Raw genomic sequence first — 113,970 nt, 5'->3', positions numbered from 1 at the left:
GACACCGGCTTCTACCAGTACATCGATGCGGAAGGTCACTTCGTCGGCAAGGGCGTTGCCCCCGGTTTCGTGGTGAGCGTGGGTTGGAAAAACTTCATGCGCATCATGACGGACCCGGGTATCCAGAGTCCCTTCATGCAGATCTTCGTCTGGACCGTGATCTTCTCCGCCTGTTCGGTGGCGTTCACCCTGGCGATCGGCATGGTGCTGGCGTGTCTGGTGCAGTGGGAGCAGCTCAGGGGGCGTGGTTTCTACCGGGTCATGCTGATCCTGCCCTATGCGATACCGGCGTTCATCTCCATCCTGGTGTTCAAAGGCTTGTTCAACCAGAACTTCGGTGAAATCAACCTGTTCCTGGAAGCGGCCTTCGGCATCAAGCCGGACTGGTACACCAATCCCTTCCTGGCCAAGGTGATGATCCTCATCGTCAACACCTGGCTCGGTTACCCCTACATGATGATCCTCTGCATGGGCCTGCTCAAGGCGATTCCGGAAGATCTCTACGAGGCGTCTGCCATGGACGGGGCGGGGCCGGTACAGAACTTCTTCAAGATCACCGTACCGCTCTTGATGAAGCCGCTGACACCGCTGTTGATTGCATCCTTTGCCTTCAACTTCAACAACTTCGTACTTATCCAGTTGTTGACGAACGGGGCGCCGGACATCATCGGGGCCACCACGCCGGCCGGGACCACCGACTTGCTGGTGAGCTACACCTACCGGATCGCGTTCCAGGGCTCGGGTGGTCAGGACTACGGTCTGGCCAGTGCCATCGCCACCGCCATCTTCCTCATCGTGGGTGCGCTGGCCTTGCTCAACCTGAAATTGTCCAAAGCCGACAAGCAACTGTAAGGAGGCTTCAACATGGCAATCGTACAACCCAAATCAGTCAAATACCGGGTGTGGGCAACCCACCTGGTGATGTGGGGCTTCCTGGCACTGATCATCTTCCCGCTGATCATGGTCATCGCCATCTCGTTCCGTAACGGCAACTTCTCGGTGGGGGAGATCATCCCCACCAATCCGACCCTGGATCACTGGAAGCTGGCGCTCGGAATGTCCATCACCAACGCCGATGGCAGCATCACGCCGCCGCCGTTCCCGGTGCTGACCTGGCTGTGGAACTCCATCAAGGTGGCGGGCATCACCGCCCTGATGATAGTGGTGCTCTCCACCACCTGTGCCTACGCCTTCGCCCGTCTGCGGTTCCGTGGCAAGTCCACCATCCTGCAGGGCATGCTGATCTTCCAGATGTTCCCGGCGGTGCTGGCACTGGTGGCCATCTACGCGCTCTTCAACAAGATCGGTGACTACATCCCCTGGCTGGGTCTCAACACCCACGGCGGCCTGATCCTGGCCTACATGGGGGGCATTGCCCTGCACGTCTGGACCATCAAGGGCTACTTCGAGACCATCGACTCTTCCCTGGAGGAGGCGGCGGCCATCGATGGCGCTACTCCGTGGCAGGCGTTCCGCCTGATCCTGCTGCCCCTGTCGGTGCCCATTCTGGCGGTGGTGTTCATCCTAGCCTTCATCGGCTCCATCACCGAGGTGCCCATGGCCTCCATCCTGTTGCAGGATGTGAACAATCTGACCCTGGCGGTCGGGGCCCAGCAGTACCTCTATCCGCAGAACTACCTGTGGGGTGACTTCGCCGCAGCCGCCGTGCTGTCAGGCTTCCCCATCACGGTCGTCTTCCTGCTCGCCCAGCGCTGGCTGGTGGGCGGTCTGACCGCAGGCGGCGTGAAAGGTTAACGGTTCATGGCCGGGGGAGCTGGCTCCCCCCGTCATCACGATTTGCAAAGATTCAAGAGCGGAGCTCGACATGGCTGAAGTAGTACTCAACAACGTTCGCAAAAATTACGACCCGGCTGTCCACAAGGACACCCTGCGCAGCATCAACCTCGACATCAAGGAAGGGGAGTTCATCGTCTTCGTCGGCCCGTCCGGCTGCGGCAAGTCCACCCTGCTTCGGATGATCGCGGGTCTGGAAGACATCACCAGCGGCGAGCTGACCATCGGCGGGCGCTACATGAACGACGTGCCGCCGGTGGAGCGCAACGTGGGCATGGTGTTCCAGTCCTACGCCCTCTACCCGCACATGAACATCTACGAGAACATGGCTTTTGGCCTCAAGCTCAAGAAGATGGACAAGGAGAACATCCACAAGCGGGTGATGCGCGCCGCCGAGACCCTGGGTCTCGAGCCTTTGCTGGACAGAAAGCCCAAGGCCCTTTCTGGCGGTCAGCGTCAGCGGGTGGCCATCGGCCGCTCCATCGTGCAGCAGCCGCAGGTGTTCCTGTTTGACGAACCGCTGTCGAACCTCGACGCCGCCTTGCGGGTCAAGATGCGCATCGAGATCGCCAAGCTGCACAAGGAGCTCAACTCCACCATCATCTACGTGACCCACGACCAGGTGGAGGCCATGACGCTGGCCAACCGCATCGTGGTGCTGAGCCCGCTCAAGGGCGAGGCGGCCACCAACCTGGAGCAGTTCGGCACCCCCCTCGAGCTCTACCACAACCCGGACAACAAGTTCGTGGCGGGCTTCATCGGCTCCCCCAAGATGAACTTCCTGGCGGGCGAGCTGGTGGAGATCGGCGAGCAGGAGTGCGTGGTCAAGCTCACCTCCGGCGATACCGTGCGTGCCCGGGTGGATGCCCGTCGCGGCGCGGTGGGTGACAAGGTGGAGCTGGGCATTCGCCCCGAGCACCTGGTGCCGCTGGGTCATGCCCATGCCGACAGCCGCGTGAGCGGCGTGGTGCAGGTAGCCGAACACCTGGGGGCAGAATCCTTCGTCTACATGGACGTGGATGGTCACGACTTCACCGTCAAGGCGAGCTCCGACATCGACGTGGCCACCGGCCAGGAGTACAGCGTCGGCATCCCGGCCGAAGCCTGCTACCTGTTCGATGCCAAAGAACAGGCGTTCCCGCGCACGGCCAAATATATCCGCGCCTGAGAGGGCGAGAGTGCCAGGTTTTCCTTTCTATACGTTCAATGCCTTTTGCCGGTCGCAAGACCGGCTTTTTATTGCCCGTCATCCGAAGCCCGGGTTCCGGCCAGCGGGTGCGGCTGGCCGGGGCCCGTCACTGCCCGTGCTTGTCTGACTCGAGGGCGGCGGTGACGTCCGGCACGAAGTGCTGGCTGGTGAGCGGCGGGCGCTCATAGCCTTCGGTCTTGATGGGGGGCAGGGTGATGGGCTCGTAGTGGATCGCCTCGTAGGGCACCTTGCCAAGGAGGTGGGAGATGCAGTTGAGGCGGGCGCGGCGTTTGTCGTCGGCGTCCACCACGAACCAGGGGCAATCCTCGGTATCCGTGTAGGTGAACATGTCATCCTTGGCGCGGGAATACTCCACCCAGCGGGAGCGTGACTGCAGATCCATGGGGCTGAACTTCCAGCGTTTGATGGGGGTGTTGATGCGCTCCTTGAAGCGTTTCTCCTGCTCTTCGTCGCTGACCGAGAACCAGTATTTGATGAGGGTGATGCCGGAGCGGATCAACATCCGCTCGAATTCGGGGCAGGCACGCAGGAATTCGCGATACTCGTCGTCGCTGCAAAAGCCCATCACCCGTTCGACCCCGGCCCGGTTGTACCAGGAGCGATCAAACAGCACCATCTCGCCCGCCGAGGGCAGGTGCGCCACGTAGCGCTGGAAGTACCACTGGGTACGCTCCCGATCCGAGGGGGCGGGCAGGGCGGTGACCCGGCAGACCCGGGGGTTGAGGGGTTCGGTGATCGCCTTGATGACGCCCCCCTTGCCCGCGGCGTCGCGCCCCTCGAACAGCACCACCACTTTGAGCCCCTCCTGCTTGACCCACTCCTGCAACTTGACCAGCTCCTCCTGCAGGTGGGCGAGGTGATGTTCGTAGGTCTTCTTGTCCAGACGGGGGCGTTTCTTGCTCTTTTCCTTGGCCATCATCCTCTCCTTGGTGACTCCTCGTTGTGAGTCTCTCCAGCTTGCACCAGGCGGGCACCCCTGCCAAGGGTGGCGTGTTACACTGCCGCCTCATCAGCCGCTGGCAACAGAAAAACAGGAAAGCCAGTTTCATCGCCGCTGGCAACAGGAGAAAACATGAAGCAGTTTATGGAGATAGCGGGCCGCCGCATGGCCTATCTGGACGAGGGGCAGGGTCCGGCACTGCTCTTTGGCCACAGCTACCTGTGGGACAGTGCCATGTGGGCACCGCAAATCGAGGCCCTCAAGGGGCAGTATCGCTGCATCGTGCCCGAGCTTTGGGGTCACGGGGATTCCGATGTGCTGCCCGAGGGGCCCTGCACCCTGGCGACCCTGGCCCAGGATCACCTGGCGCTGCTCGATGCCCTTGGCATCGACGAGTGCGTGCTGGTGGGGCTCTCCATCGGTGGCATGTGGGGCGTGGAGCTGGCGCGCATGGCGCCTGCTCGCCTCAAGGGCCTGGTGCTGATGGACAGCTTCGTCGGCCTTGAACCCCAGATCACCTGCGAGCGCTATCTCGGCATGCTGGCGATGATCGAGCAGGTCGGCGCCGTTCCTGCGCCCATCGCCGATCAGGTGGCGCCGCTCTTCTTCGCCCATCAACCGGACGCGGCCCTGATGGCCGGTTTCAAGGCCCGGCTGGCCCAATGGCCCGCCGACAAGGTGGCGAGCCTGGTGGCGGTGGGGCGCAGCTTCGTGACCCGGGAGGATCGCATCGACTGGCTCGAAGAGATGAGGCTGCCCGCACTGGTGATGACGGGGTGCGAGGACAAGGCTCGCCCTGTGCTGGAGGGGTATCTGATGGCCGAGGTGCTGGGGTGCCCGTTCAGGGAGATCCCGGGGGCTGGTCACATCTCGACCTTGGAGAACCCCGCGTTCATCAACCAGGCGCTCGCCGAATTTCTCGCCGAAGTGGCAGGGTGACGCTGCGCCGGATAGCCGTAAAAAAGGAGCCATGGGCTCCTTTTTTGTTGTCCAGTCCGGATGGGGCTACCAGATGTAGCCCACCCCGAAGCCTGCATAGAGTTCTCCCTGATGCTGGACGATGGGGCTGTCCGCAATGTCGTCGTCGTAGCGCTCGTAGTTGATGCCAAAGCCGCCAATCCAGTTGGCGCTGAAGCGATAGCTGCCGATGAGGGAGACCATGGGGGAGAGGGTGGTGCCCGTGTTCCACGCCGGCCTGTCCGCCCTCGCTTCGTCTTGCGAGACACCGCCGAAGTAGTAGTTGGCGAGGTTGTGGCTGCGCAGCATCACGCCGGCTCCCGGCATCAGCAGCAGGGGGCCGCGGATGATGGGGAAGTTGGCCCACAGCATCAGCTCCTGACCGTTGCTGGTACCGGTCACATCCGTGGTGGCCCGCACGCTCCAGAGGGCGTAGGGAGTGATGAGATCGGCCCCAACACCGGCCTCGAACTGCCCCTTGCGCTTCTCCATGCCATGGAGGAAGGGATCGTCGTCCGGGTCCAGGTTGCCAAAGCGCATCCGGCCGAAGGCATAGGTCGAGAGGTTGCCATCCCGGCTCAGGTAGTAGCGGGCCCGATCCCCCAGATACATCAGGTTGTCACCAAAATAGAGGGCCCCCGGGATGGGCATCAGGGTATCGTCCTGGTGCTGGTAACGGGCCTGACCGCCGATGACGGCCCCGCCCAGCACCAGCCCCTTGGGAATGGGGCTGTCAGGGCTGTCGCTGGAGAAGGCGCTGAGGGCCCCGATATCGAGGTCTGCCCGGACGGGAGAACAGAACAGCAGTGCCAGAAAGGCACCCAGAGAGGCATGGCGCAGGGCAGGGAGTGGGGGCATGACAGATCCTTGTCGGTGGGTGGGCGTGGGAACGAATCAGACCGGCGTAGCAAGTCAAACGGATGTCGGTTTTCAATTAAACCCGACAAGGCAAGCATGAGCCAGCGTCACGGAGGTGCTGCTGGTGGCCGGTATCTGGAAGGGGCGAGACCCGGCCTCGCCCCTTGCCAGGGTCAGGGGGCGGGGCGGGGGAGATCTTCCCGCTTGGGCCAGGCGTTGAGCACCGCTTTGACCAGTGTGGCGAGGGGAATGGCGAAGAAGACGCCCCAAAAGCCCCACAGACCGCCAAACACCAGCACGGCGATGATGATGGCTACCGGGTGCAGGTTGACCGCCTCGGAGAAGAGCAGGGGGACCAGCAGGTTGCCGTCTAGGGCCTGGATCACGAAATAGGCCACCATCAGCCAGGCGAAGTCGGGGGTCAGCCCCCACTGGAACAGGGCCACCATGGCCACCGGCACGGTCACCGCGGCGGCGCCGATATAGGGGATGAGCACGGAGAAGCCCACCGCGACCGCCAGCAGGGCGGAGTAGCGCAATCCCATCAGGGCGAAGGGCACATAGGTGGCGATGCCGACGATGACGATCTCGATCACCTTGCCGCGGATGTAGTTGATGATCTGGTCGTTCATCTCCACCCAGACCCGGTTCACCAGGGTGCGGTTGCGGGGCAGGAAGCGGCGCAGGCCTCCCATCAGCACCTGTTTGTCCTTGAGCATGAAGAAGACCATCAGGGGCACCAGGATGGCGTAGATGAGGATGGCCACCACGTTGATGAGGGAGCTCAAAGAGGCACTCACCAGTTGTTCACCGCCGGTCAGGATGCGCTGGCGAATGTTGTCGATGATGGTCTCCACCAGGCTGACGTCGATGATCTCGGGGTATTTTTCCGGCAGGGTGCGGACATAGTCCTGGGCATGGGCCAGCATGGCGGGCGCCTCCTTGGCCAGGTTGACCCCCTGGCTCACCAGCGTCGGGATGAGGCCCAGCAGCATCAGGGTCGTCACCGTGATGAACAGCAGCAGGACCAGGCTGGTGGCGACGGTGCGAGAAAGACCGCCCCGTTGCAGGCGACTCACCGGCCACTCCAGCAGATAGGCCATCACCAGGGCCACCAGCAGCGGTGCCAGCAGATCCCCAAACAGCCAGAGCACGGCAAAGCAGAAGACCAGCAGCAGGAAGAGGGTGACGGCATCGGGGTCGGAAAAACGGGTCTGATACCAGCGCTTCAATACATCTAACATCGAGGCTTCCTTGAATGGCGGCTCACGGGGTGGGTGGCATGGGCTCGGGGGTGAGCAGGGCGTCCCGGGGGGGACGGGCAACGACGAGCAGCAGGGAGAGGCGGGCAGCTGACTCTTCCCGGGTCTGGACATGGTGACCCTGACGGCGCAGATAGGCGGGAATGTCCTGCCGGGAGCCTGCATCCCCGAGCTGGATGCACACGGATTGACCGGGCCGGGCCTGGCGCAACCAGAGCTTGAGCCGGATGAGGGGCTCGGGACAACGCCAGGGGGTCAGGTCGAGCTGTTCCATGAGAACTCCATCGCGTGCGTGGCGGTCATTATGGCCGTGATGAGAGGATGAAACAACGCTTGTGGGCCTTGAATGGCAAGGGTATTCTGCCGATGCCCGCTGGGGTCTGATTGGAGATAGAGATAACGTGGCACGTTTTTCCCCCCTGATAGCATCGCTTCCCCTGTTGGTCACCCTGATGGGGGCGACCTTCCACGCCCAGGGGAGCAACCAGTTGCCCGACATCGGTACCGCCGGGGTCGCCGCACTGCCCATCGAGCAGGAGGTGCGCTACGGCAACGCCTTCATGCGTTTTGCCCGGGCGGGCCTGCCCATCATCGATGACCCCGTGCTCAACGAATACATCGACGATCTGGGCCAGCGGCTGCTGACCAATGCCGACGGGGTGCGCTTCCCGTTCACCTTCTTCCTCATCAACGATCCCAGCATCAACGCGGCGGCCTTCCTCGGTGGCCGGGTCAAGGTGCACACCGGCCTCTTCCTCTACGCCGAGAGCGAGAGCGAGCTGGCCTCGGTACTGGCCCACGAAATCACCCACGTGACCCAGCGTCACATCGCCCGTTACATGGAGGCACAGGCGAGCAGCTCCGCCATGACCCTGGCCGGCCTGGTGGGCTCCATTGCACTCGCGGTGATCAACCCCACCGCCGGCATCGCGGCCTTGCAGACCACGCTTGGCTTGTCGATGCAGTCGGCCATCAACTACACCCGGGACAACGAATACGAGGCGGATCGCATCGGCATGAAGACGCTGTATGACGCCGGGTTCGATCCCATGGGCATGGCCAACTTCTTCCAGAAGCTGGCGGCGGAGTACCGCTATGCCAGCAAGCCGCCGGAGATGCTGCTGACTCACCCCCTGCCGGAGACCCGGATCAGCGAAGCCCGTGCCCGGGCCGGGAGCTATGGTGCGCGCGCCCTGCCGCCGAGCCTGGACTTCTGGCTGGCCAAGGTGCGCATCCAGGTGCGCTATGGCACCGAGACGCCCCAGGCGCTGCTCACCTACTTCGACAGCCGCCTGCAGAAGGGGGATTACCCCCTCAAGGATGCCGCCATCTATGGCAAGGCGCTGGCCCTGTTGCAGCTCAAGCGCACCGACGAGGCCGACACCCTGATGCAGGAGCTGGCGACCCGTCACCCGGAGGATCTCTTCGTGGTGGATGCCCTGACCGACATCGATCTCGCCAAGGGGCGCAGCGCCCAGGCCATCGCCAGACTGGAGCGTTTCCGCACCCGGATGCCGGACAACGAGGTGGTGGTGGTGAACCTCGGCAACGCCTATCTGGAGGGGGGCAACTACAAGAAATCCATCGCCATCCTGGACCCTTATGCCCGGGAGCACGACGAGAACAGCCTGGCCTGGAGCCTGCTGTCGGACGCCTACCGCAAGGCGGGCAGGATGACGGACCTGCACATGGCACGGGCGGAGACCCTTTCCCTGCGCGGGGACTACCAGGCGGCCATCGACGAACTGATCGTGGCCCGGGGCACCACCAGCGACAAGCTGACCCTGGCCCGCATCGAGGCGCGCATCACCCAGCTGGAGCGGGCCAAGAAGGATCTGGACAGCCTCAAGGGCTGAGTCCGGAGCGGGTTGATGGCAGGCGGGGTGCTCCTTTGGGGGCACCCCGCCTTGTTTTGCAGGCTAAAATCGGGCCTTTCATCGGTTTCAACGCCTCTTGATGATGAAGAAATGAGAGTGATGGATAGCTCTGCTATGGGGCGTTCACCAGGCGGCGTTTTATCTCGCCTATCTTCTGCTCGTCCAGCTCCCCCACCAGGGTCTCCAGCAGCGTGCCCCTGGCATCGAGCAGATAGCTGGTGGGCAGCGCCCCGGGCCTTGGGAACGGGAGGCGGGCGTCGTCATCCGGGATCATCAGGGGAACCCTGATGGCGTGGCGCTGTGCCAGCTCGGTCAGTTCGGCGGGGGAGGCGGGGTCATAGTTGATGGCGATCACCCGGATCCGCCCTTCCTGGTGCAATGTTGCCAGCAGGGGCATCTCCCGCAGGCAGGGGGCGCACCAGGGGGCGAAGTAGTTGACCAGCAGCGGCTTGCCACCGAGATCCGCGAGGCTGACCTTCTTTCCCGCGCCGTCGGTGAAGTCGGGTGCCGGGCTGCAGGCCCCCAGCAGGGTTGCCACAATCAGCCAACAGATCCGTTTCATTTCCATAGCCTTCCCGCTTACCCTGACCATCCGTTTCCCCTACAATAGCGCCATTTCTTGTCCCATCTTGCGATTAATCAGGGAGTTATCATGAGCGAGACCCAAATCTACCACAATCCGCGCTGCTCCAAGAGCCGTGAAACCCTGGCCTTGCTGGAACAGCACGGGGTCGCCCCCGAGGTGGTGCTCTATCTGGAGCAGGCCCCGAGCGAGGCACAGATCCGCACCCTCCTGAGTCAGCTTGGCTTCACGGATCCCCGACAGCTGATGCGCACCAAGGAAGATCTCTACAAGGAGCTGGGGCTCGGCGAGGTGAGCGGCGATGACCTCATTCGTGCCATGCACCAGCACCCCAAGCTCATCGAGCGCCCCATCGTCATCAAGAACGGGCAGGCCCGCATCGGCCGTCCGCCCGAGCAGGTGCTGGAGATCCTCAAGTGAGCACCCGCTTCGCCCGTCTGCTGACCCTGGCCGGTTTTTTCGGCCTGCTGGCCTGGGTGCTGCTCTGGCACCTCTGGCTCTCGCCCCACCCCGACCTCAATCCCTGGCTGTTGCCGGTGATCTGGACGGTGCCGCTGCTCTTCCCCCTCAAGGGCATAGTGCAGGGCAATCCCTACACCCACGCCTGGGGCAATTTCGTGCTGATGCCCTACTTCCTGCACGCCCTGACCCTGATCACCACGGATGAGGGGGAGCGGTGGCTGGCGGTGGTGGAGCTGGTGCTCACCACCCTGGCGTTTGTGGGCACCATCTATTATGCCCGCCTGCGCGGCCGCGAGCTGGGGCTGAGTATCCGCAAGAAGGAAGGCTGAGCCCCTCCCTGTCCGCCTGCTGGCGGGCAGGGAATGTGTCTGAAATTGACGCAAGCCAGCGAATGGCATCTGGCGGTATCGCCCCGAAGTGGCTTGCTTATCTCTTTGATTAATTTATGGATATTGATCGCTGATTGGCAGGGAAGTGCCTCTGTTGGCAGATCTGTCACCTGGCTTGCCAGTCTCAGTCAGCCCCTGTTATGCAAAAAGGGGTATGCTTGTGTTTTCACCAGACTCGAGTGATCCACATGACAATCCTGCGTTCCCCCCTGTTGCACAAGACCCTGCTGGCCCTGACCGTCTCCCTCTCCGTCAGCTCCCTCGCCGATGCCTGTACCCGCGCCGTCTATCAGGGGGAGGGGGCGCTGGTGGTGACCGGTCGTACCATGGACTGGCGCAGCGCCATGCCGACCAATCTCTGGGCGCTGCCCCGTGGCATCGCGCGGGAAGGGGAGGCTGGTGCGCACTCCATGACGTGGACGTCGCGCTACGGCTCCGTGGTGGCGGCAGGCTTCGATGCAGGCACTGCCGACGGCATGAACGAGAAGGGGCTGGTGGCCAACCTCCTCTATCTGACCGAGTCCGAGTATGTGACCCCGAGCGACAAGGATCCGCGCAAGACTCTCTCCATCTCGCTCTGGGCCCAGTACGCGCTGGACAACTTCGCCACCGTGGCCGAGGCGGTCGAGGCCCTGTCGAAGGACGAGTTCTATGTGGTGACCACCCTGACCCCGGATGGCAAGCCGGGCCAGCTGCACCTCTCCCTCTCCGATGCGAGCGGCGATTCCGCTATCTTCCAGTACGTGGGGGGCAAGCTGCAGATCTACCACGACCGCAGCTATCAGGTGATGACCAACTCGCCGACCTTTGACAAGCAACTGGCCCTCAACGACTACTGGGAGGAGATTGGCGGTCTCACCATGCTGCCCGGCACCAACCGCTCGGCGGACCGTTTTGCCCGCGCCTCCTTCTACATCAAGACCCTGCCAAAGACCGACCAGGCCAACGAGGCGGTGGCCGGGGTGATGAGCGTGATGCGCAACGTCTCGGTACCCATGGGGATCAGCACCCCGGATCAGCCCAACATCTCCACCACCCTGTGGCGCAGCGTGGCGGATCAGCAGCATCGCCGCTATTTCTTCGAGCTGACCCATCTGCCCAACACCTTCTGGGTGAGCATGGACAAGCTGGATCTCGCCGCGGGGGCCCCGGTGCGCAAGTTGCCCCTGACCGAGCAGCAGCTCTATGCGGGGGAGACGGCGGAGAAATTCGTCCCGGCCATGGCGTTTCGCTTCCTGCCGGCCAGCCCCAAGGCCTGAGCGTTCCCCCGATGACAACGCCCCGCTCGGGGCGTTTTTTATGGCGGGGATGAGGTGGCAGTGCGGTGGGCGGCGATCTGCGCCTCGCAAAAGCGCATCAGCTCCGGGTAGAAGTGCAGGAAGGCGTGCTCGGCCTCGGTCCAGCGAGCCTGATCCAGGGTGTGGAGCGCCTCCCCGAGCGGCACGGGGCGGCGCAGCCGACGACCGATGCCGTTGAGGGCCGCCCCCACCCCTTCCCGGTACTGGTAGGAGGCCAGCCAGTCCTGCTCGGCCATGCGCCGCAGGGCCATCGGCAGGCCCTGTGGCAGGCTGTGATGATCCAGGAGAAGCTGACCATAGCTCTGCGCCAGAAAGCGGGGCAGGGGGGCTGCGCTGAACCTCTGCCAGTGCTGGCTGAGCCAGTGATCGTAGAGCATATCCACCACAATGCCGCCGAAGCGGCGCCAGGGGGGGGCGAAGCTCGCCACGGCGGCCCGATGGGCCGGGTGGGCATCGGTGAAGGCGTCTATCTTGCGGTGCAGCCAGATCCCCTCGTCGAAGTGGTCAGCCAGACCCGTCGGTAGCGGACCCTTGATGAAGTCCCCCAGCAGGTTGCCGGTGAGGGAGCTGCCGGTATGGGCCGCCAGATGGAGGTGGGCGAGAAAATTCATGGGATGGGGCTCGCGTGCCTGGGCGTGAACGGGTGATCCGAGCCTAACGAATCGTGGCCGGATTGACCATGGGCAGGATGTTTCATCCCCAAGTCCCCTTGCCGGGCAAATTTGAGGCGTGGTAAGGTGCTTGCCATCTTTGTCACAGGACGCGACAAATCACCATGATGCGCAAAGCCAGAGGTTTTTTTCTGGCCTTCTACTTCAAGCCTTTCTATCTCTCCGAGTGGTTCGACGAATAGGTCGAGGCCCCGGAGCAGTTCATTGACGCCCATGGCGGCGTAATCCCGCTCATCTGCAATTTGCCGTTTGTTGGCCATCGCTTGCCTCTGCCTGCGATGCCTTGACCGCGCCTGTGCGCTTTTTATGTAATGGAGTACTCACGATGAAGACCACACTGACCCTGTCAGCCCTTGTTGCTGCCTGTCTGCTCGCCACCCCCGTCACCGCCAAGGAGTGGAAGACGGTACGCTTTGGCGTGGAGGGGGCCTATCCACCCTTCTCATGGACCGATGCGTCCGGAGAGATCAAGGGATTTGACATCGATCTTGCCAACGCCCTGTGCCAGCAGATGGCCGTCAGGTGCGAACTGGTGGCCCAGGATTGGGACGGCATGATCCCGGCCCTGCTGTCGCGCAAGTACGACGCCATCATCGCCGCCATGTCGATCACCGACGAGCGGCGCAAGAAGGTCGACTTCACCGAGAAATATGCCCACATTCCCAACCGCTTCGTGGCGGCCAGGGGCACCGAACTGACGCTGACGCCGGAAGGGATGGCGGGCAAGCGCATCGGCGTGCAGCGGGCCACCACCCACGACAAGTACCTGACCGACAACTTCGGCTCCAGCGTCACCATAGTGCGTTACGGCAGTGCCGATGAAGCCTACCTCGACCTGAAGGCGGGACGGGTGCTGGCCCTGCTGGCAGACGCCTCGGCCATCGAACAAGGGTTGCTTGGCAAGGAAGGGGGCGACAAGTTCGACTATGTGGGGCCGGCCCTGACCGACCGTCAATGGTTTGGCGACGGCATGGGGATCGCGGTGCGCAAGGGGGATCAGGATCTCAGGGCCAGGCTGAACGACGCCATCAAGGCCCTGCGCGCCAACGGCAAGTATCAGGAGATCAACCGGAAGTACTTCAAGTACGATATCTATGGCGGTTGATGGGTAACAGTCGGAGGGAGCCTGCTCCCTCCTTTTTCATGCAGCAAGGAGAGATCCCATGTTGACCCTGATCGAGGGTGCGCAGATCCATAGTCCGGCCCCGCTTGGCCAGCAGGATCTGCTGGTGGCGGATGGTCGCATCGCCTGGATGGGCAAGGGACTGACGGTTCCGGCCGACTGGCCACTGACGCGGGTGGACGCTGGCGGCCGCTATCTGGTGCCCGGACTGGTTGACCCGCTCGCCCATATCACGGGAGGCGGCGGCGAGGGAGGCTTCGGCTTTCGCACGCCGGAGCTCTCGGCAAGGGAGGCCCTTGCGGCGGGGGTCACCACGCTCGTGGCGGCGCTCGGCACCGACAGCCTGACCCGCAGCCCGGCCCAGGTGCTGGGGAAGGTGCGCGAGTTTCGAGAAGCCGGGGTGAGCGCCTTCATGTACACCGGCTCCTACCACCTGCCGGTCAAGACCCTCACCGGCACGGTGGAGTCGGACATCATGCTGATCCCCGAGGTGCTGGGGGTGGGGGAGGTGGCCATCAGCGATCACAGATCCAGCGCCCCCACCCACGACGAGCTGGCGCGGCTGGCGAGCGAGGCGCGGGTGGCCGGGCTGTTGTCGGGCAAAAGTGGCGTCAGCTTCTTTCACCTGGGGGATGGCCGCGGGGCGCTGGCGCCCCTGCGGGCGTTGCGGGATGACACCGACATACCGCTTCGCCAGCTCTACCCCACCCACTGCAACCGCAATACCTGGCTCTTTGCCGAGGCCATCGAGTGGGGTCGGGCAGGCGGCTGGGTCGACCTCACCACGTCGAGCTTCCCGGACTTGCTGGACGACGGGGAGCGGCTCGCGGCCGACGCCCTGGTGGCGTTGCTGGCGGCCGGCGTGCCCGTGGATCGCATCAGCTTCAGTTCGGACGCCAACGCCAGTCTGCCGCGCTTTGACGGCGAGGGGCGACTCATCGAGCTGCGCTGCGGCCAGATAGGGAGCCTGTGGCAGGAGGTGGTGGCGGCCTGCGGCAAGGGGGTGGCGCTGGAGACGGCACTGGCGGTAGTGACGGCCAATCCGGCCAGGGCGCTGGGGCTTGCGAGCAAGGGTACTCTGGGGGTAGGGCAGGATGCGGATCTGCTGCTGATCGATCCTGATACGTTCGCCATCGAGCGGGTGATGAGTGGGGGTCGGTGGCGCACCTGAATACCGGCGCCTGTCATCCAGCCCGCTCAGTTCATCAACAAAAAGCCCGGCAGCAGTGCCGGGCTTTGTCGTGCCATGGGGCTCAGATAGCCAGGAACCCCAGGATCAGAATGGGGCCGAGCAGACTCAGGATAAAGCCGGAGACGATGGCCACCGGCACCACCTGGATGCCGCCGGATTTCTGGATGACAGGCAGGGTGAAGTCCAGCGCCGTCGCGCCGCCGTAGCCGATGGCGGCGCTGGGGTGGCGGCGCATCAGCACCGGGATGATGAGGATGGCGATAAGCTCGCGCCCCAGATCATTGATGAAGGCGGCGGAGCCCAGCACCGGGCCCAGCTTGTCCGCTACCAGAATGCCGGAGAGCGAATACCAGCCAAAACTGGAGCTCATCGCGAGGCCATGGGCAAAGGGCATGCCGAGCAGCTGGGCGGCCAGCAGGCTGCCGAGCCAGCTGCTGAGGATGACGGTGAGCGCGATCTTCATGCCCCAGGGATTGAGCAGGATCTGGCGCAGGCGCATGCCGGAGTTGCGCATCTGGATGCCGATGAGCAAGAGCAGCAGCATCAGGGCCCACTCGCTCAACTTGTCGATGGGCAGGGCGCGCAGGTCCACCACCAGCCCCAGCAAGACGCCCCCCAGCACCACGAAACAGAGCTGGAGGGATTCCCACAACAGGTGCAGCTTGCTCGGCATCTTGCCGTCACTGGCCTCGTGGGTGGGGGGGCTGCGCTTGTCCAGCCACCACAGGGCCAGCAGGTTGCAGAGGGTAATGGCTGCGAGCATCACCCCTGCCACCTTGAAGATCACTGCCAGGTTGCTGCCCAGGTTCTCCACATAGGCCAGCCCCAGACCCATCAGGAACAGGATGAGGTAGACCATCTTGCCCAGGGACTGGTTGACCAGCTTGATCAGACGGGCGGAAGAGAGGGGAACCAGATAGCCGATCACGAGCGGCAGCAGGATCAGCAACACATTGAGCAACATCGGGGCCTCGATCACAAAACGTGGAAAAACGGCACCTTATCACGACTTGTTGCACCTGTGTCACGGATCTGTGCATCAGCATGGCCCATACGGGACTTTTTTATCATATTGTTGTGTTTTTTGATGACAGTCGGCTCTGTACGCAAACGGGGAAAGAGGGCCACATCACCTGAGAAATCAATTTCATCCCCATGAAATGACGAGAGAAGGGGAATCTGCCCGGGTGAATAAAGTCCTTTTGGATGACATCTGGCGGATATGGTGAAATATGCTTGCTACCAGTGCGCTGCGGGTATAAAAGAGCGGTAGGTAAGGTGCGACAAAAAATGGATTTTATGCAGACAAAGTGCTGAAAAATACTCAATAGGCCAATAAAAATACAGATAAAACACCAAATACCTCGGTTCTGTATTGTTTTTTCACTACCTCAATGATATTTTCGCTGAAGGTTGCCATCGGTTAACGTTTTGTTAAATGGACGATGGTGGAGTCACGCCGAAGCGGCGTCTAGGGACAGACAAGGTTGTAATGGATGAGCGACGTTGCCGCACTGGAAGTTCGTGATCTGCACAAGTATTTTGGCACCCACGAAGTGCTCAAGGGCATCGATATGACGGCCCACAAGGGGGATGTGATCTCCCTCATCGGCTCCTCGGGTTCGGGGAAGTCGACCTTTCTACGCTGTATCAATCTGCTTGAAACCCCCTCATCGGGCAGCGTCTCCCTCCATGGGGAGCTGATCCGGATGAAAACCAGCCGTTCCGGCGAGCGCCTGCCGGAAGACATGCGCCAGGTGGAGCGTATCCGCAGCCGGTTGGCCATGGTGTTTCAAAGCTTCAATCTCTGGTCCCACATGACCATCATGCAGAACATCATCGAAGTGCCCATCCAGGTGCTCAAGGTGCCCCGTGCCGAGGCCATCGCCAAGGTGGAGCATCTGCTCAACCGGGTGGGGCTGTGGGAGCGTCGCGACTATTATCCCGGTCACCTCTCCGGCGGTCAGCAGCAGCGGGCCGCCATCGCCCGGGCGCTGGCGGTGGAGCCCGAGGTGATGCTGTTTGACGAGCCTACCTCGGCCCTCGACCCTGAACTGGTGGGGGAGGTCCTTGGCCTGATGCGCGAGCTGGCGGAAGAGGGGCGTACCATGATGGTGGTGACCCACGAGATGTCCTTTGCCCGCGACGTGTCGAACAAGGTGATGTTCCTGCACCAGGGGCGCGTGGAGGAGGAGGGCAATCCCAAGGAGATCTTCGCCCATCCCAAGTCGGAGCGATTCAAGCAATTCATCTCGTCCATCTATTGATGGACGGGATTCAATTTCAACCATCCGTACTTTCAACGATCGACGTGTTTATCAAGGAGAGATACATGAACAAGCTGATGCTGGCGACTGCCGTGATGACGGCCCTGTGTTCCGGTAGCCTGATGGCCAAGGAGTGGAAAGAGGTGCGGATCGGGGTGGAAGGGGCCTATCCCCCCTTCTCTTGGACCGAGCCGAGCGGCGAGGTGAAAGGCTTCGACATCGACATCGCCAACGCCCTGTGCGAAGAGATGAAGGTGAAGTGCACCCTGATCAAGCAGGACTGGGACGGCATCATTCCGGCGCTGCTGTCGCGCAAGTATGACGCCATCATCGCCACCATGGACATCACCGAAGAGCGCAAGAAGAAGGTGGACTTCACCCAGAAGTACCAGCACATCCCGGCGCGCTTCGCCGCCAAGAAAGGGACCGAGATCCAGCTCGACAAGGCCTTCATGGACGGCAAGACCATCGCCGTGCAGCGTGCCACCTCCATGGATACCTACATCACCGACAACTTCCCCAATGCCACCATCAAGCGCTACGGCACTGCGGATGAAGCCTACCTCGATCTGAAATCCGGCCGTGTCGACTACGTGATGGCCGACTCCGCCGCCATCAGCGACGGCCTGCTGAAGAAGGAAGGGGGCGATGCCTTCGAGTTCATCGGCCCGAAACTGACCGATCCCAAGTGGTTTGGCGAGGGTGCCGGCATCGCGGTGCGCAAGGCTGACAAGGATCTGAAAGAGAAATTCAATGCCGCCATCCTGGCCCTGCGTGCCAATGGCAAGTACAAGGAAATCAACGACAAGTACTTCGACTTCGACGTGTACGGCGAGTAAGCCGACGTCAGGCGAACAACGACAGGTTGATCCCGTCAGTAGTCATCGGGCCCGTTGCCTTCCGCTGGGAGTGACGGGCCCGATTGCGATGGAGCTGCATTGCATATGTTTGATTTGAAAGGATACGAAACCTCTCTGCTGGAGGGGGCCTGGATCACCCTGGAGGTGGCGCTTGCCTCCCTGCTGCTGGCCCTGGTGCTCGGCATGCTGGGGGCCCTGGCCAAGCTCTCTCCCTACAAGTGGGCACGCGGCATCGCGGCGGCCTACACCACCGTCATTCGCGGCATCCCGGATCTGGTGCTGATGATGCTGCTCTTCTTCGGCGGCCAGGTGCTCATCAACGGGATCTGCACCTGGGTCAACGAGGCATACAACAACCACCTGCTGGCGAGCAACCCGAACCAGGAGTGGGTCTCCCTGCTGCCCGATTACATCGACATCAGCCCTTTTGCGGCCGGGGTCGCCACCATCGGCTTCATCTTCGGCGCCTACATGACCGAGACCTTCCGCGGCGCCATCCTGGCGGTGGACAAGGGGGAGCTCGAGGCAGCCCGTGCCTTCGGCATGCGGGCAAGCCAGGTCTTTGTGCGGATCCTCTTTCCCCAGATGATGCGCCACGCCCTGCCCGGGTTTGGCAACAACTGGCTGGTGCTGCTGAAAACCACGGCTCTGGTCTCCATCATCGGGCTCGATGACATGGTGCGAAAGGCGTCGCTCGCGGCGGGCTCGACCCAGCAGCCTTTCACCTTCTACATGGCGGTGGCGCTGATCTTCCTGGTCTTCACCGCAGTCTCTACCTCGGCGCTCAAGTGGGCCGAGCGTCACTACGCCATCAAGACGAGGTAAGCCATGGATTTCTCGATCATTCTCAAGGAGTGGCCCACCTACTGGGAGGGGCTCTATACCACCATCTGGCTGGTGGCCGCCTCGCTCATGCTGGGGCTCATGCTGGCGGTGCCCATGGGCATACTGCGCAACAGCCGCAACTGGTTGATAAAGGGGCCAATCTGGGCCTATATCTACTTCTTCCGTGGCACCCCGCTCCTGGTGCAGCTCTTCATCATCTACTACGGTGCCGCCCAGTGGGAGTGGCTCAAGAACAGTGCGGCCTGGTCCCTCTTCTCGGAAGCCTGGTTCTGTGCCCTGCTGGCGTTCACTCTCAACACCGGCGCCTACACCGCCGAGATAGTGCGTGGCGCCGTGATGAACATGCCCAAGGGGCAGATAGAAGCGGCAAGCGCCTTCGGCATGACCCGCTGGCAGACCCTCACCCGCATCATCCTGCCCAACTCGTTTCGCCGTGCGCTGCCGGCCTACAGCAACGAGGTGATCTTCATGCTGCAGGGGTCGGCGGTGGCGGGCATCATCACCATCGTCGATCTGACGGGGGCCGCGCGGATCATCAACTCCCGCTACTACAGCCCGTTCGAGGCGTTCCTGACCGCAGGTCTGCTCTACATGCTGCTCACCTTCGTCATCGTCTGGTTGTTCAAGAAGTGGGAAGCCCGCTGGCATGCCCACCTGCGCCCGCGCAGCGTCTGACTGCCAGCAGAGAAAAAGCCCGCAACTGCGGGCTTTTTTTATGGACCACGGGCAGGCTCAGCGCCCCAGGTACTCCCTGTCGAAGAAGGTGTTGACCCAGTGGGGGCGATAGACGGCGAGCAGGGTCATGGTCATGCCGTTGAGGAGCGCCTCGGGGAAGAGCAGCAGCGGCCAGATGGAGAGGTAGTCGGCGCTGATGGTGTGCCAGGAGTAGGTGCCGCTCACCCCCATCAGCAGGGCGCTGGCGATCACCTTGGCCGAGATGCTCAGCGCCCCCCCGAGAAATGCCGCCACGAACAGATAGACGAAGAGGTGGCGAGGCAGCCAGGCCCAGCTCCCCAGAAACAGCAGCCAGCTGGTGGCCACCGGCAGGGCGACGCCGATGAGGGCTTGCCAGCCGATGTCGGCCAGGGGGATGACCCCGAAGTAAGCGAGGAGCAGCAGGGTGAGGCAGGGGGCAAGCAGGGCGAGGCGCCAGCCCAGCAACAGGGTCAGGCTGGTGAGGCCGAGAAAGTGGATCTCGAGCCCCTCGTGCAACCCGGCCCGCAAGGTCCACAGCGGTACCAGCACGATGGCGCCGCCGAGGCAAAGATGCTGATAGAGCGGGTGGGCGCCAAGGGTGCGCAGCAGGGAGGCGTTCAGACTGAAGGCGAGCAGCACCAGCCAGAGCAGGAGGGCGGCGACTTGTCCTTCACTCATGAGCGGTTCCCCCGGATGCGGCTGTCGGTGATGGCGCCGTGGCGAACGCCAGCGCAATGAAAAGAGGCCGCCCTCTGCCGGGCGGCCTCCTGTCTCAATACTTCACGTTGGGGTGATACTTGCCAAGGATGCTCTGGACCCTGTCCATGGTCTCCTTGCTGGGGGGCTTGATGCCGACCAGATCATAGGTATCTCCCAGCACGTCCCACTTGTGCTTGCCAAGTTCGTGGTAGGGCAGCAGCTCCACCTTCTCGACGCACTCCCCCAGCTCGGCGATGAACTGGCCGAGTCCTTCTGCGCTCTCGTCATCGTCGGACCAGGTGGGCACCACCACGTAGCGGATCCACATGGTCTGACCGCGGGAGGCCAGGTAGCGGGCGAACTCCAGGGTGTATTTGTTGCTGACGTGGGTGAGGGGAATGTGCTTCTCGTCGTTGATCTGCTTGATGTCGAGCAGCACCAGATCGGTGTTGTCCAGCACCCGGTCGAGCAGTTCGTCGTAGTGACGCACGAAACCGTTGGTGTCGAGGCAGGTGTGGATCCCCTGGGCCTTGCAGGCGGTGAACAGTTCGGCGATGAACTCCTGCTGCAGCATGGCCTCGCCGCCGGAGGCGGTCACGCCACCGCCGGAGGCATTCATGAAGTGGCGATAGCTGGTGAGATCCTTCATCAGCTCGGGCACGGTGACCTCGCGGCCGCCCTGGGTGTCCCAGGTGTCCCGGTTGTGACAATACTTGCAGCGCATCAGGCAGCCCTGCATGAACACGATGAAGCGGATGCCGGGGCCGTCGACGGTCCCGCAGGTCTCGACGGAGTGGATCCGGCCAATGATGTCGGTAGTGCCGGTGTCGCTGGCTTCAACGGTCGGGATCCGCTGCGTGCCGGGGGTGGCAGGTCCCTTGGATTCAACGGCGGGGATCCGGTTAATGACTGACATAGACGACTCCAATGGTGCGGACAAGGTTCGAGCGGTCGTTATTTTATGACAGAAAGCCCTATAAATCCTACCAGTTTAGCCCGCAGGGGTGGCACCCAGCAGGCTCTCCAGTGCCTTGACGGGGAGCGGCCGGCTGGTGAGGAAGCCTTGATAATGCTGGCATCCCAGGGCCTTGAGCACGGCGAGCTGCTCCTCTTCCTCCACCCCTTCGGCGGTGACGGTGAAACGAAACACCCGGGCGAGATCCAGGATGGCCTTGACGATGGCCTTGTCCTGTTCGCTGTGGACCAGGGTCTGGATGAAGCTTCTGTCGAGCTTCACCTCGTCGGCGGGCAGATCCCGCAGATAGGCCAGGGACGAGTAGCCCGTGCCGAAGTCGTCGATGGAGATGAGCAGGCCGAGGGCCTTGAGCTGGCGGATCCTGGCGATGCTCTCCAGCCGGTTTTCCAGCACCACGGACTCGGTGATCTCCAGCAGCAGGCGCGACGGTGGCACCCCGGTGTCCCGCAGAATGTACTCCACCTGCTGCACGAAACCGGCGGTGTGGAACTGGCGGGCGCTGACGTTGACCGACAGATGGGGGATGGCGAGACCATTGTTGAGCCAGAAGCTGTACTGGGCGCAGGCGGTCTTCATCACCCAGTAGCCTATCTCCTGGATCAGGGTGGTCTCCTCGGCGATGGGGATGAACTCCCCGGGGGGCACCATGGTGCCGTCGGCCTTCTGCCAGCGCAGCAGCGCCTCTATGCCCGAGAGCGTGCCGTTGTCGACCCGGTATTGGGGCTGGTAGTGCAGCACCAACTCGTTGTTGCGCAGGGCATCGCGCAGCTGGTTGTTGAGAGAAAGCTTGCTCTTCTCTTTTTCCGCCATGGCTTCACTGAAGAAGATATGGTTGCCCTGGCCCGCGCGCTTGGCCATGTGGACGGCGGTATCGGCCTGCTGCATCAGGACAAGGTGATCCTTGTCGTCATCGCTGAACAGGCTGATCCCCACGGAGGCGCTGCAGTGCAGCTTGTGATCGCCGATGTCGAAGGGGGCACGGAAGATCCCCATCAGCTCCCGGGCAAAGTGCTCCGCCAGGATCTTGGCGGTGATATAGCCCTGGCCCAGTGCCGTGAAGAGCAGGGCAAATTCGTCACCCGAGGTGCGGGCGAGCACCAGGTTCTCCTGGGGCAGGGACTTGAGTCGCACCACCACGGCCTGGAGCAGCAGATCGCCGCAGGCGTGACCGAGGGAGTCGTTGATGGATTTGAAGTTGTCCAGATCCAGCAGCAGCAGGGCCCCCCACTGACCACTCGGGGCCTGCAGGGTGCGCTGCATGATGTCGGTCAGGCTCCGCCTGTTGTAGAGATCGCACAGGTCGTCGTAGTAGGCGAGGCGCTCAATGTGGCGGGCGGTCTCTTTCTCCTGGGTGATGTCGTGGAAGCTGCAGACGAAGTGACTGATCTCCTCCTCCTCGTCCTTGACCCCGCTCACCATGAGCCGCACCGGGAAGAGGTGTCCCTCCCTGTGCAGGCATTGTTCCTCCCCGAGCCAGTATCCCTGCCGGTTGACCGCCGCGATCACCTCCTCCTTGAGGGTGTCGCCATAGTAGGTGGGCCTCAGGGCGTCGATGTGCAGACCCAGCATCTCCTCGCTGGCAAAGCCGGTGATGCGGCTGAAGGAGGCATTGACCTTGAGGATGATGCCCCCGTGATCCATCACCAGCAGGCCGTCGTGGGTGTTGAAGGCCACTTCGGCCAGGCGCAGGGCATCGTCATTGGCCAGGCGCTGCAACTCGCTGGCGGCCCGCTCGCGCTGTTCGTAGAGGACGTCCAGCAGGGACGCGGGATCGGCCAGAGGGGTGGCGAGCAGCAGGGTGAGTTGTCCCAGGGGGAGACCGTTTGGCCCCGGGAAGGGGATGCCGACATAGGCCTTGGCGTCGAGAGCCAGCAGCTGGCTGGACTGGGGATAGCGCAGGGCCAGATCTTCCACGTAGAGGCTTTGCCCGTGCTGGAAGATCTCCCGGCCCGGGCCGATGTCCATGGGCATGGGTTTGACGACGGCGAAGGTCTCCCCCTCCACCACGCAGCGGGGAATGAGCCAGAGATCCTGGCCGCGAGGCTGAAACTCGCCGATCCAGCCCATGTGGGCACCGCTCAGGCCCATGGCCCAGCGCAGCAGGGCGCGGCAGTAATCGTTGCCGGTCAGGTTGGCAAGCCCCGGGGGAGGCGCGAGGTCCGGGGCGTCGGTCGCCACGGGGTCCGGCTGCCAGTGGCCGAGCAAGCGGGCGCAATGACGCACCAGTTGCAGGGTGTCATCGCTGATGAGGGTGCTCTCGGCATACTCCAGGCTGAGCACGCCGATGAGCTTCTCCTGTTCCAGTAAGGCGCCGTCCAGGCGGGAGCAGACATTGGCATCGGCCAGATAGTAGTGCTGGCTCAACATGGGCTGGTGGGCTGCCTCCGAGAAGCTCAGGGCGCCCCGGGCGCGCAGGGCCCGGATGTAACGGCTGTCTCCGCGAATGGCACCGAGCGCGTCCACCCCCAGGGTGAACACCGGGGTCAGCTGCTCGCCGCCCAGGGCGCCATGGGCCTGGTAGTGCCAGAGGATCAGGCGATCGGCCCCCAGGCACTCCTTGAGGCTCTCCAGCATGGCGTCATACTGCTGCTGGCTGGCCATCTGGCTCAGGCGCGGCAGTTGCAGGGACAGGCTGGCGGCGCTCTCCTGGGATTGGGTCTGCAGGCAGATGAGCCAGAAGGCGTCCTGCTCGTGGGAGAGGGAAATGTGCCAGAGGAGGGCGTCAAAGCGCAGCACCAGCTTGCCCCCCTTGCCGCTGGCCAGCCGCTGCTCGATGGGCTGGCGCAGGGCGTCCGGCAATTGGGCCGGCCAGGCACTGCGGGGCTCGTCGAGCCAGTGGAGCGGCGTCTGCATCACATCGGTCAGGGCGACCAGCCGTTGACTACGGGTATCCAGGCGGAAAAACAGGGGCGCCTGGCTGGCGGTCGGAAGATGGCTGAGCGCGGTAGACGACATGAACTGACACTATCCTGTTGAGCAATTGTCGGAGGGCAAGAATACTGCAAATCCGTGGCAAACAAAATTTCATTGAGTTCTAAATTAGATAAGTCTAATTTATTGGTCATTTCCTGTTGTGTGGAGTCTTGCAGATGAAACGGATCCTGATTGTGGGTGGTGTGGCCGGGGGGGCGTCCGCCGCCGCCCGTGCCCGCCGTTTGAGCGAAGAGGCGGAGATCGTGATGTTCGAGCGGGGCGAGTTCGTGAGCTTCGCCAACTGCGGTCTGCCTTATCACATCGGGGGGGATATCCCGGATCGGGATGCCCTGCTGCTGCAGACGCCGCAAAGCTTCAAGCGCCGGTTCAACGTGGATGTGCGGGTGTTTCACGACGTCATCGAGATAGACAGGGCCGGCAAGAGCCTGCTGGTGCGCAACCTGCTGACCGGCGAAGAGCGTCGCGAAGCCTACGACGTGCTGCTGCTGAGCCCGGGCGCCGCCCCCATCCGGCCTCCCTTCCCCGGCATCGACAGCCCGGGGGTACACACCCTGCGGAGCATTCCCGACATGGATCGCATCCTGGCGGCGCTGGCGCACGACAAGCCCCGCCACGTCACCGTGGTGGGGGGCGGTTTCATCGGACTGGAGATGATGGAGGCGCTGCACCAGCGCAAGCTGGCGGTCACCCTGCTTGAGCTCTCCGATCAGGTGATGGCGCCGGTGGACAAGGAGATGGCCAACCTGCTCCACGCCCGCATCCGCGAAGAGGGGGTCGATCTTCGCCTGCGCACCGGCCTCGCTGCCATCGAGAGCCTGGAGCTGCCGGCGGAGAAGGGCTCGGCGGTGCCTGCCGGCCTGCGTCTGACCCTCAATGACGGCTCTCATCTCGACACCGGCCTGCTGATCCTGGCGATTGGCGTCAAGCCCGAAACCCTGCTCGCCGCCAAGGCGGGGCTGGTGCTGGGCCCCCGCGGCGGCATCAAGGTGGATGCGGGCATGCGCACCTCGGATCCCTTCATCTACGCGGTGGGGGATGCGGTGGAGGAGACCGATTTCGTCACCGGCGAGTCCGTGCTGATCCCGCTGGCGGGCCCGGCCAACCGTCAAGGGCGCATCGCCGCCGACAACATGCTGGGGCGAGCCGAAACCTACAAGAAGACGCAAGGGACCGCCATCTGCAAGCTGTTCGATCTGGCGGTGGCGAGCACGGGGCTGAACGAGAAGCGGCTGGTGCAGTTGGGATTGCCGTTCGAGAAGGTCTATGTCCACCCGGGCAGCCACGCCGGCTACTACCCCGGCGCTCACCCGATCAGCCTCAAGCTGCTGTTTGCGCCGGACGGCAAGATCTACGGCGCCCAGGCCATCGGCAAGGATGGCATCGACAAGCGCATCGACGTGCTGGCGGTGGCCCAGCGTGCCGGGCTCACCGTGTTCGATCTGCAGGATCTGGAGCTCACCTATGCGCCGCCGTTCGGCTCGGCCAAGGACGCTATCAACATGGCGGGCTTCGTGGCGAGCAACCACCTGAAGGGGGACACCCTGCTCTGCCACGCCGCCGAGGTGCAGGCTCGCCACCCCCATCAGCAGGTGGTGGATGTGCGTAGCACCCCAGAGCTCGACAAGCTGGGGCGCATTCCGGGGGCGATGCACATTCCTCTGGACGAGCTGCGCAGCCGCCTCCATGAGCTGCCCAAGGATAAAGAGCTGCTCATCAGCTGCCAGGTGGGGCTGCGGGGTCACGTGGCCTGCCGCCTGCTGAGCCAGCACGGTTTTCGGGTCAAGAACCTCTCCGGCGGTTTCAAGACCTGGCAGACGGTGATCGCCGAGTAGATCCTCCAGGCTGACATGGCCCGATTGATCACTCTGTATGCAAACGGGCCACTCCAAAGAGTGGCCCGTTTTGTTGCCGCAGGGGTTTGCCGCAGGTGGCCCCTCGCTGTCAGGGGGTCACGTCATCGAACTGCTTGCGAATGTGGTGCTGCAAGACCGCGAGCATGGAGGCGCCGGAGAGGCCTATCATCAGGGCACCGTTGACTGCCTCCAGGGGGCCGAGCAGCTTCCACTGCGGGCTCATGACGATGTCGCCATAGCCCAGAGTGGCGAAGTTGACCCCGGAGTGATAGACGGCCTCCTGCAGGGTATCGAACTCCCCTAGCCACAGGAAGAGCCCGCCCCAGACGCCGATCTGGGCCAGGTTGCCCAGCATCACCAGGGTGATGATGCCAAACAAAGCCAGCATGCCGGCCAGGGCCCCCTCGCGTCGATTGAATCGCTTGACGTAGAAGCGGATGCACCAGACGGATACCAGGGATTGCAGCAGCATGTTGACCAGGATCACCGGGATGCCGACCAAAAAAATCGTTAACATATCAATCTCCTAGCTTGGCTTCTGCCAGTGGGCGGCCGGCCGGCCACCACTGCTCGAGCAGCAAGATACAGAGCCAGCCATAGCCGGCCACCACCAGATAGAGGCCGCAACGCATGGCGGCCGCCAACCACACATCCTTGCCGGTGGCGCTGTCCTCGATGGCCGGGCCAAACAGGATGAGCGCCGTGATCCAGGTGTTGCTCCAGAAGGATGGCGGGAAACGCCCCACCACCAGCCGCACCAGGCGCCGCGCCAGCCAGAGGGTCATCAGGACCAGCATCAGTACCAGCATCAGGAGCGAGGGCCAGAGGCTGAGCCCGAGCCAGAGTGCGAACGCCAGCAGGGCGCCCATCAGGGTCGAGAGCACCAGCTCCTGGCCCGCCTGTCTGGCGTTGAGGGAGGTACTCTGCTGGGCCAGGGTAACCGTCTTCATCACCGCCGGAATGTAGAACGCCGGATTGCCGAGGGCCAGCAGCCACACCGGCAGCACCATGGCGACGGCGCGCAGCGCCAGCCGCTCGGGGTGTTCGGGGGGGGGCGGCGGCGCCCTGGTCGCCGCCCCGGCCACCGGCAGGGGAGGGAAGAGCGCGTGGGCCAGGCGGTTGACCAGGGTGCCTATCAGGATCCCCAGTCCCATCATCTGGGCAAGGGCAATGGCAAGGGACTGCTCGATGAGACCGGCCACCGGGATCACCGTGATGGCCATGATGAGCAGCATGGCGGCGGCGCCCTTGCCGGCCATCGCCTGCTGCATCAGCAGGTAGAGCAGCAGGGCGACGAGCAGCACGGCCGCCATGGCATAGTGGGTCAGCAGGGGCACCAGCAGCACGCCGCCGACCATCACGGCCAGCAGCAGAGCGCCACCCAGCAACCCTTTGCCAAGGCTGAGCGGCTCGCCGGGTCGGCACAGCACCACCCAGGCCATGATGACCCCGAGGTGGGGCATGGGCAGCGCCAGGCCGTAACAGATCCCCGTCGCGAGCCCGATGCCCGTGCCAATGCGCAGTACAGCCCTGTCGGCGTTATGCATCTGGTGCCTCAATAGAGGAAGGAGAAGAGGCTCATCAGGCGGATATAGAGTGCCCCCAGGAGGTGCATCACCCCGCTCTCGCCGGTGTAGACCAGCACGTCGGCCTGACCACCGATCCGCAGCGCCTCGACCGGGGGGAAGTCGTCGCTCTGGAAGGCGACCTTGACCGGGAAACGCTGGGCCTGGCGCAGCCAGTCGCGGTTGTTGTCCACCGTGGGCAGGGTACCGGCGGGCTGGTTCTTGCCATCGCCCACCCCGTGGCCGACGCTGCGGACTTTCCCCTCGAACAGCTGTCCAGGCAGGCTGTCGAGCAGGATGGCGACCTTGTCCCCTGGTCGAATGTTGCCGAGGTTGTTCTCCGTCAGATCCGCCGATACCCAGACGTCGTGGATGGCGATCAGGGTCATGGCCGGGGCGCCGGCCCCGATAAACTGGCCCGCATCCGTGCTCAAGTCGGTGATGAGCCCCCGGCCCGGCGCCACCACGCGGGTGTTCTGGCGATCCAGCTCGGCCTTGTGCACCGCCGAGCGGGCACTGAGCAGCTGGGAGTTGTCATCGCCGCTCTCCCCGGCGGCCTCGATGGCGCGGCGAACGTCGGCTTCGGCCGCCGCCACCTGGCTCTTGGCTGTCTCGCGGTTGGCTTGGGCCACCTCCAGGCGACGCACCGAGATGGCCCCCGGATCTTCCCGATAGAGCCGCTCCTGGCGCTCCGCATCCTTGGCTGCGTTGTCGTAGGCAGCGCGCATGGCCATCAGGGAAGCCTCGGCCGCCTTGACCCCTTCGGTATTCGCCTTGACGCCGCTCAGCACCGTCTGGTAGTCGGATCTGGCCTTGGCCAGGGCGATGTCATAGGGCTCGGGATCGATCTCGAACAGGGGGGTGCCGGCCTCCACGTCCTGATTGTCGTGGACATAGACCCGCTTGATCTGGCCGGACACCTCGGCGGCGACGGGGACCACGAAGGCCTGCACCCGGGCCTGGGAGCTGTAGGGGGTCAGCCGGTCCGCCAGCAGATACCAGCTGAGCAGGAGGAGGATCGCGGCCAGCAGCCCGAGGGTGGCGCGGCGGCTGGCCTGGCCGGGAGAGGCTGTGTCAGTCATGGGAGCTTGCCTTCTGTGTCATGGGGGAATGGGCTGCGTCGAGCAGGGGGGCCCAGTCGGCGCGCGTGCGCAGCTGGGCCTCCACCTTGGGGGTCACCAGGGGACGTTCGCGCCCCTGTTCCCAACCGCCACCCAGTGCCTTGTAGAGGGTGATGAGATCGCGCATCCGGGCGCCGCGGCTGTTGACCAGGCGCTCCTGCTGGTTGAACAGGGCGCGCTGGGAGTCGAGCACCCGCTGGAAGTCCGCCATCCCCTCGCGGTACTGGGTGTTGGCGATTTCGAGGGAGCGACGGGCGGCCTCGCCGGTCTGGGTCAGCAGGGCGATTTCCTCCTGGCCGTTGGCGTAGGCCACCGCCGCGTCATCCACCTCGCGGGCCGCCTTGAACACGCTGTCGCGATAGCGTTCGTGCAGCTGCTGGAAGCGGGCGTCCTGCACCAGGATCTGGTTGCCGAGCCGGCCCTGATCCAGCAGGTTCCAGCTCAGCGAAGGGCCGACGGCCCAGGAGAAGGTGCCGCTCTCCCCATTGGTGGCGTTGACCCCCAGGGTGCCGAGCAGGGTGATGGAGGGGTAGAGCTCGCTCTCGGCCACCCCGATGAGGGCCGACTGGGCGGCCAGCTGACGCTCCGCCACCCGCACATCGGGACGACGGCGCAGCAGATCCGCCGGCATCTCGGTGACCAGGGCCAGCTCTCCCAGGGGGATCTTGCCGGTGTCCGAGGCCATCTCGGGCAGGGGACCCGGGGGTCTGGCGAGCAGGGTCGAGAGGGCGTTCTGGCTCTGGCGCAGGCTGGTCTCGAGCTGGGGAATGCCGGACAGGGTGCCCAGGTACTGGGTCCTGGCTTGCTGCACGTCCAGCTCGGCGCTGTTGCCGCTCTTGAACAGTCGCTCGGTGATCTCCAGGCTGCGCCGCTGGATGCGGGCATTCTCCCGGGCGATCTGGAGCCTGGCCTCCAGGGTACGGATGCTCACATAGAGCTGGGCCACCTGGGCGGCCATCAACACCTGGATGTCGTCATACTGGGCCAGGGTCGAGAAATAGCTGGCATCCGCCGCCTCGACTCCGCGCTGGAACTTGCCCCAGAAGTCGAGTTCCCAGCCGAGGTTGAAGCCGGCGCCGTAGCTGCTGCCCGCGCTGCTGTGGCCGCCCCGGGTCTGACCTGCCTGGAGGAATTCTGCCGTTCCCACCGTCGCCTGGGGGCCGAGCAGGCTCTCGGCGATGCCAAGCTGGGCCTGGGCCTCGAGGATCCGCAGGCCGGCGATCCGCACGTCCGGATTCTTGAGGAAGGCCTCCTCCACCAGGGCGCTCAGCACGGGATCGTGCAAGTTGTCCCACCATCGTCGGTAGTCGGTCACCGTCACCGCCTGCTGACCCTCGCTGGCGCTGTGCCAGTTGGCCATCTCCTCGACACCGGGGGCCTGATAATCGGGCCCGAGCAGAGTACAGGCACCGAGCAGCAGGCAGGTGCCCCCTGCAAACAGGGGGCGAAGGAGAGAAAGTGCGTCGGCCATGGGGTTATTTTTCCGCGTTGGCCAGACCGTCGTTGACCCAGGCCATGAAGATGCGATAGCCGATGGAGAGCAGGGTGGCACCGATGAACATGCCGAGGATGCCGTTGGTGGCCATGCCGCCGAGGGCCCCCAGCAGCACTACCGGCATGGGCGCATCGACGCCACGCCCCAGCAGCAGCGGCTTGAGCACGTTGTCGGCCATGCCGGCCACGACCAGCAGCACTGAGTAGATGACGTTGAGCAGGGTGCCGTGATCCCCCGCCATCCACATGAAGGCGATGGCCGGTCCCGTGACCAGGATGACGGGGACCTGGGCGATGCCCAGGATCAGCGCCAGGACGAAGAAGATGCCGACCGCCGGGATCCCGGCGAGGGACATGATGACGCCGGCCAGCAGGGCCTGGATGAAGGCGACCCCGATGACCCCCATGGCCACGGCCCGGATGGTGCTGGTGCACAGCTTGGTGAGGGCGAGGCCCTTGCGCTCATCGGTGATGCGCATGGCGATGCGCTCGGCGCTGATGGCACCCGGTGCACCCCAGGCCATGATGATGCCGGCCACGATGAAAGAGGCGACGAAGCCCAGCAGGCCGCCCCCCATGCTGGCGAGCATGGTGACAGTCTGCTTGGCCATGTCGCCGAGCTGCGGCTTGTAGCTGATGAGGAGGCTCGGCAGATCCACGGATGCCTTGGTCCATAAGGCGTGCAGCTTGGCACCGATCAGCGGGATGCTGGCGATGTCGGCGGAAGGCGCCGGAATCACCAGAGTGTTGTTGTTCACCTTGTCTATCAGGGCGCTGACGCTGTCTCCCAGGGAGCCCAGCATGGCAACGGTGGGGGCCACGATGAGCAGGATGCCCAGCAGGACCAGCAGGGTGGACGACTGGCCCTGTTTTCCCCCGAGTCGGGCGGCAAAGCGCTGATGGAGGGGGTAAAGGGTGACCGCCAGGATCAGGGCCCACAGCATCATGTTCATGAAGGGGGAGAACACGGTGAAGCAGAACGAGCCTAGCGCCAGAATAAGGCCAAATTTGATGAACATGTCCAGGAATCTGGCAACCAATCTTTTTTCGACGAGGGACAGATCGTTATTTTCCATGCTGATATGACTCCAGAGAGGGATGGATGCATGACCCCGCTGACCCTGTGTGAACTCAAGGTCGGCATTCTGGTCGATGGACAATTAATAAGTTTGTTTTCAATGGTTGAGGCATACATCGAGCGCACCTGCACGTTATGTATGGCACAGGTGTTCAAGGCTTAAAAAATATTTATCTGCTTGATATGTCGTTGATTGGAAGGCCTGCATTGAGCAGGGCCGAGCATAATGAATGGCCCGATCACGCACAAGTGAACAGTGGTGCCCGGTTTAGCCCGGGTTCAGAAAATCACGACAATCCTCTTTCATGGAACAGGACATCGCATGCAGGGTCTCGAATAAACCTCGCGGTTCACGGAGCGTCGCGCTCCCGTTCGAGGCGATGCGCCCATCTCTGTTGGCCGATGCCGCCCGATATGGCAGTTGGTGTTCCCGGGAGTGACGCTTTATTCTATTGGCTCCTGCGCTGCGGCGATCCAACCCGGGATGAACACCATGCACCTCTCTCTCTCCTGCCCCGTGACTCGTCTTCCCCGTGTGGCCTGGCTGGCGGCGCTGCTGCTGGCCGGTTGCGGCCCCGACAAGCCTGTCAGCCAGGTTCCGACCACCGAATCCACTGCCCGGCAGGAGGCGGGGGCGCCCGCCTCCGTGGTGCAGGCCAATGCCCGCCAGTATCGGGATGCCCCGGCGCTGGCGCTGGTCTTCTCCGGCCCATTGGCGCCCAAGGCAAACTGGCAGAGCTGGCTTTCTGTGAGTGAAGGGGGCAAGCAGGTGCAGGGGGAGTGGATCCTCGCCGACGATGGTCGCACCCTCTATTTCCCGAACGTTCAGCCCGACAAGAGCTATGAGGTGAGCCTCAAGGCTGGGCTGGGCCCATCCCCCCAGCGCTGGACCCTCAAGACCCGGCCGCTGGAGGCGGGGGCGTCGTTTACCGCGAGCGGCATGGTATTGCCGCTGCGCGACGAGCTGCGCCTGCCCATCAGCGCGGTCAATGTGGATGAGGTCAATATCGACTTCTTCCGGGTCGATGCGGAGTATCTGCCCCGTTTCCTGGCCGAGTATCGCCCCGGTGCCGGCATGGGCAACTGGGAGCTTGAGCAGATCACCAAGCGGGCCAAGCGGGTGTTCAGCGGCCGCTATGCGCTGGAGCTCGATGCCAACCGGCGCGAGACCCGCCTCATCAATGTGAAGGAGCCGCAGCTGGCGGAGGCTGGCGTCTACTTTGCGGTGATGTCGCCCCTTGGCAACTACGACTGGCGCAAGGAGACCACCTACTTTGCGGTGAGCGACATGGGGCTCAGTGCCCGCCGTTACCGCGATGAGCTGGAGGTGTTCGTCAGCTCCCTGGCCAGCGCCGACCCCCTCAAGGATGTGCAGCTCTCCCTGCTCGACCAGAAGGGCAACCGGCTGCAGGTGCAAACCACCGACCCCCAAGGTCATCGCCGCTTCGATCAGGTGCAGGGGGCTCGCCTGCTGCTGGCCGAGCAGGGCAACCATCTGGCGGTGCTGCGCCTCGATGGCGCGGCCCTCGATCTCTCCACCTTCGATCTCGGCACCCAGCCCTGGCAGGCCCAACAGCTCTATCTGTTCAGCGGGCGCGATCTCTATCGCCCCGGCGAGCGGCTCGACAGCGAGATCCTGCTCAAGGGGCAGGATGGCCAGCTGCTGCCGGGCATGGCGGTGGAGCTGGAGGTGAAACAGCCGGACGGCCAACTGCTCGAACAAAAGCGCCTGCTGCCGGACAATTTGGGCGCGGCCCACTACGGCCTGCATCTGCCGGATGATGCGCCGCTCGGGCGCTGGACCATCAACCTCAAGACTGCCGCCGGTAGCCGCTTCGAGTGGCCTTTTCTGGTGGAGGAGTTTCTGCCGGAGCGGCTGAAACTGCAGCTTGGCAAGGGGCCGGATGGGGAAGTGACGAGTCTGGACGCCGCCCTCACTCTGCCGCTGCAAGGGGACTATCTCTACGGCGCACCAGCCAGTGCCACCAAGGCGAAGGCGGAGGTGAAGTTAAGCCGCGCCACCATGCCCTTTACCCAGTGGCAGGAGTTCACGCTGGGTGACGTGCTGCTCGCCGAGCAGGCCAAGGATCTTGAGCCGCGGAGTCTCACCCTGGATGCGCAGGGGCAGGGGACTTTTTCGCTTGCTGATGAGCTCGATGGGGTGCGTGCCCTCGGGCCGCTGGAGGTGGCCTATCGGGTGTCGCTCTCCGAACCCGGTGGCCGCGCCGTCAATCGCAGCCGCACCCAGTATGGCTGGCCCGCGGGCAGCCAGTGGCCGGCGCTCAAGGCCGATTTCGTGGCGGAGCGGGTGGAAGGGGGCAAGCCGCTCCCCTTCCAGATCCTCAACCTCGATGAGCAAGGCCAGCCGGTGGCGGGGGGGGTGAAGGTGCGCCTTATCAACGAGTACCGCGACTACTACTGGCACTACGCCGATGGGGAGGGGTGGAAGTACGAGTTCAACAGCCAGCCCTATCTGGAACAGGAGCAGACCCTGCAGCTGGATGGCAAGGGGCCGACCCCGCTCACGCTGCAACTGGCGGCGGGCTGGTATCGATTGGAAGTGGAGAACAGTCAGGGCCATCAATCCAGCCTGCGGGTGGAGATAGGCAGTTACGCCTGGGGCGGCGGTGGGGAGCAGGCACGGCCCGACAAGATTGCCATCACTCTCGACAAGCGCGCCTATCAGGCGGGTGACAAGGCCAAAGTGACCCTGGTGGCCCCGCGCCCCGGCAAGGGGTTGCTGCTGGTGGAAGATGGTGACGGCCTGCGCTGGTGGCAGCGCATCGAGCTCAAGGGGGCCGGTGGCGATGCCAAGGATGCCCGCGGCGAGTTCGAGATCCCGGTCAGCCCCGAGTGGCAGCGCCATGATCTGCATATCTCGGCCCAGATTGCCGCGCCAGACAGTGACTCAAAGCCGGTGAGCCAAAAGAGTGTGCAAAGCCTGCGCTCGGTCGGTCTGGTGCCGCTCACCCTGGATCGGGAAGCGCGCCGTCTTCCGCTTACCCTGAGCGCGCCGGACAAAGCGGTGCCGCTTACCCGGCTGGAGGTGATCGCCACCTCTACCCCCAACAGTCAGGGGCGGGTGGTGCTGGCGGCGGTGGATCGGGGTGTGCTCAATATCAGCGACTACCAGCCCCTCGACCCGTTCGAGATCTTCTTTGGTCGCAAGCGCTTCGCCCAGGATTTGTTCGACAACTACGGTCAGGTGATCCCGCCGCAGGATGGCAAGCTGGCCCGCCTCAACTACGGGGGTGACCGGGCGCCGCTGAAAAAGGGCGGCGCGCTGGAGAGCCGGGTCGAGATAGCCGCACTGTGGAGCGGCGAGGTGAGTTTTGACGAGCAGGGCAAGGCGGTGATCCCGCTCGAGCTGCCCAACTTCAACGGCGAACTGGCGCTGATGGCGCTGGCCTGGAACGAACAGCAAGTCGGTGAGGCCGAGCGCGCCGTCAAGGTGGTGGCACCGCTGGTGGCCGAAATTGGCTGGCCGCGCTTTGGCGCCAGAGGGGATGAGACCCGGGCGCTGGTGCAGCTGCGCAACATGAGCGGCGAGGATCAGACCCTCTCCCTTGTCTGGACCCTCAACGGCGGACTCAAGGCAAACGGCGAGCTGCCCGGCACCCTTTCCCTTAAAAATGGCGAGGAGCAGTGGCTGACCCTGCCGCTCACCGTGACTGGGGCGAGCGGCGTGGCAAGCCTGCAGTTGGCTGCCAGCGGCAAGGATTTTGCCATCAGCCGCGACTGGACTTTGCCGCTGCGATCCCCCTGGCCGGCCGAGACTCGCCAGCGCTACCAGATGCTGGCTCCCGGCCAGCAGATGAGCTTTGCGCCAGCTGAGCTGGCCGGACTGGATCGCGCCAACCTGCAGGGGCTGCTCAGCCTCTCCGGCACTCCCCCCTGGGATCCGGCAGCCCAGTGGCAGGCGCTGGCCGACTACCCCTATGCCTGTCTGGAGCAGACCCTGTCCCGTGCCTGGCCTTACTTGCTGACCACGGCGGATGAGCGGGCCGCCTGGCGCAAACCCGCACAGGGCAAGAAAGCGGCGAGTGAGGCGGATGTGCAACGCGCCCTGCTGCAACGGTTGCAGCGGTTGCAACTACCCAGCGGCGGCTTTGGCCTGTGGGATGGCCGCTCCGACGAGGAGCAGTGGCTCACCGCCTATGCCGCCGACTACCTGCTGGCGCGCAAGGAGGCGGGCGATGCCGTGCCGGAGGCAATGCTCAATCAGGCTTTGAACCGGATGCAAAACTATCTCACCGACAGTCAGTATGGCGAGCGCTGGAGCAGTGCCCCCGAGCACAGCCGGCTGGCCTATCAGTCCTACAGCGCCTATGTGCTGGCCCGGGTGGGCAAGGCCCCACTCGCTACCCTGCGTCTTATCTGGGAGCAGCAGGCCGATCACGCCCGCTCCGGTTTGCCGCTCTTGCACCTCTCGCTGGCCCTCTCGGCCATGGGGGATGAGCAGAACGCCGCCAAGGCCCTCAGTCGGGCATTGGCGACCGAGCGCGGTGACGATTATCTGGGGGATTACGGCTCACCGCTGCGCGATCAGGCCCTTGAGCTCTCCCTGTTGCGCCAGCACAAGCTGGCTGCGGAGCGCTGGCCCGCCCTCAGTGCCAAGGTGGCCGATACCCTGGCCCATCGTCAGTGGCTCAGCACTCAGGAGCGGCTCGCCCTGTTGCGACTCGCCCGCGTCGATCCGGCCGTCGACTGGCAGGCCAGGGTAACCTCCTCTCTTGGCAGTGGATCCCTGAGCGGTTCGGTTCCGCTGCAGCAGGGTGCCCCCGAGGCACTGGCGGCGAGCGCCGTCACCAACGAGGGCAAGGGCTCCCTCTATGTGCAGCGCACCTTGATCGGTTACCCCGAGCAGGCTCCTACCCGGTTGAGTCAGGGGATAAGCGTGACCCGCAGCTGGTTCAACAGCGACGGTCAGCGTTTTGACCCGACCAAGGTGAAGGTGGGCGATCTGGTGGTAGTGCGGCTCAATGTCAGCAGTGAATCGGCGGTGCCCGATGCCCTGCTGGTGGAGATGGTGCCCGCTGGCTTCGAGCTGGAGAACCCGGCCCTTGGCAACAGCATCAAGCTCGAAGAGCTCTCCATCGAGGGGAAACCGGCGTGGCAGAGCGAGTGGAACGATTATCTCAAGCATCAGGAGTTTCGCGATGACCGCTACACGGCGGCGCTGGATCTGAGCGCCGGGAGCAACCAGCAACTGGTCTACCTGATGCGGGCGGTGACGCCGGGTCGCTATCAGGTGCCGCCGACCCAGGTGGAGGATATGTACCGACCCGAGATCCGGGCTGTGGGTGAGGATATCCACGAGGTGATCATCTCTGAGTAACAAACCCTCCCTTGAGCGGGTTCGCCCGCTCACTTTCTGGCAGCGTGGCTGGCTGAAATTGGGTCGCACTGGCCACGCTGGCTTGCGTTGGCTTGGTGGCCTGCCACGCTGGCTGCGCTTTTTGGTGCTGGGTGTTGTAGCACTGCTCCTGTCATTGCTGGCGCTGGATCGTATTTTCCCGCCGCCGCCGCTCGACCCGGCCTACGCACGGGTGGTGCTCGACATGAAGGGGCGACCGCTGCGCGCCTTTGCCGATACCAGCGGCGTGTGGCGTTACCCCGTGACCCTGGAGCAGGTCTCCCCCCGCTATATCGAGGCGCTGCTGGGCTACGAGGATCGCTACTTTTGGCACCATCCCGGGGTCAATCCGGTGGCCATGGTGCGCGGGGTCTGGCAGTGGCTGCGCTATGGGCGGGCCGTGTCGGGGGGCTCGACCCTCACCATGCAGGTGGCGCGCCTCATCGAGCCCTACCACAGGAGCGTGCCCGGCAAGCTGCGCCAGATGGCGCGTGCGCTGCAGCTGGAGTGGCACTATGACAAGCGCACCTTGCTTACCGTCTACCTCAACCGGGCACCGTTTGGCGGCAATCTGGAGGGGGTGCAGGCCGCAAGTTTTGCCTATCTCGGCAAGAGTGCAGCCAAGCTGACCTATGCCGAGGCGGCGCTCTTGGCGGTGCTGCCCCAGGCTCCCAGCCGCAACCGGCCGGACCGGCATCCCGAGCGGGCCCGCACCGCCCGTGACAAGGTGATGCAGCGGCTGGTGGCACAGGGTGTCTGGCCCGAACAGGTGTGGCTGGAGGGGCGTATCGAGCCTGTGCTGGCCCGCGGTCACTTCACGCCGATGGAGGCGCCACTGTTTGCCCGTCTCGCCGCCGACCATCAGGCCGGGGCCCTGGTGCATACCACCATCGACGGGGATCTGCAGCGCTGGCTGGAGGGACGGGTGGCAAGCTATATCCGCCGCTTCCCCGAGCAGACCTCAGCGGCGTTGCTCTTGGTAGATAACAAAACCATGGCGGTGCGCGCCTATGTGGGCAGCGCCGAGTATGGCAATTTGCGTCGCCACGGTTACCTCGACATGGTGCAGGCGATCCGCTCCCCCGGCTCCACCCTCAAGCCCTTCATCTACGGTCTGGCGATGGACGAAGGGTTGGTGCATTCGGCCTCCCTGCTCTCCGATGCGCCAAGGCTGGGCTCGGAGTATCGCCCCGCCAACTTTTCCGGTGCCTTTCAGGGGCCGGTGACCCTTGCGAAGGCGCTGCAGCAATCCCTCAACGTGCCGGCGGTGCAGGTGCTGGAGGCGCTTGGGCCGGACAAGCTGGTCAGCCGCCTCGACAACGCCGGAGTGCGGCTGGCGCTCGTAGGCAAACCCAATCCTGCCATCGCGCTGGGGGCGGCGGGCATTCGGCTCGAACAGCTGGTGGCGCTCTACAGCTCGCTGACCCGGCAGGGGCAGGTGGCCATGCCGGTCTGGCTGGCGGGGCAGCAGGCGGTGTCGCGTCCCTTGCTGAGCCCGGGAGCGGCCTGGATCATCTGGCAAATTTTGAGTGCCCAGGGACGGGCAGATCAACCTTTTGCCAGTGAGGCGACCGGCCGGGTCAACCGACTGGCCTGGAAGACCGGCACCAGTTATGGCTATCGCGATAGCTGGGCCATGGGGGTCTCCGGTCGCTGGACCATCGGCGTCTGGCTGGGGCGCCCCGACGGCACCCCCATGCCCGGCTTTTATGGACAGAGTGCGGCAGTGCCACTGCTGCTCTCTGTCTATTCGCGGCTCTCGGACAACAGCCCCCTGCCAACACAACCCAACACGGTGAGCGAAGCGGAGATCTGCTGGCCCTTGGGGCGCAAGGGGAGCGCGACCCTGCCTGAGGCCTGTTTGCAGCATCAGAGCGCCTGGTTGCTGGAAGGGCGCGACCCTCCCACCTTGCCGGACCCCATGGATTGGCCCTCGCCGCTGCGCCAAGTCGCACTGACCGCCGCGGGCAAGCCGACGCTGACCCGCTGCCACGATGCGGCACAATCCGCTTTTAGAGCGCTCTGGCCGCTGTCGCTGGAGCCATGGCGCTCACCGGGCGAGCGGCGTCAGGCGCTGCTTGCCAGGGGCTGCGCGGGGGAGGGGCAGAGCGCCGAGCAGCAGGCCCCCATCCGCATCCTGGCACTGGGGGAGGGCAACCTTATCCGCACTCAGCGCTATCGGTTGCAGCCCAGGGTGCTGGGCGGTGTCGGCAAGCCGGCATGGTTTCTCAACGGCCAGCGGCTGCGCTGGGACGGGGATCAAGTAGTGAGCAAGGCGGGCCGCTATCAGCTGGTGGTGGTGGATGAGGCGGGAAACAGCGATCGCATCGAGTTTCGGCTGGAAAACCCCTCCTGAGGGCGTGGTGAGCGCCAGAATATTGACGGCATCGGTGATGGTCCCGATGCCGTCAGTTGATTGTCGATTCCCCGGCAGAGGCGGGGAGTCAGGGCTTGACCTGCCCCAGCCGGGTGAAGAAATGCCGGCTCTTGCGCTGGTGGAAGTGGCTCTTCTTGATGGGATGAAACACCAGGTCGCTCTGTGGGTGACTCCCCTTGAGGTGGTGGATCATCGCCATGGCCGGTAAGCCAGTACTGACGAGCGTGGTGAGCGGCAGGGTGACGGTCTCGGGTCCCAGCAAGGGTGTGAACCCCTGCTGGGCCTGCTCGAAGCGGGTCAACACGGCGGGTTCGGCGTAGCCGCTGCCCAGCATGGCGAGCAGGGCATCGAGGGCCTGATGGAACTCGGCGAGCTGCTGACGAAAGCCGCTCCGCCCCCGCAGGGCAATGAGCTCTGCAAACGGGATGTCGGCCAGGTGAGTGGGCACTTGCAGCGGGATCTCGAGGTGGAAGCAATCCTGACCGCCGCGATTGTGGTAGCGAGATTCGAGCAGGTGGAGCAGGCGGTCGAGATAGTCGTGATCGGTAATCAGCGCCCCGTCATTGGCGAGTGCCCACTCACGGGCGAGGCGCATGGAGAGCAGGTTGGCAAAGCGGCGCGCCATTCTGATCCCCCCTTCATCCTGCGTCGCAAAGCCGTGGGTCAGACAAAACCCGTGTAGCCGCTCCAGTCCCGCCTGAGCCGGGCAGAAGCAGTCGTGGTTGGGGGCTGAACGCCAGCGGGCGATGAGCTCCCTGTTGCCAAACACCTTGTGACGTACGAAGTCGGGGGCGACCAGGCCGGCAATCTGGCTCTCCACCTGGGGCGTGATATGGGCGAAGAAGGCGGGTCGTGGCGGCTCGGCCAGCAGGTCGGTTTGCTGGCGCAGGGTCTCCAGCAGGGCGGTGAGACCGCTCTTCTCACTGACGGTGAAGACGAAGGCGAGCCGCTCCAGATAGAGCAGGGCAAACTTGAGCCAGAGCTCGTCGCGTACCTCCATGCCGGGGTAGTAGATATGGGTTTTCATGGATGCTGTGTTGCCAGGATGCAGGGGTGGGAATATACGCATGATTGCCCGGATGCGGCAAACTTTGCGTGGGGGAATGTGAGCGGCCGCTCATGCAGTAGGCGCTGGTCACAAAGTTCTGATATAATTCGCGCCCTTAAATCAAGGCCACCCGAGTCATTACCATGAAGTTCATTATCAAGCTGTTCCCTGAAATCACCATCAAGAGCAAGTCGGTTCGCCAGCGCTTTATCAAGATCCTGCAGGGCAATATCCGCAATGTCCTGCGCCGCTTCGACGACGATGCCCGGGTGCGGATGGATTGGGACAAGCTGATCGTGAGCTCCCGTAATGACCAGTTCCGCGAGCAGGCCATCGAAGCCCTGGCCTGCATTCCCGGCATTCAGGCCTTCCTCGAGGTGCAGGCCAGCAAGTTTACCGACCTGCACGACATCTTCGAGCAGGTGAAAGCCGTCTGGGGTGATCAGCTCGAGGGCAAGACCTTCTGCGTGCGTGCCAAGCGCCACGGCAAACACGAATTCTCCTCGCTGGAGATTGAACGTTACGTGGGCGGCGGTCTGAACCAGCACTGCGTGAGCAACGGTGTGCGCCTCAAGAACCCGGATGTGAAGATCAACCTCGAGATCGATGGCGAGGAGCTTTTCATCGTCAGCGCCATCCACCAGGGGCTGAGCGGCATGCCCATCGCCACCCAGGAAGATGTGCTGAGCTTGCTCTCCGGCGGGTTTGACTCGGGTGTCGCCTCCTTCCAGTTCATCAAGCGTGGCTGCCGGGTGCACTACTGCTTCTTCAATCTGGGTGGGGCGGCTCACGAGATCGGCGTCAAGCAGGTGGCCTATCACCTGTGGAACCGTTTCGGCTCCTCCCACCGGGTGCGCTTCACCGCGGTGGACTTCGAGCCCGTGGTGGCCGAGATCCTCGAGAAGATCGACAACGGCCAGATGGGGGTGGTGCTCAAGCGGATGATGATGCGTGCCGCTGCCAAGGTGGCCGACGAGTTCCAGATCCCAGCCCTGGTGACCGGCGAGTGCGTTGGTCAGGTTTCCAGCCAGACCCTCACCAACCTGAACGTCATCGACCGGGTGACCGACAAGGTGATCCTGCGCCCGCTCATCACCTGGGACAAGCCGGACATCATCAGCGAAGCCCGCCGCATCGGCACCCTGGAGTTCGCGGAGACCATGCCGGAGTATTGCGGCGTGATTTCCAAGAAGCCGACCGTGAAGGCCGAGCTCTCCCGCATCGAGGCGGAAGAGGAGAACTTCGACTTTGCCATTCTGGACAAGGTGGTGGCTGAGGCCCGTTACCTCGACATTCGTCGCATCGGTGAAGAGACCGCCGCCGAGGTGCAGGAGGTGGAGACCACCGCCGAGAGCGGTGACGACGAGGTGATCCTGGACATTCGCTCCATGGAGGAGCATGACGACAAGCCGCTGGTGGTGGAAGGGCGCGAGATCATGCATATCCCCTTCTTCAAGCTGGCCACCGCCTTTGGTGACCTGCCGAAAGAGAAGACCTACCTGCTCTATTGCGATCGTGGCGTGATGAGCAAACTGCAGGCGCTTTACCTGAAAGAGAAGGGCTTTGCCAACGTCAAGGTCTACCGTCCGTGATGTGACGGCAAGACGCGTATAAAAAATCCGGCCAAGGCGCCGGATTTTTTATTTCACTCGGATGAAGGTAGACGCTCAGGGGCAGGGGACCGGGGTGAAGGTTTCCTGACCCTGACAGCGCCAGCCCATCTCGGCCTGACGCATCTGCCACAGGTTGTTGCTGCGAAACAGGGTCAGGATGTAGAGCATGTCGCTGCGCTGGCCATCAAGGGCCACCGAGAGCACCAGATCGTTGTCCAGCTGTTGAGCATGGATACGGGTGGGTACATCTTTATGGCCGACGAAGCGGCGAGCCACTTCGCGATAGTCGTTGACCCAGCCTTGCTGACTGCTGCTTGCCTGACGGATCTGCTGGTTGAACTGCTGCACCGGGGTGGATGCCAGACGCCCGAACAGGGCCTGTGCCCCCGCATGAGCCGCTGCCACCATCATCAGAACAAGTGTGGTAATGAGCCCAAGTTTTTGCATGAGGTTTTCCGGCTTGAAACGACCCCTGTATGACAACAGAAAAGCCGACTTGGTTCAATCTTGTCCCTGCCGGGATGGGATCTCGCCCACTCTGAAGCTTCTCAGTTGCGCTGCAGCGAGAAGGTGGGCAGGGAGAGGTGCCAGTAGATGGCCGCCACCCGCAGACCAAACACCCCGAGCATGCTGATGAGCATGGCGCTGACCCTGTCTACCCCAATTTCCAGCGACAAGGTATAGAGGATGCCGCCCAGAATGCAGGCGGTGGCGTAGATCTCCTTTTGCAGCACCATGGGCACTTCCCGGGCCAGCACGTCCCTTATCATGCCCCCAGCGACCCCTGTCATGGTGCCCATCAATACGGCGATAAGCCCCGATGTACCAAAGTTGAGGGCTTTTTGTGCCCCGATCACGGTAAAGAGCGCCAACCCGAAGGCGTCCGCCACCGGCAGCACGTACCAGGGCATGCGGCGGGGCAGCTTGACCATCCACATGCCGATGAGCGCCGTGGCAATGACCACCCAGATATAGAGGGGGTCGCGCACCCAGAAGACCGGGGTTGCCCCCAGGATCATGTCACGGATGGTGCCACCCCCGATGGCGGTGACCGCCGCCAGCACCATGACACCGAAACCGTCCATCCTGAGGCGGCCCGCCACCAGTACGCCCGAAAACGCGAATACCGCAGTACCAAACATGTCGCTGATGTAAACAATCTGCTCAACCAGTGTCTGCATGGAGAACAACTCACGTCCAATAGATGATGGGGCGGCGATTTTAGGGGCAAGGTGTGGGGATGAGCAATGCTGGCGTGCAAAAGTGGGAGCCAGCGCCGGTTTCTGAAGGCTGGGTGAAGATCACGCTCCCGCCTTGTCTGATGCGGGCTGTGGCCACTATAGCCCGGGGGGCGGGCTGTCAGGTGACAAAAAATCCCGATTTTTTTCTCAAGGGAAGGGAATAGAGGCCGATATATAGGTTAGGCGGCGATTACTGCCAGAAAGGCAGAAAAAAGAAATTAAAGTCTTGTGAAAAGGCGCCGTTAACTAAACATATCAGGCACAAAACACAATAAAGCCTGAGTGAATTAAAGTTAAATTTTAATAGCTTAGGAGAAAAATCATGAGTCTGTATATCAATACCAACGTTTCATCGCTCAACGCTCAGCGTAACATGATGAACAGCACCAAATCCCTGGATACCTCCTACACCCGTCTGGCCTCCGGCCTGCGCATCAACAGCGCCAAGGACGATGCGGCAGGTCTGCAGATCTCCAACCGTCTGACCTCCCAGATCAACGGTCTGGACCAGGGCAACCGCAACGCCAACGACGGCATCTCAGTAGCCCAAACCGCGGAAGGGGCCATGGATGAAGTGACCTCCATGTTGCAACGGATGCGGACACTGGCTCAGCAGTCAGCAAATGGGTCAAATAATCAGGATGATAGAGATGCTCTGCAGGCTGAATACAAGCAGCTCTCTACCGAGATCAACCGTGTTGCCAACGATACCACTTTCGGTGGTCAGAAACTGTTGGCTGGTGGATACAAAGGTACCTTCCAGGTTGGCGCAGATGCAGGTCAGACCATCTCCTTCAAAATGACCACTGCTTTTACGATGTCTGGTATTGCCAGTGCCACAAAGGGGAGTGCTACAGTAGCTGCAGCAACAAATTCTGCTGCGAGTACAACGGCTGATGCTTGGGTTGTGACAGCTGCATCAACAGCAGTGACTTGGTCCACTATAAGCGACATATCTGGTTCAACAGACTCTAATGCTCAGCTGGCTTTTGCCAATCTGGACAAGATGATTCAGGTGGTGGATAGCAAGCGGGCGGAGCTGGGTGCTGTACAGAACCGGTTTGATTCCACCATTCGCAACCAGGCCAATATCTCGGAAAACGTCTCTGCCGCTCGCTCCCGTATCCGCGACGCAGATTTTGCAACCGAGACCGCCAACATGACCAAGCAGAACATTCTGCAACAGGCGGCTTCCAGTATCTTGTCCCAGGCCAATCAGCGCCCGCAGTCTGCTCTTTCTCTGCTGCAAGGCTAAGCCGACTCAGTGTAGAAAGTGTAAGAAAAGAAAAGGGCGGTTGTTCAGGCCGCCCTGGTAAACAAGATGGAACAATGGGGTGTTCGGATTTACGCCTTGTTCTATCGAAAGAGAAGTTCTCTTATTGGTATACCCCTCGAGTGTTGCGCAGATCGTTCACTCTGTCACCCTCGAGGTTGTTCTCCTGAGCGTAAGCTCTTCTTTGGCCGACATTGTCGGCCTTTTTTATGGGCGTCGGAAAAGCGACGTCACATCACACGAAGCACAAAATGTGCCAACTTAATGTGCTTGAAATGCTCTGCCAATAGGTATGGTTGTTAGCGGAGGGATAGGAGCTGTGCTCTGTCGTTCTCATCGCAAGCGGAGAGCGCTTGCCTCTTTACCGGTGAAAGCGGCAATAAATTTCCTAAAGCTTCTGGTAGAGATGCCGTTACAGAGTATGAAGCAAATTGAGGGGTGTTCGGAAATCCAGCATTTGCGCAACTGCGGGTCCTGTGTCTGTTCAAACAGAGGACCCGCCAGATGGTACAGTCCGTTCAATCTGTCCGTCTGAACGGTGGGTCCCTGGCTGTATAGATGCAAACAGAGCCCGCAGTTTCTTGTTCATCAGGAGATAATTTTTATGGCCATGTATATCAATACCAACACTTCATCACTGAACGCTCAGCGTAACTTGATGAACACCAACAAATCGCTGGATACTTCCTACACCCGTCTGGCCTCCGGCCTGCGCATCAACAGCGCCAAGGACGATGCTGCGGGTCTGCAAATCTCCAACCGTTTGACTTCTCAGGTTAATGGTCTGGATCAGGGCAACCGCAACGCCAACGATGGTATCTCGGTCGCTCAGACTGCCGAAGGGGCCATGGATGAAGTAACTTCCATGTTGCAACGGATGCGGACTTTGGCTCAGCAGTCTTCTAATGGTTCCAATAACCAGGATGATAGAGATGCCTTGCAGGCTGAGTACAAGCAGCTAACCACAGAAATAAACCGGATTGCAGGCGATACCACCTTTGGGGGGCAGAAGTTACTGGATGGTAACTACAAAGGCTCTTTCCAAGTTGGCGCCGATGCGGGACAGACCATTTCCTTCAAGATGACTACGGCTTTTACCATGTCAGGTATTGCTAGTGCTACCAAGGGGAGTGCAACCATTGCGGCTGCTACCAACAGTGCTGCCAGTACTACAGCAGATGCTTGGGTGGTGACATCAGCATCGACAGCTGTGACCTGGTCCACCATAAGCGACATTTCTGGTTCAACCGATTCCAATGCGCAACTGGCGTTTGCCAACCTGGACAAGATGATCCAGGTGGTAGACAGCAAACGGGCTGAATTGGGGGCAGTACAAAACCGCTTTGATTCAACCATCCGCAACCAGTCCAATATCTCTGAAAACCTGAGTGCTGCACGCTCCCGTATTCGTGATGCGGACTTTGCGACCGAGACAGCCAACATGACCAAGCAGAATATTCTGCAACAGGCTGCGTCCAGCATTTTGGCACAAGCTAATCAGCGACCGCAGTCTGCGCTGTCCCTGCTTGGCTAAGCATGTAGCTGGATTGAGATGGGAGATAAGAGATGACAACTGAACTCGCAAATCTGTCATCTGCCAGTGGTGCTTCCGTACAGCTAAGTGACAAGAGCGGCCAAGTGGCCGCTCAATTACTTTCTGGTACGGCTGAGGAGGCAAGAAACGGCGGGCAGCAGGAAAAAAATGAGAGTGCTCACCCAATACCGCAAAGTGCGACAGAACTTGCCAAGCAGGTACAAAACTTGCAAGACTTTGTTCAACAACAGGGGTGGACTGTAAATTTCAGTATGGAGAAGGAGCTGGAGCAAGTGGTTATCAAGGTAGTTGATGCCGATACCAGGACGGTGATCCGTCAGATCCCCAGCGAAGAACTCATTGCTATCAACAAGCGGATCCAGGCTTTGGTGCAAGGTGAGGCTGGCGCCAATCCCAGAGTCGGTTTGTTGTTTGATAGTGAGATATGAGCTGTTAATGACTAGTGAGGAGAACAGACAATGGCAACGATAACATCTGCTGGCGCAGGGTCCGGTATCGATCTGGAGAGTGTGATCTCTGCCAGTTTGAATGCCAGAAAGGCACAGCTCCAGCAGCCAATCACGACCAAAAAGACCAATGCCCAGATAACGCTCTCCGGGGTCGGTCAATTGAAATCTGCGATTGCCTCCTATGTCACGACTCTCAAAGATATGGCGAAGACGGATGCATTCAACAAGCGAGCCGTCAATATTACTCAAGATAAAGACAACCCCATTCTCAAAGTGGAGAGCAAGGCTGGTGCATCAAATGGCCAGTACAATATCACTGTCAATAAATTGGCGACAACCAGCAAATTCGAGGGGACTTTTGACAGTTCGACCACAGCGCTTGCAACGGAAGACGGTACTCTGACTTTTACCGCAGGGGACAAAAAGTTCAATGTAGAAGTCAAAGCAGGTGATTCGCTGCAAACCATTCGAAAGAAAATCAATAATAATGGCGATAATTTTGGATTGACTGCGAATATCATCAATACAGCGGATGGTAAGGCCAAGCTGGTAATGGATTCAGGAGTCAGTGGTACCGGAAAAGATCTACAGATTACGGGTAGTACTGCAGGCGTGAGCAGTTTTGCTTCCTCTCTTACCAAAACCCAAAGTGCCAGTAATGCAGAAATAACCGTTGATGGTAGTGTGCTCAGCAGTGATACCAATACTTTTGATGGCACTATCATGGGGCTAAAGGTCACCGTGCTGCGTGAATCAGACAAAGACACTGATGGTAATGCAAAGTCAAATAAGGTTGATGTCACCACGGATAAAGATGGCATCAAATCCATGATCAAGAGCTTCATCGATGGTTACAACACATTGGTGAGTAAGGCTGACGGATTAGGGAAGCGTAATAGCATCGTGGCAGGTGAAAGCCAGGATGATGGTGGTGCCTTGGCCGGGGATTCAGTAACACGCAGTGTGATCAATCAGATGAGTAGCATCCTTATCACCCCGTCTGAGAATTCGAACGTATTCGATACAATCTTCCAGCTTGGGATAAAGATGGACAACAAGGGGGTTCTCTCTCTTGATAGCGAAAAGTTTGATGAGGCGCTAGATAAAAACTTTGAACAGGTAGTAGCCATTTTCGGTGGTGAGAAAGGGGTTGCCGGTCAACTGGCAACATCTCTCGAAGATTATTCGAAAACAGGTGGATTACTTGCTCAACGAGAAGACTCCCTTAATACAGACTTACGCTCTTTAGCACAGAAAGAGTCAGATGCATCAGCCCAGTTAGTGAAATATGAGGCTAGTTTACGTGCTCGTTATGGTGGTCTTGATACTCTACTTGCCAAAATGAACCAGTCTGCATCTTATTTGAGCCTGATTAATACCTCAAACTCATCATCTTGATTTTTATTTTGGCGATTCCGAGTGAGGAGGATACATCATGTATCACAAGCATATTAAAGCTTACACAACCCAGAACCTTCAAGCCGAAATGGCTGTTGCTGATCCTTATCGTGTTATTCAGTTGATGATGCAAGGCTGTATTGAACGTGTTGCTCAAGCGAAAGGGGCAATAGAGCGCAAGGATTTCGAAAATAAGTCTATTGCGATTTCCAAAAGTATGGCACTGATTAACGGTTTACAGGACGCGTTGGATCTTTCATATGGTAAAGTACCTGAGGACTTGTTCGCTCTTTACGATTACATGAAACAACGCCTATTGGACTCAAGTCGTAATATGGACGTAGCGCCGTTAGATGAAGTCACTAAACTAATGCTTACAATTAAAAGTGGTTGGGATGCTATCCCAGAAGAAGAACGCAAGCAGGTTTTGGCAAATAAGGTTGCTATATGAATGAGAGTAGCCTCTTGTCTGAATTGAGCGATCAGCTTGAACAGGCAATCCTGTCTCAGGATATTGATTTGGCTCATCAGATTGCAGATAAGAGGCTTTGCTTATTGAAAAATATTATTGATGCAAAAAACATATCAGAGGAAATTATTAGTGTAGCGGTTGCAGAACTAGAGAGAGAAAATAAATTGCGATCATTAGTCGAAGATGAAAAGTCTAAGATGCAGCAACAAATTAAAAACATTCTGTCTGCAGAAAAAATAAGCAACATATACAAGGCAAACTCAAGGTAAGCAGGTTTAATATGGACTTCGAAAGCAAGATAAACTCTCTGGAAGTTGAACTAGGACGCCTGCGTGCTCAACAAGAACAAGAACAAGCGATGCTGGAGGTACTTCCTGCCAGATTTGAAATGAATATGACTGCATTTTCATATTATATCCCCGATATATATGAAAAATTCAAATCATATAATCCAGTGAGCGGGTTCAGTTTTTTCTGCGGTGAAAATGGCATTCCTAACTTACGCTGGAATGATTCTAACATGTCATTTTATGGTGACGATCCTTATAAAGAGTGTGAAGATCAGATTGGGGCAGTTTTAAATAGTCCAGGATCTATTCAGACGATAGAATTTTCAAAAGAAGATAATCCAATTGACTTTATTCATGTGGACTACATGAATAAAATGATGAAAGTTAGGGACATTGCCTCTGAGAAACTGCTGCCAATCAGCAAGGTTGGGGAAGATATTCCTCTGATGCTTATGTACGGAGTTGGGTTAGGGTATCAGTTATCTTACCTCTATGAGCAATGTCGCCCTAGAATTCTTTTTGTTATTGAGCCGAACTTCGATCTTTTTTATGCATCTTTATTTACCTTTGACTGGTACAAGCTGCTTGAGTATCTCAATGAAGAAGAGCTTGGTATTCATATTTTTCTTGGTCAAAACAAAGATGAAGTAATACAAGACATTACTGTTGCCTCTGCAAAAGTAGGTTCCTATCTTTCTGCTGCAACTGTTGGTTTCTGGCACTATAAGAGTGATGAAATAATTGAGCTTATTACCAGGACAAAACAGGAATTTTTCTTTTTGATTAGCGGATGGGGCTTTTTTGATGACAATGTTATTGCCTTGTCGCATTGCGTTGAAAATATAAGGCAAAATATTCCTTTTCTTGTCAAAGGAAAGTTTTTGGATGATAAATGGAGAGATATTCCGGTATTTGTGATCGGTAATGGACCATCTCTTGATATCGCTATTGATAAGTTGAAATCCTGTCAACACCAAGTAATTATACTAAGCTGTGGTAGTGCACTATCTTCATTATATAAGGCAGGTATACAGCCTGATATTCACGTACAGGTTGAGAGAACTAAGGTCGTACCTGACTCACACTTATTATTAAAAGATGACCAATACTTGAAAGGAATATTGTTTTTAAGTGTGGACGTTATCCATCCTGATTGTGCCAAGCAATTTGATAGAGTTGGCCTAGCTTTCAAATCTTTTGAGCCTGGTTTCCCTCTTATTAAAATGCATTCTTCGGTTGCACGTACTAGAGACATTCTTAGTTCTGCTAACCCATTAGTGGGGAACACCGGCCTGGCAACAGCATGTCGTTTGGGCTTTAGGAGTATTTATCTAATTGGCATTGACAATGGATATAAAAGCAATGCACACCATCATTCTAAACTCAGCTTTTATTTTGACGAAACAGGCAATCAGAAAGACAAGCTATCAATTCAAGTTAATAAAAAAAGCAATCATCTTGTGCCCGGCAACTTTGGTGGTGAAGTAGAAACAACCAACATGATGATTAGTTCAAGGACGGTTATGGAAAATCTTATTGAAGCGTATTCTGATGTCCTTTTTTATAACTGTTCAGATGGTGCTAAAATAAAAGGTGCTGTGCCAAAAAGAATAAATGATATCTCCTTTAATAATTTTTATTGTGATAAAAATAGCTTATTAAATCATATCGTCAATGATATATACAAGCCTATGGATATAGATATTGATAAGTTGGAAGAAAACTTTCATATAGAGTTGTTTAATGACTTTATTGATATGTTCATTCGAGATTGGGATAAATGCTTTTCGACTAGGGAAGATATTGTGTCGAACATGTTGAAGGTTCGTGATTATCTTCTTGCTATGAGAGTGAATGGATATGAGCACATATATAGATGCTTGATTGGTTCAATCAATTATTCTTTTAGCGTTATACTTTCCACTCTGTATAGATTTGATGTTTGTGACGACTTATACAAAACAATAAATGATATTATAAAAATCATGGTGGAATACTTTGTAGCTATAAAAAATAAATATGTCCGTGCACTCAGCAGTGTTGATAGAAAAGAACATGGACTGTTTGATCACTAATATTCAAAGCTACAAAGGTGCTACTGACCTACAATATAAATGACATGCAGGTCAGTTAGCACATACATCACTTTCTTAGTTTTCCCATATAGATGCCATTTACCCACCCTGAAGGTGTCAAATAATGATCTTGCATTTCACCTTCAATCATATAATTATTTTTTAAAAAAGCTTTAATTGATGCTTTATTGTTAATATATGCACCAGCAGTGACCTTGTGAACCCCGAGGTTGGTAAAGCAATAGTTAGTGACGATTTCAATTGCTGCCGTGGCAATACCTTTCCCCCAAAATCTCTTATCACCAATAACAATACCTATGTCAACTCTATTGTGGTATGGGTCTACACTTGAAATTTTCACGTTGCCAATGTGAGTGGTTGTATCATCATCAATAATTGCAAGCAGTAATTCCTTCCTGCTTTTATCCTGGAAATATTTGAGGAGCGAGCTCATATCCCACTTTGTGAAGCGAGATTCAAGGTATTTATTGACTTCCGTGTCATTTAGCCAGTTGCAATATGTCTCAGTAACATCCGAGACTGTCAGATTTCGGATGGTAATTGATGACTTTTGCCCATTTAATATCTTTTTTAAGATGATGCTATCTGTATTCATATCTCAGACCTTTTAGAGATGAAACCTCCATCGGAGGTGATTCACGTTCAGACAGGCTTGCAGCCCAGATAGGCCAGCGCCATGAAGACATTTTTCTGATCCATGGGATGTTCCTTGTAGTCAGACAATCAATGACCATGCCAGCGGCGTGCCGGCCTGAATATCCTGGCTGGCATGGCGACCCAGCAGGGATGGAAGATGAACCGGGGGCAACCCATCGGCAGGGCGGATGGAGCGGACATTGCGTGACGTGAATGCATCCCCGGCTTTCATGTCCTCACAGACGAAGAGAGAGCGAGCGAATCGCCGGTTTCGCAGTGTCTTGTCGTTCAGGTGATAGCTGACATTCCCCAGTGCAGCCTCGACTTGTCGTACTCCCTCGACCATATGAGCGAATTCATCCGGTGTCATGGAGAAGGAGGCATCCGGCCCGCCCAGGGTGCGGTCCAGAATGAAGTGTTTCTCTATCACGCGTGCTCCCAGGGCGGTTGCGGCCATGGCCACGGCCTCTCCCAGGGTATGATCCGACAAGCCCACTTCGACTCCGAAAGTCTGCTTCATATTGGGCATGGTGAGCAGGTTGGCCTCGTCCACCGGCGCTGGATAGGAAGAAGTGCACTTGAGCAATGTGATGTCATGATTGCCCACGCGGCGGCATGCCTGCACGGCAGCATCAATATCGGCCAGGGTCGCGATACCGGTCGAGATAATCATCGGTTTTCCCTTGCTGGCGGTGTACTCGATCAGAGGAATGTCGGTGATTTCAAACGAGGCGATCTTGTAGAGAGGGACGCCGAGCGTCTCCAGAAAATCGACGGCACTGGTGTCGAAGGGAGTAGAGAAGAAGACGAGCCCCTCTTTGCGGGCCTCGGCCTGGATGGCTGCATGCCACTCCCAGGGGGTATAGGCCTCCTGATAGAGTTTGTGGAGCGTGGTGCCATCCCAGATGGTGCCCTGATTGATCTGGAAATATTCATTGTCACAATCAAGGGTGATGGTGTCGGCCGTATAGGTCTGGATCTTGATGGCATCGGCACCACACGCCTTGGCTGAGCGCACCGTTGCCAGCGCCGTCTCCAGTGAGTGGCCGTGGTTGGCAGAGAGTTCGGCAATGATGAAGCATCGCGTCGGATTGAAGGTGCGAGTCATGGTTTGGGTCATGAATTATTCCACTCCTGTTCAGTGATCCCCATGAGCACGAGGTCCACATAGTTTGATGTCTGAGGGCGATACACGGCTTCCCGCCAGACCCCTTCATGGCGAAAACCGGATCTCAGATAGGCTTTGATGGCCCTTTCGTTGTCTGCCGCGACTTCCAGCTTGAGGGTATGCAGACGGGCGATGTCGAAGGCGAGCTGGTTCACGGCGCTCAGCAGGTGTGCGCCCAGCCCCTTGTCGAGGCGAAAGGGATTGCGATAGATCCCGAGCCAGGCGAGGCGATTGTGCCAGTCCAGCCTGTGCAAGGAGATGACTCCGAGGGGGCCCGCGTTGTCCTGGCAGAGATAGTTGATGTTGCGGGTGTCCTGATGCTGGCGAGCCATGAAAGCGAGATGTGACTCCAGGCTGATGTCACCGCCACTGTTCATCCAGTGGGCAATGTCGGGATGTGTGCGCATCTGCCAGACGGCAATTTTCTGTTGTTCGTCCAGCATGGCGAAGGGGGTGAGTGTGGCACCGGACAGCGTTAGGTGGCGCTGCAGGTTCATCTCTGGTTGAGCCATGAAAGTGCCTCCAGAGTGCCGTTTCCTGTCATGAGTTGCTGCAGCCCCTGTGACCGCCTTGCCCGTTCGTCCGGTGCAGACAGCGCTGTCAATCCTTGCTCCAGCCGGGAGAGCAAGGCGGTATCGTGCCACCACCCAGCCGACATGAAAGCGTCCGGGCCGCACCAGCCAGCCAGCTGACGACGCTGGTTGTCTGCCACGCCGACGAGCATGCCGGGGAGACCGCAGCGTGCCAGTTCATAGGTCACCTGTCCGGCGGCGCTGATGGCCAGATCGCAGTGGGACATGAGCGCGATCATCTGCTCGGCATCCAGACGGTGATGTTGCCGGCATCCCGACAACCGGGTGTCCCGCTCCCGGTTGACAACATTCAGCTCCATGTCAGGGTGGGACTGGCGCAGCCTGCTCACCAGCCCGGGAGTCAGATCGCGCACGTCGGTTCCCCCCATGATGATCAAGATGCGTTCGACACGGTCGGCAAACCTGGTTCGGGTGGGGACCGACCAAAATGGGGGGCGCAAAGGTTGCCAGCCCGGCCCCCACCGCCAGATGGCGGCGCCGGACTTGTCACCATGGGGACCGGGGCTGGCATGGACCACCATCCCCTGTGGATAGTCCAGACGTTCGGTGTCATCGAGGTACATCACTCGCACAAATCCCGCTGCCATGCTCTGCAGCGTCTCCAGACTGGCCGAGTAGGAGTCGACGATGGCGACCGCCTGTTGCGGGGGGATGGATTGCTGCTGCCAGCGACCCCAGCTGACGGACTCCCCTTCGAGCAGGGTGCTGGCAAGCGCATCACCGTCCACCACCCAGTGGACGACGCCTCCCTGTTGTCGCCAGGCCTGCGCATAGGCGCTGCAACGGCTGAGGTGCCCCAGGCCCCGGACCCTGTCCCCTTCACTGAAGATCCAGAGTGGCAGCACTCAACGCACCTTGAACACCGGCTGGATGGGTTCGCCATCCAGGGCCTGATGAATGGCCTTGTCCGCATCCAGCCGGATAAGCGCCGGCAGGATATCGGCATAGACGGCCAGCAGGGTTTGGACGTCCTCTTCGCTGTGGGCAAGGTTCAGGTTGTGGCTGCCGAGACTGAGGATGCCCCGTTTGCACAGCTCCTGGATGAAGTAGCTCTTGAGCAGCCAGCTGGAATGGTTGGGGGAGTCGCCGATGAGCAGGAAGCTCCAGCTCGGATGACCCGCGCTTTGCAGCCAGCGTGGGGCGTTCACTTGTTCCAGCAGTGCGTTGAGCCCATCCAGCAGTTGCTGGCCTCGCTCGGCCAGCCTGGCTGGTACGTCGAGCCGACGCATCTTGCCGATCACGGCGTTCGCCGCCGCCAGGGCGATGGCATCGCCGCCGAAGGTACCGGAGAAGAAGATGTCCTCCATGCGGCGCATGTACTGGCGGCGACCCACCACGGCGGAGATGGGAAAACCGTTGGCCATCCCCTTGCCGAAAGCGGCCAGATCCGGGGTGACGCCAAACAGGGTCTGCGCACCGCCGAGGTGGAAACGAAAACCGGTGATAGTCTCGTCAAAGACCAGCAGGGCGCCGTGTTCATCGCACAGCTGGCGCAGACCGGGCAGAAAGTCCGGGGCGGGCCAGGCGACGTTCATGGGCTCCAGGATCACGGCGGCAAACTCACCAGGGTGGGCTTCCAGCTGGGCCTTGAGGGAGTCCAGGTCGTTGTAGTCGAAGCGGTGGGTGAGCTCGCGCACGCACTCCGGGACCCCCAGGTGGCGGGTGGTGGAGCCGATGTACCAGTCCTGCCAGCCGTGATAGCCGCAGACCGCGACACGCTCTCGCCCTGTGACGGCGCGGGAGAGGCGGATGCAGGCGGAGGTGGCGTCGGTGCCGTTCTTGCCAAAGCGAACCATCTCGGCGCAAGGGATGAGCGCGATCAGCTGTTCGGCGACCTCGGTCTCAAGGCGGTGGGGTAGAGAGAAGATGGAGCCCAGGTTGAGTTGCGCCATCACGGCCTGGTTCACATCCGGATCGCAATAGCCCAGGCTGATGGCGAGCAGGCCGCTGGCAAAATCCAGGTACTCGTTGCCATCCACATCCCACACCCTGGCGCCCTGGCCGCGCTCGATAAAGAGCGGGGCTGCGCCATAGGGAAAGCAGAGCCGGCTCTTGGAGAAGGTCTGGGACCCTAAGGGAATGCTCTGCTCGGCCCGGGCCGACAGGGTCAGTGAATGCTGGTAACGTGAACTCATGAGTGGTTCTCCTTGGCCAGCGAGCTTGCCAGCCCCTCATTGCGTTGATGTTGAGTGTTCAGGGTTGCCAACTGCGGCTCACGAGCCAGCAGGGCGAGAATGTCGTCGGTGGCAAAGGCTGGGTTTGACGGGTAGAGACGCTGATATATCTGCTCGATCAGGGCGAAGTCGGCGGGTTCGTCCACCGTCCAGCGCAGGTGGGCGAGACTGGGGGTGCGACTCAATGTGCCAATCTTGAACGCATCCGCATGCTGGCGGATGTAGTAGGTCACATGCTCACGCTCGGTCCGGGTGTGCGCACGTTCGGCGAGCAAATCGAGGGTGGCGGCACTCAAGATCTCGGCATCCAGCCCATCCGGGTAGCTGGGCTCCCAACAGTTGCTGCTGTAGTCGTAGCCACCGTCCAGATGAAGCGCGATAAGCTCGTCGATAAGGGCCGGATCCGCGAGGGGGCAATCCCCGGTGAGCCTGACAATCTGGCTGGGCCCAAAGGGCTGAGCCGCGAGATGAAAACGCAGCAGTACATCGTCCAGCGGGCCACGGAAACAGGGCACGTCCAGCTCGGCGCAAAGCGCCGCGATGGCCTCATCCTCGCGCTGATCGCTGGTGGCGACCACCAGTTGATCCAGCCTGGCGGAACGTTTGAGCCGCTCTATCTGGCGGGCGAGCATGGGCTCGCCGAGCAGAGGCTTGAGCACCTTGCCAGGCAGTCGGCTGGAGTTGGCTCTGGCCTGCAGGATCCCGAGGATCATGATGTTCTCCACATGGCAGGGTTGATGAGGGCCGGCTCGTCGCAGGCGAGGGTTGCGAGTTCGGCGTCCTGAGCAGGATGCAGATGGGCATAGGCAGATACAATCGCTGCCAGCTCGTGTGCGTGGCAGATGCCGACCACGAAGCGGCTCACCTGGGGCAGGGCCGGGATCAGGGCAAGCGCCTTGTGGAGGAGGGAGAGGTGGGGCTGCCACCCATCCAGTCGCGAGAGCGGTTCGCTGAAGGCGTCAAAATAAGGGGGACGAAGGGTTGGCTGCATCAATAACAGGCCTTGCAGGAAGAGGGAGCGCACATGGATTTCACACCCCATGGCCTGCAACCGATCGAGCCAGCCTGTGCGCAAAAAACGCTGATCGAGCAGATTGGCGGGGAGCTGCACCAGCTCCAGGGGATAACCCTGCTCGAGCCAACGCGTCAGCTCCTCGGGGGTGTAGACAGAGACGCCCACCTTGCCCACCTTGCCCTGATGCTGAAGGTCTGCCAGCCGCTCGAACAGGGCCGGGCTGGCGTCCTGGCTGCGGTGCAGCAGCAAGCCATCGACACGGGGACGAGCCAGTCGTTGCAGGCTGGCCTCCAAAGAGGGGGTCAGATCCGCGGCATCGATATTGGGTGAGAGCTTGGTGATGACCTGAAAGTCGGCGGTGTTGCACATTCCGAGCCTCGCCTCGGCCTTGCCGTAGGCCTGGGCCGTATCCAGGGTATTCACCCCCAGCTTGCGGGCGAGGGCCAGAATGGCGTCGAGCTCCTGATCCTGCACTTCGCCTGCGCGGTTGCTGATGCCGTAATCGAGCCCGAACTGGACCGTACCCAGTGCTAGGCGCATAGCACCGACTCCAGGGTCTGAACGACCTGATCCTGCTCGGCCAGGGAGAGGCCGGGGAACAGGGGGAGGCTGATGGCTTGTCGATAATAGGCCTGGGCACCGGGATAGTTGGCGGGGTCGTGGCCGAGATCACGGTAATAGGGTTGGGCCGGAATGGGCATGTAGTGCACGTTGACGCCGATACCGGCGTCTCTCAGGCGGGCAAACACCTCATCCCGGTCTTGCACCCGGATCACATAGAGGTGGTAGCCACTGAGTCTGTCATGCCCCTGGTGTAAGGGCTCGACCGGCAGTCGGGTCAGTAGCTCGTCGTAGCGGGCAGCCAACAACCGGCGCCTGTCAATGAACTGCGGCAGGCGGGCGAGCTGGCTGCTTCCCAGCGCCGCCTGGATGTCGGTCAGGCGATAGTTGAAGCCGAGTACCTGCTGCTCGTAGTACCAGCCCCCCGGAGTGTCGACGGTCAACTGCACCGGATCCCGGGTGATGCCATGGCTGCGATAGAGACGAAGCCTCGCGGCCAGCTCGGCACTGCGAGTCGTGACGGCACCCCCTTCCCCGGTCGTGATGGGCTTGACCGGATGGAAGCTGAAGACGGTCATGTCGCTGTGTGCACAACTGCCGATGGGCTCTCCCTGATAACGGGCTCCCAGGGCATGGCAGGCATCTTCGATGAGGGACACGCCATATTCTCGGCACAGGGCGCCTATCTCGGCGAGATCGCAGGGCTGGCCCGCGAGATGCACGGCGACCAGGGCCTTCGGCTGACGAGCGCTGCCCTGAACCCGTTGCAGCTTCTCGCGCAGCGCCGTGACGCAGAGGTTGCCGGTTGCGGAGTCCACGTCGACGAAATCCACCTGGGCGCCGCAATAGCGGGCACAGTTGGCTGAGGCGACGAAACTGATGGCGGAGACCCAGACCCAATCCTGTTCGCCGAGCGCCAGCGCGGCGCAGGCAAGGTGCAGGGCCGTGGTGCCGTTGCTGCAGGCGATCACGTGGGGAGCCTGGCAGTAGTCGGCCAATCCCTGTTCGAAGACGGGGACCGCCTCACCCTGGGTGAGGTAGTCCGACTTCAGCACGGCGACGACGGCTTCGATATCTTCATCTGTGATGGATTGGCGTCCATAGGGGATCATTCGGCGAGCACCTGCTGATTCATGACTTTCAATTCCTCTATCGACAGGAAGTGGCGATTATTGAGGGAATTGTATTCAAAGCCGTGCTCGACCCGCACCGCGGTGTCACCCAGGGCATTGACGGCGAAGTCATTATTTCGACTGGTGAAGGTGATGCTGGGAGCGATGACGTAATAGTCGTCAAATTCATAGGTGTGGTAGGAGTCGTCAGCCGGACACATCACCTCGTGCAACTTCTCGCCCGGACGGATACCGATGATCTCTTGGGGCAAGTCCGGCGCCATGGCGCTGGCGAGATCCGTGATGCGTACCGACGGGATCTTCGGAACGAACACTTCCCCCCCTTTCATGCGGGCAAAGTTGGTCAGCACGAACTCGACCCCCTGTTGCAGGGTGAGCCAGAAACGGGTCATCTCGGCATGGGTAATGGGCAGGCTGCTGGCCCCTTCCTTGATCAGGCGATCGAAGAAGGGCACCACAGAGCCCCGGGAGCCGACCACGTTGCCATAACGTACCACGGAAAAAATGGTGGGGTGCTTGCCCGCCATATTATTGGCGGCGACGAACAGCTTGTCGGAGCAGAGTTTGGTGGCGCCATACAGGTTGACCGGATTGGCCGCCTTGTCGGTGGAGAGGGCGATCACCTTTTCGACCCCGTTGTTGAGGGCCGCCTTGATGACGTTTTCCGCACCATGGATGTTGGTCTTGATGCACTCCATGGGGTTGTATTCTGCGGCAGGCACCTGCTTGAGGGCGGCGGCATGAACCACGAAGTCCACGCCGTGCATGGCCATGTCCAGGCGCTCGGCATCCCGTACGTCACCGATGAAATAGCGCATGCAGGGGTGATTGAAACGCTGCTGCATCTCGAACTGCTTGAGTTCATCACGGGAGTAGACGATCAACCGGCTTGGCGTGTAGAGGGAGAGGACAGCCTCGATGAACTTCTTGCCAAAGGAGCCGGTTCCCCCGGTTATCAGGATCGTTTTGCCGTTGAACATGTCATGGTCCCGTTATGAAGTGAGTGTCTGTTAGATTCAAAAGCATATTTTATGCCATAACCCACGATATGGGAGAGAGCATCGCCGTGACGCAGGCGCCATCAAGGAGTTGGCGTGCTAGTCCCGGCGATCGCCTCGCATATCTGCTCCACCGCGTTGAGGGCGCGGGGGGTGAAGCGGTGCAGTTCATCGGCGTTGATAAGGGCGAGCCGCTGGTGTTTGACGGCGTCCAGCATGGGCCACTGCCGCCAGTGATCCAGCACGGAAGGATCCCGGCCGCCAGCCAGGATGAGCCCGGGATTGGCCTTGATCACCTGCTCCAGCCCGACCTGGGGGTAGGCTGCTCCCGTCGTCGCCATGATGTTGCGTCCGCCGCAGAGGGTGATGGCCTGCCCCGGCCAGGTCGAATTATTGACGCTGGTGAGCGGCGGGTACCAGAGCTGATAGAAGACAGACAGGGGCTTGGGCTCGCCGTAGCGCGCCGCCAGGGCGTCGAGCCGGGTCAGATAGGCGCGGGCTTGCTCGTCGGCCCTGGACGTGAGCCCGAGAAGGTGCCCCAGGCTGCGCATCTCGGTAGCCAGGGAGGCAAAGTCGGTGGGCTCCGAGTAGAAGACGGGAATGCCGAGGCGCTCGACCGGGCCCAGCATGCGGGCCTGGGCGGAGCGCCAGGCCACTACCAGATCCGGCTTCTGGGCCAGCAGCGCCTCGAGGTTGATGCTGCGATAGTTGGCCACCCTGGGGAGGTTGGCCACGTCGGCGGGGTAATCGGAGGCATCGTCGGTGGCGACCACGCGATCCCCGGCGCCGATATCGAACAGCAGTTCCGTCAGATGGGGAGTGAGGCTCACGATGCGCAGCGGCGGGGTGGCCATGGCGCACAGTGAGGTGCCCAGCAGGCAGACAAACAGGCCCAGGGCACGAAGGGAAACGCGATCAGCCATGATTGAGCGCCATCCATGTCAGGAGCAGCGAGAGCCCGAGCCAGCCCCAGCCGGTCAGTTGCAGACGCTGCAGCAGGCGCAGGGGCAGGTTGGCATCGGGTTCGCTCCCTTCATCAAATACCGGAAAGCGCACCAGCTGGCCCTGATAGTAGCGGGGGCCGCCGAGTCGGCTGCCCGTCGCCCGGGCCAGCAGCGCGAGCAGGACCCCCATGGCGGGATGGGGCCAATGCAGCGCAGGCCGCACTCTGTTGCCCAGCCCGCGCATCTGGGTCAGGCACAGGGGGAGCGCCAGCAACAGGATGGCGGGGGCGCAGAAACCCTGATAGAGCGCCGCAGCCGGGCGGCCGAAGTGGACGAACGCGTTCTGCTTGGGGTTCCACGCCAGATGGGTCAACTGGGCGAGCCGCACCAGCAGGGCACCCTGTACCCCGGCCAGAGCAAAACCCAGCAGGGGGGCGGCCCACTGACCGACGAGGCGCAGCACGCAGGTCTCGCTCACCGCCTTGTTCAACCCCATCACCGAGAGCTTGCCGGTCTCCCGCTTGAGCCAGGGGGCGACCTGCAGCCTCGCCACGACCAGCGTCTCCTGGGTCGCCAGGGCGCGGCTCCCCTGGGCGAGTTCCCGCAAGGGGCGGGATTCGAGCATCAGCAGCAGGAACAGGAGGTCGAACAGGGGCTCGGACAGGGAGAGATTGCGCACCGCCCAGAGACCGGCAGCGCAGGGCACCCAGACCACCAGCAGGGCAAGGAGCCCGGCCTGGCTCTGCTGGCGCGGTGTGCCGTCGGGGCGATAGACCTTCTGGCCGAGGCGGGTGAGCAGAGGCACGGCTGCGCCGGGTCTAAAGCGTACGGGCCAGGGCAGCAGGGCCTCCAGCAGGGCGGCCCCCACCATGATGGCCGCCGTCGTGGAGGCGAGGGCGGTCATCAGAGCATCCCAGGAGGGGGCGTCGATCACAGCTTGCCGAGCAGCGCGATGATCACTTCGGCGGAGTGTTGGCCCGCCACCTCGATGAAGGCATCGAAGGATTCCACCTGCTCCTTGCCGGCGATGTCCGACATGGCCCGTACCACCAGATAGGGCACCTTGAACATGTGGCACACCTGGCCGATGGCGGCACCTTCCATCTCCACCGCCAGCATCTGCGGGAAGTCGGCACGGGCTTTCGCGATGGCGTCCGGCTTGCACATGAACTGATCGCCGGTGCAGATGAGCCCGACCTTGGTCTGGTGCTTGCCTTGCTCGGCAATGCAGGTCTGTGCCAGGGCGATGAGTTTTTCGTCGCAGGGGAAGGCGGCGGGCTGCTGGGCCATCTGGCCCATCTCGTAACCGAAGGCGGTCACGTCCACGTCGTGGAAGCGCATCTCGCTCGCGATGACCACGTCACCGATGTGCAGATCCTGGGCGAAGCCGCCGGCGGAACCGGTGTTGATGACGCAATCGGGAGCAAACTTCTCCAGCAGCAGGCTGGTGGCGACGCTGGCGGCGACCTTGCCGATGCCGGAGCGGGTCAGGATCACCTCTTTACCGGCCAGCTTGCCCTGATAGAACTCGCAGCCGCCCAGTTGCAGGGTGGTGGGCTCGCTCAGCTGGCTGCGCAGCAGGGCCACTTCCTGCTCCATGGCGCCGATAATACCTACTTTCATCATCTACCTCGTCTCGATGGCCGCTGGGCCGAAAAAGTTGGCGTGGATGATAGCAAAACTTGGCGGTGGCGCCGAGCATTGCGATGGCGCGGATGGGGGGTCAGGGGTAGCGTCTGGCCAGGGCGGCCAGTTCACCACTGTCTGCGAGCCGTTGCAGGGTGTTGGCGAACAGGGTCAGGCGCTCTGGGGCACTGTGGCGATGGAACAGGATGTAGAAGGGAGTCTCTTCCATCACGGTGGGGAGGATGCGGATCTTGTCGGCCAGCCCCTGTTCGCGCAAGTCGGACTCAAACCCCGGGGAGCGGTAGTAGACGAAACGGCCGCGCTTCATCAACAACTTCTCGTAGTTGGCCTGGTTGCTGATCCCGCCGCTGTCGATGATGAGGCCGCCGATGTCCTGGAGCCGGGCGATAGCACCGCTGCCATGGTTGATGAGGATGATGCCCCCCTGGCCGAGGGCCCTGACATCCTGCCAGCTGCGTATCTCGACGGGATCGTCATGGCGCACCGCCAGGTGGTAGCGCACCGTGAAGATGGCGGGGGTCAGGACGATAAAGTGATCCCGCCTGGCCGGGCTCTCTCCCACGCCGCAGATGAAGTCCAGCTGGCCGTGCTGCACCTTCTTTTCCAGCCGTCGCAGCGGCAGGAAGCGCTGATCTCCCTCAATGCGAAGGGCAGGCTCCCTCGCTTCCATGAGCCGGAAGAGATCGACGCAGATCCCGCCGACATGCCCGTCGGGGAGCGTCACGTACTTGGGGGACGACGCCTGCTGCGCGGCCGTATGAAAGACCTCGGTGGCGCCAATGGTCCTGGCGGTGAGGACAAGCAGACACAGCAGCAGGATTATCCTGGGGGTCATCCGGGCAGGCTTCCGATGGGATTCAGGCGCCGTACATCAACCAGTCAAAGGGCGCCGGGTGCTCAACATTAGGCGATTTCCCCCTCTTATTTCAAGGGGTTCGCGCTGTCGTCACCGGGCGCACGGGGCTTGAGGGGGGTGATCAGCCGAGTGCGGTGTCGAGGGTCATCATCAGGGCGAAGCCTGCCATCAGGCCCAGGGTGGCGTGGGTCTGGTGGCCGTTGCGATGGGTTTCCGGGATCACCTCGTGGGAGACAACAAACAGCATGGCACCGGCCGCGAGCCCGAGGCCGATGGGGTAGGCGATGGCCATGCCGCTGGCGAGTCCGACCCCGAGCAGGGCGCCGAGCGGTTCCAGCAGGCCGCTGCCGATGGCGACCAGCACGGCCACCGGCGGGCGAAAACCGGCTGCGCACATGGCCAGCGCCACCGCCAGCCCTTCGGGAATGTCCTGCAGGGCAATGGCGGTCGTGAGGGGCAGTCCCACCGTCATGTCCCCCTGGGAGAAGCTGACCCCGATGGCCATGCCTTCGGGCAGGTTGTGCAGGGCGATGGCGAAGACGAACAGCCAGACCCGTGAGCAGCTCTCATGGCCGGGACCACAGGGGCCGGTCTTGTCGTGTTCGTGAGGGGTGAATTGATCCAGTCCCAGCATCAGCAGCACCCCGAGGGTCATGCCGGCCACCACCACGGCGGCGGCGAGGAAGCCGTCATCCGTGATCCCCTCGGCGGCCTCGAGCCCCGGCAGCAGTAGGGAGAAGGCGCTCGCCGCCAGCATCATGCCGGCGGCGAACCCCAGCATGGCATCTTCCACCCGTTGGGGAACGGCGCGCAGGAACAGGGCAGGCAGGGCGCCCAGCGCCGTGGCGGCAAAACCCGCAGCGCCGCCGATGAGGCCATAGCGTACCCCGGGCGTGATCTCTCCTGCGGCCAGCATGACGAGACTCTGCACCAGGAGCAGCAGCACGGCGACCAGGGCGAGCAGCAGCCCCAGGGCGATGAGGGGGCGATCCGCTATCTGCTCGCGCAGTTGGACAGACCAGGAAGGGGAGAGGGTCGATACGTTGTCCATGGGGCCTCTGAAGACAGGAATGGGGAGAGACGAGCGGCCATTACATAACCTGGCCCCTGCTTTGTCCATGACGGCGGACCGATTGTGGCAATCGGCTCAAGTTTTGCGTCGAGCTGGTCGCTACTGTGCTGGCAGCCTCGTGGCGGGCACAAGGCCCGGCGTGGGGCGAGCGGGAAGCAAGGGATCCCCTCTCTTCGCTCCCATCGTCATTTCCCGTCAGGAGTCTCGGGTCACCGCTTACACGGATGTGATCATTGTGTCACTGCACATCTGCAGTCGAGGATCACCAGCCAACATGTCTTACAAGCATCTCTCCATCGGCAAGAAGATTGCCGCCGTCTTTGCGGTCATTGCCGTCATCAACGTCGTCTTCGGCCTGTTTCTCGCCACCGAACTGCGGGACATTCGGGATCGGGTATTGAACTTCACCGACTCCACCCTGCCAAGCGTGCTCTCGGTGGACAACCTGCTCTACGACGTCTCCTATGTGCGCCGTGCCCAGTTTGCCCTGCTAATGGTGGAAGATGCCGTCGACAGGCAGGTTCGCCGCGCCCGCATCCAGGAGAGCCTGGGCAAGGTGCAGCAGGTCATGGATGCCTACGAGGCGACCGTGGGGGCCGAGCATGAACGCCAGGCCTTCAACCGCGTCAAGCAGCAGTGGCTGCAATATCTGGGGGCCGTCAACCAGGTGGATGCCCTGTTGTTCCAGGGCAGCAGGGATGAGGCCAGGGAGGCGCTGTTTCGCTCGAATGGGCTCTACACCGAGCTGGAGCTGGCGGTGCGTGCCCTGGTGAAGGTGAATCTTGGCTTTGTGGAAGAGAACCGTGGCAGCCTGCTTGGCAGCGTCACCATGGTGATGACCTTTGCCGTGGTGAGCATCGCGACCCTGCTGATCTTCATGGGGGTCATGACCTGGTTCCTCACCCGCCAGATCTGCCTGCCCCTGCAAGCCGTGGTGGCCCAGGCCAATGCCATCGCCCTGGGGGATCTGACCCATCGGCTGGATCGCCAGCACATCGGGCAGGACGAACTGGGGATGCTGGCCAGCGCCTCCCTCAAGATGCAGGACAACCTGCGTGGGCTCATCGAGGAGGTGGCCGCCGCCGTGACCCAGCTGGGAGCCGCCATCGAGGAGGTGAGCGCGGTCTCCGAGCAATCATCCCAGGGGATCCAGAGCCAGCAGCAGGAGATAGCCCAGGTCGCCACCGCCATGGCCCAGATGAAGGCGACGGTAGCGGATGTGGCGGGCAACACCGAGGTGGCCTCGGAGTCGGCAAGCTCCGCCAATGCCCTGGCTCGTCGCGGCAGTCAGGATGTGCAGGGGGCCCTGGATGCCATCACCCGGGTGGCCGGTGAGATGGAGCAGGCGGGCAACCTGGTGAGTGAACTGGAGAAAGAGTCCGCCCAGATCAACCTGGTGGTGGATGTCATTCGCGGCATTGCCGACCAGACCAACCTGCTGGCACTCAATGCCGCCATCGAGGCGGCCCGTGCCGGTGAGCAGGGGCGCGGCTTTGCGGTGGTGGCCGACGAGGTGCGCACCCTGGCGGGGCGTACCCAGGCCTCCACCGGCGAAATCGTCGCCATCATCGAGACCCTGCAGGCTCGTGCCAACCGGGCGAAGTCGGTGACCGGCCAGAGTTGCGAGATGATCCGCCAGTGCGTGAGCCAGAGTGAGCGCACCAGTGCGGGCATTCGTCAGATTGAAGAGGCGGTGGCCCAGATAGCCGACATGGCGATCCAGATTGCCAGTGCCTGTGGCGAGCAGGATGCGGTCTCCAATGAGCTGGGCCGCAACGTGGCGCGCATCAACGACTCCTCCAACGAGGTCGCGACCTGCGCGGATCACACCGCCAAAGCCTGTCTGGAGCTGAGCCAGCTGGCGGCGGGTCTGCGCCAGAGCATGGGGCGCTTCCGCCTGGCCTGACGGTGGCTGCAGGCAATGAAAACGGGGCCCTGGGCCCCGTTGTTTTTCTCACCGCCAGGCGGCGTGGGCTCAGGCGCCCAGGCCGGTACCGGCGTCTTTCTTGGCAATCAGCTCAATCTTGTAACCGTCCGGGTCTTCCACGAAGGCGATGACGGTGGTGCCGCCCTTCACCGGGCCCGGTTCGCGGGTGAGCTTGGCGCCGGCGGCGCGCAGCGCCTCGCAGGTGGCATAGATGTCGTCCGCTTCCAGGGCGATGTGACCATAGGCGGAACCGAGCTCGTACTCGCTCACCCCCCAGTTGTAGGTGAGCTCGATGACGGCTTCATCCTTCTCGTCGCCGTAGCCGACGAAGGCCAGGGTGTACTTGTATTCGCTGTTCTCGCTCTTGCGCAGCAGTGTCATGCCCAGCACTCGGGTGTAGAAGTCGATGGAACGTTGCAGATCGCCGACGCGCAACATGGTATGCAGAATTCTCATTGCTCAATTCTCCGGGTTGGTGGATTGGTACTGCCTTGAATCCATGGCCCGAGACCGGATCCGCAGAGGCCTGCAGATCAACTCTCGGGATAGACCTTCTCTTTGTATTCGCATAAATCTTCGATGATGCAGGAGCCGCAGCGGGGCTTGCGGGCGAGACAGGTGTAACGTCCGTGCAGGATGAGCCAGTGATGCACGTCCAGCTTGAACTCGGCGGGGACCACCTTGAGCAGCTTCTCCTCCACCTGATCGACGTTCTTGCCCACGGCAAAGCCGGTGCGGTTGGAGACCCGGAAGATATGGGTGTCGACGGCGATGGTGGGCCAGCCGAAGGCGGTGTTGAGCACCACGTTGGCCGTCTTGCGGCCGACGCCGGGCAGGGCCTCGAGGGCCTCGCGATTCTCCGGCACCTCGCCGCCGTGGCGCTCCAGCAAAATGGCGCAGGTCTTGATGACGTTCTCGGCCTTGGTGTTGAAGAGGCCAATGGTCTTGATGTACTCCTTGACCCCGTCCACCCCCAGATCCAGCATGGCCTGGGGGGTGTTGGCCACCGGATAGAGCTTGTCGGTGGCCTTGTTGACGCTGACATCGGTGGCCTGGGCCGAAAGCAGCACGGCGATGAGCAGCTCGAAGGGCGTGGTGAAGTTGAGCTCTGTGGTGGGATGGGGGTTGTCATCGCGCAACCGCTCCAGGATCAGCCTGCGTTTCTGGTTGTTCATGGCTCTCTCTTGTCTCAGAGCTGGGTAGTGCGGGCGCCCGCCGCCGGCACGGTGCAGTGGGCCTTCTCGGCACTCTGCTTGCGGCCCATCCAGTCGTTGATGGCGTTTTTGCCGGCGATCATCAAACCGAGGCCGATGAAGCCGCCGGGGGGCAGGATCGCCAGCAGCAGGCTGGCGTCGGCGTGGAACAGCTCGACGCGCAATGACTTGGCCCAGTCACCTAGCAGCAGCTCGGCACCGTCAAACAGGGTGCCCATGCCGATGATCTCGCGCAGCCCACCCAGCACCAGCAGCACCAGAGTAAAGCCCAGCCCCATCATGAAGCCGTCGAGGGCCGCCAGCAGCGGCGGGTTCTTGGAGGCATACGCCTCGGCCCGGCCGATGATGACGCAGTTGGTGACGATGAGGGCGATGAAGATGCCGAGCGCCTGATAGAGGCCGTAGGTGTAGGCGTTCATCAGCAACTGCACGCTGGTCACCAGCGCCGCGATGATCATCACGTAGACCGGGATGCGAATATCCTTGGGCACCCAGTTGCGCACCAGCGAGATGGCGAGGTTGGAGCTGACCAGCACCGCCATGGTGGCAAGGCCGAGCCCCAGCGCGTTGGTGAAGGTGGAGGAGACCGCCAGGGTGGGGCAGAGCCCCAGCACCTGCACCAGGGAGGGGTTGTTCTTCCACAGTCCCTGCAGCATCAGCTCCTTGAGCTCTTCGCGGCGGCCACTTTCCCCGGCGGGTTGGCTGGCCGTGTCAATCACGTCGACTTGTTCCATTGCGTGTGCTCCGGCGTTAGGGGTTGGTATGGCAGGAGGGGGCATCGTGCAGCAGTTCGGGGTGCTCCTGTTGCAGCCTCAGCAAATTTTTCACCGCCTTGACCACGGCCCGCGGGGTGATGGTGGCTCCGGTGAAGGCGTCGAATTCGCCGCCATCCTTCTTCACCGCCCAGGTGGCGTCGTTGTCGGCCGTGAGGGACTTGCCGGTGAAGCTGTCGATCCAGCTGGATTTCTTCAGCTCTATCTTGTCACCAAGCCCCGGGGTTTCCTTGTGGGCCAGCACCCTGACCGCGCTGACGGCCCCCTTTGCATCGGTGCCGACCACCATGCGAATGGCTCCACTGTAACCATCGGGGGCCACGGTTTCCAGCGCGTAGCCGGTATGCACCCCCTTGAGGGTGGCGGTATAGAGGGGCATGGGCTCATTGCTGCCCAGGTATTCCCGGCTGCTGACCAGCTTGCAACTGGCCACCAGATCATTGTCATAACTCCCCTCGGGCAGCAGGGCCTGCAGGGTGCGCAGCTTCTCCAGCTCTTGCTGGTGGGCGATGCGATCCCGGGTCAGTTCGTTGGTCAGCACCACCATGGCGGTGCAGCCGAGGGCAAAGAGGGCCAGGGTCAGGCCATTCTTGCGCATGCTTTTCAACATGGGAGGCTCCCTGTCTCGCGTCTGCGGCAATTCAGATGTGGGTTCATTTGCGACGGGCTCCATAGACCTTGGGGCGGGTCAGACTGTCAATCAGGGGAACGCACAGGTTGGCCAGCAACACGGCGAAGGCGAAGGCATCCGGATAGCCGCCAAAACGGCGGATGACATAGACCAGCACGCCGATGAGCACACCGTAGACGAGGCGCCCCTTTGCGGTGGTGCTGGCACTCACCGGATCGGTGGCGATGAAGAAGGCCCCGAGCATGGTGGCACCGCTGAACAGGTGCAGCATGGGGGTGGCGGTGGCATCCGGGGTGGCCAGATAGCCCAGGGTGGCAGCGAGCAGCAATGCGCCCAGCACGGCAGTCGGAATGCGCCAGTTGATCACTTTCTGCTGGAGCAGGAAGAGGCCTCCCAGCAGGTAGCCGAGGTTGACCCAGCTCCAGCCGATGCCACCCCAGCCCTCGAAGACCTTGTGGGTCATCACTTCGGTGGCGGTCAGCCCCTGGGTCAGCCCGGTCTTTAAGGTATCCAGCGGCGTGGCCATGGTCAGGCCATCCACCCCCTGCTTGAGCTGCAGCATGCTGTAGCCGTCGAGGCTGAAGCCGGTGAAGATCACCGAGGCCGCATCGGCGAAGCCGATGTCGTAGGCGGCGATGCTGGAGGGGGGCAGCCAGCTGGTCATCTGGACCGGGAAGGAGACCAGCAGCAGCACATAGGCCACCATGGCAGGATTGAACAGGTTCTGACCGAGCCCGCCATAGAGATGCTTGGCGATGATGATGGCGAACGCCGTGCCCAGCACCAGCATCCACCAGGGCAGCAGGGGGGGCAGGGAGAGACCGATGAGCACGGCGGTGAGCGCCGCGCTGCCATCCAGCAGGGCCGGTTTGACGGGGCGGCCGCGCAGGCGAAGGACCAGGGCCTCCGAACCCAGGGCCGTGACCAGCGCCAGCAGGATCTGGATCAGGGTCCCCCAGCCGAAGAACCAGGTCTGTGCCAGGAAGCCGGGCAGGCAGGCCAGGATCACCAGCACCATCAGGGTCTGGGTCTGTTTGCGGTTGTGGGCAAAGGGCGCACTCGCGATATTGAACATGGATCAGTGGCTCTTGTCGGTCGAAGGGGAGGAGGCAGCCTCGGCCGCCAGCTTCTTGGCTTTGGCCCGGGCGATGGCGGCGGCAATGGCCGCTTTCTTGGGGTCCACCTCGGCGGCGGGCCCGGATGCGGCGGCAGGGGCCTCAACGGCGTTATCGGTTGTGTTCACGGATGTCTCACCCGCGACCACCGGCCCATCACCTTGCGCCTGAGCAGCCTTCTTGGCCTTGGCCCGGGCGATGGCGGCGGCGATGGCCGCCTTCTTGGGGTCCACCTCGGCGGCGGGCTCGGATGCGGCAGCCGGGGTCTCAATGGCGTTATCGGTTGTGTTCACGGATGTCTTATCCGCGTCCAGCGGTGCGTCACCTTGGGCCTGGGCGGCTTTCTTGGCCTTGGCCCGGGCGATGGCGGCGGCAATGGCCGCCTTCTTGGGATCCACCTCGGCGGCGGGCTCGGATGCGGCGGCAGGGGCCTCGGCGGTGGCGGTATCGCTTGTGTTTGCGGAGATGCCACCTGCGTCCAGCGGTGCGTCACCTTGGGCCTGGGCGGCTTTCTTGGCCTTGGCTCGGGCGATGGCGGCAGCAATGGCCGCCTTCTTGGGGTCCACCTCTGCGGCGGGCTCGGATGCGGCGGCCGGGGCCTCAACGGCGTTATCGGTTGTGTTCACAGATGTCTCACCCGCGACCACAGGCCCGTCACCTTGCGCCTGAGCAGCCTTCTTGGCCTTGGCCCGGGCGATGGCGGCGGCAATGGCCGCCTTCTTGGGGTCCACCTCGGCGGCGGGCTCGGATGCGGCGGCCGGGGCCTCAACGGCGTTATCGCTTGTGTTCACGGATGTTTTATCCGCGACCACCGGCCCATCACCTTGCGCCTGGGCAGCCTTCTTGGCCTTGGCCCGTGCCAGGGCAGCGGCGATGGCGGCCTTCTTGGGATCCAGCTCTGCCTTGGGAGGTTGCTCCCCAGGTGCCGGGGTGTCAGTCAGTTCATTGCCCTCGCCATTGGCGGCCTTGGCGGCACGACGGGCGATGGCCTCCTGCTTGCGCGCCTCACGGGCGGCAATCATGGCCTCGTTGTCCGGTGCGGGTTCACTCACGGCCACCTGGGCCGTCTCCTGTTTGGCCTTGATACGGGCCAGGGCGGCGGCGACCGGATCTTCGCCCCCGGCCGTCGTCATGGCCTGGCGACGCTGGGCTGCGGCCTCGGCGTGGCGGGCTTCGCGGGCCGCCTTCTCACGCTCGAAGCGAGCCTGCTTGGCCTCGAAGCGCTGCTTGGCACGTTCGGCCTTCTCGGCCTCGGCACGGGCCTCGCGGATGTCATCCTTGGCGATCTTGTAGTACTGCACCAGGGGGATTTCGCTCGGGCAGACCCAGGCACAGGCGCCGCACTCGATACAGTCAAAGAGGTTGAGCTTCTCGGCCTTGTCGTACTCCTTGACCCGGCTGTACCAGTAAAGCTCCTGGGGCAGCAGGGTGGCGGGGCAGGCATCGGCGCAGGCACTGCAACGGATGCAGGCCTGTTCCGGGCCGGGGGGCGGCAGCTCGGCGCGGGTGGGGGAGAGCAGGCAGTTGGTGGCCTTGACCACGGGGACCATGGCGTGGGGCAGGGTGAAGCCCATCATGGGGCCCCCCATGATGACCCGCTGATCCGCCTCCGGTTGCAGCTCGAAACGCTGGAGCAGCCAGCGTACCGGCGTGCCCAGACGCACCCAGGCATTGCCGGGTTTCTTGAAGGCGTCGCCGGTGAGGGTGACGATGCGCTCGATGAGCGGCTCCCCATCGATGATGGCGCGCTTGATGGCAAAGACGGTGGCGACGTTGAGCACCATGATGCCCATGTCCACCGCCCGGCCTCCCTTGGGCACCTGGCGTCCGGTGAGCAGCTCGATGGTCTGTTTGGCGCCGCCGGAGGGGTACTTGGTCGGTACCGACTTGACCAGCACGTCGGCGTCGCTGGCATGGCGGGTCAGGGCCTCGATGGCCGCCGGTTTGTTGTCTTCCACCCCGATCAGGGTGAGCTTGGGCTTGAGCAGGTGCTTGAGTACCCGGATGCCGTCCATGATCTCGTCGGCGTACTCCTGCATCAACCTGTCATCCGTGGTGATGTAGGGTTCGCACTCCAGCCCGTTGACGATGAGGATCTCGGTGAGCTGGCCACGGCCGTCGAGCTTGCTGTGGGTCGGGAAGACGGCGCCGCCGAGCCCGGCGATACCGGCCTGCTGGATGCGCTCGAGCAACGCCCCCCGCTCCAGGTTCCAGTAGTCAGGCTGGGGTGTGCGCTCGCCCCAGGCATCGTCTCCGTCCGGGGTGAGGAGGATGCAGAGATCGTCAAGACCGGAGGGGTGCGCCACCGTGTGCTGCTCGATGGCGGTGATGGTGCCCGAGGTGGAAGCGTGCACCGGCACGATGCGCCCCTTGTCAAAACGGGTGAGGGGTTGCCCCTTCTTGACCTTGTCCCCCACCCGCACCAGCAGTTCGCCGGCCGGACCCGCGTGCTGGCGCACCGGAATGATGAGCTGGGGGGGAAGGCCCGCGTCAACGACGGGGGTCAGGCTGGACTGGTGCTTGTTCTCGGGAGGATGGATGCCGCCGTGAAAATCCCACAGAGTGCCGGCTTTGATGCGTTCGAGCAGATGCTGCATGGTTACTCCGCTGTTTATTCCACTATCTTGACCGGAATGGCGACCTTGGCCAGATCCCATTTCCAGTTGTCGACCGTGGTCGGCACCGGGATCATTTCGATACAGTCGGTCGGGCAGGGGTCGACGCAGAGATCGCACCCGGTGCACTCGGCCGCGATGACGGTGTGCATCGCCTTGGTGGCACCCAGGATGGCGTCGACCGGACAGGCCTGGATGCACTTGGTGCAACCGATACACATGTCTTCGTGAATGAAGGCCACCTTCTTGACGGGGATTGCCGCGTCTTCACCGCCGTCCAGAGACTGGGGCTCGACCCCCATCAGGTCGGCAATCTTGCGCATGGTGGCGTCGCCACCGGGCACGCACTTGTTGATCTTGTCGCCATTGGCCAGGGCTTCGGCGTAGGGTTTGCAGCCCGGGTAACCGCACTGGCCGCACTGGGTCTGGGGCAACAGGGCATCGAGCTGATCGACGATGGGATCGGCCTGCACATGAAACTTGACGGCGGCAAAGCCGAGAATGATGCCGAAGGCCAGGGCAAGCAGGGCCAGCACCAGAATGGCAAAGAGTATGTGAATCATAGCGTTATATCTTGATGAGGCCGGTAAAGCCCATGAAGGCCAGCGACATCAGGCCAGCGGTGACCATGGCGATGGAGACGCCACGAAACGGTGCCGGCACGTCGGCGGCCACCAGCCGCTCACGCATGGCGGCAAAAAGGATCAGCACCAGGGAGAAGCCGACGGCGGCCCCGAAGCCGTAGATGATGCTCTGGATGAAGTTGTGGCGCTCGTTGATGCTGAGCAGCGCCACGCCGAGCACGGCACAGTTGGTGGTGATGAGCGGCAGGAAGATGCCGAGCAGGCGATAGAGGGTCGGGCTGCTCTTGCGGATCACCATCTCGGTGAACTGGACCACCACGGCGATCACCAGAATGAAGCCCAGGGTGCGCAGGTAGGCGATCTCCAGCGGGATCAGGATGTAGTGCTCCATCAGATAGGAGCAGGCGCTGGCCAGCGTCATGACGAAGGTGGTGGCCAGACCCATGCCGATGGCGGTTTCCAGCTTGCCGGAGACACCCATGAAGGGGCAAAGGCCGAGGAACTTCACCAGCACGAAGTTGTTGATCAGCACGGTGCCGACCAGTAAAAGCAGGTACTCAGTCATTGACGATGGGTTATCCGGTATGAAGGCGGCCGTATTATCTGATGTTAGGTGCCTTTAGACAACCGCAAGGCCGTATGGTTATTATTCGGATGCCCAATTCATGGAGGCATTGTGCGCCTTTTACCCGTCCTGACGCTGACTCTGGCCATGCTGCTCTGGTCCAGCTCCTTCATCGCCCTCAAACATGTGCTGGAAATCTGGTCCTTCGGTCAGGTGCTCTTCATGCGGATGGGGGTGGCGTCCTGTTGCTGGCTGCTCTGCTACCGCCAGCTTGGTCGCGTCACTTACCAGAAGGGGGATTGGCGCTGGTTGGCCCTGATGGGGGCGCTTGAGCCCTGCCTCTACTTCCTTCTGGAAGTCAACGCCCTGCGTTACACCAGTGCTGGCCAGGCTGGCATGGTCTGTGCCCTGCTTCCCCTGATGGTGGCCCTGGTGGCCTTCGTCCTGCTTGGAGAGCGGGTGAGTCGCCGCCAACTGCTGGGCTTTGCCATCGCCATCGTTGGCATCGCCCTGCTGGGGTTGGGGGAGGGCGCCGACGAGTTCGCTCCCAACGCCCTGCTCGGCAACAGCCTGGAGATGGGCGCCATGCTCTGCGCCGCCACCTATTCTGTGGTATTCAAGAAGCTCTCCAGCCGCTACGGCGTGATGACACTGACGGCGTTGCAGGCCTTCGTCGGCATGCTCTTCTTCGCGCCCTTTGCCTTCAGTGCGCCCTGGCCCGCGAGCTGGGCCTGGCAGGACATGGGGGTCATCCTTTTCCTCGGCGCCTTCGTGACCCTGGGTGCCTACCTGCTCTACAACTGGTCGGTGACCCAGGTGAAGGTGACCCTGGCGGCGGCCTATGTGAACCTCATACCGGTCTTTACCCTGCTGCTCGCCTATCTGCTGCTGGGAGAGACGCTCACGGCCCTGCAATGGGTGGCCTGCGCCGCCGTGCTGGTCGGCATCGGGGTGGGCCAGCTGCCGTCCGGCAGGAAGCGTGCGCAGGCAGTCGCCACCGGGGGATGAGTCGCCGCCATTGGGCTACAGTCTGGGCAGGGAAACACGCTGTCGAAGAAGGAGCCGACCGATGAGCGACATGCACTTGCTGGCCGCTGCCAAAAGCCTGTTGAGCCATCCCCCCTTTACCCTGGCCGATGCCAGAGCCCTGGAGGCGCTGGAAGAGGAGGCTGTGGGGGAGGAGGGGCTCTGCATCGCCGCGCTATGGGACATCGCCCTCGCGCTGGCGGACGAGGAAGCCAGACACTATCTCCTGGGGGATGGCTGAGCGGGTTTCGGGTGGGCGGACAGCAATGACAACGGGGGGCCTGGACCCCCCGTTGTCATTGGCAGCTGTTGCTCAGATGGAGAGGCTCTTGACGGTGTCCGACACCGAGTTGGCGTCCTCGATGATCTCCTTGATGACATCGGCGATGATGGTGGCCTGCTCCTGACCTGCCACCGCCTTGTCGGAGACGACGGAGACGGTCTGGGTGATCTGGGAGGTGATCTCCGAGTTGTGCTTGATGACGGTGACGATCTCGCTGGTGGAGCTGGAAGTGCGCGCCGCCAGTTGCCTCACCTCGTCGGCCACGACCGCGAATCCCCGTCCCTGTTCCCCGGCGCGGGCCGCCTCGATGGCGGCGTTGAGGGCCAGCAGGTTGGTCTGATCCGCGATGCCGCTGATGGTGGAGATGATGGATTCGATGCTCCTGGATTGCTGGTTGAGCTGCTCTATCTGCTTGCTGACCGCATTGACCGAGGTGTTGATGTGAGAGGAGGTGTCGAGCACCCTGTCGATGACCTCCCGTCCCCTGGCGGCGCTCGCGACGGTTTCGCTGGCGATGGCACACGCCTTCTGGGCCGCTTCCCGGGTGGAGATGGATTTCTCAACCCGCTCGGTGATGTCGCTCGCCAGCTTGATGATTTTGACCACCTTGCCCTCGTGGTTGAAGATGGGGTTGTAGGTGGCCTCCAGCCAGATCTTCTCCCCCCGGTGACCCAGGCGCATGAAAAGCCCTGATTTGATGTCACCCGAGCCGAGATCCTGCCAGAAATTGGGGTTGTTCTGGTAGAACTCGCTGTCACAGAAGAGGTGATGATGCTTGCCGACCACCTCTTCCAGCCGATAGCCAAAGCAGTTGAGGAAATTCTGGTTGGCGGTGATGACGGTGCCATCGGGTTGGAAATCAATGACCGCCAGGGACTTGTCCAGGGCTGCCAGCAGGGCCTGGGTGCGCTCCAGAGTGGATTGCTGCTGGGTCACGTCGGAGGCAACCTTGGCGATCCGCACCACCTTGCCGTCGATCACGATGGGGAAATAGGTCGCCTCCAGCCACACGGCCTTGCCGGATTTCGACTGGCGAATGAAGCGGCCGCTGCGGGAGACGCCGTGGCGCAGATCCTGCCACAAGGTCTCGTAATCCCGGGTATTGACGTCGTCGGGGAAGCAGAGGGTGCTGTGATGCTTGCCAATCACCTCGTCACGCTCAAATCCCACGATCTTGAGAAACAGTTCGTTGGCGAAGGTGACCACTCCCGCCGGGGTGAACTGGACGAAGGGGACCTGCAACTGGATAGCCTGTTCAAATGCCCCCAGCTCCACCACCCTTGCCGCTTGCTCACTGGCTTCCTTGCTTGCTTTTTGATTCCAGAACATGACAGCGCTCCTCCATGAGACCCTTGAATGAGATAACGACCAAATCTGAGTAAATTAACAATAGCATTGCGTCCTGATGAGTCGTCATCGAACTCAAATTAACTTTTTATTTTTCAATGTTGATAAATGGCTTCTTAATTGTAGGGTCTCGTACCAAGGTTATTTATCTCGTGGACCGCTTTGGGCCCCAGGGAATATTGGCATGAAGGCGCCTCTTTTGGCACTGACTATTCTATATATCGCCTTCATATGAACCCAGTGGCGCGCCATGTGGCCTATGTGGGGATTCAATGAGTCTTATATGGGCACAGTGAAATAGGTGGAGGCGGGGATCTGGAAATAGCCGCTATCTGACTCTCTGGTGTGAGAAATAAACGGCCAAGGGTGTGAGCTTTTGGATATGCGGCATGTGTGAACCCGTGACGACATTGCCGCTTCGGTATATTTTTTGTCCCGAAACAGGGAGTGTTTATTTTGCCTGCAAGGTAGAGAGTTTCTGGTTCAGGGACTCAATCTCTTTCTGATATCGGGTAGTGACCGACTGCATCTCTGCCGAGACATTGCGGGATCTTGCCTTGTTCTCCGTGATCTGGGTCATCTCGTTGTTCATCTTCTGCTTTTTGGCCTCGATCTCGGTGCGCAGCGCCTCGGCCTGGCGTTGTTTCTGGCCGTTCGCCAGGCTCTGCTCTATCTCCCGGGTCTGGTTGGCCGCCTGCTCCACCGCCTCGGGGGAGGGGGTATAGACATTGAGTGCCATGGGTTTGGCGTCGCTGCTGCAGGGGATGTCGCTGAAGGTGATCTGCCCATCGCGGGCGCATTGATAGACAGCCGCCTGGACAACGGGGACGGTGGCAAGCCCCAGGCAGGCGAGAGAGATGACCAGCATGCGTGACATAGACTCCTCCTTGAATCCTCTTCCTTGCACACTAGTACATGGCGCAAGGTCAGACAACGGCCTCGTTCCGGGTGTGACATTCCGGTCCTCACGTTGCCTCTCTCTGGTCCATGGCGGGGAGATCTCCTGCGCAATGGGTGTGCCATGGCGGCACAAAGCGACGGATCCCTGCCTGTTTCCCCGCAGTTCAACACATCAGAGCACCATAACGGGCCGCAATGAGGTATCTTATGCCCCGATTTCATCCATCAAACGGATAAGAGACAACACATGATCATCAAACCCAAGGTTCGCGGCTTTATCTGCACCACCACCCACCCGGTCGGTTGTGAAGCCAATGTTCGTCGCCAGATCGCTTACACCCAAGCCAAGGGCGCCATCGAGAATGGCCCCAAGAAGGTGCTGGTGATCGGCGCTTCCACCGGCTATGGTCTGGCTTCCCGCATTGCCGCAGCCTTCGGCAGCGGAGCTGCCACCATCGGTGTCTTCTTCGAAAAGCCGAGCTCCGAGACCAAGACGGGCTCCGCCGGCTGGTACAACTCCGCCGCCTTCGACAAGGCCGCCAAAGAGGCCGGCCTCTACGCCAAGAGCATCAATGGCGATGCCTTCTCCCACGAGTGCCGTGCCAAGGTGATCGAGCTCATCAAGCAGGATCTGGGTCAAATCGATCTGGTGGTCTACTCCCTGGCCTCTCCGGTGCGCAAGCTGCCGGACACCGGCGAAGTGGTGCGCTCCGCCCTCAAACCCATCGGCGAGGTCTACACCTCCACCGCCATCGACACCAACAAGGATCAGATCATCACCGCCACCGTCGAGCCGGCGAATGAGGAAGAGATCCAGAGCACCATCACCGTCATGGGCGGCCAGGACTGGGAACTGTGGATGGCGGCTCTGCGCGATGCGGGTGTGCTGGCTGACGGCGCCAAGTCCGTGGCCTACTCCTACATCGGTACCGACCTGACCTGGCCCATCTACTGGCATGGTACCCTGGGGCGCGCCAAGGAAGATCTGGACCGCGCCGCCACCGCCATCCGTGGCGATCTGGCTGCCAAGGGGGGGACCGCCCACGTGGCCGTGCTCAAATCCGTGGTGACCCAGGCCTCCTCTGCCATTCCCGTGATGCCGCTCTACATCTCCATGGCCTTCAAGATCATGAAGGAGAAGGGCATCCACGAGGGTTGCATGGAGCAGGTGGACCGCATGATGCGCACCCGCCTGTACGGCGCCGACATGGCGCTGGACGAGCAGGCCCGCATCCGCATGGATGACTGGGAACTGCGTGAAGACGTGCAGCAGACCTGCCGTGATCTCTGGCCCTCCATCACCACCGAGAACCTCAGTGAACTGACCGACTACACCGGCTACAAGCAGGAGTTCCTGCGCCTGTTCGGTTTCGGTCTGGACGAGGTGGACTACGATGCGGACGTGAATCCGGACGTGCAATTCGACGTGATCGAGCTGTAAGTCGGTCGTCAGCACAGACAGGGCCCTGCGGGGCCCTGTTTTTTTGCAGCAGACTCAACCTGTTGCCTCAGGTTTATTATCCGCGATCACCTTTTTCCCCGAACAAACCCGCTAGGCTTGCGCTGTCCGGATCACAGACGGCACCGCCGAGGTACGAAAGTCATGACCACAACCCATGAGGCGCCCAAGAAGCGCCAGCTCCCCACGGTTTATACCCTGCTTTTCATCATCATCGCCCTGATGGCGGCCCTCACCTGGGTGCTGCCGGCGGGCAAATACAACTATGTGACGGCCAAGACCCAGCAGCCGGTTGCGGCGGCGGCCGTGGCCGACTACAGCGGTGACGAGCGATTGCTGCCGGTACCCGGCAGTTACACCGAGCTCCCCTCCCAACCCCAGGGGGTATTCGATGTGCTCAAGGCGCCCATCCAGGGCTTTCACAAGGCGGCGGACGTGGCACTGTTCGTGCTCATCATCGGCGGCTTTCTGGCGGTGACCATGCAGAGCGGGGCGCTGGATGCCGGGGTCGGGGCCATAGTGCGTACCTTTGCCGGGCGCGAGCTCCCGGTGCTGATTGCCCTGTTTGCTCTTGGTGGCTCCACCTTCGGCATGGCGGAGGAGACTGTGGCCTTCTGGGCTCTCATCGTGCCGGTGATGATGGCGGCGGGCTTTGATCGTATGGTGGCGGCGGGGATTATCCTGCTTGGCTCCGGGGTCGGGGTGCTCGCCTCCACCGTCAACCCGTTTGCTACCGGCATCGCCTCCGGTTTTGCCGGCATTCCCATCGGTGAGGGGATTGGCCTGCGGGTCATCCAGTGGCTGCTGCTGGTGATCTTCGCCTCCTGGTTCGTGATGCGCTACGCCAGGCAGGTGCAGCAGGACAAGTCCCGCTCCGTGCTGGCCGACATCGTTTATGACGACGAGTTCTCCCAGATGAAGAGCGGCAACCTCGCCTTCAGCGGCAAGCAGAAGCTCACCATGCTGGTCTTCTTCGGCACCTTCCTGCTGATGATCTATGCGGTGGTGCCCTGGTCCGATCTGGGCATCGATCTGCTGCCCACCCTGGGCTGGTGGTTCGACGAGCTCTCCACCCTCTTCTTCAGCGCCTCCATCCTGATTGCCCTCATCAACCGGATGCCGGAGTCCAACTACGTGGCGACCTTCCTGAACGGGGCGCGGGATCTCATCGGGGTTGCCCTGGTGGTAGCGGTGGCGCGCGGCATCTATGTGGTGATGGAGCACGGCGTCATCATCGACACCATACTGCACTGGGCCGAGGGACTGGTGAGCGGGCTGTCGTCGTCGGTCTTCATCCTGATGGCCTATCTGGTGCACATCATCCTGAGCTTCTTCATTCCCTCCACCTCGGGGCTCGCGACCGTCTCCATGCCGTTGATGGGGCCGCTGGCGGACTTCTCCGGCATCTCGCGGGATCTGGTGATCACCGCCTATCAGTCCGCCTCCGGCTGGATCAACCTGTTCGCCCCCACCGCCGCTCACCTGGTGGCGGGGCTGGCGCTCGCCAGGATCCCCTACGATCGCTTCGTGCGCTGGGTGCTGCCCTTCATCATCGGGGTGGCCCTCATCACCATGGCGGTGCTGGTGGCCGGGGCCTTGCTCCACGGCTGATGGCGCGAATAGAAAACGACAGACAACAAAAAGGCTCCCGCGGGAGCCTTTTTCATGAGCCTTGCTTACTGCTTGTAGCCCTTGAGGAAGCGGGCGAGGCGACCGATGGCCTCTTCCAGCTCCTCTTCCCGGGGCAGGAACACCAGGCGGAAGTGATCCGGTGCCGGCCAGTTGAAGCCGGTGCCTTGCACCAGCAGGAGCTTCTCCTGCTGCAGCAGGTCGAACACCATCTTCTGGTCATCGCGAATGTCATACACCTTGGGGTCGAGGCGCGGGAACATGTAGAGCGCCCCCTTGGGCTTGACGCAGGAGACACCGGGGATCTCGTTCAAAAGCTCCCAGGCCTTGTCCCGCTGGCGACGCAGGCGGCCCCCCGGCAGGATCAGCTCGTTGATGCTCTGGTAGCCCCCAAGGGCGGTCTGGATGGCGTGCTGCATGGGCACGTTGGCACACAGCCGCATGGAGGCCAGCATCTCCAGCCCCTCGATATAACCCTTGGCACGCCCCTTGGGACCGGTGATGACCATCCAGCCCTGGCGGAAGCCACAGGCGCGGTAGGCCTTGGAGAGGCCGTTGAAGGTCACCACCATCACATCGTCGCATAGGGTGCAGACGCTGGTGTGGGAGATGTCGTCGTAGAGGATCTTGTCGTAAATTTCGTCGGCGAAAATGATGAGGTTGTGCTGGCGGGCGATCTCGATCACTTCAAGCAAAAACTCGCTGCCGTAGACGGCACCGGTCGGGTTGTTGGGGTTGATCAGCACCAGGCCGCGGGTACGCGGGGTGATGCGGGCGCGGATGTCGTCGAGATCCGGATACCAGTCAGCCCCTTCGTCACAGCGGTAGTGCACCGCATGGCCGCCGGAGAGGGTGACGGCCGCGGTCCAGAGCGGGTAGTCGGGGGAGGGCACCAGCATCTCGTCGCCGTTGTTGAGCAGCGCCTGCATCGCCATCACGATGAGCTCGCTGGCGCCATTGCCGATGTAGATGTCGTCGATGTCGACCTTGCGCATCCCTTTTTGCTGGTAATACTGCATCACCGCCTTGCGGGCCGAGAAGAGCCCCTTGGAGTCGCAGTAGCCCTGGCTCTGGGGCATGTTGAGGATCACATCCTTGATGATCTCCTCCGGTGCTTCGAAGCCAAACGGGGCCGGATTGCCGATGTTGAGCTTGATGATGCGGTGACCTTCGTCTTCGAGACGGCGAGCTTCTTTGTGCACCGGGCCGCGGATGTCATAGCAGACATCGTCGAGCTTGTGCGACTTGTCGATAGTGAACATGGTGAGCGTGATTCCTTCCCCGTGGGGCGCGTTGGCAGAAAAGCTGTTTTTAGTATCAAATTTCTCTGCCCCTATTCTTCACAGAATTGAATGCTAGAACAATCTAATTTATGGAATAAATCCCTGATATTTACCCCTGAAATAGGGTTGTTGAAATGTTAAATTCGGCATGATCGTTTGCCTCTCTTTGGTAGATTAGTGAAAGATGAGGGGCAGATTCATAAAGCAACATGAGTGTATTGAAATATCTCCCCCATCTGGCACGATTGGCTGGGGTAAAAAAGGCCCCGACCCGTCGGTCTGCCAGGGGAGCACGCAGGCACGGGGGCTCATCTTCCCGCTCTCGAGGTTCACTCATGCAGGCACCCGCCACCGGTCGCTACCGCCATTTCAAGGGGGGCTATTACCAGGTTCTGGCCCTGGCTTTGCACACCGAAACCCAGGAGCAGCTGGTGATCTATCAATCCGAACAGGATGGTCAGGTCTATGCCCGCCCCGTCGCCATGTTCATGGAGTGGATTGAACATCAGGGGCAGGTGGTGAGCCGCTTCACGCCGGTGGCCTGAGGCAGGCTTGGCGACATGAAAAAAGGCGCCAGAGGCGCCTTTTTTCATGGTGTCGGGGCTTACAGACCCAGATTGGCTCTGGCATAGGCCTCAAAATCGGTGCAGCCGCCGATGTGCTGCTCATCCAGGAAGATCTGCGGCACAGTGGTGACCGGCTTGCCCGCCTTGGCGGCGAGATCGTCCTTGGTCAGCCCGGCCACGTTGATATCCACGTAGCGGAACTCGAAGTCATCGCGCTCCTCGGTCAGTTGCTCGGCAATCTGCTTGGCACGCACGCAATAGGGGCAACCGGGACGACCAAAAATCTCTACAAACATCTTTTCTCTCCATTAAACAAGCCGTTGAAGAAGGCCATTGAGATGAGGCTGGGCACAGCATAGCCGTGGCGCCCTGTCAGTCAAAGCTGAAAATAGCGATGCTTACGTTCGCCATCTCCGATTGCGCCCGCTGCTGATGACGGCGCCAGCGCCCCTGTTTCGCCCCAAGGCCGGGGAATCGGGCCGCCTTGCCGGCAAGGCAGCCCGTCTGTCTCACTGCTCGACGATCTGGATGGGTTGCTGCTGGTAGATGCTCTCCAGCACGCCTTTTTCGAAGACGGTCCAGGGCCAGGGCGCCTTGCTGGCGCGGTAGCGCTCGTGGGTCGCCGGATCCTGGGAGAGACCGCGCTGGAACATCACGAAGGCCTTGCGCTGGCCACCGGCGGTGTCGATGAAACCGGCGAGGTTCGACGTACCTGTGATGGTACCGGTCTTGGCGTGCACCTTGTTCTTCATCATGGGAGCGGTGACGCTGCGTCGCCAGGCCAGGGTGCCGTCCACCTGGGAGCTTGGCAGCAGCTTGATGAAGTCGAGCTCGGCATCGTTCTTCTGGATGAAGTTAAGCACCGACAACATCTGGCGCGCGCTGATGAGATTGTGGGCGGAGAGGCCGGAGCCGTCGGCCAGGGTGGCGTTGCCAAGGTCAATGCCGTGCTTGGTCAGGATGGCGCGCACCGCCATGGTGCCGCTGCGATAGCTGCCCGGCTTGTTGTAGTAGTGACGCCCCACGGTTTTGAGGAAGGTATCGGCGTAGAGGTTGTCGGACTTTTTCAACATCTTGGCGAGCATCACCGGCAGGGAGACAGAGTAGTGGGTCGCCAGGGTCTGGGCACCGACTGGGGCCTGATGGGTGACCCGCAGCAGGCCGTCGTGGCTGATCCCGGCGCGGTTCATGGCCCAGCGGATGTTGTCCCAGCCCCAGGCCTCCACGTCATGGATGGCAAAGCGCAGCCCTTGTGGCTCCTTGTTCGGGGTGATGCAGCCCTTGAGCTCGTAGAAGTTGCCCTTGGCCATGTCTACTTCCAGGGCGCAGAACTGACGCGCCATGTCGCCATAGCTCATCACCTCCACGTTGTCGGCGCCGATGCCGATGGGCACGCCGGTGGCCACGTTGCCCACCGCAGGCTTGCCAATCTGGGTGGCGGTGATGGTGCCGTAGGCGCAGTTCTTGTCGATGATGACCGAGGAGACGGGAGCGGCGAAACAGAGGGTCTGATCCCCCCAGGACCAGCCGTTGCCACGCTCATAACCGTTGTAGGCACCGGTGTTGACATAGACGTTGCCCTGAATGCGGGTGACGCCCAACTGTTTGAACAGGGCAACCAGATCCATGCGCGACAGGGTCGGGTCGCCCACGAAGTTGATCCAGATGTCGCCGTTGATGGTGGTGCCCTGTTTGGCGCCGGGCTGGGCCTGGATGTCGGTGGCGAAGCGGAAGTCGGCGCCGAGTTCGAGGCGGGCGGCGAGCGCGGTCAACACCTTCATGGTGGAGGCGGGGGCTATCATGTCATCGGCGTGACGGGCAAATTCCACCCCGTTGTTGCCCTGTACGATGACGGCGTACTGGCCCCCCTTGGGCGGGGTCAGCGGGGCGGCGTGGACCGCCAGAGAAAAGAGAGCACAAAAACCAATCAACAGCCGCTGCATAGGATCCTCTAACTGAACGAAAGGGCGGCATCAGAAACCGCCCCGATAATCAAACCGGGTGACTGCCGGGTATCGCCTGCCATGGGGTCAGGCCGGGGCGTTGGCAGTCCGGTAACGCCCCTCGTAATCGAATATTTTTTCCTTCACCTGCCAGAAGCGTCCCGACTTGCGGGCGATGACGAAATCCGGGTGACGGAACTGGTCTGCCGCGAGCATCACGCTCGCCAGGGTCGTGAATTCGGGCTCCAGGCCCGGGGCGGGCCAATGATGACGCACAAAGCGTTGTTGAAACAAGCGCTGTGCACCCCGGGAGTGAAAGGGGAAGTACTCCGTCAGGGTCAGGCCATTCTCGTCGTGGTAGGTCACCTCCAGCCGCTCCCCCTGCTTGCCGCGCCCAGGGCTCAGGGTCAAACCGGCGCAGCGGATCACCATGCAGTCCTTGAGATTGAGAGCCTCCTTGAGCTTGTCGTCAGGGTCCACCAGCAGCTGGTCACAGCGTTGGCAGCGACGGGCGGCGATGTCGTTTTCAGCGCCGCAACCGGGGCAGATCTTGGCGCGAAAGCGGTAGTCGCACTCCTCGCGGTTGCCCTCGTCATCTTCAAACAGTCCCTGACAGCGGCGGCCATAGTGCTCGATCACCTTGCCTTCCTCGTCGGTCTTGCCCCAGAAGGTGTTGGCAAAGCCGCAGGCGGGGCAGGGCACCTGAACCGGCTCGGTGCCGGCGTGGGGCCTGGGCTCCCCCACTTCGGGGGCAAACAGGTTGAAGTTGTTGCCTGCGTAGTCGAGCACCAGGCAATCGCTCTTGCCGGGTGAGAGGCGCAGGCCCCGTCCCACAATCTGCTGATAGAGCGACACCGATTCGGTGGGACGCAGCATCACGATGAGGTCGACGTGGGGGGCATCAAAACCGGTGGTGAGCACCGCTACGTTGACCAGAAACTTGAGCTCGCGCGCCTTGAAGGCACTGATTAGAGCGTCGCGCTCCGGTCCCGGCGTCTCGCCGGTGACGAGGGCGGCCTGCTGGCCTCTGGCACCGAGCAGGCCATGAATTTCCCGGGCATGCTCGACGGTGGCGGCGAAGATCATCACCCCCTGCCGGTCGGCCGCATACTCCAGCACCTGGCTCAGGATATGGGGGGTGACCCGCTCCTGGCGCTTGATCTCGCCGTTGAGCTGCGCCTCGCTGAACAGGCCGTTCTCCCGCGGCACCAGCTTGCTGAAGTCGTAGTGGACGATGGGGGCGTCCACCAGGCGCGGCGGGGTCAGGTAGCCGTTTTTGACCATGAAGCGCAGGGGCAGTTCGAACACGCAGTCACCAAAGAGCCGCTCGCCGTGGCTCTTGACCATGCCGTGGTAGTGGCGCCGGTAGATCCAGCCCAGCCCCAGCCGATAGGGGGTGGCGGTGAGCCCGAGGATCTTGAGGGCCGGATTGGCGGCCTTGAGATGCTCGATCACCTGATGGTATTGGCTGTCGTCATCGAGCGAGACCCGGTGGCACTCGTCGATGATGAGCAGGGAAAAAGCCCCGTCGAAGGCATCCAGATTGCGGGCCACCGACTGCACCGAGCCGAACACCACCTGGGCGCTGGCCTCCTTGCGAGCCAATCCGGCGGCGAAGACGTCGGCCTTGAGTCCCCAGGCCTCGTACTTGGCGTGGTTCTGCTCCACCAGCTCCTTGACGTGGGCCAGCACCAGCACCCGGCCACGGGCCTTGCGGGCCAATTCGGCGATCACCAGGCTCTTGCCGGCGCCGGTGGGCAACACCACCACGGCGGGGTCCGGGTGCTTGCGAAAGTGGTTGATCACGGCGTTGACCGCGTCTGTCTGGTAGGGTCTGAGGACGAACATGAGGAGACTGGTAGCTGCAAGATGGCGTCATTATAGGGATCTTGCGATGAAAATGCAGCGAGGGGAGGCTGCGGCGCCACCACCAGACGAAAACGGGCCGGCATGATGCCGGCCCGCAGGTACCACTAAGGTGCGCTTAGTGGAAGGGGAACAGGTAGTTGAGCCAGCTACCCATGCGCATCAGGATCTTGCGCATGATGGCCACATGGTGGACATGCTCGGTGTAGATGGCGGCCTGTCCGCTGGAGCCCGCGATTACCTGATACTTGGCCCACTCGGGGTCGGTGATCTCGAGCACGATGGGCAGGCGACCCGGTACCTGGGCCGAGGTCTGATCGATAAGACCCGCCTGTGCCTGGATATTGCCCGGTGCCATGGCCGGGATAACGGACTGCACCTTGGCCTTGAAGATGCGACCCGGGATGCCGTCGAGCACGACTTCGGCCTCGTCACCCGCCTTGAGCCGCTGCATGCTGTTCTGCCAGAACCAGCCGACATAGGCATTGGCATCTTCATGAATGAAGGTCATCACGGGGCGGAACATGAAGGGGGCGGCAATCATGCCCGGGCGCAATGCCAGTTGCACGACATGACCGTCACTCGGGGCGTAGACCACGGTCTGCTCCAGATCGTACTTGGCGATGTTGAGCTGGGCACTCAGGTCATTGAGGGTCGCTTTCTGCTGATCTATCTGGGCGACGATGTCATCCACGTTGGCCTGGGTGACGTCGAGGTCGCGCTGTTTGCCGATGCCCCGTCGCATCAGCTCCTGGGCGCGATCCCTGTCCAGGCTGGCGGAGCGAAGGCGGGCGTCCAGAGCCTTCAGAAAATCGGTGTTGGAGGCGAGGCGCGCCGTCAGGCTGGCGACCTTCTCCTGGAAGGGCTCAGCGTCGATGCGAAACAGCACATCCCCTTTTTTGACCGGCTGGTTGGGCTTGACCGGGACGTCGGTGACACGCCCCTTGACCAGGGGAACGACGGGGGTGGAGACGTAGTAATTGCGCGCCAGCTCGGAATAGGGGTGGTTGTAGTTCATCAGGACGATGAGGGCGCCGATGATGAAGACGCCGCCGAGCACGGCGGTCGGTACAGTCCACTTGTTGAGCGGGATCTTGAAGATCTTGAAAATCCCTACACAGATGGCCGTATAGGTGAGGATAAGTAGCAAGTCCATGAAAGATTACCTATTTGTCGGTCTGTTCGAGCGTGGTCATGCGGGCTTGCAAGGCGGCAAGCTCTTGCTTGAGCGTCTTGATCTCATCTTCGTCTTTGTCCAGACGGTGATTGAAGCCCCAGCCGCGATCGGGGCGATACACGGTGGCCCAGATCCAGAGGAAAGGCCAGAGCACATGCAGGGTGAACAGGCTGACCCAGCCGGCTACGTGAATGGCATCCTGGTGGGGGTGATTGCGATGCTTGGCAATCTCATACGGAATGTCGTGGATGACGATGATCCCGTAGAACATGACCAAGACGACGAACACCAATATTCCCAGGGCAATGTAATCAAGTACCATCGATTTCTCCCATCTTAGTCGCGAGGTAATGCCTTGTTTCGTCTAGACAAGGCATCCGGCCATGATGACAGCATATTAGCTGAGTGCAAGAGTGCAACCGGGGAGTTGATATTCCGGTACAGGCTCGGTTAAACGCTTGGTTATTTATCATGCACCTCGAGTTTCCTTCTATAAAATCAATCAGGAAAGAGATTCGTATGTCTCGCAGCATATAGAAAGGTGGCGCTATGGAAAGGCGATGCAGGATTAGCCGCTGGTTGGCGGTGTTGCTGTTGTGCAATATCACGCTGAACGGCAGGCCGTGGGCCGCCGAGCCCAGGCTGGAGCCGACCGTGCAGGAGAAGGCGCAGACCCTGGTCCTGCTTCATGAACCCATCGTCATGCTGACGGCTAAATATGGCAACCTGGATGGGGCGGCCAGGGTACGGCTGGCCCATGAGCGAGTCCAGCGGATGGAGCCAAGCGACCTCATGACGCCTGTGGCCGTGGCGAAAGGCAGCCGGCACGGCCAGGAGAGCCGGGAGTTTCTGGTCAATGGCAAGCGCATTCTGGTGTTGCTGGAAGGGGACCTTGATGAATTCGACGAGCTGACCCTGGATCAGGCGGCCGAACGCGTCCTGCATCGGCTCGACGGCGTGCGCATCAAGTATCTCGAGCTGCACTCGACCCCCTATCTGGTCAAGGCCGTCGGCTTGGCGGTGGTGGTCAGCCTGATCTTCTTCGGCCTCATCTGGCTGTTGCAGCGGGGGCATCGGCGAGTCAGAAAGTGGCTGGCCAACCGCCTGTTGCTGCAGAAGGGGCTGGTCCCCCACTCCTGGCGCCAGGTCACCGGGAATGTCGAGGTCCGCATGCTCGGCCTCATCACGCTGCTGCTCATCTTCATGCTCACCTATGGCTGGCTGACCTATGTGCTCGGCCTGTTCCCCCAGACTCGGGCCTGGAGCGATCGGCTTGGGGAATCCCTGTTTGCCCTGTGTGGCGACATGCTGGAAGGCATGATTGCCGCCATGCCCGGTCTGGTAACCGTGCTGCTTATCGTGGTCATCACCCGTTTCTTCATCAAGATGCTGGCCATCCTCTTCGACCGCATCGAGCGTGGCCAGTTTCGGGTGCAGGGTTTGCACGCCGAGACCATAGGCGCCACCCGGCGACTGCTGTCAGTGGTGATCTGGCTGTTTGCCCTGACCGTGGCCTACCCCTATCTGCCGGGGGCGGATTCCGATGCCTTCAAGGGGATCAGCGTCTTCTTCGGTCTGATGGTGACACTGGGATCGGCCGGTATCATGAACCATGCCATGAGCGGCCTGGTGCTCATTTACTCCCGCGCACTGCGGCCAGGGGATCTGGTGCAGATCGGCGAGGTGGAGGGGATGGTGAGCGAGCTCAACGCCCTCTCGACCAAGCTGGTGACGCGCCAGGATCACGAGGTCACGCTGCCTAATGCGGTGGTGGTGGGTGGCAAGGTGGTGAACCTGACACGGCTGGCGGGCGAGAAGGGGGTGGCCCTGTTGACCAAGGTGACTATCGGTTATGACACCCCCTGGCGTCAGGTACATGCCATGCTGGAGCTGGCGGCGAGGCGCTGCACCCGGCTCAATCAGGATGAAGCTCCCCTGGTGCGGCAGTTGAATCTGCAGGATTGGTATGTGGAGTACGAGTTGCAGGTGAGGATGAAGGCAAGCGAACTCCCTGCGGTGGTCAAGACGGAGCTCCATGGCCATATTCAGGATGTCTTCAACGAGTTCGGGGTGCAGATCATGTCCCCCAACTTCATTGCCCAGCCGGAGCAGGCTGTGCTGGTGGCCAGGGAGCAGTGGTATCAGGCGCCGGCCCGGGCGCCCGATCCCGCCGAGCCCCCCGTCAGGGAGTGACCACAAAAAGCAGAGGCCCGGCAGCAATGCCGGGCCTCTTGTCATGAAGAGAAGCTGATGCCTCAGCTCTCCTTGGCCTCTCTCAGTTGGGAGGGCCTGAATTTCACCAGGAAGGCGAGGGTGATGAGGGCGGTGCTCACCAGACCGATGATGGTGGAAACATTCATCTCGAGGCCGAAACCGATGGGGGCGTTGGCCAGGTAGGTGATGACCACTGCGGTCATGAAGATGGCGGGAATGGTGCATACCCAGTGCAGCTTGCCTTCCTTGATGAGGTAGGCGGCAGCAGCCCACAGCATGACGACGGCGGTGGTCTGGTTGGCCCAGCCGAAGTAGCGCCAGATCACCCCGAACTCGGCCTTGGAGATGATGAAGCCAAGGATGAACATGGGGATGGCGATGAGCAGACGTTTGGCCATGGGCTTCTGGGTCAGGTTCAGGAAGTCCGCCACGATGAGGCGGGCGCTGCGAAATGCGGTGTCACCGGAGGTGATGGGCAGGATCACCACGCCGAGGATGGCCAGGATGCCGCCCACGGTACCGAGCAGGCTGGTGGATACTTCGTGCACCACGGCAGAGGGGCCGCCGCTGGCCAGGGTGGCGTTGAGCGCCTCGGTGCTGTCGTAGAAGGAGAGACCCAGGGTGCACCAGATGAGGGCGATGATCCCTTCCCCTATCATGGCTCCGTAGAAGATGAAGCGACCGGAGCTCTCGTTCTGCATGCAGCGCGCCATCAGCGGGGACTGGGTGGCGTGGAAACCGGAGACGGCACCACAGGCGATGGTGATGAACAGCAGCGGCCAGAGCGGCAGATCCGTCGGGTGCAGGTTGGAGAAGTCCATCCCGGTGTTGTAGAAGCCCTTGCCGGAGACGATGAGGCCGATGATGAGGCCGACCGACATGAACACCAGCAGCGCGCCGAAGATGGGGTAGAAGCGGCCGATGATCTTGTCGATGGGGACGATGGTCGCGAGGATGTAGTAGGCGAAGATGGCCGCAATCCAGTAGACCAGGTCGGTGGAGGTGAGGTTGGCCAAGAGGCCCGCCGGGCTCAGGACGAAGACCACGCCCACCAGCATCAGGAGCACCACGGCAAAGAGGTTCATGAAGTGCTTGGCGGCGGTGCCGAGGTGCTCACCGACTACGGTCGGCACCGAGGCGCCCCTGGCGCGTACCGACAGCATGCCGGAGAAGTAGTCGTGGACCGCACCGGCGAAGATGCAGCCAAAGACGATCCAGAGCATGGCGACCGGACCATAGAGGGCACCCAGGATGGGGCCGAAGATGGGGCCGACGCCGGCGATGTTGAGCAGTTGAACCAGGTAGACCTTCTTGTCCGACATGGGGACATAGTCCACCCCGTCCGCCATGGTGATGGCGGGGGTCTTCAACTCGGGTTTGGGCCCGAATATCCGTTCGATGAATTTGCCGTATATGAAGTAGCCGGCTATCAACAAGCCGACACAGAGGAAGAACCAGATCATTGCTACGCTCCTGCTTTGTTATTTTTTGGTGTGCGCAGCCAGTGTAGGGGGGGACTTCTGTTAACGGCAGGTGAAAGGGGGTGAGCGGCGACATGGCGACCCGAGCGGTTGTCCGCTGTGATCCGGCGCACATCGCGCCCCGTTTTATTCCAGTCCCAGCTCGTCTTTTAGCTCCTTGAGGTAGCGGCGGCTGACCGGTACCCGGGCCCCGCTCGGGGTCACGATCTCCGCCAGCTGATTATCCAGCAAACGGATTTCGAAGATGGCGGCCGGGGCCACCAGATACTGGCGGTGACAGCGCAGCAGCGGGGTCTTCTCCTCGAGGGACTTGAGGGTGAGCTGGGTGTGAAACAGCTCGCCCTGGCAGGCGACATGGACGCCGCCGAGATCGGAGAAGGCGTACTCCACCTGTTCGATGGGCAGCAGCCGTACCCGGTTGTGCAGGTATCCGGGGATATGGTGGATGGTCGGGGCCAGGGTTCCGACCGGTTGCGGGGTGATGTCCTGCCTGAGCCGCGCCAGGGTCTTGGCGAGGCGCGCCGGCTCCACCGGCTTGAGCAGGTAATCGAAGGCGTTCTCCTCGAACGCCTGGATGGCGTAGTCGTCGAACGCGGTGACAAAGACGATGCGGGGCAGGGGATCGAGCATGGCCACCAGCTCCATGCCGCTGAGCTTGGGCATCTGGATATCGAGAAACACCACATCCGGCTTGAGTTGCTGGATGAGGCCGATCGCTTCGATGGCGTTGCCCGCCATGCCCAGGATCTCGATGTCGGGATCGCTGGCCAGCAGCTCTGCCAGCTCTTCGCGGGCATAGGGCTCGTCATCGACGATCAGGGTGCGGATCATGTCATCTCCTTGGCGGTGGTGCGGGGTTGTCGTGGGAGCGTCAGGGAGACCCGGGTCCATTGCTCTGGCTCCCACTGGACGTCAATGCCATAGCGCTCGCCAAAGGCGCTCTTGAGGCGCTTGTCCACCAGGCTCATCCCCAGACCATCCCCCTGGCCGGATGGTTGCCAGGCTCCGGCATTGTCTTCGACGCAAAGGGTGATCACCTCGGGGGTTTCCCTCGCGAAGAGGCGAAGTCGCCCCTCTCCCAGCAGGGAGCAGATGCCGTGTTTGATGGCATTCTCGATGAGGGGCTGCAGGGTGAAGCTAGGCAGTTGGACCTCGGCAAGGTGGGGCGGGATCTCGTTGATGACGGTGAGCCGCTCGCCAAAGCGGGCCTGCTCTATCTCCAGGTAGGAGAGGCAGTGCTCCTGCTCCTCCCGCAGCGTGGTCAGGCCGCTCTGGCGCTTGAGGTTGTTGCGAAAGAAACGGGAGAGGTGCAGCAGCAGCTCCCGTGCCCGTCCCGGATCGCGGCGGGTAATGGCGCTGATGGTGTTGAGGGTGTTGAACAGGAAGTGGGGGTTTATCTGTGCCTGCACCAGCTTGAGCTCGGATTGCACCAGCAGGCGCTGCTGCTGCTCCAGGCGGCCTGCCAGCAGCTGCTGGGACAACAGGTTGGCGATCCCTTCTCCCAGGGTGTGATTGATCTTGAGGAAGAGCCGCTTCTTGGGCTCATAGAGTTTGATGGTGCCGATCACCCCCTCGTCACCCTGCAGGGGGATCACCAGCACGGAGCCGAGCTGGCACTGGGGGGAGATGCTGCAACGATAGGGCTGGCTGTTGCCATCGGCGAACAGCACCTTGTTCTGGGCGATGGCTTGCAGGGTGATCGCCGAGGTGATGGGAGTGCCCGGCTTGTGGTGATCTTCTCCTGTGCCGATGAAGGCGAGGATCTTGTCGGTGTCCGTGATGGCGACGGCGCCGACGCCGGTCTCTTCCTGAACGATATGGGCTATCTTGCCGCTGGCCTCCGGAGTGAACCCCTGGCTCATGATGCCGACGGTGCGGTTGGCGATGGTGAGCGCTTTGGCGGAGAAGACCCGGGAGAACTTTTCGTACATCCGCTGCTGGTCGCGGATCATGCTGATGAAAAGCGCCGCCCCGCAGGAGTTGGCGAGGATCATGGGGGTGGCGATGGTGCGCACCAGCAGCAGGGACTTGTCGAAGGGGGTGGCGACCAGCAGGATGATCACCATCTGCATGATCTCGGCAACGAAGGTGGTAAAGAAGGCGACCCTGGGCGCAAAGAGGTCATTGACCCTGCCTGCCCGCATCAGCCGCCAGTGGACCAGCCCCCCCAGCAAGCCTTCGCAGGTGGTGGAGATGGCACAGGCGAGATCGGTGAACCCCCCCAGGGTATAGCGGTGCAGGCCGCCGGTCAGCCCCACCAGGCATCCCACCAGGGGGCCACCCAGCAGTCCCCCCAGTACGGCACCGACCGCCCGGGTGTTGGCAATGGCGTCATCGATGTCGAGGCCCACATAGGTTCCCAGGATGCAAAAGCAGGAGAAGATGACATAGATGAGCACCTTGTGGGGCAGCCTGACGGAGTAGTTGGCCAGGGGACGCAGCAGGGGGCTTTTGGAAAAAAGGTAGGCGATGACCAGGCTGACGCTCATCTGCTGGAGCAGAGAGAGGACTAGTTGCATAAAAAAGCTTCCTCAAACACCACGCCGGAGCCGGGCGTTGTCATGACGCAGGGTGAGCCGGAGCCCGTCCTGATGCGGGCTGCGGGCGGAACGCTGCGGCAGTTTGCCAGAATGGAGAAATAAAACCATATAAAATCAGCACGTTAAATTGATATTTGTGTAATCGGTGCCCGCTTGATATTGCTGATGCGAGCATGAAGGTATCCACCGGATACGCCACACGGAGGTGGCATGCTCCGCCCGGCCATCGGCTGGGCGTTTTTTATCCAGCTCCAATGGTGGACGATTTCGAGGGGACCTGAGCAATTATTCAGGTTTGTCCAATGAGTTATCCCCAGCTTCTGGGGATAACTCAGAAGGCGAAATAGTAACAGACCCGCCGACCCAGACCGAAAAAGGCGCGTTGCGCGTCGTCCAGCTCTTCCTGTCTGAGGGTGGCGACGATGCTTCGCGTATCTTCCCGCAGATCGATCATGGCCACCCCTTCCGGTCGCTGTCCCTTGAGGTAGGGCAGCACCTTGGGTCTGAGGGGCATGCTGGGCTCGGTGGAGAGCACCAGGGCCAGGGCATCGTCATCCAGGCGCACCAGGGAACCCGGCGGATAGACCCCCAGCACTTTTATCAGCAACCTGACCTGGGTTTGCTCGAACTTCTTCTGGGAGAGCTTGTAGAGCTGGCCGATCACCTGGCTGGGTCCCGGCGGGTTGAGGCCGCTGCGCGGGTGAAGCAGCTCGTCATAGTGGTCCACCAGCCCGATGAGGCGGGCGAGGGGGGGGATCTTGTCGCCCTTGATCCCGAGGGGAAAACCGCTGCCATCGAGGCGTTCGTGATGCAGGTAGGCGACCTCGCGGATCCTGGGTTCGAAAGCCTGCAACTGGTTGAGCATCTCCAGTCCGTACTGGGGGTGCATGTTGAGGAAATTCTGCTCCGCCTTGCTGAGCTCCCCCCGCTTCTGGATGATCTGGCTCGGGATCCTGAGCTCGCCGATGTCGTGGAGCAGGCCCGCCAGACCGGTCTCCTCGATCTCGACGGGATTCATGCCAAGCTCCCGTGCCATCAGCATGGCGATGAAGGCCACGCTCAGGCTGTGTTGCAGCAGGGTATCCGTGTTCTGGCTGCGGATGAGGTGCAGACCGAGCGGCCCCTGGTGTTCTGCCAGACGGGCGGCGGTGCTGCGCACTATCTGCGCAGTATTGGCCAGGCCTTCGTCCGGTTTGAGGTTGAGGGCGCCAAGGGCGTCGCGAAGATCTGACAGGGATTGACCGAACGCCTTGTCCGCGATGCGAAGGGAGCGCCTGAACGCCTTTTCGTCGAAGGTGGGGCCCTCAGAAGAGGAGGTGGTATCCCCGGTGTCGCTCATCTCAAGCGAGGGGACGGGTTCGGCCCGCAGCAGGGGCTCGACCGGCAGATCGCTCTTGTCGGGATCCACCATCAGCAGGGTCAGGTCGAGGTGGCGGATGATGTCGAGCTGTTGCTGGTCCTTGATTTTGAAGGCGTTGAACATGAAAGGGTGGCTCGTCCATCCCGTGGGAAGATGGATGTAGTGGCCGACTCTCAACTGCTCGATGGAGGCCTGTATCAGCGCCATGGACTAGCTCTTCTGTCGAATTTGCCTATCAACAAGCTAGCAAAATTAAACAGATAGACAAACAAAAAAGCCCGCGCATGTGCGCGGGCTCTTGTCATCCGTGGCGTTTATCAGGCCTTGGATTTTTTCTTGTTGTCCACCTTGGTGTCGACCTTGGCTGCAACCGGGGCGGCAGCAGGGGCTTCCTCGATGAAGGGACGGCCGTAGTAGGTGTCCATCAGGATGGCTTTCAGCTCGGTGATCAGCGGGTAGCGCGGGTTGGCGCCGGTGCACTGATCATCGAAGGCTTCCAGCGCCAGCTGGTCTACCTTGGCCAGGAAGTCCGCTTCGTTCACGCCGGCTTCGCGGATGGAGGCCGGGATCCCCAGGGTGGCCTTCAGCTCGTCCAGCCAGGTCAGCAGCTTCTCGATCTTGGCGGCGGTACGGTCACCTGCAGCGGTCAGGCCAAGGTGGTCAGCCACTTCGGCGTAGCGACGGCGAGCCTGCGGACGGTCGTACTGGGAGAACGCGGTCTGCTTGGTCGGGTTGTCGTTCGCGTTGTAGCGGATGACGTTGCTGATCAGCAGGGCGTTGGCCAGACCGTGGGGGATGTGGAACTCCGCACCCAGTTTGTGGGCCATGGAGTGGCACACACCCAGGAAGGCGTTGGCAAACGCGATACCGGCGATGGTGGCGGCGTTGTGCACCTTCTCGCGGGCAACCGGGTCGTTGGCGCCGTTGATGTAGCTGGAGGGCAGGTAGTCCTTCAGCAGTTTCAGGGCTTGCAGCGCCTGACCGTCGGAGTATTCGTTGGCCAGTACGGAGACATAGGCTTCCATGGCGTGGGTCACGGCGTCGATACCACCGAAGGCACACAGGGACTTGGGCATGCCCATCACCAGGTTGGCATCCACGATGGCCATGTTCGGGGTCAGCTCGTAGTCGGCCAGCGGGTACTTCATACCGGTGGCGTCGTCGGTCACGACCGCAAACGGGGTCACTTCAGAACCGGTACCGGACGTGGTGGTGATACAGACCAGTTCGGCCTTCACGCCCATTTTCGGGAACTTGTAGATACGCTTGCGGATGTCCATGAAGCGCATGGCCAGGTCTTCGAACGCGGTGTCCGGGTGCTCGTACATGACCCACATGATCTTGGCGGCATCCATGGGTGAACCACCACCCAGGGCGACGATCACGTCCGGCTTGAAGGAGTTGGCCATCTCGGCACCCTTGCGGACCACGGACAGGGTGGGGTCGGCTTCCACTTCGTAGAAGATCTCCACTTCCATGTTCAGTTTCTTGAGCAGGCGAACCACTTCATCGGCATAGCCGTTGTTGAACAGGAAGCGGTCGGTCACCACCATGGCGCGCTTCTTGCCTTCCAGGTCGCCCAGGGCGATCGGCAGGGAACCACGACGGAAGTAGATGGATTTCGGAAGTTTGTGCCACAGCATATTTTCTGCCCGTTTTGCGACTGTCTTCTTGTTGATCAAGTGCTTGGGACCGACGTTCTCGGAGATGGAGTTACCACTCCAGGAGCCGCAACCCAGGGTCAGGGACGGGGCCAGCGCGAAGTTGTACAGGTCACCGATACCACCCTGGGTGGAGGGGGTGTTGATGAGGATACGGGCGGTCTTCATCTTGTCGCCGAAGTACTTGATGCGGTCGGCATTGCGATCCTGGTCGGTATAGAGACCGGAGGTGTGGCCGATACCACCGATGTTGACCATGTCGCAGGCCATTTCGACGGCTTCTTCGAAGTTCTTGGCACGGAACATACCCAGCGTCGGGGAGAGTTTCTCGTGAGCGAACTCGTCTTCTGCGCAGAGTTCCAGACCTTCACCGATGAGGATCTTGGTGGTGGCAGGCACGGTCACACCGGCCATGGCGGCGATCTTGGTAGCAGGCTGGCCCACGATGTCGGCGTTCAGGGCGCCGTTGATCAGCAGCACTTTACGCACCTTGTCCGCTTCGTCCTTGGAGAGGATGTAGCCGGCGTGGGTCGCGAAACGCTCCTTGACCTGGTTGTAGATGGAGTCGACCACGATGACAGCCTGCTCGGAGGCACAGACCACGCCGTTGTCGAAGGTCTTGGACATCAGGATGGAGGCGACGGCACGCTTCACGTCGGCGGTTTCGTCGATGACGATGGGCACGTTGCCCGCACCCACGCCGATGGCGGGTTTGCCGGAGGAGTAGGCGGCCTTCACCATGCCCGGGCCACCGGTGGCCAGGATCAGGTTGATGTCGTCGTGACGCATCAGGGCGTTGGAGAGTTCGACGGAGGGTTGATCAATCCAGCCGATGATGTCTTTCGGCGCACCGGCAGCCACGGCAGCATCCAGTACCAGCTTGGCAGCGGTATTGGTGGAGTTCTTGGCGCGGGGGTGCGGGGAGAAGATGATGGCGTTGCGGGTCTTCAGGGAGATGAGGGCCTTGAAGATCGCGGTGGAAGTCGGGTTGGTGGTCGGTACGATACCGCAGATGATGCCTACCGGCTCGGCGATGGTGATGGTGCCCATCTCGTCATCTTCACTGAGGATGCCGCAGGTCTTCTCATCTTTGTAGGCGTTGTAGATGTATTCGGAGGCGAAGTGGTTCTTGATAACCTTGTCTTCGATGATACCCATGCCGGATTCAGCCACGGCCATCTGGGCCAGGGGGATACGGGCGTTGCTGGCGGCCAGAGCGGCGGCGCGGAAGACCTTGTCTACCTGCTCTTGCGAGAAGCTGGCGAATTGACGCTGTGCTTCTTTGACGCGGGCAACCAGTGCATCCAGTTCAGCCAAATTGGTTACTGCCATGTTTATCTCCTGATGATTTGAAAACTGTTTAGTAAGACCTTGGCAATGCCCGGCAATTATAGCCACCTTGTCAAGGCGAGAATCACCATAACGGGGTATTTACATGCCTTAGTAAACTGTTTTCTGACTCGATTATAGGGTCGGGATGTGTCAGAAAAGATTGATCTGGATCATATGTAACAAAAGAACAAAAGAAATTTTGTTTCACCCCTTATCGCACCACTATGTTACGGGAGTGTGTCATCCTTTCTTGGCATCACGAGCTGCTGTCACGCGCCCTGGGAATATCTGCTCAGGGAAGGGGATCCGATGAATTCTCGCCTTGACCGGGATGGGGGGAGGCGGTATCGCCGTGATGGTGGCAGAACGTCCACTCCCCTGACGTTTCATTTATGTTGAGAAAGGGGTTGTTGTTTTCATCCAGTCGCCCTGGCGAAACAGCACATCTGGCGGTGGCTGGGAGCTTGTCACCTCTGCACAGCCGGCCCCACTGGCGCCGCACCAGGGTGAGAAAGGCCAAAATCGGGGTCACAGGAGCGGGTGGGGGCGGCAAGCAGGCGTGGTGAGAAGCAAGGGTGCCATTTACCGAAAATATCGTTTCTTGGCTGAGGGTTGATATAACGCGCTGCCATGGCACCCGGCGATGTTAATGACGACCTCTCTCCCTTAACAACCCGATATGTTGAATTTTTTCGATACATTAGCGGAACTAACTGAAAAGCCCCGGTAAGGGTGAGATTATTTGATTGGAGAAGGGAAAAGCCATGGTGTAAATTTACGCGCAGTTTGGGGGCTGGCCCCTTGTGGCTCGTATTGGTTCTGGATGGCGCCTATGGCAGCAATAGACTTCTCTTTATACCTGAAATTTTTCGTCGGCCTGTTCGCGATCATCAACCCGCTGGGTCTGTTGCCGGTCTTTGTGAGCCTGACGGGCCACATGTCGCCGGAGGAGCGACGCAAGACCAACACCACCGCCCACATTGCCGTGATGATCATCCTGATGGTCTCCATGTGCATGGGACAGCTCATCCTCGACAGTTTCGGCATCTCCCTGGCGTCGTTTCGCATTGCCGGTGGCTCGCTGATTACCCTGATCGCATGGTCCATGCTGCAGGGCAAGCTGGGGGAGGTGAAGCACAACAAGCAGGAGAAGGGTGAACTGGCTGCGCGTGAATCCATTGCCGTGGTGCCCTTGGCACTGCCGCTGATGGCCGGACCCGGTGCCATCTCCTCTTCCATCGTCTATGCCAGCCAGAAGACCCTGCCCCAGATGGCCGGCATGTTCGTGGTGGTGGTGGCGTTTGCCTGCTGCTCCTGGCTCATCTTCCGCGCCGCTCCCCTGCTGTTCAAGCTGATGGGCAACACCGGCATCAACGTGGTGACCCGTATCATGGGTCTCATCATGATGTCCCTTGGCATCGAGATCATCGTGGCGGGCATCAAGGGAGTCTTCCCCGGTCTGGTGTGAGCCAGGTCCGTTTTTGTCGGAGCCGGTCCTTGTGACCGGCTTTTTATTGTTTCTTTTTTGTTGGTCATTTCCTAGAATCGAGCGGCCTTGTACGAAAAACGACCGCTACGGGATATTTAAATGCTGAATAAATGGTTTTAAGTTGTTTTTTTGACCATGAAAGCGGCCTGTTCCTGATGATATCTATTGCATTATCAGAATTGTCAGGGAATTATGCGGGCAGCGAGGTGTTTGTCTCGTGGATAACAAATGCATGGAATGTTCTTGTTGGAGTATGGAAATGACTCATAGAAAAACAATTATTAATACCCTTTTATTGACTGCACTTTTCGGTGGCGCCACCCTGGCTCACGCCGCCGATGTCCCCGCCGGTACCAAGCTTGCTCCCGAGCAAACCCTGGTGAAAGGCAATGGTTCCGAACCCGCCACCCTGGATCCCCAGAAAGTGGAAGGTACCCCCGAATCCAACGTATTGCGTGACCTGTTCGAAGGTCTCGTCTCCTCCGGCCCCAAGGGCGAAACCCTGCCCGGCGTCGCCGAGTCCTGGGAAACCAAGGATAACAAACATTACGTGTTCCACCTGCGCAAGGATGCCAAGTGGTCCAACGGGGATCCCGTCACCGCTCATGACTTCGTCTTTGCCTTCCAGCGCGCGGTGGATCCCAAGACGGCCTCTCCCTACTCCTGGTACATGGAGATCCCGACCATCATCAATGCCTCCGACATCATCGCGGGCAAGAAGCCGGCCGACACTCTGGGCGTGAAGGCGGTGGACGATCACACCTTCGAGGTGCAGCTGGAGAAGGCGGTGCCTTACTTCGTCAGCATGCTCTCCCACACCACCACCTATCCGGTCCCGAAGAAGGTGATCGAGAAGTTCGGTGACAAGTGGACCCAGCCCGGCAACATGGTATCCAACGGCGCCTACGTGCTGAAGGACTGGGTGGTCAACGAGCGCGTCGACGTCGAGCGCAACCCCAACTACTGGAACAACGGCAAGACCGTCATCAACAAGGTGACCTACCTGCCCATCCAGTCCACCAACGCCGAGCTGAACCGCTATCTGGCTGGCGAAGTGGATCTGACCTACAACATGCCCATCGAACGCTTCAAGCAGATGAAGAAAGAGCTGCCGGACGAAGTAAAGGTCAGCGGCTATGTGGGCACCTACTACTACCAGTACAACTTCAAGCACAAGCCGTTTGACGACGTGCGGGTGCGTACCGCCCTCTCCTATGCCATCGATCGCAACGTGATCGCCGACAAGGTGATGGGCAAGGGCGAAACCCCGGGCTATACGCTCGTGCCTGACTTTGTAGATGGCTTCAAGCCGGTGGCGCCGGCCTGGTCCAAGCTGACCCAGGCAGAGCGCGATACCAAGGCGAAAGAGCTGCTGACCGAAGCCGGTTACGGCCCGGGCAAGCCGCTCAAGTTCGAGCTGCTCTACAACACCGACGACAACCACAAAAAGGTGGCCGTGGCCGTCGCCTCCATGTGGAAGAAGCTCGGCGTGCAGGTGAGCCTGGTGAACCAGGAGTGGAAGACCTACCTGGAGACCAAGAAGCAGGGTAACTTCGACGTGGGCCGCGCCGGCTGGATTGCGGACTACAACGAAGCCTCCTCCATGCTGGATCTGATGCAGACCACCCACGGCAACAACGACGGCAAATACTCCAACCCGACGTTCGACAAGCTGATGAGTGAGTCCCGCAACCAGGTGGATGCCGAGGCGCGCAACAAGCTCTATGTCCAGGCCGAAGAGATCCTGGCCAAGGACATGCCGATCGCCCCCATCTATCAGTACGTGACCTCCCGCATGGTCAAGCCCTACGTGGGTGGCTACCCGGCCAACCCGCTGGACAACATCTACAGCAAAGACATGTACATCGTTGCTCACTGAGTAAAGAAACAAGTCGCATAACAAGCAGGGCCCGCCAGACGGCGGGCCTTTATTACAACCGCGACCCTTTGGAAGCAGTACAGGACAGGAAATGTCTATGTTGAAATTCATCCTTAAACGTCTATTGGAAGCGATCCCGACTCTGCTGGTCTTGATCACCGTCTCCTTCTTCATGATGCGCTTCGCCCCGGGTAACCCCTTCACCAGCGAACGCGCCCTGCCGCCGGAAGTCCTGGCCAACATCGAAGCCAAATATGGCCTGGACAAGCCCATCGGCATGCAATACCTCACTTACCTCGGCAACCTGGTCCAGGGGGATCTGGGGCCCTCCTTCAAATACAAGGACTTCACCGTCAATGATCTGGTGAGCCAGGCCCTGCCTGTCTCCGCCAAGATAGGCTCGGTCGCCTTCCTGCTGGCGGTGACCCTGGGGGTCACCTTCGGCACCATTGCGGCCTTGAAACAGAACACCCTCATCGACTACCTGTTGATGTCGTCGGCCATGGCCGGGGTGGTGATACCCGGCTTCGTGCTGGCACCGCTGCTGGTGCTCTTCTTCAGTATCTATCTGGGCTGGTTCCCGGCGGGGGGCTGGCAGGGGGGCGGCGCCCAGTTCATGGTACTGCCGGTGTTCGGCATGATGATGTACTACATCTCGGCCATCTCCCGCATCATGCGCGGCAGCATGATCGAGACCATGAACTCCAACTTCATCCGTACCGCCCGCGCCAAGGGGCTGCCCCTGCGCCACATCATCCTCAAGCACGCGCTGCGCCCGGCCATGCTGCCGGTGGTCTCCTACCTGGGACCGGCCTTTGTGGGCATCATCACCGGCTCCGTGGTCATCGAGACCATCTTCGGCCTGCCGGGGATTGGCCAGCTGTTCGTCAACGGTGCCCTCAACCGTGATTACTCCATGGTGCTCGGTCTGACCATTCTGGTCGGGGCGCTGACCATCACCTTTAACGCCGTGGTCGATATTCTCTATGCCGTCATCGATCCCAAGATCCGTTACTAAGCCGGGAGTGCATCATGGTAGTCACAACTGAAAAGCGCGAAGCCGTCGAGGCGTTCGCCCAGCAAGTGGAAGTGGTGGAAGGACGCTCCCTGTGGAAGGATGCCCGTCGCCGTTTCCTGCGCAACAAGGCGGCCCTGACCAGCCTCATCATCCTGACCATCATCGGTCTGGCGGTGATCGTGGGGCCCCACCTGTCCCAGTACACGTTCGATGACCCGGACTGGGGGGCCATGCAGAGTGCCCCGGACATGGAGACCGGCCACTGGTTCGGCACCGACAGCCTGGGGCGCGACCTGTTCGTGCGTACCCTGCTCGGCGGACGCATCTCCCTGATGGTCGGCATCATGGGGGCCCTGGTGGCCGTCATCATCGGCACCCTCTACGGCGCCGCGTCCGGCTTCATCGGTGGTCGCGTCGACAGCCTGATGATGCGCGTGCTTGAGATCCTCAACGCCTTCCCCTTCATGTTCTTCGTGATCATGCTGGTGACCTTCTTCGGTCGCAACCTGGCCCTCATCTTCCTCGCCATCGGGGCGGTGAGCTGGCTCGACATGGCGCGGATCGTGCGCGGCCAGACCCTGAGTCTCAAGAGCAAGGAGTTCATCGAGGCGGCCCACGTCTGCGGCGTCTCCAAGTGGAAGATCATCACCCGTCATATCGTGCCCAACGTGCTCGGCATAGTGGCGGTTTACGCCACCCTGCTGGTGCCGGGGATGATCATGTTCGAATCCTTCCTGAGCTTCCTGGGTCTGGGCGTGCAAGAGCCCATGACCAGCTGGGGCGCCCTGCTGGATGAAGGCTCCAAGTCGATGGAAGTGGCCATCTGGCAACTCCTGTTCCCCGCCGGTTTCATGGTGGTGACCCTGTTCTGCTTCAACTTCCTCGGGGATGGTCTGCGTGATGCCCTGGATCCCAAGGATCGCTGATACCCAGGGACCGGCAAGACGCCAAGGGGCCATCAGACCCGTTCAGGGAACGCACCGCGTTCACCACGGGCAGGCCCCCATCACGACAGCGCGATAAGGAGTACTGAGATGAAATTACTGGATGTGAAAGATCTGCGGGTCGAGTTCAAGACCCCGGACGGCAATGTGGTGGCCGTCAACGACCTCAACTTTTCTCTTTCTGCCGGCGAAACCCTGGGGATCGTCGGGGAGTCAGGCTCAGGCAAGTCCCAGACTGCCTTTGCCATCATGGGGCTGCTGGCCAAGAACGGTGTCATCACCGGCTCGGCCAAATTTCAGGGGGACGAGATCCTCAATCTGCCGGAGCACAAGCTCAACAAGATCCGCTCCGAGAAGATCGCCATGATCTTCCAGGACCCCATGACCTCGCTCAACCCCTACATGAAGGTGAAGGATCAGCTGATGGAAGTGCTGATGCTGCACAAGGGGATGACCAAGGCTGCCGCCTTCGAGGAGTCGGTGCGCATGCTGGACGCGGTGAAGATCCCCGAGTCGCGCAAGCGAATGAACATGTACCCCCACGAGTTCTCCGGCGGCATGCGCCAGCGGGTGATGATCGCCATGGCGCTTCTGTGCCGGCCGCAGCTGCTCATCGCCGACGAGCCGACCACGGCGTTGGACGTGACGGTACAGGCCCAGATCATGACCCTGATGAACGAGCTCAAGCGCGAGTTCAACACCGCCATCATCATGATCACCCACGACTTGGGCGTGGTGGCCGGCATCTGCGACAAGGTGCTGGTGATGTACGCCGGCCGTACCATGGAATACGGCAAGGTGAACGACATCTTCTATCGGCCGAGCCACCCCTACACCGAGGGTCTGCTGCGCGCCATTCCCCGTCTCGACACCGAAGGGGAAGTGCTGCCCACCATCCCGGGCAATCCGCCCAACCTGCTGCGTCTGCCCACCGGTTGCCCCTTCCAGGAGCGCTGCCACCGGGTACACGAGATTTGCGGCCAGCAGTCCCCCATCCTCACCCCGTTCAATGACGGGCGGGAGCGGGCCTGCCACTGGGTGTCGGATGCCATCATCAAGGGAGTGAACTAAATGGGTACTGACAAGAAACTGCTGCTGGAAGTGTCCGACCTCAAGGTTCACTTCCAAATCAAGAGTGACAAGGCCTGGCCCTGGGCCAAGCCCTCCGCCCTGAAGGCGGTGGACGGGGTGACCCTGCGCCTCTACGAAGGGGAAACCCTTGGCGTGGTGGGGGAGTCCGGTTGCGGCAAGTCCACCTTCGCCCGTGCCCTCATCGGCCTGGTGCCGGCCACCGACGGCAAGGTGGTGTGGCTCGGGCAGGATCTGACCAAGCTCGAACAGGGGGCGCTGCGGGAGAAGCGCAAGGAGATCCAGATGATCTTCCAGGACCCGCTGGCGTCGCTCAACCCGCGCATGACCATAGGCGACATCATCGCCGAGCCCCTCATCACCTTCTACCCGGCTCTGGGCAAGGAGGAGGTGAAGGAGAAGGTGCGCACCATGATGACCAAGGTGGGTCTGTTGCCGAACCTGGTGAACCGCTACCCCCACGAGTTCTCCGGTGGTCAGTGCCAGCGCATCGGCATCGCCCGGGCGCTCATCCTCGAGCCCAAGATGATCATCTGTGACGAGCCGGTCTCGGCGCTGGATGTCTCCATCCAGGCCCAGGTGGTGAACCTGCTGAAATCCCTGCAAAAGGAGATGGGGCTCTCCCTCATCTTCATCGCCCACGACCTCTCAGTGGTCAAACACATCTCGGATCGGGTGCTGGTGATGTACCTGGGCAACGCGGTGGAACTCGGCACCGGCAAGGAGATCTTCGCGAACCCCTTGCACCCCTATACCAAGGCGCTGATGTCGGCAGTGCCCATCCCGGATCCGGACGTGGAGCGCAGCAAGACCATCCAGATCCTGGAAGGGGATCTGCCGTCCCCCATGAACCCGCCGTCCGGTTGCGTATTCCGCACCCGCTGCCCGGTGGCAGGCCCGGAGTGCGCCAAGACCCGGCCCCAGCTCGAGGGCAACTTCGACCACGCGGTTTCCTGTCTCAAGGTGGACCCGCTCTGAGGATGGGAGCGTGACAGGGGCGCCCGGGTGGCGCCCCTCTTTTTTGCCTGCCCATCAAATCCTCTCTTGGCGCCAGCGGTTGTCGCTGCTACTATCCGCCTCACAAGGGGAGTAACTTCTCGCCGGTTTGTCGTCATTACGGTGCACCCATATCCTGCAGTGCACCCGGCAGCCGGGCAGTTGACGCAAGTCGGCTGTAAGTGAGACCTTGCCGAGAGGCAAGGTGTATCTGCTCCAAACGCGAACCCACTGCCTCCCGGCCGTGGGTTTTGTCGTTTTGGGAGAAGTGAAAATGGGTGAATGGTGGATGTGGACCGGTTTCTTCAGCATAGTGCTGGTCCTGTTGTGGATTGATATCCGCTTTGTCGGTGGCGGCAAGGCGCACAAGGTGTCGCTGAAAGAGGCGGGCATCTGGTCTCTCATCTGGGTCAGCGTGGCGCTCCTGTTCAACCTGGCCATCTGGCTCTGGCTGGATCACAGTGCCGGGCGCGAAATCGCGAACCAGAAGGGGCTGGAGTTTCTCACCGGCTACCTCATCGAAAAGGCACTGGCGGTGGACAACGTCTTCGTCTGGCTGATGCTGTTCGGCTACTTCGCCATCCCGGCGGAGCTGCAGCGCCGGGTCCTGCTCTACGGGGTGCTGGGGGCCATCGTGATGCGCGCCGGCATGGTGTTCGCGGGCAGCTGGCTCATCGAGCAGTTCCACTGGATCCTCTACCTGTTCGGGGCCTTCTTGCTGCTGACCGGTGCCAAGATGCTGTGGGCGGCCGACAAGGAGCCGGATCTCGAGAACAATGCCCTGCTCGGCTGGATGCGTCGTCGCTTCAAGGTGACCGAGACGCTGGAGGGGGAGAAGTTCTTCGTCTGGCGTGACGGTGTGCGCTACGCGACCCCGCTGCTGCTCATCCTGGTGCTGGTGGAGGTGAGCGACCTCATCTTCGCGGTGGACAGTATCCCGGCCATCTTCGCGGTGACCACGGATCCCTTCATCGTGCTCACCTCCAACATCTTCGCCATCATGGGGCTGCGCGCCATGTACTTCCTGCTGGCCGGGGTGGCCGATCGCTTCGCCCTGCTCAAATACGGCCTGGCGCTGATCCTGATGTTCATCGGGGTCAAGATGTTGCTGCTCGATATCTTCAAGATACCGACCGGCATCGCCCTTGGTGTGGTGGCGCTGATCCTGCTGGCCTCCATGGGGCTGAGTCTGCTGATGACCCGCAAAAAGGTGGCGTGAACGGTGCAGTAAAAAGGGCTCCCTCGGGAGCCCTTTTTCATGTCAGCAATTTGCTTAGCGCTTGATCTTCTTGGGGTTGGTGTAGCCCCAGACGGTGTACATGTCCGCCAAGAGGGCACCGTTGTACTCCTCCAGATCAGATTGTTTCACTTCGGCATCACCCTGGCGTCCGAACAGGACCACCTCGTCACCGGGTTTGATCCCCTTGATGTCGGTGACGTCCACCATGGTGGTGTTCATGGAGGTCTTGCCCACGACGGGGGCCTTCTGGCCATGGATCAGCACATAGGCCTTGTTGCTCATGGCGCGGCGGTAGCCGTCGGAGTAGCCCATCGGCAGGTTGGCAAGCAGGGAGTCGCGCTTGAGGGTGAAGGTGCGGTCATAGCCGACGGTGTTGCCCGCCGGGTAGTGGTTGACGGAGGCGACCTGGGTCTTGAACGCCATCACCTTCTTGTACTCGGTGTAGGAGGGAATGGTGTCGCCATAGATGATGCCGCCCGGGCGCACCATGTCAAAGTAGGCTTCCGGCACTTCCAGGGTTGCGAAGGAGTTGGCGGCGTGGATGGTGAGCTTGCTGCGATCCAGCTTGCCGGCGTCGATGAGCCACTGGTAGTCCAGCTTGAACTGGGCCAGCCCCAGCTTGACGTCCTCTTTCTCCTCCACCGGGAAGTGGGTCATGATGCCGACCGGGGTGATCCCCTTGAGCTTGAGCATGGCCAGGGCATCGGCCTTGGCATCGTCCTGGCGCAGATCGATGCCGTTGCGGCTCATGCCGGCGGAGTTCAGGCCGATGTGCACCGGGATGTTGGTGTCATGGCGCTGGGCGATGTCGGCGATCCCCTTGGCGCTCTCCAGGCTGCCGATGAGCTCTTCCAGCTTGTAGGGCAGGGCCTGCTCCACTTCATCCGGGGTGGCGGCACGCACCCGCATCAGGCGACCTTCGAAGCCCTTCTCGCGGGCAACACGTGCTTCTTCGTTGCTGGCGATGCCGATGCAAGGGATGCCTGCCTTGACCACGGAAGGGACCAGCAGGTCGATGCCGTGACCGTAGGCGTCCGCCTTCATGATGGCGCAGATCTGCGGGCCCTTGTCACCGAGGCGATTCTTCAGGGTCTGGATGTTGTGCTCGAAGGCACCGAGATCCACTTCCAGCCAGGCGTTGGCGGCGGTCTGTTCCTGACCGTTGCGGTGGTCGTCGGCGAGCGGCAGATAGGGGGCGGCGACCGCCTGGCCGGCCAGCAGGCCAAAGATCAGGGTCGCGAGCAGTGTTTTCTTGTGCATGGGGCAAGTCCTTTCTTATTGTCTTGAGTTGAGGCTGGGCTCATCGCTGAGGCGAGCTGCGGCAGGGCTGGTCATAGCATGTTGCTATGCTAATGATATATTTCACTTTTTATCCAGATGCCGACTCTGGGAGTGTATCTCAACGGCGTCAATCGTGGCACGTGTTGCAGGAAGAAAATATGAAGCTGACGTTGCGGATTCCACCGTTGCTGCTGTTCGTCGTCATCGTGCTCGCCATGTGGCTGGGGCGGGGCGAGGGGAGGGCTGCGCCCCTGTGGCTGGTGCTGGTCGCCACGCTGTGGCTGGCGGGAGCCCTGCTGGGGGGCGGCGCGCTTCTGCATTTCTGGCAGCAGCGCACCACCGTGCACCCCCAGCGGCTGGAGAGCAGCCGGGTGCTGGTGACTCGGGGCGTCTATCGCATCAGCCGCAATCCCATGTACCTGGGGCTGCTCTGCTGGACCCTGGCGCTGGCGTGCTATCTGGGAGGCATGGCAGTGTGGCTCGGGCCGCTGCTGCTCTGGGGCTGGCTTACCCGCTTCCAGATCCTGGCAGAGGAGCAGGCGCTGCGGCGACAATTCGGCGATGCCTATGACGACTATTGCCGGCAGGTCAGGCGCTGGTGTTGAGGCGCGGCGTGCCCATCAGGCATATGACAACGGCCCGCAGAGGCGGGCCGTTGTCATGGGGGTCAGGGGATCACGCCTTGGCGGTGTCCACCTCGCCGAGGGGGGCGGTCTCACTCAGGCTGTCTTCGCTCTTGGCCACCACGCTCGCGGCGATGGCGTTGCCCAGCACGTTGGTGGCGGAGCGCCCCATGTCGAGGAAGTGGTCGATGCCGAGCAGCAGCAGGATGCCCGCTTCCGGGATGTGGAACTGGTTGAGGGTGGCGGCAATCACCACCAGGGAGGCGCGGGGCACCCCGGCCATTCCCTTGGAAGTAACCATCAGCAGCAGCAGCATGGTGATCTGCTGGGCCGTGGAGAGCTCGATGCCATAGGCCTGGGCGATGAACATCACCGCGAAGGTGCAGTACATCATGGAGCCGTCCAGGTTGAAGGAGTAGCCCATGGGGAGCACGAAGCTGGCGATGCGCTTGTCACAGCCAAATTTCTCCAGCCTGTCCAGGGTCTTGGGGTAGGCAGCCTCGGAGCTGGCGGTGGAGAAGGCCAGCAGGATGGGCTCGCGGATGAGGGCGAGCAGGGTCAGGATGCGGCGGCGGATGAAGAGGCTGCCCATGGCGATGAGCAGCAGCCAGAGGCAACCGAGCGCCAGATAGAACTGGGCCATGAAGGTGCCATAGGTGGCGAGGATGCCGAGCCCCTCCTTGGCGACCATGGCGGCGATGGCGCCAAACACCGCGAACGGGGCGAAGTTCATCACGTAGCCGGTCACCTTGAGCATGATCTCGGCGCCGCTGGCCATCAGCTTGACCACGGGCTTGGCGTCGTCCCCCAGGGCGGCGGCGGCCAGCCCGAAGAAGAGGGAGAAGACCACGATCTGCAGGATCTCGTTGGTGGCCATCGCCTCGACCACGCTTTTCGGGATGGCGTGGGTCACGAAATCCTTGAGGGAGATGGCAGTGGCAACCACGCCGGAGCTGGCGCCGTCATCGGGCAGGGAGAGGGAGAGCCCCACCCCAGGTTGCATCAGGTGGACCATGACCAGCCCCAGGGTCAGGGACATCAGGGAGGCGAGCATGAACCAGGCCAGAGTCTTGACGCCGATGCGGCCCACGGTGCGGGTGTCGCCCATCTTGGCGATACCGACCACGAGCGTGGTGAACACCAGGGGGGCGATGATCATCTTGATGAGGCGCAGGAAGATGTCGGTCAGCAGGGTGATGTCATCGGCAAAGCCTGCGGCCTGTGCGGGCGCGAGCAGGCGATAACCCTGCCCGGTCACGATGCCAAGCAACATCGCAATGAGGATGGCAACGGTCAACTTGTTCATTTTCATGGGGGAGTTCCGGTTTCGATAGGTGCAATGCCTGTGCAGGCGGCGAGGGGCCGCCTCAGTCCTTTTTTGTGATCCGGGCAGTGGAATCCAGACAGCCGGTGTGCTGGAGCATGCCTAATCGCGAAGGGGAAATCCAGTGACTTGTTTCGGAGTTTTGCGCTGTTGTTAGCTGCATTTGATATGCATCTTGTGATTTATTTGTATTAATCGCTGTTTATTTTAATTTTTGCGAGATAAACGGCTTCCATGCTCTGCGCGTCCCGGGGGCTGGCCTCCAGGGTGAAGACGAGCAGGGCCGAGGTGCGATGTTCCACCTGCATGTCGTCCATGAAGGTGTCTGGCTCGTACTCGTCGAACCCGAATTGGGGGCGGGTCGGGGTGACCCTGACGGCATCCCGCGACAGGGTCAGCGTCTCGACCCGAATCCAGGGGTATCCCTTTGCCAGTGCCACCTCACCGGCCCGCTTGAGCACGTATTTGCGCGCCGTTTCCCTGTCCACCAGATCGTTGCCCACAAACTCCAGTTGCCAGCGGGCCGGGCCAAGCTGGGTCTGTGAAAAACCGGTCTGGCCATTCCAGAACGATTTTTCACTGTCATAGGCGGTGGCGCAGCCCGCGAGCTGGCCGACCAGCAGGGCGCTGAGGGCAAGGGTGCAGAAAGTACGAAGGGAAGGCAACATGATGCGGGCCGCTTGGCAAAGGGGGTTTTACTACAGCACAAAGGGATCGGAGAGACAATCGCGGTGGAAGACCATAAAAGAAAAGGCCTTGTCGTCTGACAAGACCTTTCTCGGGGAATTTGGTCGGTGTGAGAGGATTCGAACCTCCGACCCTCTACACCCCATGCAGATGCGCTACCTGGCTGCGCTACACACCGACGGAGTCAGCTCGGCTGACGGGGGGGAGTTTATGGAGATGCCCCGACCCTGTCAACAGGGGAAATTCAGGTTCGAGATCGTTTGCCTGCTTTGCGAGCAACTTCGGATCAAAGTGCGACCAGTGGTGCATTTTATCGGCACCTCACCGCTGTCTTGCATGAAAAACGGCCGCCCGGAGGCGGCCGTTTGGCGTGATGCTCTCAAGCCGAGATCAGCGGTTGAAGGTCAAGCGCTTGCCCAATACCTTGCCGGTGACCTGACCGTGCTGCCAGGCTATTTGCCCATTGACCAGGGTCATTTCAAGCAGGGCGCGCTGGAAGCAGTCATCATCCAGATCAGCGGTTGAAGGTGAGACGCTTGCCCAATACCTTGTCGGTGACTTGGCCATTCTGCCAGGCTATTTGTCCGTTCACCAGGGTCATCTCGATGGTGCTCTGGAAGCGGTAGCCGTTGAACGGGGACCAGCCGCACAGGTAGAGCAGGTTGCTGTCGGTGACCACGTAGGGCTTGCCGAGATCCAGCAGCACCAGGTCGGCGAAGTAGCCTTCCCGGATGTAGCCGCGATCCTGCACCTGGAAGCGCTCGGCCACCGCGTGGGAGGTCTTCTTGACGATGGTTTCCAGGCTGAAGACCCCGTTGTGGTAGAGCTCCAGCAGCGCCTGCAGGGAGTGCTGCACCAGGGGCACGCCGGACGGCGCCTTGAAGTAGCTGTTCTGCTTCTCTTCCCAGGTGTGGGGGGCGTGGTCGGTGGCGATGATGTCGAGCACGTCGTTGCGTACCGCATCCAGCAGGGCGTGCTGGTCGGCAGCGCTCTTCACCGCCGGGTTGCACTTGATCTGGCTGCCCAGGGTGTCGTAGTCCGCCTCGTTGAAGAAGAGGTGGTGGACGCACACTTCGGCGGTGATGTTCTTGTCCTTGAGATCCTTCAGATCCGGGGTGGCGGTAAAGAGCGAGAGCTCTTTCGCCGTGGTCAGGTGCAGCACGTGCAGCTTGGCGCCGTACTGCTTGGCCAGGGAGACCGCCATGCTGGAGGATTTGTAGCAGGCGTCCGCGCTGCGGATGCGGCCGTGCTCGCGCATGGGCACGTCTTCGCCCCACTTGGCGCGGGCCTCGTCTTCCAGCACCTTGATGGACGGGGTGTCCTCGCAGTGGGTGACGATCATCACCGGGCTCTCGCGGAAGATGGCTGCCAGGGTCTCCTGGTTGTCCACCAGCATGTTGCCGGTGGAGGCCCCCATGAAGATCTTGATGCCGCAGGACTGCTTGGGATCGAGCTTCTTGATCTCTTCCAGGTTGTCGTTGGTGGCACCCAGGTAGAAGCTGTAGTTGGCGGCGGCGGAGTTGGCGGCGATCTGGTATTTGGCTTCGAGGGCGTCGATGGTGGTGGTCTGGGGATTGACGTTGGGCATTTCCATGAAGCTGGTGGTGCCACCGGCCACGGCGGCCCGGGATTCACTGGCGATGGTTCCCTTGTGGGTCAGGCCGGGCTCCCGGAAGTGGACCTGATCATCGATCATCCCGGGGATGAGATGACGGCCCGTTGCATCGATCACCACGGCATCGGGGGCACTGATGTCCGGGGCGACGCGGGCGATCCGCTCACCCTCGATCAAGACGTCGGAAGCATAGATGCGGCCTTCGTTGACCAGGGTGGCATTCTTGATAAGCAATTTGTTCATGGGGGGTTCCAGTTCCTTTGCCGATAATCCGGGGTCATAATATCGCAAACTGCACTTTCTCTGTAGCAAGGCCTGAGTAATGAAGTTATTTGTTAGAGATTTGACTGTGATCGATTCCAGCTATTTATGCGAGCGCCGCGGCATGGTGGGCGAGAGCTGGCTGGTGGACATCGAGATGAGTGGCGAGCTCAACGAGATGAGCATGCTGCTGGACTTCGGTCGGGTGAAGAAGCTCATCAAGTCGATCATCGATGAAGAGGTGGATCACAAGCTGCTGGTGCCGACGGAATGTCCCCTGGTCCATGTCCACGCGCTGGACAACGACGAGAGCACCGTGGATCTGCTGCGTCCGGGTCGCGCCATTCACCTGCGTTGCCCGACCCAGGGCATTGCCTTCATTCCCGCCCCCCAGGTGGATAAAGAGTCGGTGACCCGCTATCTGCTGGGGGTACTGGCCAAGCGGCTGCCGGGCAACATCAAGGATCTCTCCCTGACGTTGCGCCAGGAGCGCATCGAGGGCGCCTTCTACCACTACAGCCACGGCCTCAAGAAGCACGATGGCAACTGCCAGCGCATCGCCCACGGCCACCGCTCTCCCATCGAGATAGAGGTGGACGGGGCGCGCAACGAGGAGCTGGAGCTGAACTGGGCCGAGCGCTGGGCCGACATCTACCTAGGCACCGAAGAGGACAGGGTGGCCCTTGGCGAACTCGCCCTGAGCGAGCGGGCCGAGGCGTCACTGAAAGAAGGGAACGCTCACTACATCGGCTTCAAGTATGTGGCGCCCCAGGGGCTGTTCCAGCTTGCCATGCCGGCGGCGGAGGTGGAGATGATCGACACCGACACCACCATCGAGCTGCTGGCCCATTACATCGCCCGCGAGGTGAAGAAGCAGGTAGGGGACAAGTTTGTCAAGATTGTCGCCTATGAAGGGGTCGGCAAGGGCGCCATCGCCTACGCTTGATCCAGGTTCTTCGCTGCCATGAAAAGGCCCCGCCAATGCGGGGCCTTGTCGTATCGGGTCGTGGCCATCAGGCACTGAGGCGGAAGCGCTGGACCAGCCCCTCCTGCTGCTCGGCAAGGGAGTCGAGCTGCTGGCTGGTCTCGGCGACCCGCTCTATGCCCTGATAGTTGAGATCCGAGATGTCGGAGATGCGGTTGAGGTTGGTGGCGATGTCGGCGCTGGTGGCCTGCTGCTGCTCGGCGGCGGAGGCTATCTGGCTGGACATGTCGCTGATGAGCACCACGATGCCCTGCACCTCTTCCATGGCGTTGTTGGCCTGGGAGCTCTGATCCACGCAACTGTCCATCTCGCGGGAGCACTCCTGCATCACGTTGACCGCCCGGGCGACGCCTTGCTGCAGGTTCTCGATCATGGTCTGGATTTCGCTGGTGGACTGGGCGGTGCGACCGGCCAGGTTGCGCACCTCGTCGGCCACCACCGCAAACCCGCGTCCCTGCTCGCCGGCACGGGCCGCCTCGATGGCGGCGTTGAGGGCCAGCAGGTTGGTCTGCTCGGCGATGCCGCGGATGACGTCGAGGATGTTGCCAATCTGGCCGCTCATGGCGCTCACGTCGCCAATCACCTTGCCGGTCTGCTGCAGCTTGCCCGCGAGCTGATGGGTGGTGGTGATGTTGCCTGCCATTACCTTGCGCCCCATCTCGGAGGCCTTCTCCACATCCTGCACCCGCTCCAGGGTCTGGTTGGCGGCCTGGGCCACCTCCCGCACCGAGGCCTCCATCTGGGTCATGGCGGCGGCGACCGAGGCGGTCTCCTGACGCTGTTTTTCCAGATCCGCCCGCACCGATTCGGTGGTGTGGCGGTTGTCGTGGGCGGCGCTGTTGAGCTGGGTCGACGCCTGGGAGAGCTGCTTGAGCACATCCCCCATCTGGTGGATCAGCAGGTTGATCTGGCTGGCGAGCTGGCCGAATTCGTTCTGGCTCTTGAAGCCGACCCGCTGGGTCATGTCACCCTGGGTCACCTCGGTCAGCACCCGCAGCAGCTCTTTCAGGGGGCGGCGGATGGCCTTGCCCAGGGTGAAGGCCACCAGGATGGCGACGAAGATGGCGATGGCGATGCTGATCCCCTGGGTCAGGGTACTCTGGGTCTGCACCCGATCGGAGGCCTGGATGCTGGCGTTCATCAGCTGCTGGCTCTGGGCGGTGATCCCCTCCAGCTTGTTCTGGATGCTGAGGATGAGCTGGCTCGCCTGCTTGCTCTGCTCGCGCATGGCCTGCTGTTGCTTCATCAGGGCCAGGTATTGGGAGAGCACGCCGTCATTACCCGTGGTGTCGCGCACGAAGCCATGGACGTAGTGGCCCATGTTGTTGTCGAAGTCCTTGAGCTCCCCCTGGAGATCCTTGATGGTGCTGTTGAAGCCCTCGATCTGCATCTTGTTGCGCTTGAGCGCCGCCTCGATGGGGGCGGGGATGCTCTGGTTGAGGGCATCCATGGTGGAGAGCTCGATGGCGGAGAGCTTGGTGGTCAGGGTCTCGGAGAGCATCTTGATGAAGCTGTCGTCGATGGTGACCATCATGTCCCCCAGGTTCTTCTTGAACTGGGGCAGGCTGACCTGGAACTGGCCCTTGGCCTGATTGACCTTGTGCAGCCGGGTGAGCAGGGCCTCGTGTTCGCCGGGCAGGGTCTGGGTCAGTTGCAGGTAGTCATCCACCAGCTTGACGAGGGCAGTCATGTCCGCCTGCAACTGGGGATGAACCGCCACCTGCTGCTTGAGGCTGGCGACCATCTTGTCGACCTGGCCCTTGGCCTGTTGCAACTCGGCCACTTCCGCCGGCAGTTGCTTGAGATCCTGCTCGGTCAGCACGTCGGTGAGCCATTTGTTGGCGCTGAGCAGGCTTATCTGGGTCTGGCTGCTGGCGAGTACCAGCGGCATGGACTCCTGGGTCACCTGATCCAGGGCGCCGCTGAGTTCGCTCTGGCCGCGAAAGGTCAGTACCGCACTGGCGACCATGACGGCGACCAGGATGGCAAAGCCCAGATAGACTCTCTGTAAGATCGAGAGGTCTGACATTGTTTGTTTCATTATTGTCCCGCTGTCTGTGCAAAAGTCCCTTGCCTGA

Annotated in this window: 102 protein-coding genes, 1 tRNA gene and 1 pseudogene (1 of these 104 cut by a window edge); 43 read left to right on the top strand and 61 right to left on the bottom strand. The window is 61.3% G+C overall.

Going from position 1 to position 113,970, the window contains the following annotated elements; genetic code table 11:
* The 3 genes from malF to H7R73_RS15270 all read left to right on the top strand — a co-directional run.
* A protein-coding gene (gene malF, locus H7R73_RS15280; protein ID WP_041215465.1) for a maltose ABC transporter permease MalF crosses the window boundary here: on the top strand, window positions 1-852 show its 3' portion. The gene continues 804 nt to the left of window position 1, outside the view; 852 of the gene's 1,656 nt are visible here — the last part of the coding sequence; its start codon lies beyond the left edge, outside the window; its stop codon occupies window positions 850-852.
* Window positions 853-864: 12 nt separating this feature from the next.
* Complete coding sequence (malG, locus tag H7R73_RS15275) at window positions 865-1,755, top strand: maltose ABC transporter permease MalG (protein ID WP_010674251.1); 891 nt, start codon at window positions 865-867, stop codon at window positions 1,753-1,755.
* Window positions 1,756-1,825: 70 nt separating this feature from the next.
* Window positions 1,826-2,962, top strand: coding sequence for an ABC transporter ATP-binding protein (locus tag H7R73_RS15270; RefSeq protein ID WP_103259862.1), 1,137 nt, complete (start codon window positions 1,826-1,828; stop codon window positions 2,960-2,962).
* Window positions 2,963-3,089: 127 nt separating this feature from the next.
* On the opposite strand, the gene ppk2 is transcribed toward H7R73_RS15270, so the two are convergent.
* A complete protein-coding gene (gene ppk2, locus H7R73_RS15265) occupies window positions 3,090-3,920 on the bottom strand; it encodes a polyphosphate kinase 2 (protein ID WP_010674253.1) in 831 nt (276 codons plus the stop codon).
* A 156-nt stretch (window positions 3,921-4,076) separates the two neighbouring features.
* On the opposite strand from ppk2, the gene H7R73_RS15260 reads away from it, so the two are divergent.
* The gene (locus tag H7R73_RS15260; protein ID WP_182951316.1) at window positions 4,077-4,883 is read left to right on the top strand and encodes an alpha/beta fold hydrolase; all 807 of its coding nucleotides are present in this window, start codon (window positions 4,077-4,079) and stop codon (window positions 4,881-4,883) included.
* 66 nt (window positions 4,884-4,949) lie between these two features.
* On the opposite strand, the gene H7R73_RS15255 is transcribed toward H7R73_RS15260, so the two are convergent.
* The 3 genes from H7R73_RS15255 to H7R73_RS15245 all read right to left on the bottom strand — a co-directional run bounded on the left by H7R73_RS15255 (window position 4,950) and on the right by H7R73_RS15245 (window position 7,295).
* Complete coding sequence (locus tag H7R73_RS15255; RefSeq protein WP_232092701.1) at window positions 4,950-5,759, bottom strand: MipA/OmpV family protein; 810 nt, start codon at window positions 5,757-5,759, stop codon at window positions 4,950-4,952.
* Between the two features lie 173 nt (window positions 5,760-5,932).
* On the bottom strand, window positions 5,933-7,003 hold the full coding sequence (locus H7R73_RS15250; protein ID WP_029314318.1) for an AI-2E family transporter: 1,071 nt from the start codon (window positions 7,001-7,003) through the stop codon (window positions 5,933-5,935).
* Window positions 7,004-7,025: 22 nt separating this feature from the next.
* Window positions 7,026-7,295, bottom strand: a complete 270-nt coding sequence (locus H7R73_RS15245; RefSeq protein ID WP_103259863.1) for a sulfurtransferase TusA family protein — start codon at window positions 7,293-7,295, stop codon at window positions 7,026-7,028.
* A 127-nt stretch (window positions 7,296-7,422) separates the two neighbouring features.
* Here H7R73_RS15245 and H7R73_RS15240 point away from each other — a divergent pair, with 127 nt between their 5' ends.
* Entirely contained in the window at window positions 7,423-8,877 is a 1,455-nt protein-coding gene (locus H7R73_RS15240) for a beta-barrel assembly-enhancing protease (protein WP_223918331.1), read from the top strand.
* Window positions 8,878-9,010: 133 nt separating this feature from the next.
* On the opposite strand, the gene H7R73_RS15235 is transcribed toward H7R73_RS15240, so the two are convergent.
* The gene (locus H7R73_RS15235; protein ID WP_103259864.1) at window positions 9,011-9,490 is read right to left on the bottom strand and encodes a TlpA family protein disulfide reductase; all 480 of its coding nucleotides are present in this window, start codon (window positions 9,488-9,490) and stop codon (window positions 9,011-9,013) included.
* A 60-nt stretch (window positions 9,491-9,550) separates the two neighbouring features.
* Between H7R73_RS15235 and arsC the strand changes: the two genes are divergently transcribed.
* The 3 genes from arsC (at window position 9,551) to H7R73_RS15220 (ending at window position 11,591) form a co-directional block, all read left to right on the top strand.
* Window positions 9,551-9,901 carry an arsenate reductase (glutaredoxin) gene (arsC, locus tag H7R73_RS15230; RefSeq protein WP_010674260.1) on the top strand — a complete coding sequence of 117 codons (351 nt, stop codon included), beginning with the start codon at window positions 9,551-9,553 and terminating at the stop codon, window positions 9,899-9,901.
* Window positions 9,898-10,272 (top strand): DUF2069 domain-containing protein, encoded by a 375-nt coding sequence (locus tag H7R73_RS15225; protein ID WP_010674261.1) that lies wholly within the window; start codon window positions 9,898-9,900, stop codon window positions 10,270-10,272. The genes arsC and H7R73_RS15225 overlap by 4 nt, the downstream gene beginning before the upstream one ends.
* A gap of 248 nt (window positions 10,273-10,520) precedes the next feature.
* Window positions 10,521-11,591 (top strand): linear amide C-N hydrolase, encoded by a 1,071-nt coding sequence (locus H7R73_RS15220; protein ID WP_103259865.1) that lies wholly within the window; start codon window positions 10,521-10,523, stop codon window positions 11,589-11,591.
* A 38-nt stretch (window positions 11,592-11,629) separates the two neighbouring features.
* Here the strand turns inward: H7R73_RS15220 and H7R73_RS15215 are convergent, their stop codons facing one another.
* On the bottom strand, window positions 11,630-12,241 hold the full coding sequence (locus H7R73_RS15215) for an acyl carrier protein phosphodiesterase (protein WP_103259866.1): 612 nt from the start codon (window positions 12,239-12,241) through the stop codon (window positions 11,630-11,632).
* A complete protein-coding gene (locus H7R73_RS15210; RefSeq protein ID WP_103259867.1) occupies window positions 12,238-12,561 on the bottom strand; it encodes a hypothetical protein in 324 nt (107 codons plus the stop codon). Before H7R73_RS15210 ends, H7R73_RS15215 begins: the two co-directional genes overlap by 4 nt.
* 65 nt (window positions 12,562-12,626) lie before the next feature.
* Between H7R73_RS15210 and H7R73_RS15205 the strand changes: the two genes are divergently transcribed.
* Both H7R73_RS15205 and iadA read left to right on the top strand, forming a co-directional pair.
* On the top strand, window positions 12,627-13,406 hold the full coding sequence (locus H7R73_RS15205; protein ID WP_103259868.1) for an ABC transporter substrate-binding protein: 780 nt from the start codon (window positions 12,627-12,629) through the stop codon (window positions 13,404-13,406).
* A 58-nt stretch (window positions 13,407-13,464) separates the two neighbouring features.
* Window positions 13,465-14,595 carry a beta-aspartyl-peptidase gene (gene iadA / locus H7R73_RS15200; protein WP_103259869.1) on the top strand — a complete coding sequence of 377 codons (1,131 nt, stop codon included), beginning with the start codon at window positions 13,465-13,467 and terminating at the stop codon, window positions 14,593-14,595.
* 82 nt (window positions 14,596-14,677) lie between these two features.
* On the opposite strand, the gene H7R73_RS15195 is transcribed toward iadA, so the two are convergent.
* Window positions 14,678-15,580 carry a lysine exporter LysO family protein gene (locus H7R73_RS15195; protein ID WP_041215456.1) on the bottom strand — a complete coding sequence of 301 codons (903 nt, stop codon included), beginning with the start codon at window positions 15,578-15,580 and terminating at the stop codon, window positions 14,678-14,680.
* Between the two features lie 532 nt (window positions 15,581-16,112).
* Here H7R73_RS15195 and H7R73_RS15190 point away from each other — a divergent pair.
* From H7R73_RS15190 to H7R73_RS15175, 4 genes are all read left to right on the top strand, one after another.
* Window positions 16,113-16,883 carry an ABC transporter ATP-binding protein gene (locus H7R73_RS15190; protein ID WP_182951315.1) on the top strand — a complete coding sequence of 257 codons (771 nt, stop codon included), beginning with the start codon at window positions 16,113-16,115 and terminating at the stop codon, window positions 16,881-16,883.
* 65 nt (window positions 16,884-16,948) lie between these two features.
* Window positions 16,949-17,722, top strand: a complete 774-nt coding sequence (locus tag H7R73_RS15185; protein WP_010674268.1) for an ABC transporter substrate-binding protein — start codon at window positions 16,949-16,951, stop codon at window positions 17,720-17,722.
* Window positions 17,723-17,827: 105 nt separating this feature from the next.
* Window positions 17,828-18,568 carry an ABC transporter permease gene (locus H7R73_RS15180; RefSeq protein WP_010674269.1) on the top strand — a complete coding sequence of 247 codons (741 nt, stop codon included), beginning with the start codon at window positions 17,828-17,830 and terminating at the stop codon, window positions 18,566-18,568.
* A gap of 3 nt (window positions 18,569-18,571) precedes the next feature.
* Window positions 18,572-19,264, top strand: coding sequence for an ABC transporter permease (locus H7R73_RS15175; RefSeq protein WP_010674270.1), 693 nt, complete (start codon window positions 18,572-18,574; stop codon window positions 19,262-19,264).
* 57 nt (window positions 19,265-19,321) lie between these two features.
* On the opposite strand, the gene H7R73_RS15170 is transcribed toward H7R73_RS15175, so the two are convergent.
* From H7R73_RS15170 to H7R73_RS15160, 3 genes are all read right to left on the bottom strand, one after another.
* The gene (locus H7R73_RS15170; protein ID WP_041215455.1) at window positions 19,322-19,963 is read right to left on the bottom strand and encodes an energy-coupling factor ABC transporter permease; all 642 of its coding nucleotides are present in this window, start codon (window positions 19,961-19,963) and stop codon (window positions 19,322-19,324) included.
* A gap of 94 nt (window positions 19,964-20,057) precedes the next feature.
* Window positions 20,058-20,900 carry a pyruvate formate lyase 1-activating protein gene (pflA, locus tag H7R73_RS15165; RefSeq protein ID WP_103259870.1) on the bottom strand — a complete coding sequence of 281 codons (843 nt, stop codon included), beginning with the start codon at window positions 20,898-20,900 and terminating at the stop codon, window positions 20,058-20,060.
* Window positions 20,901-20,975: 75 nt separating this feature from the next.
* The gene (locus H7R73_RS15160; protein WP_103243372.1) at window positions 20,976-23,915 is read right to left on the bottom strand and encodes a sensor domain-containing phosphodiesterase; all 2,940 of its coding nucleotides are present in this window, start codon (window positions 23,913-23,915) and stop codon (window positions 20,976-20,978) included.
* 134 nt (window positions 23,916-24,049) lie between these two features.
* Here H7R73_RS15160 and H7R73_RS15155 point away from each other — a divergent pair, with 134 nt between their 5' ends.
* Complete coding sequence (locus tag H7R73_RS15155) at window positions 24,050-25,726, top strand: FAD-dependent oxidoreductase (RefSeq protein WP_103259871.1); 1,677 nt, start codon at window positions 24,050-24,052, stop codon at window positions 25,724-25,726.
* Window positions 25,727-25,835: 109 nt separating this feature from the next.
* Here H7R73_RS15155 and H7R73_RS15150 read toward each other — a convergent pair whose 3' ends face one another.
* Genes H7R73_RS15150 through H7R73_RS15130 form a run of 5 tightly spaced genes read right to left on the bottom strand, consistent with a single transcriptional unit; the run spans window position 25,836 to window position 30,946 of the window.
* A complete protein-coding gene (locus tag H7R73_RS15150) occupies window positions 25,836-26,264 on the bottom strand; it encodes an ion channel (RefSeq protein ID WP_042015948.1) in 429 nt (142 codons plus the stop codon).
* A gap of 1 nt (window position 26,265) precedes the next feature.
* Window positions 26,266-27,294, bottom strand: a complete 1,029-nt coding sequence (locus tag H7R73_RS15145; protein ID WP_182951314.1) for a DUF2955 domain-containing protein — start codon at window positions 27,292-27,294, stop codon at window positions 26,266-26,268.
* 8 nt (window positions 27,295-27,302) lie between these two features.
* Window positions 27,303-28,394 carry an HlyD family secretion protein gene (locus H7R73_RS15140; RefSeq protein WP_103259873.1) on the bottom strand — a complete coding sequence of 364 codons (1,092 nt, stop codon included), beginning with the start codon at window positions 28,392-28,394 and terminating at the stop codon, window positions 27,303-27,305.
* Window positions 28,387-29,904 carry an efflux transporter outer membrane subunit gene (locus H7R73_RS15135; protein ID WP_103259874.1) on the bottom strand — a complete coding sequence of 506 codons (1,518 nt, stop codon included), beginning with the start codon at window positions 29,902-29,904 and terminating at the stop codon, window positions 28,387-28,389. Before H7R73_RS15135 ends, H7R73_RS15140 begins: the two co-directional genes overlap by 8 nt.
* Before the next feature lie 4 nt (window positions 29,905-29,908).
* Window positions 29,909-30,946 (bottom strand): AI-2E family transporter, encoded by a 1,038-nt coding sequence (locus tag H7R73_RS15130; protein ID WP_223955555.1) that lies wholly within the window; start codon window positions 30,944-30,946, stop codon window positions 29,909-29,911.
* Window positions 30,947-31,033: 87 nt separating this feature from the next.
* Here H7R73_RS15130 and H7R73_RS24415 point away from each other — a divergent pair, with 87 nt between their 5' ends.
* From H7R73_RS24415 to pbpC, 3 genes are all read left to right on the top strand, one after another.
* Window positions 31,034-31,168, top strand: coding sequence for a hypothetical protein (locus tag H7R73_RS24415; RefSeq protein WP_010674281.1), 135 nt, complete (start codon window positions 31,034-31,036; stop codon window positions 31,166-31,168).
* Window positions 31,169-31,498: 330 nt separating this feature from the next.
* Complete coding sequence (locus H7R73_RS15125) at window positions 31,499-36,343, top strand: alpha-2-macroglobulin family protein (protein ID WP_232092700.1); 4,845 nt, start codon at window positions 31,499-31,501, stop codon at window positions 36,341-36,343.
* 52 nt (window positions 36,344-36,395) lie between these two features.
* Window positions 36,396-38,717, top strand: a complete 2,322-nt coding sequence (pbpC, locus tag H7R73_RS15120; RefSeq protein WP_232092788.1) for a penicillin-binding protein 1C — start codon at window positions 36,396-36,398, stop codon at window positions 38,715-38,717.
* Window positions 38,718-38,805: 88 nt separating this feature from the next.
* On the opposite strand, the gene H7R73_RS15115 is transcribed toward pbpC, so the two are convergent.
* Window positions 38,806-39,765 carry a hypothetical protein gene (locus tag H7R73_RS15115; RefSeq protein ID WP_041212808.1) on the bottom strand — a complete coding sequence of 320 codons (960 nt, stop codon included), beginning with the start codon at window positions 39,763-39,765 and terminating at the stop codon, window positions 38,806-38,808.
* Between the two features lie 164 nt (window positions 39,766-39,929).
* On the opposite strand from H7R73_RS15115, the gene thiI reads away from it, so the two are divergent.
* Window positions 39,930-41,378, top strand: a complete 1,449-nt coding sequence (gene thiI, locus H7R73_RS15110; RefSeq protein WP_039038656.1) for a tRNA uracil 4-sulfurtransferase ThiI — start codon at window positions 39,930-39,932, stop codon at window positions 41,376-41,378.
* 75 nt (window positions 41,379-41,453) lie between these two features.
* Here the strand turns inward: thiI and H7R73_RS15105 are convergent, their stop codons facing one another.
* Both H7R73_RS15105 and H7R73_RS15100 read right to left on the bottom strand, forming a co-directional pair.
* Complete coding sequence (locus H7R73_RS15105) at window positions 41,454-41,846, bottom strand: hypothetical protein (RefSeq protein ID WP_039038657.1); 393 nt, start codon at window positions 41,844-41,846, stop codon at window positions 41,454-41,456.
* 101 nt (window positions 41,847-41,947) lie between these two features.
* Window positions 41,948-42,580: a trimeric intracellular cation channel family protein gene (locus tag H7R73_RS15100; RefSeq protein WP_041215937.1), complete on the bottom strand. Its 633-nt coding sequence runs from the start codon at window positions 42,578-42,580 to the stop codon at window positions 41,948-41,950.
* Window positions 42,581-42,962: 382 nt separating this feature from the next.
* On the opposite strand from H7R73_RS15100, the gene flaA reads away from it, so the two are divergent.
* The 7 genes from flaA to H7R73_RS15065 all read left to right on the top strand — a co-directional run bounded on the left by flaA (window position 42,963) and on the right by H7R73_RS15065 (window position 50,152).
* Complete coding sequence (gene flaA / locus H7R73_RS15095) at window positions 42,963-43,895, top strand: flagellin A (RefSeq protein WP_048207384.1); 933 nt, start codon at window positions 42,963-42,965, stop codon at window positions 43,893-43,895.
* A gap of 622 nt (window positions 43,896-44,517) precedes the next feature.
* Window positions 44,518-45,447 (top strand): flagellin B, encoded by a 930-nt coding sequence (gene flaB, locus H7R73_RS15090; protein ID WP_045525418.1) that lies wholly within the window; start codon window positions 44,518-44,520, stop codon window positions 45,445-45,447.
* 32 nt (window positions 45,448-45,479) lie between these two features.
* On the top strand, window positions 45,480-45,896 hold the full coding sequence (locus H7R73_RS15085; RefSeq protein WP_048207385.1) for a flagellar protein FlaG: 417 nt from the start codon (window positions 45,480-45,482) through the stop codon (window positions 45,894-45,896).
* A gap of 30 nt (window positions 45,897-45,926) precedes the next feature.
* Window positions 45,927-47,315, top strand: coding sequence for a flagellar filament capping protein FliD (gene fliD, locus H7R73_RS15080; protein ID WP_041212814.1), 1,389 nt, complete (start codon window positions 45,927-45,929; stop codon window positions 47,313-47,315).
* 37 nt (window positions 47,316-47,352) lie between these two features.
* Window positions 47,353-47,766 (top strand): flagellar export chaperone FliS, encoded by a 414-nt coding sequence (fliS, locus tag H7R73_RS15075; protein WP_103259877.1) that lies wholly within the window; start codon window positions 47,353-47,355, stop codon window positions 47,764-47,766.
* Entirely contained in the window at window positions 47,763-48,056 is a 294-nt protein-coding gene (locus H7R73_RS15070) for a hypothetical protein (protein ID WP_048207387.1), read from the top strand. The genes fliS and H7R73_RS15070 overlap by 4 nt, the downstream gene beginning before the upstream one ends.
* Window positions 48,057-48,067: 11 nt before the next feature.
* On the top strand, window positions 48,068-50,152 hold the full coding sequence (locus tag H7R73_RS15065) for a motility associated factor glycosyltransferase family protein (RefSeq protein ID WP_103259878.1): 2,085 nt from the start codon (window positions 48,068-48,070) through the stop codon (window positions 50,150-50,152).
* Between the two features lie 67 nt (window positions 50,153-50,219).
* Here the strand turns inward: H7R73_RS15065 and H7R73_RS15060 are convergent, their stop codons facing one another.
* The 14 genes from H7R73_RS15060 to H7R73_RS14995 form a co-directional block, all read right to left on the bottom strand.
* A complete protein-coding gene (locus H7R73_RS15060) occupies window positions 50,220-50,768 on the bottom strand; it encodes a GNAT family N-acetyltransferase (protein ID WP_103259879.1) in 549 nt (182 codons plus the stop codon).
* A 120-nt stretch (window positions 50,769-50,888) separates the two neighbouring features.
* Complete coding sequence (pseI, locus tag H7R73_RS15055) at window positions 50,889-51,929, bottom strand: pseudaminic acid synthase (protein ID WP_232092699.1); 1,041 nt, start codon at window positions 51,927-51,929, stop codon at window positions 50,889-50,891.
* Complete coding sequence (gene pseH, locus H7R73_RS15050; RefSeq protein ID WP_103259880.1) at window positions 51,926-52,489, bottom strand: UDP-4-amino-4,6-dideoxy-N-acetyl-beta-L-altrosamine N-acetyltransferase; 564 nt, start codon at window positions 52,487-52,489, stop codon at window positions 51,926-51,928. The genes pseI and pseH overlap by 4 nt, the downstream gene beginning before the upstream one ends.
* Complete coding sequence (locus H7R73_RS15045; RefSeq protein ID WP_103259881.1) at window positions 52,471-53,415, bottom strand: hypothetical protein; 945 nt, start codon at window positions 53,413-53,415, stop codon at window positions 52,471-52,473. Before H7R73_RS15045 ends, pseH begins: the two co-directional genes overlap by 19 nt.
* A complete protein-coding gene (locus H7R73_RS15040) occupies window positions 53,416-54,705 on the bottom strand; it encodes an aminotransferase class III-fold pyridoxal phosphate-dependent enzyme (RefSeq protein WP_103259882.1) in 1,290 nt (429 codons plus the stop codon). It lies immediately after the preceding gene.
* Window positions 54,702-55,457, bottom strand: a complete 756-nt coding sequence (locus H7R73_RS15035; RefSeq protein WP_041212819.1) for a cytidylyltransferase domain-containing protein — start codon at window positions 55,455-55,457, stop codon at window positions 54,702-54,704. The genes H7R73_RS15040 and H7R73_RS15035 overlap by 4 nt, the downstream gene beginning before the upstream one ends.
* Window positions 55,454-56,299: an aldo/keto reductase gene (locus H7R73_RS15030; RefSeq protein WP_103259883.1), complete on the bottom strand. Its 846-nt coding sequence runs from the start codon at window positions 56,297-56,299 to the stop codon at window positions 55,454-55,456. The genes H7R73_RS15035 and H7R73_RS15030 overlap by 4 nt, the downstream gene beginning before the upstream one ends.
* Window positions 56,290-57,432 carry a UDP-4-amino-4,6-dideoxy-N-acetyl-beta-L-altrosamine transaminase gene (gene pseC, locus H7R73_RS15025; protein ID WP_182951313.1) on the bottom strand — a complete coding sequence of 381 codons (1,143 nt, stop codon included), beginning with the start codon at window positions 57,430-57,432 and terminating at the stop codon, window positions 56,290-56,292. The genes H7R73_RS15030 and pseC overlap by 10 nt, the downstream gene beginning before the upstream one ends.
* Window positions 57,429-58,433, bottom strand: a complete 1,005-nt coding sequence (gene pseB / locus H7R73_RS15020; RefSeq protein WP_010674303.1) for a UDP-N-acetylglucosamine 4,6-dehydratase (inverting) — start codon at window positions 58,431-58,433, stop codon at window positions 57,429-57,431. The genes pseC and pseB overlap by 4 nt, the downstream gene beginning before the upstream one ends.
* Before the next feature lie 101 nt (window positions 58,434-58,534).
* A complete protein-coding gene (locus H7R73_RS15015; protein WP_182951312.1) occupies window positions 58,535-59,374 on the bottom strand; it encodes a cobalamin-binding protein in 840 nt (279 codons plus the stop codon).
* Window positions 59,367-60,299, bottom strand: coding sequence for a cobalamin biosynthesis protein CobD/CbiB (locus H7R73_RS15010; RefSeq protein WP_103261110.1), 933 nt, complete (start codon window positions 60,297-60,299; stop codon window positions 59,367-59,369). The genes H7R73_RS15015 and H7R73_RS15010 overlap by 8 nt, the downstream gene beginning before the upstream one ends.
* Before the next feature lie 26 nt (window positions 60,300-60,325).
* Window positions 60,326-61,018 carry a 5'-methylthioadenosine/S-adenosylhomocysteine nucleosidase gene (mtnN, locus tag H7R73_RS15005; RefSeq protein WP_042015997.1) on the bottom strand — a complete coding sequence of 231 codons (693 nt, stop codon included), beginning with the start codon at window positions 61,016-61,018 and terminating at the stop codon, window positions 60,326-60,328.
* 100 nt (window positions 61,019-61,118) lie between these two features.
* Entirely contained in the window at window positions 61,119-61,877 is a 759-nt protein-coding gene (locus H7R73_RS15000) for a substrate-binding periplasmic protein (protein WP_039038670.1), read from the bottom strand.
* Window positions 61,878-62,019: 142 nt separating this feature from the next.
* Complete coding sequence (locus tag H7R73_RS14995; RefSeq protein WP_041215435.1) at window positions 62,020-62,949, bottom strand: ZIP family metal transporter; 930 nt, start codon at window positions 62,947-62,949, stop codon at window positions 62,020-62,022.
* Between the two features lie 295 nt (window positions 62,950-63,244).
* Between H7R73_RS14995 and H7R73_RS14990 the strand changes: the two genes are divergently transcribed.
* On the top strand, window positions 63,245-64,876 hold the full coding sequence (locus tag H7R73_RS14990) for a methyl-accepting chemotaxis protein (RefSeq protein ID WP_182951311.1): 1,632 nt from the start codon (window positions 63,245-63,247) through the stop codon (window positions 64,874-64,876).
* 69 nt (window positions 64,877-64,945) lie between these two features.
* On the opposite strand, the gene gloA is transcribed toward H7R73_RS14990, so the two are convergent.
* The 8 genes from gloA to rsxA all read right to left on the bottom strand — a co-directional run bounded on the left by gloA (window position 64,946) and on the right by rsxA (window position 72,394).
* Entirely contained in the window at window positions 64,946-65,353 is a 408-nt protein-coding gene (gloA, locus tag H7R73_RS14985; RefSeq protein ID WP_182951310.1) for a lactoylglutathione lyase, read from the bottom strand.
* Window positions 65,354-65,430: 77 nt separating this feature from the next.
* Window positions 65,431-66,072 carry an endonuclease III gene (nth, locus tag H7R73_RS14980; protein ID WP_005302279.1) on the bottom strand — a complete coding sequence of 214 codons (642 nt, stop codon included), beginning with the start codon at window positions 66,070-66,072 and terminating at the stop codon, window positions 65,431-65,433.
* Between the two features lie 14 nt (window positions 66,073-66,086).
* Window positions 66,087-66,845, bottom strand: a complete 759-nt coding sequence (locus tag H7R73_RS14975) for an electron transport complex subunit E (protein WP_103259886.1) — start codon at window positions 66,843-66,845, stop codon at window positions 66,087-66,089.
* 16 nt (window positions 66,846-66,861) lie between these two features.
* Entirely contained in the window at window positions 66,862-67,494 is a 633-nt protein-coding gene (gene rsxG, locus H7R73_RS14970) for an electron transport complex subunit RsxG (protein WP_042015982.1), read from the bottom strand.
* Window positions 67,495-67,537: 43 nt separating this feature from the next.
* Window positions 67,538-68,590 (bottom strand): electron transport complex subunit RsxD, encoded by a 1,053-nt coding sequence (gene rsxD / locus H7R73_RS14965; RefSeq protein ID WP_010674314.1) that lies wholly within the window; start codon window positions 68,588-68,590, stop codon window positions 67,538-67,540.
* Between the two features lie 3 nt (window positions 68,591-68,593).
* Window positions 68,594-71,227, bottom strand: a complete 2,634-nt coding sequence (rsxC, locus tag H7R73_RS14960) for an electron transport complex subunit RsxC (protein ID WP_103259887.1) — start codon at window positions 71,225-71,227, stop codon at window positions 68,594-68,596.
* A 14-nt stretch (window positions 71,228-71,241) separates the two neighbouring features.
* Entirely contained in the window at window positions 71,242-71,808 is a 567-nt protein-coding gene (rsxB, locus tag H7R73_RS14955) for an electron transport complex subunit RsxB (RefSeq protein ID WP_042017194.1), read from the bottom strand.
* Window positions 71,809-71,812: 4 nt separating this feature from the next.
* Window positions 71,813-72,394, bottom strand: a complete 582-nt coding sequence (gene rsxA / locus H7R73_RS14950; RefSeq protein WP_039038677.1) for an electron transport complex subunit RsxA — start codon at window positions 72,392-72,394, stop codon at window positions 71,813-71,815.
* Window positions 72,395-72,505: 111 nt separating this feature from the next.
* Between rsxA and H7R73_RS14945 the strand changes: the two genes are divergently transcribed.
* The gene (locus tag H7R73_RS14945; protein WP_103259888.1) at window positions 72,506-73,402 is read left to right on the top strand and encodes a DMT family transporter; all 897 of its coding nucleotides are present in this window, start codon (window positions 72,506-72,508) and stop codon (window positions 73,400-73,402) included.
* Window positions 73,403-73,463: 61 nt separating this feature from the next.
* A complete protein-coding gene (locus tag H7R73_RS14940) occupies window positions 73,464-73,661 on the top strand; it encodes a hypothetical protein (protein ID WP_039038678.1) in 198 nt (65 codons plus the stop codon).
* A gap of 72 nt (window positions 73,662-73,733) precedes the next feature.
* Here the strand turns inward: H7R73_RS14940 and H7R73_RS24215 are convergent, their stop codons facing one another.
* The 3 genes and pseudogenes from H7R73_RS24215 to H7R73_RS14930 form a co-directional block, all read right to left on the bottom strand.
* On the bottom strand, window positions 73,734-74,165 hold the full coding sequence (locus tag H7R73_RS24215; RefSeq protein ID WP_256094419.1) for a methyl-accepting chemotaxis protein: 432 nt from the start codon (window positions 74,163-74,165) through the stop codon (window positions 73,734-73,736).
* Between the two features lie 108 nt (window positions 74,166-74,273).
* Window positions 74,274-75,032, bottom strand: a pseudogene (locus H7R73_RS24210) (PAS domain-containing protein); the annotation flags it as partial.
* Window positions 75,033-75,501: 469 nt separating this feature from the next.
* Window positions 75,502-75,927, bottom strand: coding sequence for a DUF4124 domain-containing protein (locus H7R73_RS14930; RefSeq protein WP_039038680.1), 426 nt, complete (start codon window positions 75,925-75,927; stop codon window positions 75,502-75,504).
* A 270-nt stretch (window positions 75,928-76,197) separates the two neighbouring features.
* Here H7R73_RS14930 and fabV point away from each other — a divergent pair, with 270 nt between their 5' ends.
* Both fabV and H7R73_RS14920 read left to right on the top strand, forming a co-directional pair.
* Window positions 76,198-77,391, top strand: coding sequence for an enoyl-ACP reductase FabV (gene fabV, locus H7R73_RS14925; RefSeq protein ID WP_010674026.1), 1,194 nt, complete (start codon window positions 76,198-76,200; stop codon window positions 77,389-77,391).
* A gap of 162 nt (window positions 77,392-77,553) precedes the next feature.
* Window positions 77,554-79,020 carry a YfcC family protein gene (locus H7R73_RS14920; RefSeq protein WP_182951308.1) on the top strand — a complete coding sequence of 489 codons (1,467 nt, stop codon included), beginning with the start codon at window positions 77,554-77,556 and terminating at the stop codon, window positions 79,018-79,020.
* A gap of 65 nt (window positions 79,021-79,085) precedes the next feature.
* Here H7R73_RS14920 and H7R73_RS14915 read toward each other — a convergent pair whose 3' ends face one another.
* Window positions 79,086-80,300 carry a pyridoxal phosphate-dependent aminotransferase gene (locus H7R73_RS14915; RefSeq protein ID WP_005302243.1) on the bottom strand — a complete coding sequence of 405 codons (1,215 nt, stop codon included), beginning with the start codon at window positions 80,298-80,300 and terminating at the stop codon, window positions 79,086-79,088.
* Between the two features lie 356 nt (window positions 80,301-80,656).
* Between H7R73_RS14915 and H7R73_RS14910 the strand changes: the two genes are divergently transcribed.
* Window positions 80,657-80,866 (top strand): DUF1653 domain-containing protein, encoded by a 210-nt coding sequence (locus tag H7R73_RS14910; protein ID WP_010674028.1) that lies wholly within the window; start codon window positions 80,657-80,659, stop codon window positions 80,864-80,866.
* 59 nt (window positions 80,867-80,925) lie between these two features.
* Here the strand turns inward: H7R73_RS14910 and H7R73_RS14905 are convergent, their stop codons facing one another.
* From H7R73_RS14905 to H7R73_RS14885, 5 genes are all read right to left on the bottom strand, one after another.
* The gene (locus H7R73_RS14905) at window positions 80,926-81,183 is read right to left on the bottom strand and encodes a GrxA family glutaredoxin (RefSeq protein WP_010674029.1); all 258 of its coding nucleotides are present in this window, start codon (window positions 81,181-81,183) and stop codon (window positions 80,926-80,928) included.
* A 213-nt stretch (window positions 81,184-81,396) separates the two neighbouring features.
* Window positions 81,397-82,830, bottom strand: a complete 1,434-nt coding sequence (gene dacB, locus H7R73_RS14900) for a D-alanyl-D-alanine carboxypeptidase/D-alanyl-D-alanine endopeptidase (protein WP_042017206.1) — start codon at window positions 82,828-82,830, stop codon at window positions 81,397-81,399.
* A gap of 87 nt (window positions 82,831-82,917) precedes the next feature.
* Window positions 82,918-84,678, bottom strand: coding sequence for a DEAD/DEAH box helicase (locus tag H7R73_RS14895; RefSeq protein WP_103259891.1), 1,761 nt, complete (start codon window positions 84,676-84,678; stop codon window positions 82,918-82,920).
* 136 nt (window positions 84,679-84,814) lie between these two features.
* Complete coding sequence (locus H7R73_RS14890; protein ID WP_103259892.1) at window positions 84,815-85,852, bottom strand: HlyD family secretion protein; 1,038 nt, start codon at window positions 85,850-85,852, stop codon at window positions 84,815-84,817.
* 10 nt (window positions 85,853-85,862) lie between these two features.
* Window positions 85,863-86,195, bottom strand: a complete 333-nt coding sequence (locus H7R73_RS14885) for a DUF3302 domain-containing protein (protein ID WP_103259893.1) — start codon at window positions 86,193-86,195, stop codon at window positions 85,863-85,865.
* A 227-nt stretch (window positions 86,196-86,422) separates the two neighbouring features.
* Between H7R73_RS14885 and H7R73_RS14880 the strand changes: the two genes are divergently transcribed.
* Window positions 86,423-88,066 carry a mechanosensitive ion channel family protein gene (locus H7R73_RS14880; protein ID WP_182951307.1) on the top strand — a complete coding sequence of 548 codons (1,644 nt, stop codon included), beginning with the start codon at window positions 86,423-86,425 and terminating at the stop codon, window positions 88,064-88,066.
* 62 nt (window positions 88,067-88,128) lie between these two features.
* Here H7R73_RS14880 and H7R73_RS14875 read toward each other — a convergent pair whose 3' ends face one another.
* The 5 genes from H7R73_RS14875 to adhE all read right to left on the bottom strand — a co-directional run bounded on the left by H7R73_RS14875 (window position 88,129) and on the right by adhE (window position 96,461).
* Window positions 88,129-89,550, bottom strand: a complete 1,422-nt coding sequence (locus H7R73_RS14875) for a carbon starvation CstA family protein (protein ID WP_103259894.1) — start codon at window positions 89,548-89,550, stop codon at window positions 88,129-88,131.
* 144 nt (window positions 89,551-89,694) lie between these two features.
* Window positions 89,695-90,399 (bottom strand): two-component system response regulator BtsR, encoded by a 705-nt coding sequence (gene btsR / locus H7R73_RS14870; protein WP_103259895.1) that lies wholly within the window; start codon window positions 90,397-90,399, stop codon window positions 89,695-89,697.
* Window positions 90,396-92,087 (bottom strand): sensor histidine kinase, encoded by a 1,692-nt coding sequence (locus H7R73_RS14865; RefSeq protein WP_103259896.1) that lies wholly within the window; start codon window positions 92,085-92,087, stop codon window positions 90,396-90,398. Before H7R73_RS14865 ends, btsR begins: the two co-directional genes overlap by 4 nt.
* Window positions 92,088-92,439: 352 nt before the next feature.
* Window positions 92,440-93,675 carry an HD-GYP domain-containing protein gene (locus H7R73_RS14860; protein WP_103259897.1) on the bottom strand — a complete coding sequence of 412 codons (1,236 nt, stop codon included), beginning with the start codon at window positions 93,673-93,675 and terminating at the stop codon, window positions 92,440-92,442.
* A 110-nt stretch (window positions 93,676-93,785) separates the two neighbouring features.
* A complete protein-coding gene (gene adhE / locus H7R73_RS14855) occupies window positions 93,786-96,461 on the bottom strand; it encodes a bifunctional acetaldehyde-CoA/alcohol dehydrogenase (protein WP_039038985.1) in 2,676 nt (891 codons plus the stop codon).
* An 832-nt stretch (window positions 96,462-97,293) separates the two neighbouring features.
* Here adhE and H7R73_RS14850 point away from each other — a divergent pair.
* From H7R73_RS14850 to H7R73_RS14820, 7 genes are all read left to right on the top strand, one after another.
* Entirely contained in the window at window positions 97,294-97,929 is a 636-nt protein-coding gene (locus tag H7R73_RS14850; RefSeq protein WP_010674328.1) for a YchE family NAAT transporter, read from the top strand.
* 280 nt (window positions 97,930-98,209) lie between these two features.
* The gene (locus H7R73_RS14845) at window positions 98,210-99,829 is read left to right on the top strand and encodes an ABC transporter substrate-binding protein (protein WP_103259898.1); all 1,620 of its coding nucleotides are present in this window, start codon (window positions 98,210-98,212) and stop codon (window positions 99,827-99,829) included.
* A 97-nt stretch (window positions 99,830-99,926) separates the two neighbouring features.
* Entirely contained in the window at window positions 99,927-100,847 is a 921-nt protein-coding gene (oppB, locus tag H7R73_RS14840) for an oligopeptide ABC transporter permease OppB (RefSeq protein WP_010674330.1), read from the top strand.
* A gap of 14 nt (window positions 100,848-100,861) precedes the next feature.
* Window positions 100,862-101,773, top strand: a complete 912-nt coding sequence (oppC, locus tag H7R73_RS14835; protein ID WP_103259899.1) for an oligopeptide ABC transporter permease OppC — start codon at window positions 100,862-100,864, stop codon at window positions 101,771-101,773.
* A gap of 108 nt (window positions 101,774-101,881) precedes the next feature.
* Complete coding sequence (locus H7R73_RS14830; protein WP_048207411.1) at window positions 101,882-102,862, top strand: ABC transporter ATP-binding protein; 981 nt, start codon at window positions 101,882-101,884, stop codon at window positions 102,860-102,862.
* The gene (oppF, locus tag H7R73_RS14825) at window positions 102,863-103,858 is read left to right on the top strand and encodes a murein tripeptide/oligopeptide ABC transporter ATP binding protein OppF (RefSeq protein ID WP_103259900.1); all 996 of its coding nucleotides are present in this window, start codon (window positions 102,863-102,865) and stop codon (window positions 103,856-103,858) included. It begins immediately after the preceding gene.
* 292 nt (window positions 103,859-104,150) lie between these two features.
* Window positions 104,151-105,095, top strand: a complete 945-nt coding sequence (locus tag H7R73_RS14820) for a TerC family protein (RefSeq protein WP_103259901.1) — start codon at window positions 104,151-104,153, stop codon at window positions 105,093-105,095.
* A gap of 54 nt (window positions 105,096-105,149) precedes the next feature.
* On the opposite strand, the gene alr is transcribed toward H7R73_RS14820, so the two are convergent.
* Window positions 105,150-106,376 (bottom strand): alanine racemase, encoded by a 1,227-nt coding sequence (gene alr, locus H7R73_RS14815; protein WP_010674335.1) that lies wholly within the window; start codon window positions 106,374-106,376, stop codon window positions 105,150-105,152.
* A 179-nt stretch (window positions 106,377-106,555) separates the two neighbouring features.
* Between alr and H7R73_RS14810 the strand changes: the two genes are divergently transcribed.
* Window positions 106,556-107,002, top strand: coding sequence for a methyltransferase family protein (locus H7R73_RS14810; RefSeq protein WP_010674336.1), 447 nt, complete (start codon window positions 106,556-106,558; stop codon window positions 107,000-107,002).
* A gap of 70 nt (window positions 107,003-107,072) precedes the next feature.
* Here H7R73_RS14810 and H7R73_RS14805 read toward each other — a convergent pair whose 3' ends face one another.
* The 3 genes from H7R73_RS14805 to H7R73_RS14795 form a co-directional block, all read right to left on the bottom strand.
* On the bottom strand, window positions 107,073-108,332 hold the full coding sequence (locus tag H7R73_RS14805) for a dicarboxylate/amino acid:cation symporter (RefSeq protein ID WP_103259902.1): 1,260 nt from the start codon (window positions 108,330-108,332) through the stop codon (window positions 107,073-107,075).
* 203 nt (window positions 108,333-108,535) lie between these two features.
* Window positions 108,536-109,012, bottom strand: coding sequence for a CC0125/CC1285 family lipoprotein (locus H7R73_RS14800; protein WP_041212844.1), 477 nt, complete (start codon window positions 109,010-109,012; stop codon window positions 108,536-108,538).
* A 120-nt stretch (window positions 109,013-109,132) separates the two neighbouring features.
* Window positions 109,133-109,209: transfer RNA gene (locus H7R73_RS14795), tRNA-Pro, on the bottom strand.
* Window positions 109,210-109,241: 32 nt separating this feature from the next.
* On the opposite strand from H7R73_RS14795, the gene H7R73_RS14790 reads away from it, so the two are divergent.
* Window positions 109,242-109,556, top strand: coding sequence for a hypothetical protein (locus H7R73_RS14790; protein ID WP_182951306.1), 315 nt, complete (start codon window positions 109,242-109,244; stop codon window positions 109,554-109,556).
* On the opposite strand, the gene H7R73_RS14785 is transcribed toward H7R73_RS14790, so the two are convergent.
* A complete protein-coding gene (locus H7R73_RS14785; protein WP_039038976.1) occupies window positions 109,546-110,889 on the bottom strand; it encodes a dihydroorotase in 1,344 nt (447 codons plus the stop codon). The two genes, H7R73_RS14790 and H7R73_RS14785, sit on opposite strands and share 11 nt — an antisense overlap.
* Window positions 110,890-110,968: 79 nt before the next feature.
* Here H7R73_RS14785 and H7R73_RS14780 point away from each other — a divergent pair, with 79 nt between their 5' ends.
* A complete protein-coding gene (locus H7R73_RS14780; protein WP_182951305.1) occupies window positions 110,969-111,853 on the top strand; it encodes a 6-carboxytetrahydropterin synthase in 885 nt (294 codons plus the stop codon).
* A 67-nt stretch (window positions 111,854-111,920) separates the two neighbouring features.
* Here the strand turns inward: H7R73_RS14780 and H7R73_RS14775 are convergent, their stop codons facing one another.
* Window positions 111,921-113,933 (bottom strand): methyl-accepting chemotaxis protein, encoded by a 2,013-nt coding sequence (locus H7R73_RS14775; RefSeq protein WP_041215416.1) that lies wholly within the window; start codon window positions 113,931-113,933, stop codon window positions 111,921-111,923.
* Window positions 113,934-113,970: the final 37 nt, after the last annotated feature.

It is taken from the genome of Aeromonas sp. WP2-W18-CRE-05, assembly GCF_014168615.1.
GTDB lineage: Bacteria > Pseudomonadota > Gammaproteobacteria > Enterobacterales > Aeromonadaceae > Aeromonas > Aeromonas caviae.
This window is presented reverse-complemented; position numbering and strand designations above follow the sequence as displayed.

Bases quoted from the DNA above. Each gene is read 5' to 3' on its own strand.
- malG (WP_010674251.1), top strand. From the start codon at position 865: ATGGCAATCGTACAACCCAAATCAGTCAAATACCGGGTGTGGGCAACC.
- H7R73_RS15270 (WP_103259862.1), top strand. From the start codon at position 1,826: ATGGCTGAAGTAGTACTCAACAACGTTCGCAAAAATTACGACCCGGCT.
- ppk2 (WP_010674253.1), bottom strand. From the start codon at position 3,920: ATGGCCAAGGAAAAGAGCAAGAAACGCCCCCGTCTGGACAAGAAGACC.
- H7R73_RS15260 (WP_182951316.1), top strand. From the start codon at position 4,077: ATGAAGCAGTTTATGGAGATAGCGGGCCGCCGCATGGCCTATCTGGAC.
- H7R73_RS15255 (WP_232092701.1), bottom strand. From the start codon at position 5,759: ATGCCCCCACTCCCTGCCCTGCGCCATGCCTCTCTGGGTGCCTTTCTG.
- H7R73_RS15250 (WP_029314318.1), bottom strand. From the start codon at position 7,003: ATGTTAGATGTATTGAAGCGCTGGTATCAGACCCGTTTTTCCGACCCC.
- H7R73_RS15245 (WP_103259863.1), bottom strand. From the start codon at position 7,295: ATGGAACAGCTCGACCTGACCCCCTGGCGTTGTCCCGAGCCCCTCATC.
- H7R73_RS15235 (WP_103259864.1), bottom strand. From the start codon at position 9,490: ATGGTCAGGGTAAGCGGGAAGGCTATGGAAATGAAACGGATCTGTTGG.
- arsC (WP_010674260.1), top strand. From the start codon at position 9,551: ATGAGCGAGACCCAAATCTACCACAATCCGCGCTGCTCCAAGAGCCGT.
- H7R73_RS15220 (WP_103259865.1), top strand. From the start codon at position 10,521: ATGACAATCCTGCGTTCCCCCCTGTTGCACAAGACCCTGCTGGCCCTG.
- H7R73_RS15215 (WP_103259866.1), bottom strand. From the start codon at position 12,241: ATGAATTTTCTCGCCCACCTCCATCTGGCGGCCCATACCGGCAGCTCC.
- H7R73_RS15210 (WP_103259867.1), bottom strand. From the start codon at position 12,561: ATGGCCAACAAACGGCAAATTGCAGATGAGCGGGATTACGCCGCCATG.
- H7R73_RS15205 (WP_103259868.1), top strand. From the start codon at position 12,627: ATGAAGACCACACTGACCCTGTCAGCCCTTGTTGCTGCCTGTCTGCTC.
- iadA (WP_103259869.1), top strand. From the start codon at position 13,465: ATGTTGACCCTGATCGAGGGTGCGCAGATCCATAGTCCGGCCCCGCTT.
- H7R73_RS15195 (WP_041215456.1), bottom strand. From the start codon at position 15,580: ATGTTGCTCAATGTGTTGCTGATCCTGCTGCCGCTCGTGATCGGCTAT.
- H7R73_RS15190 (WP_182951315.1), top strand. From the start codon at position 16,113: ATGAGCGACGTTGCCGCACTGGAAGTTCGTGATCTGCACAAGTATTTT.
- H7R73_RS15185 (WP_010674268.1), top strand. From the start codon at position 16,949: ATGAACAAGCTGATGCTGGCGACTGCCGTGATGACGGCCCTGTGTTCC.
- H7R73_RS15180 (WP_010674269.1), top strand. From the start codon at position 17,828: ATGTTTGATTTGAAAGGATACGAAACCTCTCTGCTGGAGGGGGCCTGG.
- H7R73_RS15175 (WP_010674270.1), top strand. From the start codon at position 18,572: ATGGATTTCTCGATCATTCTCAAGGAGTGGCCCACCTACTGGGAGGGG.
- H7R73_RS15170 (WP_041215455.1), bottom strand. From the start codon at position 19,963: ATGAGTGAAGGACAAGTCGCCGCCCTCCTGCTCTGGCTGGTGCTGCTC.
- pflA (WP_103259870.1), bottom strand. From the start codon at position 20,900: ATGTCAGTCATTAACCGGATCCCCGCCGTTGAATCCAAGGGACCTGCC.
- H7R73_RS15160 (WP_103243372.1), bottom strand. From the start codon at position 23,915: ATGTCGTCTACCGCGCTCAGCCATCTTCCGACCGCCAGCCAGGCGCCC.
- H7R73_RS15155 (WP_103259871.1), top strand. From the start codon at position 24,050: ATGAAACGGATCCTGATTGTGGGTGGTGTGGCCGGGGGGGCGTCCGCC.
- H7R73_RS15150 (WP_042015948.1), bottom strand. From the start codon at position 26,264: ATGTTAACGATTTTTTTGGTCGGCATCCCGGTGATCCTGGTCAACATG.
- H7R73_RS15145 (WP_182951314.1), bottom strand. From the start codon at position 27,294: ATGCATAACGCCGACAGGGCTGTACTGCGCATTGGCACGGGCATCGGG.
- H7R73_RS15140 (WP_103259873.1), bottom strand. From the start codon at position 28,394: ATGACTGACACAGCCTCTCCCGGCCAGGCCAGCCGCCGCGCCACCCTC.
- H7R73_RS15135 (WP_103259874.1), bottom strand. From the start codon at position 29,904: ATGGCCGACGCACTTTCTCTCCTTCGCCCCCTGTTTGCAGGGGGCACC.
- H7R73_RS15130 (WP_223955555.1), bottom strand. From the start codon at position 30,946: ATGTTCATCAAATTTGGCCTTATTCTGGCGCTAGGCTCGTTCTGCTTC.
- H7R73_RS24415 (WP_010674281.1), top strand. From the start codon at position 31,034: ATGACCCCGCTGACCCTGTGTGAACTCAAGGTCGGCATTCTGGTCGAT.
- H7R73_RS15125 (WP_232092700.1), top strand. From the start codon at position 31,499: ATGCACCTCTCTCTCTCCTGCCCCGTGACTCGTCTTCCCCGTGTGGCC.
- H7R73_RS15115 (WP_041212808.1), bottom strand. From the start codon at position 39,765: ATGAAAACCCATATCTACTACCCCGGCATGGAGGTACGCGACGAGCTC.
- thiI (WP_039038656.1), top strand. From the start codon at position 39,930: ATGAAGTTCATTATCAAGCTGTTCCCTGAAATCACCATCAAGAGCAAG.
- H7R73_RS15105 (WP_039038657.1), bottom strand. From the start codon at position 41,846: ATGCAAAAACTTGGGCTCATTACCACACTTGTTCTGATGATGGTGGCA.
- H7R73_RS15100 (WP_041215937.1), bottom strand. From the start codon at position 42,580: ATGCAGACACTGGTTGAGCAGATTGTTTACATCAGCGACATGTTTGGT.
- flaA (WP_048207384.1), top strand. From the start codon at position 42,963: ATGAGTCTGTATATCAATACCAACGTTTCATCGCTCAACGCTCAGCGT.
- flaB (WP_045525418.1), top strand. From the start codon at position 44,518: ATGGCCATGTATATCAATACCAACACTTCATCACTGAACGCTCAGCGT.
- H7R73_RS15085 (WP_048207385.1), top strand. From the start codon at position 45,480: ATGACAACTGAACTCGCAAATCTGTCATCTGCCAGTGGTGCTTCCGTA.
- fliD (WP_041212814.1), top strand. From the start codon at position 45,927: ATGGCAACGATAACATCTGCTGGCGCAGGGTCCGGTATCGATCTGGAG.
- fliS (WP_103259877.1), top strand. From the start codon at position 47,353: ATGTATCACAAGCATATTAAAGCTTACACAACCCAGAACCTTCAAGCC.
- H7R73_RS15070 (WP_048207387.1), top strand. From the start codon at position 47,763: ATGAATGAGAGTAGCCTCTTGTCTGAATTGAGCGATCAGCTTGAACAG.
- H7R73_RS15065 (WP_103259878.1), top strand. From the start codon at position 48,068: ATGGACTTCGAAAGCAAGATAAACTCTCTGGAAGTTGAACTAGGACGC.
- H7R73_RS15060 (WP_103259879.1), bottom strand. From the start codon at position 50,768: ATGAATACAGATAGCATCATCTTAAAAAAGATATTAAATGGGCAAAAG.
- pseI (WP_232092699.1), bottom strand. From the start codon at position 51,929: ATGACCCAAACCATGACTCGCACCTTCAATCCGACGCGATGCTTCATC.
- pseH (WP_103259880.1), bottom strand. From the start codon at position 52,489: ATGGCTCAACCAGAGATGAACCTGCAGCGCCACCTAACGCTGTCCGGT.
- H7R73_RS15040 (WP_103259882.1), bottom strand. From the start codon at position 54,705: ATGAGTTCACGTTACCAGCATTCACTGACCCTGTCGGCCCGGGCCGAG.
- H7R73_RS15035 (WP_041212819.1), bottom strand. From the start codon at position 55,457: ATGATCCTCGGGATCCTGCAGGCCAGAGCCAACTCCAGCCGACTGCCT.
- H7R73_RS15030 (WP_103259883.1), bottom strand. From the start codon at position 56,299: ATGCGCCTAGCACTGGGTACGGTCCAGTTCGGGCTCGATTACGGCATC.
- pseC (WP_182951313.1), bottom strand. From the start codon at position 57,432: ATGATCCCCTATGGACGCCAATCCATCACAGATGAAGATATCGAAGCC.
- pseB (WP_010674303.1), bottom strand. From the start codon at position 58,433: ATGTTCAACGGCAAAACGATCCTGATAACCGGGGGAACCGGCTCCTTT.
- H7R73_RS15015 (WP_182951312.1), bottom strand. From the start codon at position 59,374: ATGGCTGATCGCGTTTCCCTTCGTGCCCTGGGCCTGTTTGTCTGCCTG.
- H7R73_RS15010 (WP_103261110.1), bottom strand. From the start codon at position 60,299: ATGACCGCCCTCGCCTCCACGACGGCGGCCATCATGGTGGGGGCCGCC.
- mtnN (WP_042015997.1), bottom strand. From the start codon at position 61,018: ATGAAAGTAGGTATTATCGGCGCCATGGAGCAGGAAGTGGCCCTGCTG.
- H7R73_RS15000 (WP_039038670.1), bottom strand. From the start codon at position 61,877: ATGACCCCCAGGATAATCCTGCTGCTGTGTCTGCTTGTCCTCACCGCC.
- H7R73_RS14995 (WP_041215435.1), bottom strand. From the start codon at position 62,949: ATGGACAACGTATCGACCCTCTCCCCTTCCTGGTCTGTCCAACTGCGC.
- H7R73_RS14990 (WP_182951311.1), top strand. From the start codon at position 63,245: ATGTCTTACAAGCATCTCTCCATCGGCAAGAAGATTGCCGCCGTCTTT.
- gloA (WP_182951310.1), bottom strand. From the start codon at position 65,353: ATGAGAATTCTGCATACCATGTTGCGCGTCGGCGATCTGCAACGTTCC.
- nth (WP_005302279.1), bottom strand. From the start codon at position 66,072: ATGAACAACCAGAAACGCAGGCTGATCCTGGAGCGGTTGCGCGATGAC.
- H7R73_RS14975 (WP_103259886.1), bottom strand. From the start codon at position 66,845: ATGGAACAAGTCGACGTGATTGACACGGCCAGCCAACCCGCCGGGGAA.
- rsxG (WP_042015982.1), bottom strand. From the start codon at position 67,494: ATGTTGAAAAGCATGCGCAAGAATGGCCTGACCCTGGCCCTCTTTGCC.
- rsxD (WP_010674314.1), bottom strand. From the start codon at position 68,590: ATGTTCAATATCGCGAGTGCGCCCTTTGCCCACAACCGCAAACAGACC.
- rsxC (WP_103259887.1), bottom strand. From the start codon at position 71,227: ATGCAGCATCTGCTCGAACGCATCAAAGCCGGCACTCTGTGGGATTTT.
- rsxB (WP_042017194.1), bottom strand. From the start codon at position 71,808: ATGATTCACATACTCTTTGCCATTCTGGTGCTGGCCCTGCTTGCCCTG.
- rsxA (WP_039038677.1), bottom strand. From the start codon at position 72,394: ATGACTGAGTACCTGCTTTTACTGGTCGGCACCGTGCTGATCAACAAC.
- H7R73_RS14940 (WP_039038678.1), top strand. From the start codon at position 73,464: ATGAGCGACATGCACTTGCTGGCCGCTGCCAAAAGCCTGTTGAGCCAT.
- H7R73_RS14930 (WP_039038680.1), bottom strand. From the start codon at position 75,927: ATGTCACGCATGCTGGTCATCTCTCTCGCCTGCCTGGGGCTTGCCACC.
- fabV (WP_010674026.1), top strand. From the start codon at position 76,198: ATGATCATCAAACCCAAGGTTCGCGGCTTTATCTGCACCACCACCCAC.
- H7R73_RS14920 (WP_182951308.1), top strand. From the start codon at position 77,554: ATGACCACAACCCATGAGGCGCCCAAGAAGCGCCAGCTCCCCACGGTT.
- H7R73_RS14915 (WP_005302243.1), bottom strand. From the start codon at position 80,300: ATGTTCACTATCGACAAGTCGCACAAGCTCGACGATGTCTGCTATGAC.
- H7R73_RS14910 (WP_010674028.1), top strand. From the start codon at position 80,657: ATGCAGGCACCCGCCACCGGTCGCTACCGCCATTTCAAGGGGGGCTAT.
- H7R73_RS14905 (WP_010674029.1), bottom strand. From the start codon at position 81,183: ATGTTTGTAGAGATTTTTGGTCGTCCCGGTTGCCCCTATTGCGTGCGT.
- dacB (WP_042017206.1), bottom strand. From the start codon at position 82,830: ATGCAGCGGCTGTTGATTGGTTTTTGTGCTCTCTTTTCTCTGGCGGTC.
- H7R73_RS14895 (WP_103259891.1), bottom strand. From the start codon at position 84,678: ATGTTCGTCCTCAGACCCTACCAGACAGACGCGGTCAACGCCGTGATC.
- H7R73_RS14890 (WP_103259892.1), bottom strand. From the start codon at position 85,852: ATGGACTTGCTACTTATCCTCACCTATACGGCCATCTGTGTAGGGATT.
- H7R73_RS14885 (WP_103259893.1), bottom strand. From the start codon at position 86,195: ATGGTACTTGATTACATTGCCCTGGGAATATTGGTGTTCGTCGTCTTG.
- H7R73_RS14880 (WP_182951307.1), top strand. From the start codon at position 86,423: ATGGAAAGGCGATGCAGGATTAGCCGCTGGTTGGCGGTGTTGCTGTTG.
- H7R73_RS14875 (WP_103259894.1), bottom strand. From the start codon at position 89,550: ATGATCTGGTTCTTCCTCTGTGTCGGCTTGTTGATAGCCGGCTACTTC.
- btsR (WP_103259895.1), bottom strand. From the start codon at position 90,399: ATGATCCGCACCCTGATCGTCGATGACGAGCCCTATGCCCGCGAAGAG.
- H7R73_RS14865 (WP_103259896.1), bottom strand. From the start codon at position 92,087: ATGCAACTAGTCCTCTCTCTGCTCCAGCAGATGAGCGTCAGCCTGGTC.
- H7R73_RS14860 (WP_103259897.1), bottom strand. From the start codon at position 93,675: ATGGCGCTGATACAGGCCTCCATCGAGCAGTTGAGAGTCGGCCACTAC.
- adhE (WP_039038985.1), bottom strand. From the start codon at position 96,461: ATGGCAGTAACCAATTTGGCTGAACTGGATGCACTGGTTGCCCGCGTC.
- H7R73_RS14850 (WP_010674328.1), top strand. From the start codon at position 97,294: ATGGCAGCAATAGACTTCTCTTTATACCTGAAATTTTTCGTCGGCCTG.
- H7R73_RS14845 (WP_103259898.1), top strand. From the start codon at position 98,210: ATGACTCATAGAAAAACAATTATTAATACCCTTTTATTGACTGCACTT.
- oppB (WP_010674330.1), top strand. From the start codon at position 99,927: ATGTTGAAATTCATCCTTAAACGTCTATTGGAAGCGATCCCGACTCTG.
- oppC (WP_103259899.1), top strand. From the start codon at position 100,862: ATGGTAGTCACAACTGAAAAGCGCGAAGCCGTCGAGGCGTTCGCCCAG.
- H7R73_RS14830 (WP_048207411.1), top strand. From the start codon at position 101,882: ATGAAATTACTGGATGTGAAAGATCTGCGGGTCGAGTTCAAGACCCCG.
- oppF (WP_103259900.1), top strand. From the start codon at position 102,863: ATGGGTACTGACAAGAAACTGCTGCTGGAAGTGTCCGACCTCAAGGTT.
- H7R73_RS14820 (WP_103259901.1), top strand. From the start codon at position 104,151: ATGGGTGAATGGTGGATGTGGACCGGTTTCTTCAGCATAGTGCTGGTC.
- alr (WP_010674335.1), bottom strand. From the start codon at position 106,376: ATGCACAAGAAAACACTGCTCGCGACCCTGATCTTTGGCCTGCTGGCC.
- H7R73_RS14810 (WP_010674336.1), top strand. From the start codon at position 106,556: ATGAAGCTGACGTTGCGGATTCCACCGTTGCTGCTGTTCGTCGTCATC.
- H7R73_RS14805 (WP_103259902.1), bottom strand. From the start codon at position 108,332: ATGAAAATGAACAAGTTGACCGTTGCCATCCTCATTGCGATGTTGCTT.
- H7R73_RS14800 (WP_041212844.1), bottom strand. From the start codon at position 109,012: ATGTTGCCTTCCCTTCGTACTTTCTGCACCCTTGCCCTCAGCGCCCTG.
- H7R73_RS14790 (WP_182951306.1), top strand. From the start codon at position 109,242: ATGGAGATGCCCCGACCCTGTCAACAGGGGAAATTCAGGTTCGAGATC.
- H7R73_RS14785 (WP_039038976.1), bottom strand. From the start codon at position 110,889: ATGAACAAATTGCTTATCAAGAATGCCACCCTGGTCAACGAAGGCCGC.
- H7R73_RS14780 (WP_182951305.1), top strand. From the start codon at position 110,969: ATGAAGTTATTTGTTAGAGATTTGACTGTGATCGATTCCAGCTATTTA.
- H7R73_RS14775 (WP_041215416.1), bottom strand. From the start codon at position 113,933: ATGAAACAAACAATGTCAGACCTCTCGATCTTACAGAGAGTCTATCTG.